The organism is Mesorhizobium sp. B3-2-1, from assembly GCF_006439515.1.
In the GTDB taxonomy this organism is placed as follows: domain Bacteria; phylum Pseudomonadota; class Alphaproteobacteria; order Rhizobiales; family Rhizobiaceae; genus Mesorhizobium.
The window spans coordinates 1-115,085 of record NZ_VFTI01000021.1 but is presented as its reverse complement, the minus strand read 5'-3'; the positions used below and the strand labels follow the sequence as shown (position 1 = coordinate 115,085).

Here is a 115,085-nt window from a genome sequence, read left to right as displayed (position 1 = left end):
TCACCGGCACGCAGCAGATAAGGGTCTGCGATCGCCTCGCCGCGCGCCTTGGCCTCGCGGTGATGCTTCATATAATCGGCGACGTCCTTGTCGCCATCGAGCTTGATGTAGTGGCACGGCAGCACAGTCTCGAGGCCAAGCCATTGGGTGGCGAGAACGCCCTCATAAGGGCTCATCTCACCGGTCAGCATTTCGCCCGGCATCGGATTGAGATGCAGGATCTCCTGCGGGTTGGCGATACCGATACAGCCGACATTCGGCTTGTAGAGTTCGGCCTGCAGCTTGAGGTCCGAGAAGATGGCGGTATCGCCGTAGTGGTAAAAGCGCAGATTGTCGTCGGCATAGACGATGAAGGCCATTGGCACACCGGAAATGAAGGAATTGTCCTTCAGCCTGATCTGCGACCAGTGATGGCATTCAAGCGGCTGGATCTCGATGCCGGCGACCTTGACGCGAATGCCCCAGGTCGTTGCGCGAATCTGGCTGGCCGGGATGCCGCGGTCCATGAGCCATGCCTTGACCTCGCCGCCGCAGACGACCGGGCAACCATATTTGGCGGCGATCTTGTCGGTATCGCCGAGATGGTCGAAGGCGGCGTGGCTGACGATGATCAGATCGACATGATCGAACTCGGTCGATTTCGTCGCCGCGCCGGGATTCTGATCCAGGAATGGATCGCACAGGATGCGCAGTCCGTCGCGGGTCAGGATTTCGTAGGCGGCGACGCCGTGAAAGCGCATGCGGGTGGTGGGATGAACCATGGTCAATCCGTCTTCTTTCTTTCGATGAGCAAGGGCAGGGTCGCGAAGCCGCGCCGGTCGCCTCTGGTTTTCCAGCGTGGCGCAACCGCAGGGTCGAGGGCCAGGCCAATTCCGGCCTCGATCAGACCCTCCAGGGTCAATGCGAATTCCATGCGGGCGACACCGGCGCCAGCGCAGAGATGCGGCCCTGCGCCAAAGGTGAGATGTCTGTTCGGCTTTCGGTCCAGGCGCAGTTCGTCAGGTGCCTCGAACGCGGCTGGATCGCGGTTGGCGGAGCCGAAACCAAGGGCGACTATGTCGCCAGCCTGGATCCGGCGTTCGTGCACGGTCAGGTCGTGCACGGCGTTGCGGCTGAAAATCTGGATCGGCGCGGAAAAGCGCAGGAATTCCTCGACCGCCGTCGGGATCAGGCTTGGCTCGGCGGCCAAGCGCGCCAAGCTGCCCGGATTTTCGGCGAGCCAATGCAGCATGACCGAGAGGCCGTCGGCGGTGGTCTCGAAACCGGCGCCGAAAACCACCGTCATGAAGGATCGTATCTGGCCGTCGTCGAGACTTTCGCCATCGATCTCGGCGGCCATCAGCATGCTGATGAAGTCGCCCGTCGGAGCCTCCCGGCGCGCCGCTATCAGCCCGTCGATATAGGCAACGAGATCGCGGCTCGCGGCCGCGCCGGCGACGGGATCGCTGACGTTGAACATTTTGGTGATCCAGCCGAGCCAATTTTTGGAATCAGCCAGCGGCACGTCGGTGAACGCGGCAAGCGAGGCGATCGCGACCGGCACGCAGAATTCGGCCACCGCGTCGGCGCTGCCTTTCTCCGCCATGCGTGCCAGGATCGACCGCGCGAGACTTCCGATGCGCGGCGTGATTTCCGCGACCCGTTCCGGCGTGAACACGGGACTGACTAGGGCTCGGTAGCGAGAATGGCGCGGCGGATCGATCTCAATCGGCAGCATTGGTTCGGTGCGCCGGGTGATGACCGGGATCGCGGTAACGCCAGCGACGCTCGACGTATAGTCGCGCCAGTTGATGGCGCCGGCGCGCACGTCCTCGTAGCGGGTCATGAGCCAGAATCCGCCATGCTTGTTGGAACGGGCGAGCGGACACTTGCGGCGCAACCTGTCATAGACGGCGAACGGATCGCGCAGGAACGCCGGATCGTGGATGTCCACGTCTTCCGGAATCGGCTGTTCGTTCATTGCTGCGGTATTCGACATGGTTTCGGGTCTTGCCAGATCAAGTTTGAATTGGCCGTCCCAGCGGCGGGAGATGACGCCGCCGGGCGCTTCTTGAGCCTTGAAGCAAGGCTCCGCGATGTCTGGCGCTCGGCCTATTTCACCTTCAGCGCAGTCAGCACCTTGTCGACGTTGTCCTTGGTTATCAGGATAACGCCCGTATCCAGCGAGTCCGGAATCGGACGGCCGCCTTCCTTCGCCGTCAGACCGGCCGACTTCAACGTGTTGGTGTTGTAGTCGTGGAGCAGCTTGACGGCGTAATAGATGAAGAGTTCGCGGTTCTGCACGACGATGCCGTCAACCCAGCCTTCCTTGGCCGACTTGAAGAAGTCCGGCGTCTGCTCCATTGCCGTCACCTTGATGTCGCCGGGGTTCTTACCGGCTTCACGCAGTGCGGTGACGATGCCGGCACCGGATTCGGAATCGAAACCGGCCAGCCCGGCGATGTCGGGATGGGCCGCCAGAATCGCCGCAGTCACCTGCGCCGCCTTCTGCGCATCGCCACCGTCATCTTCATTGGCGACGATGGTGTATTTGCCGCCACCATTGGCCTCGACATAGGCTTTGAAGCCGGCCACTGCTTCGCGCATGTTGCCGGCGTTGATGATCGACATCGACGCAACCTTGCCACCTTTCGGCAGCATTTCCATCAGCTTCTTGGCCTGGGCGACGCCGACCTGCGTCCAGTTCGTGCCGATATAGGCCAGACGGCCGGAGTCGGGCAGATCGCCATCATCGACGACCGTCGGCACGCCTTGCTCCAAGCACTTCTTGACGGATTCGGTCAGCGACGGATCCCAGCCGCCGACAACGGAGACACCGCTCGGCTTCTGCGCGCAGACCTGGTCGACGGCGGCGATGAAGCCGGGCACGTCGAAATCCGTCGGCCCGGCGACAATCACCTTAACGCCGAGTTCTTCAGCGATCCGTTTCATGCCGACATAGTCATACTGCACGAACAGCGGCAGGTTGGCCTTGTTGGAGATCCAGTAGTAGGTCTCCTTGGCGTCGGCCGGCCCGAAGGATGATTCCTGCGCGGTGGCCGGAAAAGTGTAGAGCAATGCGGTGGCAGCAAGTGCTGCGCCGGAAAGTATCGTTCTCACTATGGATTTCATGCCCGTTTCCTCCTGATGTTTTGTTGTCCCAGTTCCTGCATGTCATTCGGTTGAGCCGAATGCCTCCTCCCGTCCTCGCCTAAAGTCAGGCGCGGCCGCTGGTCTTGAAACGATCAAGCGAGACGGCGAACAGCAGGACCAGGCCCACCACCAGCCCCTGCCAGAACACGCCGATCGCATTGATGATCATGGCGTTCTCGATCAATGCGATGAAAAGCACGCCGAGAATGCCGCCGAGGATCGTGCCTTCGCCCCCCTTCAGGCTCGCGCCTCCGAGCACAGTGGCGGTGATGACCTTGAGCTCGATGCCGACGCCGGCGTTGACGACCGCGCTGTTGAGACGCGCCGCGCCCAGCACACCGGCAAGCCCCGCCAGCGCGCCCATGATGACGAAGCCGATCAGGATGAGCCGGTCCACGCGAATACCCGAAAGCTGGGCTGCGCGCGGATTGCCGCCGATGAAATAGAACTGCCGGAAGAAGCGCGTCCGCGCCACCAGCCAACCGCCGACGAGCACCAGCACCAGCATGGCCCAGAAAGGCGACTGGATCCTGAGCAACGGATCCGCGGCGCGTCCATATTCGGCGAAGGCATCGGTGATCGGGGTGACCCCGGTGCCGGCGGTGACGTAGGTCAAGCTGCGATAGATGGTGAGTGTGCCAAGGGTGGCAATCAAGGCGTTGATGCCGATGCGGGTGACGATCAGACCATTGACCAGGCCGCACAGAGCGCCAACCAGGATGCCGACCAGAACCGCAAACTCGGCCGGCCAGCCCCACCATCCTGCGACGACCGCCGCCCAGACGCCGGAGAAGGCCAGGGTCGATCCGACAGACAGGTCGAAAGTGCCACCGATCATCAATAGCATCATGCCGCAGACAAGAATGCCGACAGGTGCAAGATTGAGCAGCACGGCCCGCATGTTGGAGGCGGTTGGAAAATTGTTCGGGTAGACGATGCTCATCGCCAGTGCGAGCGCGATGACGAGCACGAAGAGCGTCAGTTCCCTGGAATCGGCAAGCCGCCGCACGATACGCACGAAAAGCTTTTCGCGCCGGGGTTCGACATTCTCGGCCATCGGTTGCGTAATCTGCATCGTCATGCCTCTGCCATTCCTGCTTGTTTGCGCACTTCGGCCACCGAAGCCGTGTATCTGGTGGCCAGCCGCAGCACCTGTTCTTCACTCGCCCCGTCGCCCGGCAGTTCGCCGACCGTCCGGCCTTCCGCCATCACCACGATGCGGTCGGCGAGCGCCAGTACTTCGGGGAGGTCCGAGGACACGACGAGCAGCGCGACGCCCTTGTCGGCGAGTGCCCGCAGAAGCCGGTAGATTTCAGAGCGTGCGCCGACATCGACGCCGCGCGTCGGTTCATCGACGATCAGCAGGCGCGGCTCCATCGCCAGCCATTTGGCGAGAAGCACTTTCTGCTGATTGCCGCCGGAGAGGTTGCCGACGATCTGGCGGACACTCGGCGTCGCGATGCGCAGCTCGTCGACGAAGGTCTTCGCCAGGGCCTCGGCCTTGCGGTTGGAGAAATTCGCGCCCGAGGAAACCTTGGAAAGAACCGTCGCGGCAAGGTTGTTGACGATATCCATGCCAAGGAACAGACCGGCTGCTTTGCGGTCTTCCGGGACCATGCCGATGCCGGCATGTTTGCCATCCCACGGACCTTTCGGATCGATCGATTTGCCGCCGATCCGGATCGAGCCGCCACGCCGGCGGCGCGCGCCAAAGATGGCCTCGCAAAATTCACTGCGGCCCGAACCAATGAGCCCAGCGAGGCAGACGATCTCGCCGGCCCGCACTGTGATCGATGCCGACCGCACCAGAGGCGGCGCGTCGACGCCTTCCGCCTCAAGCACGATGTCGCCGACCTTTCGCTTTGCGGCCGCACGTGAAAAATGCACATCGCGTCCGACCATCAGCCGAATCAGTTCGTCGGTCGATGTCTCGGCGACCTTGCGCGTTCCGGCATGCCTGCCATCCTTGAGCACGGTCACAGACTGGCAAAGCGCGAAAATCTCGGCGAGGCGGTGCGAAACGTAGATCACCGAAACGCCTTTGCCCGCCAACCGCCGCACCACATCGAATAGTTTTTCGGTTTCGGTCAGGGTCAATGCCGCGGTCGGTTCATCAAGGATCAATACCCGGAGGTCGCGCGACAGTGCCTTGGCGATCTCGACGATCTGGGCCTGCGCCGGTGAGAGAGTTGACACCTTGAGTGCCGGATCGATGGTGACGCCAAGCTGCGCGATCAGCATCCTTGCTCGATCGCGCATGGCTCGGACATCCACCTGGCCCAGCCATTGCGTTGGCTGCCGGCCAGCAAAAATGTTCTCTGCGACCGAAAGCTGCGGAACCAGTGAGCCTTCCTGATGGACGATGCCGATGCCGAGATCGCCCGCCGCTTTCTCATCGAGGTCGGCAATTTCGGCGCCGTCCACAAGAATGCTGCCCTGGTTGCGTGAATAGACACCGGCGACGATTTTGCCGAGGGTCGACTTGCCGGCACCGTTTTCGCCGAGTAGGGCGCGGATCTCACCGCCCTCGACGCTCATCGAGACATTGTCAAGCGCCCGCACGCCGGGAAAGAACTTGGAAAGGCCTTTGATTTCGAGCCGCGGCGCCATGGCGCTATTGAACCTTGGCCTGCAGGTAGTGGGCCTGCTTGGCCTGGATCATCCAGACCATGGTTTCGTTGACAGGAGTGGCCACACCGGTGCGCTTGCCTGCATCGACGATGGCGCCGTTGATCACCTCGATCTCGGTCTGCCGTTTGGCCTCGACGTCCTGCAGCATCGACGCCTTGCCGCCGACCGCCTTTTCCAGCAGGCCGGTGATCGCGGCCCAGCGTTCATCGTAGTCGAGCGCGATGCCTTGTGCGTTCGCAACGGCAACGACTTCTCTGAGGATGGCTGCCATCAGGCTTTTTGTGCTGTCGGAGGCGACGAGTTCATGCGACATGAACTGCAGCAGCCCGGCCACCGGCAACGTGCAGGCGTTCAGCGCCAGCTTCTTCCAGACCTCATCGAGGATCCTCTCAGACTGCGTCGTCTCGATCTGCGCCGCCCGAAAGGTGTCGATCACCTTGCCGAGGCGCCCGGTCGGCTTGCCGGTCAGCTCGCCGATGTAAGTCATGCCGGAGCCGGGATGCTTGACGCGGCCTGGCGCCAGCAAGGTGCCTCCATGGTAGGTCAAGCCGACCAGCACGCGGTCTTCGCCGACGATCGACGCGATGCGCGGTGCATTGCCCCAGCCATTCTGCAGGCTGAGCACGGCTGTTTCCTTGGCGATCATGGGTGCCGCAGCCCGAACGGCCTCTTCGGTATGATAGCATTTGACGAAGTTGATGATGAGATCGACTGGGCCGACGCTCGCCGGGCTGTCGCTTGCAAGCACCTTGATCACCGGCTGCGAACCGTCCTTTTCCTCAATGGTCAGCCCGCTATCGTTGATCGCCGTCACCGCCGCCTTGGAGACGTCGATCAGCGTGACGTCATTGCCGGCGCGGGCCAGATATCCCCCGAATATCCCGCCCATAGCTCCGCCGCCGCCCAGAATGGCGATTTTCATGCATCTTTCTCCCTTGGCGATCGCAGTCTCCGTCTCAAAGCAAGTTGATTTGCAGAGGGTGGAGCTTGCCTTTTGGGTTCCTCCAAGCCGGTGCTGGCCGCTGCTCATCGAGCCCGGCCTCGTCTTCCCGCTTCTTCATCTCGTATTTTCAGCATTGCAAGCTGTTGCATGGTTGTCAAGCATGATGGTATGAAAGGTCTATGGTCGACCCTTTAATCATCGAACGAAAGAAACTCTTCGAGCATGTGGCGACACATCTCGAGGGGCAGATCCTCTCCGGCAAACTAAGGCCAGGAGACCAATTGCCGCCCGAGCGGGACCTGCAGTCGCGCTTCGGAGTCGGCCGCCCGGCCATTCGCGAAGCACTGATCTCGCTGCAGAAGGCCGGCCTCCTCGAACTCACCAATGGTGCGCGCGCCAAGGTGCTGATGCCGACGGCCAGCCATATCTTTACCGGCATGGCACCGGCCGTCAGGCAGATGTTGTCGACGGAAGAGGGGCAACGCTCCTTTCAGGGCGCGCGCATGTTCTTCGAGGTCGGCCTCGCCCGCGAGGCTGCCCGCACCGCCACGCCTTCCGATCTGGAGACGCTAAGCGAGGCACTCGAAGCCAATCGCCAGGCGATCGGCGACCGCGATCGTTTCACCAGCACCGACATTGCCTTCCATTTCGAATTGGCGCGTATCGCGCGCAATCTCGTGTTCGTGGCGCTGCACGACCAGATTTCGGAATGGCTCAAGGAACAGCGCATCGTCACGCTGGCCGCGGACGGTCAGGAGCAAACGGCGTATGAGGCACATCGCGCCATTTACGATGGGATCGTCGCGCGCGATCCCGATCGCGCCGAACAGGCGATGCGTGAGCATCTGGATCAGCTGACGACAATGTTCTGGCGCCAGCGGGCAAGCGAACATGAGGCTGATGATCATCAGATGGGCGACCCCGACGCATGAAGATCGGCGTCATCGGCGATGATTTCACCGGTGCCGGCGATATCGCCAACACGCTCGCCAAGGTCGGCGCGCGCACTGTTCAGTATGTTGGAACGCCGACCGGACGACTGAAGACCGAGATCGACGCTGCGGTCATTGCGCTGAAGACGCGCTCGATTGACGCTGGCGATGCGGTGACGCAATCGCTCGCTGCCTGCAGGTGGCTGATTGCCAACGGCGCCAAGCAGATCGTTTTCAAATACTGCTCGACTTTCGATTCCACGCCGCAAGGCAACATCGGACCGGTCGCGGAAGCGCTGCTCGTGGAACTGGACACGGTGTTGGCGCTGGTTTGCCCGGCTTTCCCTGCCAATCGCCGGACGCTGTATAACGGGCATCTCTTCGTCGGGGACCGCCTGCTGAGTGAGTCTGGTATGGAAAACCACCCGCTGACGCCGATGACCGATCCCGATATAAAGCGATGGCTTGCAAGGCAGACCGCGCTGAAGGTCGGCCATCTCTCTCTGGAAAGCCTGCGTTCGGGCAATGCTCAGGCCGCCTTGCGCCTGGCAAAGCACAACGACGAAAGACTGATCGTCGCCGACGCGATCTCGGATGACGATCTCCTGGCGCTGGGCCGGATAGTCAGGACCCACAGGCTGGTTACAGGCGGTTCCGGAATTGCCATGGGCCTGCCCTGCAATTTTGGCATCCAACCGGCAATGGATCGGCAGCCGTTCACGGGGAGCGACGGTCCCGGTCTCATTCTCTCCGGCAGTTGCTCTTCGGCGACACGCAGGCAGATTGCTGCGTATGACAGCGGTCACCCGTCGAAGCGTCTTGATGCCGCCAACGCGCTCGATCCGGGTGCGGCGCTCGCGAGTTGCCTGGATTTTCTCGTCAGCCACAAAGATACAGGCCCGCTCGTCTATTCGACCGCGGAACCATCGGAAGTGGCTGCAGCCCAAGCCCAATATGGACGTGAAAGGCTGGCGGCATCGTTCGACACGATCTTTGCAGAGCTCGCTATCAAGGCAGTGGCTGCCGGGTTCCGGCGGATCGTGGTTGCGGGTGGCGAAACGTCCGGCGCGGTCGCCTCGGCGTTCGGAGCGGCAGCACTCGAGGTCGGGCCGGAGATCGACACCGGAGTGCCGGTGCTTATCCTCGACGCAAATCCGAGGCTGGCCTTCGCGCTGAAATCCGGCAATTTCGGCGCCGACGATTTTTTCGAACGTGCACTCGCTACCCTGAAAGGTAGGGCCTCATGACCTTGGAAGAACAGCAGCTTCGCGACGAGTTTTGCCGCTGGGGCGAGTCCCTGTTCATGCGCGGCTACACCGCCGGTTCGTCGGGCAATCTGTCGGGTCGGCTTGCCGATGGTTTCCTGGTCACGCCGACCAATTCCTGTCTGGGTTATCTCGATCCCGCCAGGCTGTCGAAACTGGATGCCCAAGGTGTTGCTGTATCGGGCGATGCCCCGACCAAGGAGATTCCGCTTCACATGGCATTCTATGAGGCGCGACCGCAGACAGCCGGCGTCGTGCATCTACACTCGACCTACGCCACGGCACTATCCTGCCTTGAAGACACCGACCCCGACGATGCCATCCCGCCAATTACACCTTACGTAGTGATGCGCGTCGGCCGCGTGCCGCTTTTGCCTTACACCCACCCAGGCTCTGCTGCCGTGAGGCCGCTGGTATTGGCCAAGGCCCATGAACATGCCGCCGTCCTGCTGGCCAATCATGGTCCGGTGGTTTCGGGCCGCAGTTTTCGCGATGCCATTTTTGCCGCAGAGGAGCTGGAAGAGACGGCGAAGCTGGTATTCCTGACAAAAGCGCTGACGGTGCGCCAATTGGATGCAACGCTGGTTGCCGAGCTCGAGACGCGGCACAAGTAACTGGTACGTTTGACGAGCAAGGGATCGGTGGGGAACGGCAAGCCTGCTCGAAGCGACGAACGTTCTCCACGACCCGAACGACCGCTTCGGACAGCACCTCGCTCGTATCAGCTTTGCCGTTTCCGGGAACCTGACGCCGCAGGCCGACCGCGTTGGCGAAACTTCAGCATAGGGGAACACCAATGGGGCGTGCCTACGAAAAGCCTGTCCTGGTCAAGCGCGACCGCCGCCTAGCGTTACTGCCGTGGTCGTCGTGTCTACAACCATCCGGTAACCTGCCTGACAGAGGTATCAACGCTGACGGAAATGGCAGGTTTGTGGTTGCGTGCGCTCGGCACCGGGCGACCGGGCTACGCTTCCCGACCGGTGGGCTCGCGCATGATACGATTGGTGGCGTGTTTTGGGGTTTTCGAAATGTCTGACAAAGGGAATGGCGGTGGCCCGTTCGAGGCCGCGATGGTCGTGGTTATGGCATTGGCGGCACTCGGAATTGCCGTGATCTTCGGGACAGCAGCGTTTTGGCCTGGGTAGCGCGGTGCCAAGGGAAAAGCAGAGTCTCGTCGGCTCGGCGCCCTGGAGAAAGGGAAGTTGCCTGAAGGACGCCGAGCCTAGCCGACGAGATTAGCGGGGGGCCGCGTCGTCTCGCCGGCTAAGGGTTTATCGCTCTCTAAGGCAACTCGCACAAAGCATCCGAACGTACTGAGGGATCAGCCGATCGGTGGTAACAGGGGAACAAGATCTGCTTTCCCAGGCACGCTAAGACCGAACGAAGCATGAACATCAAGCTGCGCGAAGTCGGCGCGCTTGCAGTCTGAGCAACTCGGAAGCCTTCGGGCATTTAATGCTCGGTATCCGACGTATAGATGCCTGTAGACGATATGTGTTGATCTGTGATGCGTTAGCTTCCGGCGGTGATGTTTTTCGCGCCCTAAATCTGCTCGCTCCCAACCGCTAACTTCACCATTTCGCTCGCGCCCAAGCAAAAAGAATGGTGCAATCGCAACAAAATTCCCTGGTCGGCCATCCTGATCGTGGTTGACGCCAGAAATCAGAAGGTCCATGCCGCTATCTTGGGCAGGGTGCGACCCAAGCCCCTGAAATGAGTGTAGTTGAGAGCCAACTCCGGAAAGACTACCCCGTCCACGCGACGGCCATTTTCGCGCGCAGCATCAATGATTTTGCGCAACAGCGCTGCCGCGCGTGCCACAAGCTCGGCGCCTTCGAAAGGTTTACTTCCTGATGATCCAATCCGGCCGCGGACTGGGACGCCAAAGCGATCGCTAATGTGAGATGGTGGCTGAAGAGGCTGCCCGGCTGCCGCGAGGGGGATCTTGGGGGACTACGGCAGCCGGACGATGCCGGCGTTCCCTCCCGGCGACTTGCGCCTTCGCCGCGGACCGCTTCGCTGATCAGCGGCATCGGACGGCCGGGCCCGTCAAAGCCTCCGGCGACGAGGGGCCGATGGTGGGCCTGGCTATCTGGGCAAAGGTCTCGGAGGCCGTTAGAGCCAGGATCGAGGAGCAGTCACGCGCCGGCAGTTTGTCAGGCTCAAGGGCAATGACTGGGACTGCGGCAACATCGTCTGGCTGCTCGACGTGGTTGCCGCAAATCGCGCGCTCGCCACCAGCGGCCTCTGTCGCAAACTGAATGGCAACTTGTTTCCGGCATGAGGGATATTCGATTTCCGGGAGTTCTCGATGTTCAAGGGCCGTCATCTTCGACCGATCAATAATCCTGCTGGTACCGCGCCTACAATCTGAGCCTGCGGGATCTGGAAGAGATGATGGCCGAACGTGGCCTGCAGGTCGACCACTCCACTGTACATCACTGGGTGACACGATTTTCGCCGCAACTGCTGGAGCGCTTCAACCGGCGCAAGCGTGCCGTCACCGGCAAGTGGCATATGGACGAAACCTACATCAAAGTTCGCGGCCGTTGGATGTACCTGTCGCGCCATCAACAGCGTCGGCTACACGGTCGAGTTCTTCTTCAGCGAGAACCGTGACCTGCCGGCCGCCAAACGCTTCCTCCGAAAGGCGCTGGAGCGCCACGGCAGACCGGATCGCATCGTCATCGACGGCAGCCAGACCAATCACGAGGCGATTGTTTTCGCCGAGGTCCTTCTCTCCGGCATCGAAATGGTTCACATGATGTGCAAGCGACAGGCGAGGTTTGCCTACAATTCACGTCCCTCGATCGCCGAGCAGTTCGAAATCCTCGCCGGCTGATCATCTGCGCGACACGTCCCGTCGTGGCCAAAATCACGATTTGCGACAGAGCCATCTCACGCTCCGCCCATATAGATGTCCATGATTTGCCGGTCGTCGCGCACGTCGCGGGGCGTTCCCTCGAAACGCTTTTCGCCGGCCGCCATGATGTAAAGCTTGTCCGCGATCGGCATCGACTGGCGAATGTTCTGCTCCACCATCACTATTCCGATGCCGTGCGTGATGAGGGTGGTAATGCGTTCGAGCGTCTCGATCACCATGGCCGGCGATAATCCGGCGGAAGGCTCGTCGAGCAGAATGAAGCGCGGTTCCGAGACCAGTGCTCGAGCCAGCGCAAGCATAGCCTGCTCGCCGCCTGAAAGCGAACCGGCCGCAGTACGCCGCCGTCGCGCCAAAGAGGGATATTGCTCGATCAGCGCCTCGATGCGCTGCTCTACCAGCCGGCGGTCTGCGATAGCGTAGCCGCCCATGCGCAAATTCTCGATCACCGTCAGGCGCGGAAATACGCCGCCGCCCTGCGGCATCAGCACCAGCCCCTGGCGTACCACCTCATGGACGGCAAGGTTGGACAGCGTCGCGTCACCCAGTCTCGCCGTGCCGCTCCACACCGGCAGCGCGCCGGCGACGGCCTTGAGTAGGGTCGACTTGCCGCAGCCGTTCGGCCCAAAGATGCAGGTGATTTTGCCGGCCTCCGCGCTCAGCGAGACGCCATGGATGATCTCCTGCTTGCCATAGCCGGTGACAATGTTTTCGGCGGTGAGCGTGGTGCTCATTGCGGCCGCCCCAGATAGGTCTGCATTACTTCCGAATCGCGAACGATGTCGTTGAAAGAGCCGCTGGTCACGACGCGGCCCGCATCCATGACTATGATGCGGTCGCACACATTGCGCACCATCTCCATGTCGTGCTCGATGACCAGGAAGGTGATGCCACGCTCGCGCAGCTGCGCGATCGCCTCCAGGATGATCTTACGGATATTGGGATGCACCCCCGCCGTCACCTCGTCGAGCAGGATGAGCGAGGCCTCGCGCATGATGACACGCCCGAACTCCAGCAGTTTCTGCTGGCCGCCCGAAAGGTCGGAGGCGCGATTGTCGGCGACATGCTCCAGTTTGAGCAGAGCCAGCGTTCCGGCCGCCCGCTCATGCGCTCCTGGCCAGTGGCCCTGGGCGGCGGCCGCCAGAAGGTTTTCGGTGACGCTCATATTGTCGAACATGGCCGGAATCTGGAAGGTACGGGCAAGCCCCAGCCGCGCGATCGCGTGAGCTTTTCGGCCGCCGATTTCGTGACCGTCGAAGCGGATCTGGCCACGATCCGGCGTCACCGCGCCCGATACCAGGCTGAACAGTGTCGACTTGCCCGACCCGTTAGGCCCGATCAGGCCGGCGATCTCGCGCCGACCGACGTCCAGGGAGACACCGTTGACGGCCTTGATGCCGCCGAAATGGCGGTAGAGTTCGCGCACGACGAGGATAGGGTCGCCGGCTCCAGCCGTTTTGCCCTCGGTCACGCTCAACTGGGCCCTCCTTGGCCGTCGCCGACAAGCTTGCCGACCGCCTTGTCCAGCTTGGCGCCGGACTTGGCCCCACGCCTCGAAAACAGGCCGGCGATGCCGTTCGGCATGAACAGCACCACCAGTACGATGGCCGCGCCCAATATCGCGATATAGAAGGCGGTGTCGCCCCAGTACATCCAGATCATGCGGTTGACGACGAACAGCCCCACACCGCCCATTGCCGGTCCCCACAGGCTGCCCAGCCCGCCCAGCAACACCATTACCACCATCTGGTCGGTGATGTCGCCGCCGAAGACGCTCTTCGGATTGATGAAGGTGACCCAGTAGGCGAAGATCGCGCCGAACACCGAAGCTGTGACGGCACTGAGTACGAAGGTCTGCAGCTTGACCAGCGAAGTGTTGATACCCATTGCCTCGGCCGCCGGCTCGTGGTCGCGTAGCGCCTTGACCTTCAGCCCGAAACGCGAGCGCTCGAACAGCGCCCAGGTGATGAGGTAGGTCAGCGCAGCAGCGCCGAACATGGCGAAGTAGAAGAAGCGCTCGTCGAGAAAAGGCGGCAGCCCAATTCCGCCGATGCCGCCAGTGAAGTCCATCACCGACGCGAACTGGATGAGCACCTCGGCGAAGGCCCAGGTGGCTATGGCGAAATAGGCGCCGCGCAGGCGCAGCGTCGGCGCGCCGATGATAATGGCAAACAGCGCCGTCACCACTATGCCGGCCGGGACTGTGGCGAAGAAGGGCCAGGCGAGCTTGTCGCCCATCAGCAGCGCCGTCACATAGGCGCCGAGCCCGAAGAAGGCCGAATGGCCGAAATTGATGTAACCGGCATAGCCGCCGAGTATGTTCCAGGAGCAGGCTAGCCCCGCCCACATCAGCGCGCCGGTGGCGATGCGCAGCCAGTAGTTGTTGACCAGCATCGGCAGGAGCACCAGCACAACGATCACCGCGATCAGCAGGAGGAGGCCGGTCCAGCTTTGCCTCATTTCCGGCCTCACAAACCGTGCCGCAGGATCCCGCGCGGGGACACGAGCAGGACGAGGAACAGCGTGGCGAAGATCGCCAGCAGCGAATAGCTCGATCCGACATAGGTCGCAACGAAGGCTTCGATAACACCGAGCAGCAGGGCGGCGACAAGGGCACCGCCGACGGAGCCCAAGCCGGCAAGCACAGCCACGAAGAACGCGAACAGTGTATAGCGCAGGCCGACCTCCGGATTGACGGAAAAGATTGCCCCCATCAGCACGCCGGCCATGGCGGTGATGCCTGCGTAAAGCCCATAGACATTGGCGCTGAGGCGGTGGATGTTGACGCCCATCAGCGCGGCGTTCTGCCGGTTTTCAGCCGTCGCTCGGATCGCCAACCCATAGCGGGTGCGGTAGAGGAACAGGAACAGGCTGCCGGCGATGGCGATCGCGAACACCGCCGCCGCCACGCGGATCAGCGGCACCGTCACCGGCCCGACGGCGAGGCTCTCGCCGCTCAACGCCGTCGGAACGCTGTGGGTATTGAAACCCCACGCGGTCAGCATGCCGCCGCGCAGCAGCGTGAACAGGCCGAACGTCAGCGCCAGCGCCATCAATTCCGGCCGCGCCGTGCGGCTGTTGCGGACATTGTAGAGGATCGGCCCAATCAGATAGCCGACGGTGCCGAACAGCACGAAGGCCACGGGGATTGCCAGGAATCCGTCGACGCCCAGTCCGGCGGCCATGTAGTAGCCGAGATAGCCACCCAGCACGACCCAGCCGCCCACGGCGAAGTCGATGACGTGCAGCACGCCGAAAGCGAGCTGGAATCCGATCGTAAAGGTGGCGATGACGCCGCCGATCAGAAGGCCGTTCAGCAAGGTCTGTAGGAAAAGATCCAAAAGCGGGAACCATCCGTCAGTCAGGCAAACGAAAGGGAAAGGTGCCGCGGCAACGCGGCCGCACTCGATGGCATGGTCCGCCATTTTCCGAGCACGCGCAACCGTCGTAGTTCCGCCGGGCAGGGTGATGGCGACGAGGCTGCCCGCACCCTGTCCGAAACAGCCTATTTCCAGGCCGGCAGCGGGTAGGTGAGGTCTGCCGCCGCGGCCTCCTTTGGGCCCACCGCCACCGTCTTGCCACCCTGAATCTGGATCAGCACCGGCACCGGCTGGACGTTGTCATGGTAGTGGTTGCCTTCCTTCTCGAACTTGATCGGCCCGTAGAAGGTCTGGATGTCTGTCTCGGCGATCGCGTCCTTCAGCGCCACCCTGTCTTCGGCCGCGAGCGCCGGCTTCTTGCCGAGCCGCTTGACGGCATCGCCGAAAACGAGGCCACTGGCCGCGCAGGCCGCTTCGGTATAGTCGGGCTCGTGCCCGGACTTCTTTTGCGCCATGTCGGCAAACTCCCTTGCGGTGCCGAAGACGTCGTCCTTGTAGGGAACCGATGGCAGCCACACGGAGACGCCGCAGGTGCCGTCGGCGTCCGCGGCGAGCGCCTGGGCGAAGGCCGGGTCGGTGACGCCGTAGTGCATTATCAGCGCCTTTGGCCGGAAGTTCAGCGACTTCGAGGTCTTGACGACGTTGATCAGCGGCTCCTCATGGCCGCCGACGGCGACGATGTCGGGATTGAGTGCTGCGATCTTAGAGATGACCGGGGTGAGGTCGCCCGAGGCCGGCACCAATTCGTAGGCGACGACTTCCAGCCCGGCCTCCTTGGCCCCGTCGCGAAAACCTTCGCCGGTCTCCTTCGAGAAAGGCTCGTTGACGCCGATCACCGCAATCGTCTTGGCTGTGGGGTTGGACAGTTTCGCCAGCACGGCCAGCGACTTACCCGCAGTGGTGTCCACGGCTGGGATGATGCCAAAGTTGAATTCCGGCTTGGCCTTCCAAACGTTCGGCGATTCCGCGGACCCAGAAATCATCGGCACCTGGTATTTCTGGCAGATCGGCTGCACAGCGATGGTCGAACCGCTGGTGTAGGGGCCGAACAGCACGTCGACCTCATTCTGCACGATCAGACGCTCGGCGGCGTCGGCGCCGGTCGCCGGGTTGCTCTGGTCGTCACCGTAGAACATGTCGACCTTGAAACGCTCGCCGGCGACCTCGACGCCGCCCTCGGCGTTGATGGCCTCCGCCCACAGATCGTAACCACGCTTGGTTAGGTTGCCGCCCAGGATGTTCTCGCCCGACAGTGAGGTGATAACGCCGGCCTTGAAGGTGGTGGCCTGCGCGCGTGCCGTTCGCACGAACGGCATCCCCAACGTACCGGCGGTGAAGACGACGGCGCTGCCACCGAGGAACCGACGGCGCGAAAAATCTTTGCTTTCCTTGGACATCGTTCAACTCCCTTTGCCCGATTATCAGATTGGAAACCGACGATATGCTTAGTCATACCACGTTTCGGCGCGGTCTATTCGGACGGTCCTGGCATCGCAACCCCATACTTCAGCCAAGCGAAGGCGACGGTAGAGGGGATTGTCTGGGCTGAATCAACATGCCGCCGCCATTGTCACTACTCCAACTACCGAGCAAGCCGGCCAAGTGCCCCTTTGCGGCGAACAGACGCTGGTCCTGCTTAGCTCAAGCCTCTTATCTTTTCGGCTCGCTTCACCCGGCGGCAAAGGGCAACGCGACGAATATCTGCTGATCGCCGCGATCAATCAGCAGCAGTACCGACTTCTTGCCGGCCTTGCCGGCCTCGGCGATTGCCTGATTTGCCTGTCTGGCGCTCTTCACCGGAGTCTGATCGATACCGACGATGACGTCGCCCGGCTGGATGCCTGCCGCCGAGGCTGCTTTGTCTGGACTGACGCGCTCAACCACGGCGCCGTGCTGACTGTCGGCGAGGTTGAGTTCCTGGCGGATGTTGGGCGTGATGTCGGTTAGGCCGAGGCCGAGCGACGGCACGCCCAGGCCCTGTCCGGCTGACGGCTTGCCCTGCCCGCCGGTGGAGGCGGTCTGCGTATTCTCCGTGTTGCGCCCGACATCGGTCGAGATTTGGATCGTCTTGCCTTTGCGCCAAATGTTGACCGTCTCCTTGGTGCCTGGCGCAACATCGGCGACGGCGCGCGACAGGTCCTTCGGATCCTTGATCTGCTGGCCGCCAAAGCCTGTGATCACATCGCCGACGTCAATGCCCGCCTTGGCCGCCGGCGAGCCCTGCGTGACTGACGAAACCAAGGCTCCGGCTGGGTGATCGAGGCCAATGGCGCCGGCGACATCCGGTGTGACCGGCTGAATCTGCACACCAAGATAGCCGTATTCGATGTTGCCGCCCTGCTCCAGCTTGGCGACGACTTTCTGTGCCTGATCCGACGGGATGGCAAAGCCGACTCCCACGCTGCCGCCATTGGGCGAGTAGATCGCGGTGTTGATGCCTATCACATCGCCATGGATGTCGACCAGCGGGCCGCCCGAATTGCCGTGATTGATCGGCGCGTCGATCTGGATGAAATCGTCGAACGGTCCGCTGTGGAGATCGCGGCCGCGCGCCGAGACGATGCCGGCGGTGACGGTGGTGCCGATGCCGAACGGATTGCCGATCGCCAGCACCTGATCGCCGGTCATCAGCTTGTTGGAATCGCCCCATTTGACCGTCGGCAGCGGCTTGTCGGCCTTGACCTTGAGCACGGCGAGATCGTTCTTGGCGTCGTGGCCGACGAGCTTGGCAGGAAGTTCGGTGCCGTCATCGAGCGTCACCTTGATCGAGCTCGCGCCGTCGATGACATGGTTGTCGGTGACGATGGTACCATCGGTATTGATGATGAAGCCGGAGCCGAGCGCCTCGGCGCGCTGTCCCTGCTGCTGCGGCGGCGTCTTCGGCATCGGGAGGCCCTGGTCGCCGAAAAACTGCTGGAAATACTCGTTGAAGGGCGAATTGCCGCCAAAGGGCGAGGCTTCGCCCATGGCCTTGCGGTGGCCCTCCATGACGGTCGTGATGGTGACGACCGCGGGCTTGGTGACCGCAACAATCGGGGCGAACGAGCCGCTCGGAGCTGTAGTCCCGGCGACAGGTGTCTGGGTCGTCGCGGCCACGGTGCTGAGGCCGGAATTGCTTTGGGCGAAGGAGACGATGACGGGCGAAATGGTCAGCGCAGCGCTCAGCAGGGCGGCGACGCGATGTCTGCGAAGAATGCTCATAGGTGACATGGTCGTTCTGTCCGGGCGAGAGCTGATCGGCGCCGTGGGTGGTTCTCAAGGGACGCCCGTCGGCGTGTCGAGGGCGGGATTGCCTGTCTCGCCATACATGGCAGCCGGCCGTCTCGACACCAAAGCATCTAGGACGCCGAAGGGCCCGAAACAGGGGCCTCGAGATGGCCTTACAAACATTTAATTCAGAAAGCGCTTACGGACCGATCTGTCCGGCAGGTAGGCCGAGGCGATCTCAAAGATAGTGCGTTCCGTGGAAACCAGGGTGCAGTGCCTATCGGCAGGTCGATCAGGCGCTGCATTTATGGCGCGTCTGCGTGAGGGCTTAAATGCCGTGTATCGCGTCCTCAGGAGGAAAGAAAACCGGCGCTATATTTCAAGCTGATGCACCCAAAAGACGTCACAACTTCTTGGGACCCAGAACTTTGGCGGCGCATCGGCGGGCGTCACTTTCATCCTTTAAACGAGCGCCATGGCGTTTGTTCTCGTTTTGACGGGGAGAGCTTTTGCGCTTCGTCCGGAACCAATTCCTCCATCGGCAGTTAGGCCTCAAAATCGGTGGCGAGCCCTTAGGAGCGACAGGAGTGTCGGAATGCAAAGCGTTCGTATCCACGCATTTGGCGGCCCTGACGTGTTGACGCTGGAGACAGAACCGACGCCCGAGCCACAGCCCGAAGAGATTCTGGTTCGCGTCAATGCCGCGAGCGTCAATCCGGTCGATTACAAGATTCGCAATGGCGGTTACGTTGCGGAGGATCGCCTGCCGCTGACACTGGGGCGTGACTTTTCCGGCGTAGTGGAAAGCTGCGGGGCGCGTGTCGATGCTTTCAAACCGGGTGATGCAGTCTATGGTCTACTGGCACCGGACCGCGGCGGCTACGCCGAGTTCGTGGCGGCCAAGGCTCAAGACTGCACCGCCAAGCCGAGACGCCTCGATCATCTGCATGCGGCAGCCGTTCCGCTTGCGGCGCTGACCGCCTGGCAGGGGATTTTCGACCATGGCGGTTTGAGCGCGGGTCAGCGGGTCCTTATCCACGGCGCAGCGGGCGGCGTCGGTCATTTTGCGGTTCAGTTCGCCAAAGCGAACGGCGCGACCGTCTATGCAACATGCTCCGGGCGCGACATCGATTTCGTGCGGAGCCTCGGGGCTGACAAGGTGATCGACTACGAAAACCAGCGGTTCGAGGACACGGTGCGGGATATCGATCTTGTCTACGATCTCGTCGCCGGAGACACCCAGGAGCGCTCGTGGTCGGTTCTCAAGCAGGGCGGGATTATCGTCTCGACGCTTCAGCAACCCTCGAAGGAAAAAGCTGCCGAGCGGAAAGCGCGCGGGGCTTATTATATGACCAAACCAGACGGTGCTCAGCTCGCCGAGATTGGACGGCTGATCGACGCAGGCGCCGTCCGCGTCGAGATTGGCAGAGTTTTCCCGCTGCGACAGGCGGCGGACGCCGAGCGCGCCTTGGAAGAGGGCCACGTCCGCGGCAAGATTATTCTCAAGGTGGCATAGTGGCGGCAACGCCTCGGCTGATCGGTCGCGGCCACAGAGCCAGACGGATTTTCAGCCTCGTCACGCTTCCCCGGTGGTGAGCCTCATTCGTCACATCGGCCAGGGCATATTCAGTCCCTGAACATAAATCGAGAACGCGACAACTGCAAAGGCCGTCACGATAATCGTACCCTCCCGACTATGCTCTCCGGAAGGGCAATCGCCAGCGCTAAAGCGGTTCTCTGGCTCTTTCCAGGCGTCGAAGCGCTCAATGCGGAAATCGCGCTGACAGAGCAGAGCGTATCAGAAATGATAGTTGATGCCTACCCGAACCGTATCAAACTTGATGGGGTCGGTCGAAGGGAGGCCAACAGAGTCGAAGCTTGGCTTGCCGAGGTCGACATGCAGATATTCAGCCTTGAACGATATCTGCTGGGTCATGGCCCACTCGACACCTGCGCCGGCACTCCAGCCCCAGCGTGTGTCGCTGTAGCTGCACGTCGGAGTAAATCCGCACGCGCCGAGATCGGCCGATCCCTTGACATGGCCGACTGCGAAGCCCCCGGTCGCGTACGGCAGAAAGTTCTCGAAAGCATAGCCGACACGCGCACGACCGGTGCCGAACCAGCTCACCTTGGCTGTACAGCCTTCAATAAAGCAGGGGGCGTTAGGAAACGGAGCCAACACGTCACCGTCGACGTTCGCATAGGATACATCGCCTTCGAGGCCGAAGATGAATTGGCCCATCTGCCAGTTGTAGCCCCCGGTCAGGCCGCCGACGAAGCCATTGACGTCAAAATCGACGGTCGAGCCAATATAGTGGTACTTGTCCTTGTTCCACCCATATCCGGCCACGGCACCGATGTAAGCTCCCGACCAATTAATGCTCGCGGCGGGCTCGGCCGCAACTACATCCGCAGCCAGCGCGGAACCGGTGATTAGCGACAGCAAGGCAGCTAATAGGATGGAGAGCGAGCGCATTGAAAACCCCAGTTGAAAGCCCGACTCTCAGCTTATCAGCATCTGCTGATGTTCAGTGTCTCTTTTGCGCAACAGCATTCTGGATTTCGAGCAGCGGGCAATAAGGTTCTATTCACCTATAGCGGTCAGGCGCTCGGGCAGCAGCCTGAAGGTCAAAGTGGTCGCCGATGGCGGCAAGGAAACAAACCTCGCTTGTCGCTGAAGGGCTTCGGAAGTGCGCTCGACAGGACCACGGCGTTGTTGCGATAGCGTTTATTTCCCATACCGCTGCTCCAGTGCGTTGGCAATTTGTTCGCACAGCATCTCGCCGGTGGTGATGGCGATGTGGAGACGAAGGCGTGCGCCGTGCGAATCCGTCCCGGTATGATCTCCCACGGGTTTCTCCTCCAATCCCGAATTAATCCGGGGCCTCGCAAAGCGGGATTTTTCTGGCCCGCCACGCGCCACCATCTTCACGACCGGCAGTCGATAGTCGTTGACAACGTTCTGTCCCAGCCGAGCTGCCCGCCAACACTTGCAACGATCGTACCACCTTCACCAGGCGTTATGCATGGCGCCGTGGTCGAGCCCCAGGCGGGCGCCAAGCGCCTCCATGTCGATCTGGTTGCACATGGGATGGCCGCACGTGACGTCACCTTTAACCACCTTGATTGACGGGCAGATGACGTTGCGTTAACTGTCTATTAGCTATGGCTAAAAAGGGAGTTCCTAATGAAAATCGCTCTCGTTTGCGCGGCGCTTGTCCTTACCGTGTCGAGTGCCGCCCTGGCGCACGAAAAGAAGAAAGCACCCGTCACTGTCAACGCGTGTGCTGGTCTGTCGATCAAGGCCGCCAAGGCAGCAAAACTGGACTGTGGTGCAACTGGCACTGTTGCAACGCCGCACACTGACACAAAAGCCAATCCAGAGCCGCGCCTCGGGTATGACACGAACCCTTTTCCAGCCTCTTTCGGGCTTTAGAAGAAATACGTCCGGGCACCTGAGCAGCCCCGGGCCACTGACCAAGACGCCGTCTCGATCAAGCAGTTCATCAAGCGAACCGCTGGAACTCGCCGCGGTTGCTGCTCGGCGAGTCCTACGGCACGGCCCGCAGCTGCGTGCTCGCCTGGCTTCTGCACGAGGACGGCCTCGACCTCAATGGCATCACGCTGCAGTCTAGCGTGCTCGACTATCCCGCGAATTTCTCCAACGCCGTCGGCTTGATGCCAACCTTTGCCGCCGACGCTTGGTTTCACAAGAAGACCGGCATCGAGCCCCCGCCGCCGGACCTCGCTTCCTTCATGGGGACCGTGACGCAATTCGCGCAGGGTCCCTATGCCCAGGCGCTTAAGGCTTTCCCGAAGGCGGATCCAATGGCAGAGGAGACGCTGAGCCGCTATCTAGGCCTTCCCGCCAATATGCTCGAGGCCTGGCGGCTGAACGTGGAGGCTGCCGAACGGCTCGGTCATTCCGCCTTCCTGGTCGAGCTTCTGCAGGATCAGGGGCTGGCCCTGACCGAGGCCGCCTCTGGTTTGCTGCGGCTATCAACATGTGGGCCGTGCGACTTTACCGAAAGACCGCCAGTCCCTGCGCCGGCCAAACGGGAGACGTTGCCGGTCAGGGCAAATTCAATCGCGTCGACGATGCCGCTCTTGCCGGTTCCGTTCGGCCCACAGGCTGCGAAGTTCTGGCCGTTGAGACTAAGTGTCAGGTCGCGGATGCCACGGAACTCCTCAATGCGTATTTTGTCGATCCGGATCATGAGGCATCCGGGAAAATAGCGACGCGGATGGACGGTTCGGCAAACACGCCGTCGTCGAGCACGACCTTGCGAAGCCTCGGTACGACTTCCCCGAGACCTTCTTCCTTTTCCAATGCGGTGAAGAATTCGCCAAGAATGTTGGCGGCGACCGACGTCACCTTCGCGGGCGGTTCTGCCGCTGCATCTTCCTGTGCTGCTGAGTCCACGTTTTGTCCAAGCCCGATTGGTTTGTTGCTAGGTAAACTGGCGTCTCGCCCTGACGATAGCCTCATCCAGCCGTGCCCGTGAGATCGCCGCGAGGCGTTCCACGCCCAAAAGGTGTGCCAGATCGCGTGCAGGATCGGGCATATCGAGCAGTCCGGGATTGTCGATCACCACCGAAGCGAGCTCGGCCAGGGGGATATCGACAATCGACCGTCTCGCGTCCTCGTTGACTGGTTGGCGATAAGACAGGAAGTCCGTGATGGCTCCCTTTTTCCAAATGAATTCGCCGCTGGATTCCTGCGTGCGATCCAGATCTCGCAAGTGCAGGTCTATCCTCTCGCGGATGCGGCCGCCCGTGCGCAGCCAACCGTGAACCCGTGCAATGCGCTGGGCGAGAACGTCGGAACGCAATGGGCTCTCCATGTCAATGACGGCTTCGATCATCCCGCGCAGGATGGTGCCGTAGCTAAACTCGAAGAATTGCTCGGGGTTCGGCCGAAAGTCGGATAGATCCGTCACACGATAACGTCTTTGCTCGGCATGGTTCTGGGTTGGCTCGCCGACCATTGTTGAAAGTGCTGCAAAATCCGAGGGCTCGGGAACCGTGGGATTATCTGTCGAGACGAGCTCGGCCCCGGCTGTGGCCGGGAGGGGCAGGGGTTCCTCGATTGGTGGCGACGCGGGGTCGCTGGTCTCGCTTGTCGGATCGACCTGCTGACCCATTTCCCAGCGCGTCGTCACCTCCGCGCTTTGTTCGGTCAGCTGGCGTGCCCGGCTCTCCTCGAGCAGGGTCTCCAGACTGGTGTGAAGACGTTCGGCACATCCCTTTGCGTCGAACCACCAGTCCGTCGACCATACACGACGAATGGTCCAGCCGAGCCCTGTCAGAACCTGCTCGCGAACCTTGTCACGGTCCCTTGCGGTCGCCGATCGATGATAGGTCGCTCCATCGCACTCGACGCCTGCCAGATACGCCCCAGCCAGATCTGGATGGCGGATTCCCAAGTCGATGCGAAAGTCGGAAATCCCGACTTGCGGAACGACCGTCCATCCACGCTGCTCCAATTGTTCGGCGACCGCCTCCTCGAATGGCGAATCGAAACCACCGACCGATCCAAGATCCTGGGCGGGCAGTGCAATTGGGCCCCGGTCGGCATAGTCGAGGAATGTCTTCAGATGCTGCACCCCAATCGCCTTGCTTCGCGAAGGATCAATCTGGTCCGCGGTGAAGCCGGAGAAGACGATGAGCTCCTGGCGAGCGCGTGTTACCGCGACGTTGAGGCGGCGCTCGCCGCCGTCTCGGTTCAGCGCCCCGAAGTCCATCGCGGGTGGCTTTCCGGAGGCATCCCGATAGAACGTGATCGAGAATAGGATCACGTCCCTCTCATCACCCTGGACGTTCTCGAGGTTCTTCACGATCGTCGGCTCGACCCGGTCTTCGGCGAAGAACCATTCGAGTTCCGGATGGTCCCGGCGCGCGGCATCGAGCAGGTCCAGGATCAACGATTGCTGTTGCGCATTAAACGTGATCACACCAAGCGTCGGTCGTCCGCTTTCCGGCAGCGCCAGCCAGTTTCTCATGCGGTTGACTGCCTCGCGCACGACGGCCATGGCCTCGATCTTGTTTGTGCGGCTCTTGCCGCGATCGTAAACGCCGTCCGGCACCCGGTGCAGGCGAACCGCGCGATCGTTGACCGCCGGCGAGGGGAACGTGACCAGCCGGTTGCTGTAATAGTGATAGTTGGAGAACGCGATCAGCGACTCGCTTCGACTGCGGTAGTGCCATCTGAGATCACGCACCGCGATCCCGGACGCCCTTGCCTCGTCGAGGATGCTTTCCAGATCCTTTTCATGGTCAGCAACCTCCTCCTCATCCTCGTTGCGGCCGAAGAAATTGGTCGGCGGCAACTGCTTGGGATCGCCCACGATGATCGTCTGGCGCGCCCTGGCTATCGCGCCAACCGCGTCCCAGGTCGTGATCTGCGAGGCCTCGTCGAAGATCACCACGTCGAACAGCGCCTGGTTCGGAGGCAGGTACTGCGCAATCGAAAGCGGCGACATCAACATGCATGGCGCGAGCTTGGCAAAGGACTGCGGCATCTTGCCGATCATGTCGCGGATCGACTGGCTCGGCCGCTGAAGCTCCATTTGGTGTCGCAGCAAGCCCAGTTCTGAGTTGCGTGAAACGCTCTGGACCGGCGCAAGTCCATGCGCGAGCGCGCTGACGACGCGCTGGGTGGCTTGTGCACGCACCAGATCGTCGATCTCGCGAAATTCCGTGATGGCGTTCTCGTGCTGGAACCTGCGGAAGTTTCGCAATACGGCGTCGCCGTCGAGAACCTTCGGCAGCCACCATCTGGCGTAGCCGACGCGAAAAGCGCAACGCGTCTGGTCGGGAGCTATCATCCCACTCTCGATCTGCTCAACGAGAGGCGCAAGATGGTGTTGGACCGCCTGTCTTTTCACCTGGCACCAGGCCGCCCAATTGCGAAGCAGGTTTCGGGCACCAGCTAGCTCAATCAGTTTGGCCCTAAGCGCCTCAAGACCCGGACCATCCGCTGGATCCGCAAGCTCGCGTCCCGCGGTCTGGCCGAACGCCACTCTCGCAGCATGGAATCCCTCGGCGGCCGCCAGCAATTTGTCGCCCGCCTCGCGCAGTCGGTCGTTTTCAAGGGTACCGCGCAGATTAGGCGCAACGGAACGGATGATGGCCCGAAATTCGTCTTGGCTCCGTCCAGGAATGCGGAGCGACACGCGAAGTCGCCGAGCGAGATCGAGGATCGCCCCTACAGCCTTCACGTCTGTTGCTAAGCCTTCGATCGGTAGGGGCTTGCCTGCCAATGGGCTTTGGTCGACCGCGGCCAGAAACGCTCTCATCCGACGGAGCAGCGGAAGATCCTTGCCGGGGTCGGCGATGCCTCGTTGTGCGCGGCTTTGAAGCAGTTTCTGGACCTTACGTTTGCCGACGACCGATCTCGGCCAGAACGATGCTTCCGCATCACGCCATTGCCTGTCCAGAACATCCAGGTCGAGGTCACGGACGGTCGCGACATCATAGGCCGCCGAGAGGCCACGCTCGGCCTCCCGATAAGCTGCGATCGAGCGCTCTAGGGTGGCGAGCGCTTCGCCGAAGGTCGAGAAATCCCGGTCATAAGCAATCGAGACATCGCAATTGCGGGTCTGCGCCATAACCTGCGCCAGGCCCAAGAGCGACTGGATTTCCGCGTGCGGCAAAGGCTCACTGGGGGCAAGGCCGAGACCGGATTGATAGTCCCGGATCGATGCCGTCAATTGGCCGATGGCGGAGTGCAGAGACGTCGCCCCAGCCAGCACTCTCAGTTGCCAATCGCTGCTCCACTCTCCAACATCGACCAGATCCAACGCCGGCTGACGCTCTACCGACCCAAAGACCAGGCCGACCTGCGCGGCCAGCTCCTCGAATTCGAGAAGCGTTTGCGGGTCGTGCCCATCAGGCGCCTGCCACGTGAATGCTGGCACGGTCTGATCATTAGACTTGAGCGCAATGCCCAGCGCCAGGTAGGGCGTCCAACCATTGGGATAGCGTTTGTGAAGCGCTTCGACGTAGGCATTCAACTCGTCGCGGCGCAGGCGAAGCCGCTCGTTGATGGCAATCCACTGGGATGCATCCGCGCAGCCGCCGTGCTCCCATGAGGCTTTCAGTTGGCCGAGGAAATGCCTGCGATCGGCCTTGTTCGAATGTAGCTCGATGCAGTGATTTCCAAGTCCATGTTCTCGCAACCGGCGATAAACGACATCCAGCGCCGCCGTCTTCTCAGCCACGAACAGGACCGTTTTGCCAACGCCCAGACAGTTGGCGATCATGTTGGCGATCGTCTGGCTCTTCCCTGTCCCGGGTGGACCGACGATCACGAAATCAAGCCCCTCGGCAGCGGCGATGCTCGCGGCTGTCTGCGATGAATCCAAAGGAAGGAGACTTATGATGTTGGACGGCTCATACGCGCGGTCCAGCTCTGCCTCATCGCGAAAGCCCGACTGGCCGCCCGAACTCTCGAAGGCCTGCTCGGGCGTGTCTATGAGGTGGCGAACGACCCGGTTTTGGCGCAACGTATCGGTCCGCTCGACCAGGTCCTTCCACATAAGGAACTTTGCGAAGGAGAATGTCGATAAGGCGGTCTCGTCCATCACCTCCATTCCGGGCACGTCGCGAACCGCCTGGCGCATCGTCTGAAGGACCAGCGGTACGTCGACCCCGCTGTCGTCTAGCGGCAGATCGCGAGCAAACTGGGGAAGGCGAAGCTCGAAATCGCGCTCCAGGAACTGAAGTAGCGTGGCGTTGAACCGAGGCTCGTCTTCATGGAAGCGGATCGTGAAGCGTGACGTCGCGCTCCGTCGCTCGAGCTTGACCGGGACCAGCAAAAGCGGCGCCCGGTAGCTGCGTTCATCCTCCGGTTTCTTTTTCCAGCGCAGGAAGCCGACCGCCAGGAACAGCGTATTTGCGCCGCCTTCGGCGAAGTCGTTACGCACCTGACGGTAAAGATCGATCAGTCTCGCCTCAAGTTGACGAGCATCTAGCGTGGAGGCAAGCTCGTCCCTCTGCAGCGCTTCAGCCGCGAACCCGCGTTGCAGATCGCGGCCGTGGACATCTCGATAGAGCTCCGCGTCCCGTTCGCCCAAAGGGTTCTGCCCTGGCAACGATATGACACGGACCGCAGCGCCATTTGCCAGCCTGTCCTCCAGATAGGCCACGTCGGTGCACAGAAATGGGATTGTCTTCTTTGATTCGGGAAAATTCAGCAGCCTGTTCCTGAGCGTCAGGTCGAGCAGCTTCTTTTGCCAGCGGTCGATGCGGCCGGCCGCGGTGCTAGGCTTCGCTTCAATGGCCTCAGCCGGCATCTCGCCCATTGCTGGCGCGGGGGGAAGCGGGAGGGCCGCGACTGCCGCCGCCTGCTCATCGACTGTGTTTCGCCTGATGGGTTCGTGCGAGGCAAGCGGCGTGATGCCGCCACTGCGCGATCGCCGGATGTCTATGGCTGCAACGAAGGCTTGCGCCCGTTCTTCCGCCAGGCGGATACTGAGCACATTCTGGGCGGCCTCGAGCGTCAGCGCAGGGCGGTGCGTCACGCCTGTGGTTTCGAACGCGATGAATTCACGCGAAGCCAGCGCCTTGCGCACCTCCATCTGGTCCGTTTCGACCGCATTTGAGAAGGTGCGCTTGGCCAACCAGACTCCCACCGCGGCATGCCCGTCAAACATTAAAACCGCCGGATGAAGCCCGGCAGCCTCCAGTGCAGCAGCAAAGAGAAGCGACGTATCCAGGCAAGTTGCCAAGCGTTCCTCAGCCATTGTCGTTGGCCGCCTGATCTTCTGGCCTCGGCTCTCGAAGCTCGCTGGAGGCTCGGCATAGTGCAGGCCAATGCCGGCGATCGCCGAATAGATGGCGGCAGCCAGCATGTATGCCCGTTGCGGACTTTGCGATTGATAGCCGTCAAGGCCGCTCGGATGGCCGTGCGCAACAAGTCGTTCCGCTGCGACCCTCAGGATCGGCGCAACGCCGGGATCATTCGGCATCACGAAAGCCGGAAGCAACTGCGCCATGTCGGCAACGCCACCCCACTCATCGCGCGCGAGCAATCTGACTGTCAGCCGCCGCTCATCGAGGACCTCGCCTGCCGCGGTCAGCCGCAACGTGATCTCACCTCGCTCGGCCTCATTGAGGCCTGTGAGATATCCGGCATCGAGCTCGATTTTGCGGTCGCTCAGTTCAAGCCTGTCGCCAGGAACGAGACGGTCTATTGTCCAGGTTTTCGGTCGCAGGAATGAGGGCGATGACGTCAGCTCGAGACGGCAATTCTCCAGAGTGCGGACGGAGTCGTTATCAAGCCGGATGGACCGAACCACCGGTATCGCGTTCTGATAGGACGCATAAGTGAAGCTGGACGCGACGTCCGCGATTATGCTCGCTGCAGGCGAGTTGTCGGCTACCGCATCATCATTTAATACTAGCTCTGAACTATCAACAGATTGCATTGACCCTAAGTCCCCTGAATTCAGATTAGCAATTTTTTCGGGATATAAAAGGCTCCCGGCGGGCTGAACGAATAAAAGGCTTCGCTTATCCGCGCGATAGCTGGGTCAACCAACGGTGAAGCGCACTCTCAGCAATGCACCGCCGGGGGACGCGCGATAACGGTCGTCCTTAACTTCGTGACCTCATTGCAGTAGGACTGTTGCCGAACGCTGCCGGACTTTGCTACCGAAACCCAAGCTGCCTTTGTCGCACGCCGTGGTGGCATGGGCGCATTTGACTAGGTATCGGCATTTGCCTGGACTTTTTGTTCGGGCCTGGAGGGCGCCCGGATGGCATTTCGATTTGTTCATACGGCCGACCTCCATCTCGATTCGCCACTGCGCTCGCTCGCACTCAGAAATTCTGAACTTGCCGAGCTTATCGGGGATGCCAGCCGGCAGGCCTTCACCGCGACAGTGGACCTTTGCCTGGCAGAGCGTGTCGACGCTCTCGTGATAGCCGGCGACCTTTACGATGGCGACCAGACCTCGATGAAGACGGCGCGCTTTCTGGCCGTCCAGATGACGCGCCTCCATCAAGCCGGTGTCAGGGTCTACATGATCCGCGGCAACCATGACGCCATGTCGCGAATTACAAAGCAGCTGGTCTTGCCCGACACGGTGACTGTTTTTGGCGGCCGCGGCCAATCCGTGATTCAGCCTGGCGCTGGAGTGGACGTCGCGTTCCATGGGCTGAGCTTCGCCAGCCCAAAGGCGCTCGAGACCCTGCTGCCCAAATACGCCGCCCCGCAGGAGGGAGCTGCGAACATCGGCATCATGCACACGAGCCTGGCCGGCTCCCCAGGCCATGACGTCTATGCACCCTGCGGCGTCGCCGACCTGCACAGCCACGGTTTTGATTACTGGGCGCTTGGCCACATTCACGTTCGGCAGGTGTATTCCGGCGCGAGCACGCTCGTTATGCCAGGGATTCCTCAGGGGAGAGATATCAACGAAGCCGGCGAGAAGTCGGTCACGCTGGTGACCATTCGTGATGATCGCTCTGTCGAGATCGAGGAGAGGCTCACTAGTGTCGCGCAGTTCGAGCGCGTGAGCGTCGACCTGACCGGGGCGTTGGAATGGAGCGAGGCCATCGCCCGCATCCGATCAGGGCTCGATCAATCCCGGGAGGCTACCAAATCCCGCTACCTTGTTGCCCGCCTTGGCCTGATCGGCGCTTCCGCGCTTTCATGGGCTATGATCCGCGACCGGGACTTGGTTGTCGCAGAAGCCGAACAGGCCGCGGAACAGGTGGGCGACACCTGGGTGGAGAAGCTGGAGCTTGATCTTTCAGCTCCCGCTGTCGGAGATTCGGGAAATGTTGCCGATCCAACTTTGGAACTCGCTCAGTCAATGCGGGCCAATACGAACTCGGAAGCCTTTCGAGCCGAAGCGCGAGAATTTGTGTCGAAGACGATCGCGGACCTGCCGCCCGATGCTCGCGGTTTCGCCGGCAAGGACGAAGCGGGGCTTGAACAGTTTCTCAACGATGTGTTGGCACGCGGCGTTGACGTGGTCACGGCGGGGCTCAAGGCTGGTGCAACGGGATGAGGTTGCGGCGCCTTGATCTGACCCGCTTCGGCAAGTTTACCGATAAGTCGATCGACTTCGGAGAGAAGCCGGTTTCGGGCCCCGATCTGCATATCGTTTTCGGCCTGAATGAGGCGGGCAAGTCGACGGCGCTTTCCGCCTACCTAGATCTGCTCTTTGGCATCGAGGAGCGCAGCCGCTACAATTTCCTGCACGAATATAGCTCGATGCGCATCGGCGGACTGCTCGAATTCGAGGGACGGACGCTCGCCGTTTCGCGCACCAAAAGCCGCAGCAACTCACTGCACGATGCCGAAGGCAGGCCGCTGAGTGAAATTGCCATCTCGGCTCACCTCGCCGGACTGTCCCGCGAAGCCTACAGCAGCATGTTCTCACTCGATGACGAGACCCTGGAAGCAGGGGGCAAGGCGATCCTTGAATCGCGTGGCGATCTCGGCAAACTCCTTTTCACCGCCAGCGCCGGGCTTGGTCATGCCAGCGATGTTTTGACTGCATTGGAAACGGAAGCAGATAGCCTCCACCGAAAACAGGCCCAGACCACGGAAATCGCCCTGCTGAAGAAGCGCTTCGCGGAACTCAAGTCACGCAAGGAGACAATCGATACCCTGGCCTCCACCTTCGAGGCGCTCGAGGCGGAACGGGTGGAAGCCCAGGACAGGTATGACCGCAGCCTAGCTGAACGCTCGGCATTGTCGACGCGTCTCGCCACAATCGACCGATATACCCGCGCCGCGCCGCTCCTCGCGGAGGTCAAGCGCAAGGCGGCCAGATTGGCTGAGCTGCCTGACATTCCGTCTCCTCCCAGAACCTGGAGCGGCACTGTCGCGGAATTGATCGATCAAGATGCGCGGCTGAGAGCTCGCCTCCAGGCCAATGGCGATGAGATCGATCGGGCGAAGGCAAAGATCGAAGCAATCGCTGTCGACGACGCTGTGCTGGCGATCTCCGAACAGGTGCGCGGACTTGCCGATCGCAAGGCGCGCTATGTGGCCGCGGGCATGGATCTGCCGACCCGAAAGATGGAAGTCCAGATGCTCGACCAGGTGGTGGCGAACTGTCTCGCCGCGCTCGGAAGGTCGGCCGAACCGGATCCGTCCCGGCTCATCCTGCCGGCGTTTGTGGTCGGCACGCTTCGCACCATGGTCGAGCAACGCTCCGGCATCACGACGAGCTTGCGGATGGCTCGCGACGAAGCCGCCGCCGCGCTCGACGGGCTCAACGCTGCACGAGGTCGCGTTGGCGAGGAGAGGGCGGTGCCCGAGCCCGCAAGGGCCAGGCTGATGGCAGCCATGTCGCAGGCGAAGGCCAGCAGTCACGCACGCGAGATAAGAGAGGCGTGCGCGTTGGAGGACGAGGGGCAAGCAAGGCTGTCGGATGCGACGCGGCGCCTCCAGCCGTGGTCGGGAGATGCGGACGCACTTTCGAAGATGCCGGTTCCGACAGCCACGCACATTGCTGCGTGGAAAACGCTGGGCGCGGATCTTGGAAAGGATAAGGCGGTCTTCTCCGAGCGTCTGGCCGAGCATGAACGAAGCCGGTTGGCCACTTCGTCGCGCCTGGCCGCAGTCACCGCCCCGGTCGATCTCGCCGACGATGACACGGCGGCGGCCCTGCGACGCGCGCGAGATGAAGCCTGGCGAACTCACCGGGCGGATCTCCAGGCCGGAACGGCAGATCTCTTTGCCGCAGCGTTGGCCAAGGACGATGATGCCGGCGCGGCTCGCTTAGCCCATGCGGGCGAGCTGGCAGATCTGGGCGCAATCAAGCAAAAGGCGGCCGAGACGGAAGCCGCCATTGAGCGTATCAGCGGCGAACTGGCCGGGGTGGCCCGGCGCGTGGAAATGGCGTCAGCTGAAATCACGCAAATGGCGAGCGCATTAATCGATGAGTCCCAGGCGCATTCGCTCGACCTGCTGATCGGGCTTGTCGAGGAGCGCATTTCCGCCCGGGCTGACGCGCTTGACGCATGGGACGAGATCCTGCTTGCACACGCAAGGATCGAGCGCGCGACAGCCGAAGCTGAGCGGATCCATCTCGGATTGGCCTCGGCCCTCCAAAGCGTTGGAATTCAGCCGGAAACCGGTGAGGCACTGGAGGCAATGGCGGTCGCCGCTGACCGCTTCCTGGACAGACAGGCGAAGGTCGATGCGGAGCGCGCGGAGGCGCTGAGGAGCGTCGCCGCGAAGGAGGACGAACTGGCGGCGAGGCGGCTCGCGGTCGAAAATGCCGAGAGGCGAGATGATGCATGGCAGGCCGAGGTCAAGGAAACGCTGAAGGGCACCTGGCTCGAAGAAGGCATCGCCGGGTCCGGGCTTGGCAGCGTGCTCAATCAGTTGTCGGAGCTGTCAAAGGCCCTGCAGGATCGTGAGGCCATGCGTATCCGCATCCGCAAGATGGAGGCGGACAGGACTGCATTCGCTGAAGAGATGGCCCGTCTTGGTGCGCAGACCGGCGAGCGTGCCAGAGACGACGCCCCAGAACAGGTAAGCTTCAGGCTGTCAGAACGTCTGGAGCAAGCCGAGCGTGCCTGTGAGGCGAGGGCAAATCTACTCCTTGATGTTCAAAAGTTGCAGGACGTTCGAGAGGCACTGAACGCTGAGGCCGCGGCACGGGAGACAACAAAGCAGGAGGTGCTCGACGCCTTTGGAGTGAACACTCTGCCCGAGGTCATGGAGCGCGATGAACAGCTTCGCGAGCGAGACGGCCTGCAGAGGGCCGTGGCCGAGCTTCAAGAACGATTGACAAGCGAGCTCGCCCTCGGCGACTTCATCCAGGCGCAGTCGTTGCTGGAAGGCCTCGATCTCGATGGGCTCGCAATTGAAAAGGCGGAGGTCGAGCGGCGACTCGCCGACCTCGATGAATCACTGCAACAGCAAATCGTCGGGCGAACCCGGGCGACCGACAAGCTCGATGCGATCGGCGGCGACAGCGCGGTTGCCCGCATCGATGCCGATCGTCGCACCATCCTTCTCGAAATCGAGGAAAAGGCCGTTCGCTACATCGAATTGAAGCTTGGAGTGATGTCGGCGTCGAGCGCGCTTCGGGTCTATCGCGAACGTCACCGCTCCGGAATGATGAGCGAGGCCTCCGACGCCTTCGCACTGATCACGCGGGGCCAGTACACAGGCTTGACGACCCAGCCGGTAAAGGGCGGCGAGGTCCTCATCGCGACACAGCGGGATGGCCAATCGAAGGTCGCGGACGCTCTTTCGAAAGGCGCGCGCTTCCAACTCTACCTGGCTCTACGCCTCGCCGGATATTACGAGTTTGCCAAGCTTAGGCCGGCTGTTCCGTTCATCGCCGACGACATTATGGAAACGTTCGACCATCTGCGGTCGGAAGAAGTTTTCCGGTTGTTCGGTGAGATGGCCAGCGTCGGCCAGGTGATCTATCTCACCCATCACCAGCACCTATGCGACATCGCCAGGGCCGTCATCCCCAACGTCGCGATCCATGAGCTTGGGTGATTTACGCGGCGTCATTGTCGTTGGCCCGTTCTCGCGAGGCAAGCCGGATTGTCAACGACCGCTTCGCGCCTGATGTCAGACGTTCAGTCGGTGACGAGACCATCCTCAAGGTTATACGTCAGAGTTCTTCAACAGAAGCCTGCTAGAGGAAACTGCCGACACGAAAGTTGAGCTATGGCCCTCAATTCACGGACATCACCACCGCGTCGATCTCGGCCATAAAAAAGGCTTTCTTAGAGATCCCAGCTTCAGATACCTTGCACGTGCAATACAATGCTCAGTGGCGAATGCTACGCTGCTGCGCCTGTGCGAGGAACGATACCTTCTCAGTGAAAATGAGACGAAGCTCAAAACTCGGGGGGCTGATTTGTTGAATACGCAGACGTCAGATCAAGAGACGCAAGCGCATACCATAGGGTTTACAGTCAGACTGACCCAAGACGATTTGGACCCTATCACACGCTCTTGGCGGTGTCCGGCCCTTGAGTTACCCGGCGCATCACTTCAAGAGGTCTACGCCGATGGAGAACGGATCGACCCTGAAAAATACCGCGTTGTAAGAAACCAAGTCCGCTGGATTGGCGAGAAGCCACCTGAAAAGCTCGCTGCCGTTGTCAACGTCGACAGCGAAACCAGTGAAGAAGTCTTTCAGAGCAGGAACGAGGCGAAAAAAAACGAGGATTGGTGGAGGAAATTTGGAACCATCGTTCCTCTCATCACGGCCGCCCTGGCGGCGGGGGTATCTCTCTATTTGAGTAAGGGCCCTGCACCATCGCCGCCATCGCCGACGCCGCATACGTTGACTATGAGAATTGCACCGGTCGATTTTGATAAGCGCATGCCCTCTCCAAGGATTTCCGTGAACGAGCAGGTAATTGCGACGCCCTATATGACATCACTGAACACAGACATGTCGGCTCTGATAGATCTATCAGACAGTGTGAATTTGGTGGACGCATTTGTCACTCGCGATAAACGAACTCGAGAGTTTCTGGCGAAGGTTGTTCAGTCTCTGGCGAGCGTCGATGATCCCCTGACAAAGGCATCGAGCAACATCATCGACTCGTGTCCCGGAGGGGGTCACGGACAAACTCCGGGTAATGGACCAGCGACCATTGGTTTGATCAACAGCGCAAGGGACGCCACGACACAACTCAAAGCGGAGGCCGACTCGCTCGCCAATGAACAAACTCCAAAATAGTCGACAGGCATCACTTGTTCAACAGTTGACGACGGCCTGGTGAACCACTTGGTTCGTACGAGGAAATCGGCCTGTACCGACGCATCCACATCATGCCTTGAATGCGGCTTTACCGAGGAGGAGAAGCTGCAGTTTGCAGGAGTGGCAGCCGCAAGTAGGCTTGGGACCGAGACGGCCGATGATCGTGCCGGACAGGATGAGCGAGCGCTGTTCGCTCGACTTGTCGCGACGCCCCAAGCACATCCGGCTGTTCCGGGTTCTGGCCGTTATAGACGCCTTCACCCGGGAATGCCTGCCGCTGGTCGCCGTCAGGCCCGCGTGGCCCGGGAACGGGACGCCGTCATCGCCCGTCGCGGTAAGCCTGGCTAAGCCGGCGCCGCCTAACGCGCATTGGAATGCCGGGCGTGTCGCGGAACTCCCGACTGCCCCTTGCCTCTCTACACCGCCCGGCATCAAATGGTCGCCGACCCGCGGCTATCGAACTGCGTGCCAGCGCCGCGAAATCAGTAGCATTTCACGCTGGCTTCACGGCGGATATGAAAGAAGCGCCTGAGGGTTGGGGAGGTTAAGCATGAATGCTCATCGCGGGACCGGCACCGCCGGGCCGACTCTGAGGGGCGATGTTCGAAGCATCGCCGCCACTGTCGATCCGCGCCAGGTGGAGTTCCGCAACTTTGGTTACGCGGGCGGCGCGGATGAAGCCAAACTCTATCATGGCCTGGAGACGCCTTGGGCCACTCAGTGCCTGCTTGCCAAGCTGCTGCGCCGAATGAGCGCGCCACCCGCCTTAGCTACCGACACAACCAACGAGCATATCCCCGCCGGATATACTTATCTCGCTCAATTGGCCGCACACGACATTATCCGCAATTCGTCGCTCAATCCTCTGCTTGCGGCCAACGAGGCCGGTCGTCGCAACGAGCGCGAGCAGGCACTCCTGCTCGACGTGCTTTACGGCGAAGGACCATCATCGAATCCCAGTTTGTACGCCTTGCCGAAGCCTGGTGAGGGCGTCAGGTCGATGATGCGGACCGGCCCGATGGCACCGCCCTCAGCGAGTGCCATGGCGATGCCTGCGGGCGCCTGTCCCTTTGCCTTGCGCGACTTGCCGCGTTTCCAACCGGCAGATCTTAGCGATGGGTTCGAAAATGGACGAACGGACGTCTTGGTCGGCGATCAGCGCAGCGACGACAATGCCAACATTGCGCAGATGACGGCACTTTTCCTACACCTGCACAATGCAGTGGCGGCCGCACTTAGCGCGAGCGGACTGCCCAGACAGGATATTGAACTGCCGGCCGGTGCATACCTTTTCGACCGGGCACGGCGCGTGACGACGGCGGTTTACCGCTGCGTGCTCCAAAATGACTTGCTGCCGCGTCTCATCGCCAAGCCAATATGGGACCTCTACCAGGCAAACGGATTCAGGCCGCTGGTCGACATGCAGCCGCAAGGCGTTCCGATAGAGTTTTCCCACGCGGCATTTCGTCTGGGCCACGCCATGATCAGGCTGTCTTATGTGTTTAATGATCAGCATCCGGAAGGGGAGGGGCTAGAGAATGTCCTGCTCAATCGCTCCTCATCGCGTCCGCACAAGTTCCCGATTTCTGAACACTGGATCGCCGACTGGTCGCATTTCTTCGAAATCGCGGGGTCCACGCCGCAGTTCAGTCGACGTATCGGGCCGACCGTCAACGAAGTTCTGCTCAGCGCCTACACCATCCCGATCCTTTGCGTTGGCCCCGATTCCAAAGCACTCGACTCCACTGCGGCGGGTCTGCTGAACCAAGTCGACAGGGGGGCTCTGCCTGATCCAAATGCTTCCGGACTTTTGTTCAGCGATTTGGTACGAGGCACAATTGGCGGCCTTCTCAGGCTTGATGCTTTGATCGAAAAGCTTCCGCAGACCGTGCTGGCAACCGCACCGCTGCTCGGCGAGGCGACAAAACGGAGCCAGGCGATTCAATCGTGGCTTCAAGGTTCGACCGTTACCTTCACAGCGGCCGAGTTGGCTGAATTGGCCGAGAATCCTCCGCTGTTGTTCTGGTTGTTGTTTGAGGCGGCGATCGAGCAGACCGGGCTGTGTTTCGGCACTACTGGGTCGGTGATTGTCGGCGACGTCTTCATGGCAAGGTTTGCCGCCTCGCGCGCCACAATCGAAGACGATCCGATCACGCAGGACCTCGTTGCCCGGCTGTTTCCCACGGGCATTCCGCGAACGATGCCCGATCTGATCGTGTTCGTCGCCAACACGCTCAACCTGAGCAATGCTTGGCCCCGCTTTATCAGCCCGTCCACAACTCCTGGAGCTTAACATGGCCGACCCCATCGACAATTTGGACGCCTTCCCCGAACCGATTCAAACCCTTAACTTCGAGGCAACCGGCCGCAAGGTGGTGCAATGGGCACAAGATCCCAGCACCCGCCCGCGCGACTTGGCCGAGTTCAAGGCACAACTGGATGGACTCGTCGTGGTGCCCGAGCGCTACAAGGAAATTCAGATCGTTCAGGGATACGATCACGTGTTCTTCCTACGATTGCCGCCCAATAACCAGGTGACGCAATCGCAAAAGAAGCTCCAGACAGAACAAGGCGGCATGGGCGACTACGGCATTCCCGAATTCTATTTCGATGCCATTCTTGAAAAGGTGCCGTTCAACCGCGACAGCTTCTTTTATTCACGCATCGCCGACTACACCATTCGGGGCTGCCGATAGGCCGGGTCTCGGCAACGGCTCATGGTTGACGACAATGCCGGCTCCGGCGAGCCCTCGGCGCAGTGTCTCGAGGGCCTCTGAGCTGCAGATCGGAAAGCTGTCCATGAGCCACGTGCCGACGGCGCCCGGCTCCGGCGGGGTATACCCAAACCACCCTGTCTTCAGTTGTGCCACAAATCGGTCGGCCTCTTCGTGCGCGGCCCTCTCGTGGCCGAGCAGGGCGAGAGCCGCAGCCTTCCAGCCGCCGATATAGGACACGCTGTCGGCGGCGCGCTCGGCCGCTTCGACGCAACCGGCATAGTCGCCAAGTAGGAACCGCACGCCTGCCTGATAGCTCCATTGTAGTCGCGAAACCCCGAGCCCGGTCTGCAACGCCAGATCAGCTATGCGGTGGGCGTTCTCGCGATCATCGCAATAAGCAAGCCCGAGCGATGCGGAGACTAATGTCCATGGGTCATTGCCGTTGAGTTCGCAGGCTAGAAGGAAGCTGATGGCCGCCTGCTGCGGGATGCCGTTCATGGCGTACGACCACGCCAGATGCAACTGGCTTCGAGAATCTATTGGATCGATCTTGGTCGCTTGCTTGGCAAACCTCAGCGCTTCCGCATGGCGCTCGCGCCGACGGCCGATGCCAGGAAAGATCAGATGCCGCGAATTGATGATGCCGGCCAACCCGGCGTGAGCGGCAGCGAACTGTGGCGACTCCGCGATGATTGATCTGAACAGCGCCTCGGCCCGTTCCTCAGACTCAGGGCGCCACTGAAAGATCAGTTCCTGCGCTCTCAGCCAGCGGTCGAACTGCTCCAGAGACAGGTCCGGGATGCTGGCGATCTGAACCAGCCGTTCGGACGACATGCTTACACCGAGCGCTACGGAGACGCGGCGGATGAGCCGCTGTTGGGTCTGGTACCACTGGCTGTTCTCGATGACGAACTGCTCGCTCCAGATGTAGCGCCCGGAGGCAAGCTGCTTGAGCATCATACTGACACGCAATGTCGGCCCGTCGAGAAACGCGGTTGCCTCGATGCAATAGGCATTCTCAGTGAGGCGGGGCGGATGTCCCTCCCATTCCATAACCGCCCAGTCGCGGAATCGCACCAGGGAGGCGACCAGTTCACTGCGGAAAATACGCACCGCAGTGCGCGAGCGGACGGAACCGCTCACCAATTCGAACTCCCGCACGAACAGCAGCACGCCGGCGGCGGGCTCTTGCAGCCGTGGCGCCTGAGACCCGAATGCCTCAGCGGCGATTGCGGTTCCAGTCTTCCTGTCCGCGCAGCCTATCGTGCCGAGCTTGATGTCACTGACCAGCGCCTGCGTGGCGGCTGAAGGTTCGCTGTCGAACTCTGTTTCAAGCAGGTCCCAAAGGCCCTTATAGGCCCTCAGGGCGGTTGCCTGGTCGCCCATGCGAGCCGACGCTTCCATAACTGCCCGGCACCCGATCTCGTTCGTCGGATCGAGATTGAGCAGGGCTTGTCCGGCTCGCTTCAGCGCTGGCCAGTCTGCCGCGGCTTTGGCCATCGCTTCCAGACATGCGATGAATTCATCCTGAAGACATTGCCGCTGGACAAGGACCCAATTCCGAAACGAAGGGTCAATGTCGTCCAGGCCATTGAGAAAGCTTTCGGCGACACGCTGCCTCTCCAGAAGGACGGGTGGAATCCGGCCAGTATTCAGATCGTGCCTGATCTCACTCACATCCACCGTGACGAGCGACTGCTTCAGCGTAACGTTGAGCCGGTCTCCGAAAAAGACCCCTTCGGCTTCGGCGAGGCAGGCCTTGAGATCGACTACGGTTTGCCTAAGCGAGGCCCTTGCCCGCTCCTCGTCCGATTCACTCCAGAGCAAGCCGCAGATACGCTCGCGTGTTTCAAAGCCATGGGGACTCAGGGCAAGGTACGCAAGGACGGCGCGCGACTTGCGGTTTCTCAAGGCGATGTCCCGTCCAAATTGGCTCAGCGCTACCTTGTCAAGTGTCGTGACGCTGATCTGCGGCGCAGTCCTCTCTGGGGATTTGTGCCCGATCATCTTTGCCCCGCAGCTCCCTGCCTCATTCTATATCAGATCGGCGCGGCCGCTTGGGCCAGCCTGATCAATCAGGGAACGAAGCCGGCGTGATTCGAACGGCGACGGAAAAGGCTGCAGCCCTGGGACGAAGACTTTGGCGACGGGAATGTCAAACATCGGCGTGGTCAGATCTACAGCATATACGCGGTATTGCTTTTTAAGCATTTCGCCAACCAACGATACGAAATTCAAGCCTTTCGCGCCATTTTTATTCGCTAGCAGTCCGCTGGACAATTGTGAGACGAGATCGGTGGCGGTGGCGCTAAACATCTCTGGGCGCTCTGCCTGCAGGCGCTCGCTCTCGGCCAGGCTCTCAACTCCTTGTTCCCTGCGCTTCATTGCTGCCACGTCGAGAGCTAATTCCATCTGGCACATTTCGAGCAGCGCGGCTCTCAGGGCGTCGCCCGCCTCCAGCCTGCAAGCCAGCCCGACCGCCTGGTTGCTCCCCTCGGCGTCGAAGGATATTGCCGCGACTACAGGGGCGGGAAACTCAGCCGATATGTCGAGAAACTGGGTGCATCTCCCGAGCCTTTCCTGCCTGATGCGCGCGAGCAGATCGAGCACGCCCGCGTTGGCAAGCGCTTCCAGTCCGATCAACTGGCCGCCGCGTCTGCTGCGCCACCAAGCGGCTGCCGCATCGCGCTCGATCGCTTCCAAGAGCGCCGAGGTCAGCGCAGCCTCGTGGGTTATCCCTGCGGCGCATCCGCAACTAGTTACCCAAGTGCCTCGGCTCGCGCTGCGGATGAAAAGTGTCTCGGGCAAATAGCCCTTTCGACCGTCGTCCAGCCGGCGCACGGGCACCCACCGGCTAGTTTCACCGAAACCAGATTGCACACGGAAATCGTCCAGGTGCTCAGCCAACCGAGCGTCCTGCCAATGGCTTACACCATCTACTATCGCGTGGTTCATCGTCCCGCGCGGCACATGCCATTCGCTATGATATTCGATGCCCTCGCCGATGCAGGCCTCGAATGCGCGCCCCAGCGTGAGGCCGACACCGCTGAAGCTGGCAGAACTGGCTGAGGCCGACTCTCCCCAGTTGCCGTGTACCTGCGCCCCAAAGAAGTAAAGCCCCGGTGCGTAGCGGGCGTGCAAGCGGAACAAATTGCCGATAGATGCCGCAGCGGACAATAGTCCTTGGCGGTTACTCGCGAGCATCAGGTCTGGATCTGTATCGCTAGAGCCAACGTAACCAAGCGCATTAAGCAACCCACGCGCCATTGCAGCCTGCTCAGGCGCCAATTCTTGTGGCCGCGAACAAAATCGCGCTGCCAGTTCAAACGCATTAGGGGCGGTCAATCCACCATCCTCGCTGTTGAAGAAAACCTCTCCCTATTGTCTGCCACTTTCGCTTACGATTTTTATCGACAGAACGTTGCGCAAGGTGATCCGATCTCCGCAAAAGACGGGAGCTAAAGATGGCCGCCATCTCACGCTGATTTCACGCTAGCTGGTCTAATGGTCAATGCAAGGTCGTCTTGAACGCCACGGAGCTGGATCACCCGAACTGGACGCAACGAGACGACTGACGAACGGCGCAAATTCGTAATCCTCCCGGAGCGCCGCCGCGGGGCCATGACCGGAGGCGGGCGGTTGTGCCTCGCGGCCCGCTGGGAAGCGGCGAAGGCCGATTCTTCGAAATAAAGCCACCCTTCAACTAGGCATTGACAGACACGGAGATTAACAATGGGAACACATGGAACCCCGCCCCGGGGCATTGGTGCGACACGATCGCCCCTGTTCGAAGGCCGTTTCGGCCGCATGTTCCGGAATCTGGCGCCCGCTACGTTCGGGGAAAACGACGCACAGAATCGGCGCAACCTCAAGGCGCTCGGCTCGGCCATGTCTGCTGGCATCGACGAACCGAAAGATGGGCTCGATGCCGAGGAAAGTGGCATTCCTGCGCTTTACACTTACTTTGGCCAATTCGTCGACCACGATATCACTTTCGATCCGGTCAGCACCTTGCGCAAGTCGCTCGACCCAGATGGCCTGGTGGATTTCCGTACGCCTAGCTTCAACCTGGACAACCTCTATGGTCGCGGCCCGGCCGACCAGCCATATATGTACACAGGCGAGGGCCGATTCCGGCACGGGGAGGAATTGACAGGAGCCGGCGGCCATTCTCGTCACGATCTGCCCCGCTTCGGCGGACGAGCCATCATCGGCGACCCGCGCAACGACGAGAACAGTCTCGTGTCTCAGTTACAGGGGCTGATGCTCGACGTGCACAACCGGATGGTCGATGACAATCCGGGTCTGGACTTTGAAGCCATTCAACAGCTTGTCCGCTTCCACTATCAATATGTGGTCGTGAACGATTTTCTGCCCCGGATCGTTTCGGCGCCAGTCCTCAACGCGCTCAGGACCGACGGCCACTTTGATCAAAAGCTCTTACGGTACTTCCACTGGCGCAACCTCCCGTTCATGCCGGTGGAGTTTTCGGTCGCCGCCTACAGACTTGGCCATTCGATGGTTAGGCCCGGCTACCGGCTGAATAATGACAAACTGCTGCCGATCTTCCCGCGAGCTCACGAACCACGCGAAGAAGCTCTCACCGGGTTTCAGGCGATGAGATCAGGGCGCGCGCTGGATTGGGGCCGATTTATTGACGTTGACGAGCGTCCCGGTGGAACAAATTCCAACACGGGCGACTCAGCAAACAAGCATCGTCTGCAATTTGCCTATAGGATCGACACCTCCCTGGTAGGCTTCCTGCACGACTTGCCGAAATCCGTGGCGGGTGATCCGCCGGCCTCGCTCGGCGAGCGCAATCTCCTGCGGGGCTGGCTGCTCGGCCTGCCGTCCGGCCAGAGCATTGCGCGCGCCATGCGCATCGAGCCGTTGACCGATGAGGCCATCCTTATAGGCAAGGCAGTGGACGCTCCAGAGGATGGAGATGTCGTCGGCCCAATCATAAAGGCGGTCAACGCCAACGGTGGGGACGGCAACGCCTTTGCCGGCAACTGTCCGCTTTGGACCTATGTCCTTGCCGAGGCGGCAGCAAACAGGACCGACGTCCCAATTCCGGTGATAGGAGGCGGCACCCGCTCGACGCCGCAGCTTGGACCAGTTGGCGGTCGGATCGTGGCGGAGGTCTTCCTTGGTTTGCTGTTTGGCGACGGCAGATCCTACCTGTCGCTCGATCCTTTGTGGAAGCCCGTGAACGGGGCAGCCTTCAGACTGAAGGATCTGGTCTCTTACGGCCTCGGCATGGGGCCGTCGCTTCGCTACCGGTAAGGGCCCGCAATTGGCAGCGGGTGAAGTCAGGGGAACGACCAGATATGTCATGGCGATCTTTGACAATTCGGCAGGGCGGCCCGTCGTGAAGTACGACGAGATTCTTGCAATGCCCGCCCCTGGCTAGTGCCTAACAATGTAGCGTCGTTAGAGTGTTTGAATTCGGCCAACCACTACTCGAAGGGGAATACAGGCATGGGACTCTTTGTCGAATATAAAGAGGGATACGAGCGGAACTGGGAGAGGCTGGAAATCCGATCCAACCGAGCTACCGTAGTCAAAAAGGAAGCCAAACGCATTCTGGACGGCAAAGCCACTTATGCTCAGATCGAGAGCCGGACAGGTGTTCCATGGTGGTTTGTCGGACTCTGTCACTATCGTGAGTCTTCGTTAAACTTCGGCACTTATCTCGGCAATGGCCAGCCTCTCGGCCAGCGCACCACCATTGTTCCCAAAGGCCGTGGACCATTCACCGGACCGAACGCTTTTGTCGATGGGGCCCTGGACGCTTTGCGCCTGGAGGGCTTTGTCGGTGCTAGCGACTGGGGGATTGCGCGAACTCTGTTCAGGCTTGAGGGATTCAATGGATATGGCTATCACGGAAAAGGTGTGAATTCTCCTTACCTTTATGGTGGCTCAAGCTTGTACGGGCCGCCCGAGGCGCGAGGCGGCAAGTATGTCCAAGACCATATTTTCGATTCTAATTTTGTGGACACGCAGCTCGGTACGGCAGTGATTTTGAAGGCTCTCCTCGGCCTTGACTCAACAATCAGTATCGATTCGAACGGTACTCCCCCGAGCTTGGAGGCAGATGATCAGATGGCAAAGGATGTTATCTGGCTTCAGCATTCATTGAACGCTCTCGGAGCAGACCCGAAGCTGGTCGAAGACGGGAGGAGCGGTCGTCTAACCAGGACGGCTCTGTCGCATTTCCAGCAACTAAACGGACTGGACGATACAGGATTGGCAGATCGTGTCACGATCGCGGCCATCGATCGGCAGCTGCAGCCCAGCTCAGATGTTGCTGCAAGCGACATTCGCGGGAAGCTCGATGCTCTGCAGGCCGCTATTCGCTCGTTGACTGAAAGATCGGATATGGTGCCTTCACCGGCGGGCGCAAATACTGCCGGCTTGAACGTTGGCCTCTCAGACATTGTCAGTGTATTGGGAGGTGCAGTTCAGCGCGTAGCGAACACCGTCCCGCCAGTTGACCAGGGCGGCAGTCGGGAAGAGCGCTTGCGAAGGGCCATTGATTTGGTCTCGGCCATCTTGCTCCCCGGCCAAGCCAAGGATGCACCTCTAGGTCCAGTGAACGGTGCGCTCGGTCAGACGATCGGGAATCTGCTCGACGGAAAGAAATCGGCGATTGGTATCGGGGGGGCGATCATCACGCAGCTGCTTTCCAAATTGGCGACTTCGACTGTGCCGGGTGTTCCGGCTGTCGAGCCTGCTCTGACTGGGGTAGCCACTGCACTGTCGAGTATCACTCCCGCCATCGGGTTAAGCCCTTTCGCAATGCCGTTGTTTCTTGGACTTGCAGCCTGGGGCTTCCTTGGGAAACTTGAAAAGTGGAACCAAGGAGCGTCCACGCCCCCATTAAATTGGCCTGCATGAATGGGCGGCCTACAAAGTTAGAGTGGCTCGGGTAGATGTTCCGGGGAGTTGCGCAGCAGGTGGTTGGGTTGTCCTGTTAAAGCAGCAAAGCCGAATCGAGCGCGAGGGTCTCTGCAAGACAGCCTGCTTCTTTACTCGCTTATTCACGATGGCACGGCAGTAGAAGTCCAATACGAGACAAATGCCAAGAGGTGTGTTGTGGCTCAGGCTGATACCGCAAATGACCAAGCGGATCTTTACAATTGGTTGGGTGCCAAGACGAGAAATTTTGTTCGTTGGTGGCGAAGGTTTGATGGCTTTGTGAACCAGCCATTGCCGACGGGCCGAGCGTGGTATTGGAGCTGGATCGCTCCAGACGGGTACGCTTGGTTTGTGCCAGGCATGTCTGCCATGCTGATCGTGGTAATGGCGCTTGGCTGCCCGACGTTCCGGTTTGTACCCGCGACCATCGAGCTGTTGATATTCGGACTTGTGCTGCTGCTCGCGCTACATATTGGCGCATGGTTGCAGCCATGGATCCAGCGATACCTTCTTGCTGGGCAGCTTGCGATACTGGGTGTCTTGATCACCCCAATGCTTCTCTTCGCTCAACCGGAAACCTACGATGATCATTCAGGATCGCTACGGTTGCACATTGGCGTCGCGATTATCATCATCTTGTCGATCGCACTTGGCATAGCCTGGTGTATAGCCGTGCGATTGTTCAACCCCGTCGGACGAAGTGAACTTGCGCGGGCTCTTCCCACAGTCGACCTGTTTCCACCAACGAATCGCTATGATTTTATGGGCACAAGCCCTCTCGCTGCGCTGCTTTCTGCCTGGTTTATTGTGCCGGTCCGCCACCCAGTCGAGCTTCTGTTGCCTGGATCGCTTTTGGTACTCTTTGCGCCAGATCGGTTTCTCCCGTGGGTGTTTGTCACTATGGGCCTTCTATCTTGGATAGGGCTCTTCCTTGGTGTGCTTTTTGAAAGATTGATGGAGATTCTCAAGACGGTCGGTCGTCTCTTCTTCGTGGGCCCCCAGTTTGCCATTAGCTTGCTAGTCATTGTCATTGCCCTGGCACGCCTAAACGACGTTCACTACGTCACCTATCTGTTCAACGCTGGCAGCACCGGATACGGCAACACCAAAATCATGGGCTATCTCGCGCTTTCCTATTTGGCGGCTTGGTACTATGCCTTCTGGTGCGATCAGTTCGCAGCACGGAGGGTCATCCGCCTACTCGGCGGAAGTGTAGCCGTCGGTCCGCCCTTTGAGGTGCGATACAACTATGTCGGCAAACAGCATCTTAGCCCGATTAAGTCGGACGGCCGCCTCATAGCACTGCATGGGGCAGGACGGTTGAAAATTCAGGGCGAGTATGAAGAGGGATACGAAGCCCAGGGAGCAGCGCTGCAGTTCCAGACTCCATCGGAACTGCTAGCGACTTTTCGCCAGCAGATCGAACAAATGCCGGAAACAAAGAACGTGTTTCCCGACCCGCTGCCAAGCGTGCGCGACTTTCAACGTTCTGCGCTTGTCTTTCCTGTAATCACAAGTGCGCTTGCCTTTATTTTGATAACTGGGCCGTCTTTGCTATCGTTCCTTTACGCGGTTCAGCCGCCCGAATTGGAAATTCATCGGACCACGGCCAGGAACCTTGACCCCGCAAGCTTGTTGGCGTCTGAGACTGCGCAAACAGGCGCCTGCCCGCCTTTGGGCCCAAGCGATGCCAGAATTGCCGTGGCCGCTTCTGGCGGTGGCACTCGCGCCGCCATCTACACGGCGTCAGTCCTTCACGGTCTCGCGCAAGAAGGCAAGATCTGCAATGTGGTCCTCGTGAGTGGTGTGTCAGGCGGAAGTGCCGCTCTAGCCTACTTTGCTTTGCATGAGCGCGAATTGCGGCGACCTGGTGATCCGGACAACGACGCCTGGGGGCATTTTTCGAAGGTTATGGCAGATCCCTTCATCGAGGACGTTCTCGAACGAGCAGGTGATCTGCGGACAACCTTTGGACGGCGAAGCTGGCAGCCGGCTGTATGCGGTGAGTATCCCCAGAAAGATGAAGAAGTCCACGGGTGGATGCCAGCGCGAACCCGTTTGGGCAGCATCCTTGCAGAGTCCTTCGTCTGCAACATGGGTACGGGAGTGATGGGCTCCCCTTATTTTGGCCTGATGCTTAATGCGTCGTTGTTAGGCTCGTTTGAAGCAATGCCATCGTGTGACGACAAGAATCTTTCACTTTCAGAATTGGTCTCAAGCTGTCCAAAACTGCGTGACGGTGGCGTAGCAGGCGGGCGGCTGGTGCTGACAAACCTGAAGGCCCCAACGCACGGGGCGGCAGCGAATGAACCAGCCGCCATGCAAATTATCCCTATCGATGACGTAAACCTCTCGATCGCCCGCGCCGCCGCACTTAGTTCAAATTTTCCCCCGGTCTTCTCTGACGCAGCCATCGATGTATTGCCCGATGAAAAAGACTCCGGCCGACAACGTTATTGGGTCACCGACGGCGGCGCCGTTGAGAACCGCGGTGCAATGACACTTTACCTCTTTGTTCGAGACGCCCTGAAGTCACTGGACAGGTCCGTTCATCTGGCACCGCTACGTATCGTCATCGCCGACGTGTCGGCTTCGGCAGGAGGCTACGCTGAGAGCTTTGGGTTTAATTCCGTATTGCAAGCGGGTGGACAACTCGGCCTAGGCATGGAAGGCGAAGTGTTCTCCGACATACACGATATCTATTGCGAGCACGGATCGAGCGCCACCGTGCATGAGATCGATATGCCTCGGGTGTTGCGCGACGCGATCGGCACGCATTGGCTGCTGCCGGGGTCGCTCACCTTCACTGAGCCGGAGCAGCAAGCCGTCACGCTGTATTCGGCTGACGTCAAAAAGCTTGTCCTCGCTTTGTTCAGCAAGGGCGAGCCAAGTTTCGACGACAAGAATGCAAACACTGTTTTCACCTGGCTAAAAGATTCCGCATCGAAGGACCACACTTTGGAGACGAGTTGGAACGAGCTTGTCGCGGTGCTCTCGAATTCCAGGGCGACCCCCAATGACTGTGTCGATCGCAGCAAAGGCGGCGCCTCCTTTGTCCAGTGACGATCACTTGGAGTGCCGAAGGCGACCGACGTTGAGTTGGCAAAGCGAGCCCAAACTGAACGGGACGGGAATTTTTAGGCTCGTCCTTGTTATGCGTTGTCCGACATGTCCTGTGTACTTGGTAGGAGATCGATGTGACCCGTATCTTATTAATCAACGTCCTTGCGCTTGTCCTCCTCACTGCTCTGCAGGCAGCGGCAGTCCCCGGCGGCGAAAGCGATTTCAATAATTGCCAAAGAACGGGGGCTTGCTGACGATGACCGAGCAGGCCCCGCTTCCGCACGAGCACGTTACCCTGAACTCGATTCTACGTTCCTGGTATAGGACGCTGTCTCGTTTCGCCAAGCTCGCTAGTTCTGCAGCAGCGGCTATCGCCGTCGCTGGCTTTTTGGTCGCGGTGGCTAACTTCGCGCTTGGTATTTCGTTATTCCAGAATCCTAGCGAACGTTATCGGGCGGAACTGACAAAGGCAGCGCCCATTGTCGACGCATCATACTCGCTATTAGCGAGACCAGGCGTGACGGAAAGCCTTCTTCGCATTCCGGATATTCCACAGCGGCGTGCTGCTATGGAGGCGATTTTCACTAAGTACATCGTTGATAAGCACTTGGAAGGAAGCCTTGAACAGGCGGTCGACACCTACGATCTTATTGTCAGATGTGAGACGAGTTGGTTCTGCCATATCGATGACTACCAAGCGCTCAAAGATCAGATGATAAACGTGTGGTTCTCATACGCTGGGAAGATTAGGCAGATGCGCGGCGCCGCGACCGGCTCAGACTTCGGAGTGCTTTTGGAGCAGGAGGCGCAACGCCTGAGGGATGAGCAGAAGGCCAAAGTCGGCTGAACTGTCCCTTCCACGATGACCGCCGATAAGGCCGACTATGGTAGCAGCATACGTCCGGTTCAGATGGTGGCGCGGTCTGCTTGGTTATAGCAACGACATCGAGAGGAGGAAGCGTGTGTCAGCAACGTCGTAGTCTTTTGCGCCAACTATCCGTATTGCTGGTCCTGGTTGTCGGTATTGTCTTGGACCAACGCGCAGTCGCGTCGGCTGGCGCGCCGCCGAAGTACGATCACATTGTAGTCGTCGTGATGGAGAACCATTCCTTTGATCAGATCGTGCGGCCGGGCGCGGCTCCCTATCTGCAAAAATTGGCGGAGAATGGCGCGCTGTTCGGTAATTCGCATGGCGTCGCTCATCCCAGCCAACCCAACTACCTTGCGCTGTTCAGTGGTTCGACCCATGGCATACGTGACGATGGCTTTCACGAAATCGCCGCGCCTAACCTTGCCGCCCGACTTCACGCTGCCGGCAAAACGTTCTCGGGCTACGCCGAGGCGGGATCTCCGCGCAAACACAATCCATGGGAATCCTTCACCGATGCCAAGCGGGCCGGAAAATCGCTGACAGAATTTCCGCGTGACTTTACACGGTTGTCGGCGGTTAGCTTCGTCATCCCCAACCTGGCCAACGACATGCATGACGGCACCATAGTGCAGGGCGATTCTTGGCTGAAGGCCCATCTGGGCACCTATGCCAACTGGTCGCGCAGTCACAACAGCTTATTGATCGTCACCTTTGATGAGGACGACTACCGTCTTGAGAACCGCATAGTCACGGTGTTCTACGGCGCCGGTGTCAAGCCCGGCCGTTATGCTGAGAGAATAGACCACTACACATTGCTGAGAACCATCGAGGATGTCGAGAGCACGGCGCCGCTAGGCTCCACAGTCGTCAGAACCGCGATCGGTAGCATCTGGCAAAGAAAGTAGAATTTTTGGCTCCCTGTCAGCCCTTCTAAGCAAGCGCTCTACTTGGCCCAGTCGGAGATTTTTCCACAATATCCGCGAGGTCTGTCGTTGACACCAGCTTCTCTCCTCCCAGAAATCAAACGCTGCTATGCGCTGGGATGAAAGCCCTAAGGGCCGAGACAGCGAAGCGGCTCGGTTCAACGAGCCAGTTTCCTCTAGGCAGCGCGACCAGAGTCGATGCTCAGCCATTTTTGCCGTACTACACTTGCTGTATCCGAAGATCTGGTTCGAACATGGCTGAAGCTGATCCATTTGAGAATGACCCCTTCTTCAAATCTGTCGGCGATCCCGATTGGAACGCGTGCATCGGGCGACAAGGCGAAGAAGAGAATTACGTTGATGGTTACATAGAGGCTGCAATCGAGCTGGCGGATGCAGTTATAGAGAAGCAGCTGTTCGGTAAGCGCGATACTCTTGTGTTGCCTATTCTCTATAACGCGCGGCACGCCATCGAACTGAGTTTGAAGTTCGCGACTGACCGTTTAGTCGAAGCCCATGTTGTCAACGGCAACGGACGGAAACGCGACCACGACATTAAGGCTCATTGGGACCGTTTGAGTGACGCTTCTATTGGCGACGAGAAGCTTGCCAAGACAATAGCGGCGCTGGAACCTTTTATAGCGAGCCTTTCGCGGATCGATTCCGATGGGCAGGAGCTGCGGTACCACCGCAATCGAGACAACGATCCGAGCTTGTCGGCTTACACGCTTGCCAACCTGGAACTCATACGGGCGAGTTTGCGCATATTGCAGCGGCTTATTGCCGATCTCCAATACCGGACAGTGGATTTCCTCAGCGAACGAGCGACGGGCTCCCATACGACTCATTGTTCGCGGAGCGACTTACTGGCGATCGCAGGGCTGATGCCACCGCGAGACCAGTGGAACACCGAGCAATTTGATCTTCAGAAGGCGGTCATCCGGGAGCGCTTTGGCCTTGGGAACCGCCAGTTGTCTCTGGCACTCGACAAGGTTCAAGAAAACCGGGAGATGGCCGCAATCTTAGGCATTGAGACCTCGCTGCTGCATCTGTCCGACGAGGACATCGTGGGGATCGTCGCCGACTGGCGCCGCGTGCATCCTAAACGAGAAACCTCGGCCGATAGCTTGGGCCTGGATTATTTTAGGGCGGGAAGGTTCGAGGAGATGCGAGAACATTTAGTCATCCTTGCCGATGTCGTGGGGACATTGGCTGAACGGTTGTCCGCAGAGAAACTGGCTGACCTGGAAGCCGCGTTCTATGTCGGCCGTGACCGGATTCCCTGCGAGTACTATGAGGCAAGCGTCGTGCGAAAACTCAGGGAGCACGCGGTGGCGAACAATCCGCGGGACGAAGTCCGACACCTCGTGGTGAAGACCAATCTTCTGCAATGCTTGACTATTGCTGCAACAAAGCTAGGCCGCGTTACGCTTGCGAAGCGGCTATCGGAGTTCTGAGCCGAGTGTCTATTCTACCGTTGAGATGCGCATCAACTCAGTTCCAGCTTCGCTAAGAACTCGTCCCACTCGCGCTTAGACATTGAGGTTTCGAGTTGCTCGACGGGTTCGCCCGCAAGAATGCGGCGTAGTGCCTTGAGCGCCTCGGCGGAAAATGTCGCAGCTTCCAGTCGATGCTCGCGAAACGCTTCGTAGGTGAGCGGGACCCATTTTTTCAGGATGTCCAAAATTACCTCCGCGTACACTCTGATCTCATATTGCGCGCGCGGATCGGCGCGAAGCCGGAGAAAGTTCATGAGGTTGTGCAGGTCGGTCTTCCAGTACCACTGGGTATAGAAATTGAGCGAGAGATTCATCCGAGCAAGCTCTCGTGCTAGCCCTTGTCGATCGTCGCGAATCTGCTGGCCGCGGTCATCTTGGTTCAGCAGATCGAGATAGTGATCGTAGTTGCGTAGCGCATCGTCTGTGAGAATTTGCAGCACTCGCTCTGCCTCAGCAGTTCCAACAACTTCTCCGCGACCTTGGCGATTTTGCATCGATTGTGCTGACAGATGTTCCGGGGCTGGAATGTAGAATTCGCGATCGACAATGGAATAGCGGGCCGAATATTCATTGACGTTCGACATCCGATGTCGGATCCACTGGCGTGCGACGAAGATCGGCAACTTTACGTGGAACTTTATTTCCGCCATTTCGAACGGCGTGGTATGCCAGTGGCGAAGCAGATAGTGGATCAAAGCCCGATCTTCAGAGACTTTTTTCGTGCCCCGGCCATAGGATACACGGGCCGCCTGCACGACGGCACCATCGTCGCCCATATAGTCGATAACACGTACGAAACCGTGGTCGAGAACCGGAATGGCTTGATAGAGGATTTCCTCAAGACCCTCGGATACGATGCGGCGTGTCGCCCTCGAGGCAGCGCGCGCCTCCTTGATCTCGATCGACTGCTCTTTCGTTAGATTGGTCATCGTGTCTCCAAGCTCGGGCTACCTGCCTACCGTTATGAGAAAAATCGAAAGGCTTGCCGCTCTTCATTGGCTCCAGAACGAGGCGGGATCGAAGCGGTCGTTGATGCGATAGAAATAGATCTTCCCAGAAGCCTTCACCTCATTCACGACATACGTGGTTGGAGTCCGGCACACGACCTGAATCTGGTCATCGGCGAGCGCCGCAAGCGCGAATGCGACAGCGTGAGTCTTGGGGCCGATTGCAAAGCAAGTGGTGCCGGCCGAACGGTTTTGAAGGACGCTAAGGGCGACGGCGGCAATTTCGTGGAGCTCGAATTGCTCCTGCCTGACGCCAGGAAAAGCCGTCAGTTGCTGAAGCGCCGGCCGCTCCCTGTCGATCACCGACGAAGGCAATCTGCGATGCCCTTCAGTAATGTGATACAGGACCAAGCCGTTGGGCTCAAAACGGTCGACGATGGGACTTGCCTGCGTGAGCTCGGCACCAACGGAAATATAGAGATTTCTCCGATCCGGTACGTAGTCTTCGGACTCCAGATAGGGAATTTGCGACGTCGCCCATTCGCCTTCCGAGATCAGCCCAAGCGGCTTGCCAGCGACATCGATTTGTGCGGCCCGCATCTCGTACTTCTCAGCCTCCGCATAAACCAGATCAATAGAGGTGAACAGTTCGCGCCGGAATCCCAATCCGAGCAGAAAAAGCAAATATCGCTTTGGAATGCACGTCATGTCCATCAGCACGCGAAGAGCGTGACCTTTCTTGCGCGCGACCCCGAAAACTTCCTGCTCTAGCTTCTCGGCGTTGTCCGTAAATTGTGCGGACCGATCCAGATCCAGAATCCGGCAGTCGGAAATTGCGCCCTCAATCGTGGCGCGATTGCCGCTCTTGCGGGTCTCCATTTCGGGATCAGAGGATGCGAAATGGATAATCAAGCTCTCGTCGCTGCGCCCTGTGAGAAGGGAGCTACAGGCGTAGCAGCGGCTCTCCCAGCTGACAGCAGCAATAACGAGATCATATTGTTCGCGCAGGATCCTGCAATCTTTGAGGATCGTCTGCGATATGCTGAGCGTCCCGATCGCCGTCTCGTCAATCATCGAAACTCGGAACCTCGTGAAGGAGGGGGAGCGTCAGCTGTGAGCTCGAATTCGGTCGCCGCGCGAACTGCTTTGCCCAATCATCCGCATCGACCTCAGGTGAGCCGATGCAGATCTGGTAGAGGATGTCCTCGGTCAGTTTCACAGGTTCGTAAGCGCCGCGGTAGGAGAACATGAAGCGAGGCGCGAAGCGTCGATGCAGCCGGAAACCGGAGATCTTCGAAGCTCCATCATCCTCTCCGGAATTTGCACTCCGCTTTGATGTCGTGGCGCGCAAATACCCTGACAGTTCGGCGCGATGGATGATCTGGTTAATAAGCTCGATCTGGGTGGCGTTTGCCAGATAGCTACGAGCTGGGTCGATGAAGAAAAGGCCGCGTTCGGCCGTTGCCAGCGACGAAGGGTCCTCGAAATTCGCCTGGAGATGGTGTGTCAGGCGCCCAAGAACGGTGATGAACCGCATCACTGCTTCGGCATTGGAATCGGTGAGTATCCCGATACCGTCAAAGAAGGCCTCGCTGGAGGCGTAAATGCCATCCGTCTGGGTCTGGGCGGCGATCTTCGTTCTCGAGCGAGCAAACTTCTCCAGGATTTCTTCGGCTGAAAGCGTGCTGCGGTCCTTCGAAAAGCGGTCGAAAATTTCGGCCATAATTTCCAAAAAATCGCGGATCGACCCGTCGGCTAGCGACGTGATCACACTCACGCCGGACATCGGCAGTCTGCGGAATCCGAGCCGATTTGCGATATGGAGCATTGCACCGACACTCTTTCGCCGCATCCAAGCTTGTTGGCTTTTGGCTTTCATCGCCTTTGCGTTCTTTGCGATCCTACCGAAGTCCTCAGGGCGCGAGATCGGCGAGAAATTCTCCTTTTGACCAGTCCAATGCCAAAGCACATAGGCCTGATAATAGGGGAGAGCTCCAGCTGGAGTACGATCAAGCCCATATTGCGCGAGATCTAGGCCAACAAGGAACTCGGCAGCTTCGCGAAGCTGCCGTGCAAGCGGGCTAGTCGAGCGCGAAACTATCGTGTCTATTATGTCGTTCACTACTGCCGTGCCAAGCCGGGCCTTTAGCGAGAAATAGCGCTCGACCTCAGAACCTGTCACCGACGGGCGTCGATCTCGCCTCAAAGAGAAATACACCCGCAGGCTGGCTACCGCCTCGCAGAGCGCCTGGAATTCTGGGCGGTCTCTGTCGTCAAGCGATACGACACGGCGATCAGCGTCGGTCAAAGGCTGTTCATCAATGAAAGTCTCACCAGCCTCGACCGCTTCGCCCACCGAGCAAATGACCCAAGAGATCGGGAACCTGCTTTTCCGCACGAGCGTATTGACCGATTTTCTCTGAAGCGGACTCATCACCTCGCAATCGTCGAGGCAAAACTTAAAACCGAGCCTCTGGCCGGAGGTAAGTTTGCTGTGGGCTATGGAGTTGGATAGACGCTCTATCACGAAAGAAAGCAGTTCATTTGGTTCGCAAGTCGGAAGCTTATCCACTAGATTTTTGACGTAACCGCGACCGCAGGCCTCGTTCATTCGCCTCACCATACTACGAAGCGCCCGTGAAAGATCTACGAACGTCTTAGGTGGCTGCTCAGTGAACGACAATATTTCTGGAAATTCCGCCGTCGTGCTTGCAACAATTGAAAGCTCGGCGCCAGCCGACAGCGTCAGAACGCCCTCAACGCGTAAAGTATGGGCCGCAGAAAGTGCCTTCTCAATGGCAATTAACTCGACCGCGAGGGAATAGAAGCGGAAAAACTCGTAGTCAGGACGCGGCGAATCGGGAAATATCTCAGACCAGCGCATATAGCCCATCGATCCCGAGACATGGTCCGGCAGGCGTATATAGACGCCTATGTGGTTGAAGTCGGAAATGGTCTTCTGGATTCGAAGGGAAGGATTGGAGAACAGATCCTCCCAGCAAATGCTCTTAAGAAGCGTCGTCTTGCCACTGCCTCTACTTCCATAAACGAATACCGATTTGTCGGCAGCCAAGTGCCCCGCAGTCGGCGTAAACCATATCAGGGGTGAGCCGGAACTCTCGTGCTCCCACCGCGTCGGCCGGAAAGGGTTCGCAACAGCTGCCACCTACTTCTCCGCTCTCAAGATCCAGTGCGTCGGCGAAAGATCGTAGTTGTCGATTGTAATACTACCTTCCGCCTGCAGTTGCTCGATTATAATAGTCAACCGCCGTTCATCCAAATCACTGCCACTCAGGAATTGTTTTGTTAATTCCGGCCAATATATCTGACCCGCTTCCAAAATCTTTCCATAGATAATTCCGGTGTTGCGATCTGAGCTGCGCTTACGACCATTATTTAGGGCGATTGATATAGTGGTCTCGCGCTTCAAGATCCCTGATTTGTCGACTCTGTAGGGGGTGATGTGACAGGCGAGCGGAACCGTGTTTTCGCCGAATAGAATATCGACCAAGTTAAAACCCTTCGGAATGTCAGGGGCGCTAATCGAGACCACGGGGAAGCCACCCGGGAGCTGCAGAACCTCGACAGGATCCTCATGGATATGTCCGTGTAAATATATCACCGGCCGACCGAGCTCTCCAAGGGCGCCACGCAACGCACCACCGTTGACGAGTTCGGTATAGGGTGCGAGGCGTGGCCGCCTTTGCGGGAGCAGATTATGGTGAGCGATGAGCACGGGAATGGCGCCCCCCGATAGGCTTTCCATTTTCGTCACGACGCTCTCGATCGTTTCCTCGGAGATCGCTGGAGTGTCCAACTGGCGATCGTAGTAAGCCCGTATCGCGGAGGCCGACTGCGGGCCGTCCATTACTGTCTGAATGGCCTTCGCAATTTGGATGCGAAATTCGGGCGGAATGTAGCTTTCTTCTCCGCAGCCCCAGCAACTGTTGATAAGAAAGAGCTCTATGCGAGCATTCTCTTTTTCCAGCGATCGATGCATCGCCTTGTTGATCGGCAAGGCCGGCAGACCCGCCCCAATAAGGGCTTCCACCAAGGGCGTGAACTTGGTGCTCATGCCGGGCTTGAGGGCGAGAGATCGGTTAATGTCGTGGTTTCCGGGAACGATCCCGACCGGGATATCGCGAAAAAGACCCTTTGACCCGATTTGCAGCGCACTGGCGATATAGTTTGCGCAGGCCGCATAACCATCAAGCTTACCATAGTCGGTCAAGTCGCCCATGAAGAGAACGGCGTCGACACCCTGGTCCTTGATGATCTCAAAGATGCGTCGGAATACGGTCTTTATCGGGCTGCGCGATATGATGTTCTTAAGGTTCAGCGGAAATGTGGTGTCCTTATCGTCCACGAAGGCTTTATTGCCAGCGTTGGAAACTAAATGCACGTCGCCGATCTGCAGAAGCCGAATTTTTGGTAGCACTTTATACCCTCTCCCGAAGAATGCAGTAGCGTTCTTGTCGGTGAGTTGCAACGTCAGGACGAGACCTGGAACTTCTTTCAATGCAAAAGGCGACCGCGTTTGCAGTTGTGGGGTGAAGGTATATGCAGCTTCGCCTCTGCTTCGCGTCGAGCATCGTCAACGTACCGAGCGAAAACACTCCAAACGTGTGCTGCCGTTACCGAGTTTGGTGCCGTCTTAATGAGGCTTGGGAGGAGGCAACCCGGTGTGAATTTCCTGAATGTTCGCCTTTTGTGCCTCGAAAGTCGCATAATTGGCAGTCTGGAACTGCGGCTGCTTCCGTCTCATATCACCGACGCGATACCGACCTTGATCAGGACTGGTTCTGTCGTCTCGCCGAGCGTTATGAGGTCGGATATGACCCCAGTTCTCCCGCATCAGACGTTCGGACGCCAATTCGGCAAGGTCGCGATCCGTATCAATTGATGCGATGGAAGACGTGCAACTGACTTTCGGAGGTCAGAAGTTCTCTTGAGCTGCTTCGTGCGACAGAGACGCGATCGAACTGACCACGTGACTCGCCATCGACGTAGGGAATGCCCTGAGCCGGGCAGGGGCCCTTAGCGAGGCTTACAAGAACGATACCGGCGCGCCGGTGCCGTTCAAGGCGATTCCGTCCGTGCCCAACTTCGAACTTTGACAGCTGTTGCATTTCCGTGCCGTGTTGGCGCCGATCCATCGCGCTGAACTCTGTGCTGAGCTCCAAACGCCCGGCGTCTATCCCACCTACGCCAAGAACATCACCACCGCCTACGACGACACCAAGGCCGGGATCGCGGAAGATGACGCGTGCCGTTCACCTGCGGGCTTGTTCGAGCCGTCTAACGGCACCGATCCGTATACCGGCGTCGACATTCTCGCCGGGATCGTTTGGCGTCATGCCGTCCACGTCGATCAAGAGAACGGAATACGGCCCGGCCTGACGTTCGAGGGCGACATCCACGCCGGCTACGGCATGAAGGTCGGTTCAAGGATCCCGACGGGAACATCCTGACCCTGGTGGGCAATAGCGTCGCCCCGGACGCAGGCAGGCCACATCATGCGGCCACCCGCGTGGCGAGGTAGGTCAGCGCCGAAATCGCCGCTGTCGCCGGCAGGGTGATGACCCACGCCACTACGATGTTGCCGGCTATGCCCCAGCGTACGGCCGAGACGCGGCGGGCGGCGCCGACGCCGATGATGGCGCCGGTGATGGTGTGCGTTGTCGATACCGGAACGCCGAGCCAGGTGGCGGCAAAAAGCGTGATCGCACCGCCGGTCTCGGCGCAGAAACCCTGCATCGGGTTCAGCCGGGTGATCTTTGAGCCCATGGTGTGGACGATGCGCCAGCCGCCGAACAGCGTGCCCAGCGCCAGGGCCGACTGGCAGGTAATGACCACCCAGACCGGTACATAGAAGGTCTGGCCGATCACACCTTGCGAATAGAGCAGCGCGGCGATGATGCCCATAGTCTTCTGCGCGTCATTGCCGCCATGTCCCAGCGAATAGAGCGACGCGGAAAAGAACTGCAGCACGCGAAACGTATTGTCGACGGCGAACGGCGTCTGGCGCACGAACAGCCAGGAGACGACGAGAACGAGGATGAGCGCGAGAACAAATCCGCTCGCCGGCGAGAGCACGATGGCCGCGACCGTCTTGCCGAGCCCCGACCAGACGATGGCGCCGGTCCCGGCCTTGGCGACACCAGCGCCGACCAGCCCGCCGATCAGCGCGTGCGAACTGCTCGACGGAATGCCGGCGATCCAGGTGACGATGTTCCAGACGATGGCGCCGACAAGCGCCGCGAAGATGACCGCCGGCGTGACGATGCTGACATCGACAATGCCCTTGCCCACGGTCTCGGCGACATGCAGGCCGAAGACCGTAAAGGCGATGAAGTTGAAGAAAGCCGCCCAAAACACCGCGTAATGCGGTTTGAGCACTCGGGTGGAAACGATGGTCGCGATTGAATTCGCGGCATCGTGCAGGCCGTTGAGGAAATCGAAGAACAGCGCAACGGCAACAAGGCCGACCAGCAGGGGAAAAGCGATCGTGGCGTCCATCGCCTAAACGTTCTCGATCACGATGCCGCTGATCTCGTTGGCGACGTCCTCGAACCGGTCGACCACTTTCTCCAGCTGGCCATAAATCTCCGAGCCGATCAGATAAGCCATAGCATCGCCGCGGCCGCGCTTGAACAGGTCCTTCAGGCCCTGCTCATGCAGATCGTCGGCGCGGCCCTCGACGCGCATCACCTCCTCGGCGATGGCGTTGAGGCGCACTGCGTTTGCGCCTACCTTGGCGAGCAACGGGATGGCCTCCGCGACCAATCGAGCAGCTTGGACGATAACGCCACCCATTTCCCGCATCAGGGGGTCGAACTCCCTCACCTCGAACAATTTCACCGTCTTGACGGTCTTGTGCATCGTGTCGATGGCGTCATCCATCGACTGGATCAGGTCCTTGATGTCGCCGCGGTCGAAGGGCGTGATGAAGGAGCGCCTGACGGCAAGCAGGACCTCGGCCGTGATGCCGTCAGCCTCGTTTTCGAGATCGACGATCTTTTGGGACCATCGGTCTATGTCCCTGCCCTGGAGAAGCTGCTCAAGCGCCTCGGCGCCGCCGACCACCGTGCGCGAATGCCGTTCGAACAGCTCGAAGAAGCCATCCTCGCGCGGCAACAGTCTGCGAAACCAACCCAGCATCTTGTCCACCCAGTTTCCGCCTATCACACATAGCGCCATGCGACGCAGGATAACAGATAAGCCGGCTTAAAAATGCGGTCGAGGTTCGATTAGGGCGGTGTCTCACCGTCTGCACACTGGCGAACCAAGACGCGTATCGAAGGCGTGCCCGATCCGGTGCATGTCGGGCACGCCAACCTCACCATGCGCATGGCTAACCGCCGCTTCACGCGCCCGACCAATGCCTCTCACGAAGTTCGACGACCACGTCCACATGGACGCCATTTACAACGGTCTGGTACAACTTCATCAAATGCACAAGACGCTGAGATGACGCCGGCAATGGCGGCAAGACGCTCTGTCGATGGAAGACCATTGTGAGAAGACGGACGCCTTGGCACCCGAAGCACGGCCCAAAAGAAGGCTGCCTAAGCGGCGACTATCTGCCCTTGTCTTTGCGGACTATCGACAGCTTCGGCCCGTGGGCTTCCCGAATGATCTTGGCGGCTTCGTGGATGGTGATCCCGCACTTGCGGGCGTAGTAGGCCGCTTCCGCTACAAGTTCGGCTTCTACCGGCTCTTCAACGGCATGCTTGGCCTTAGGTTTCGCCTTCTTCCCCATGACGCGAATCATAGCACATTATGCGCCTTGGATGAACGACCGCTTCGGCGGGTGGTCGAACTGCAGCTTCTGAAGGGGCCTCAATTACGACACCTCTTTCGCGCGCTCCAAGGACTGGGAAGAGTTCGCCAAGGCCGGCGCGCGCCAGATGGATTTCGTGTTCACAGTCTGTGACGACGCAGCCAACGAATCCTGTCCGATTTGACCGGGTCAGCCGATGACGGCGCTTTGGGGCGCGCCCCGATCCGGCGGCGGTGGAAGGCACCGAGGGGCCGAAAAGCATCTCGCCTTTGCTGATACCTATCGAATGCTCAACAACCGGATGTCGATCTTCGTCAGCCTGCCGATGAGCAAGCTTGGCAAGCTCGCTCTGCAAAAGAGCCTGGATGAGATTGGTTACAACCTAGCCAAGGCAGGCTGAACTGATGAGCGCCGATTTGCCAGGCCTTGTGGCGGAAGCACTGGGCACTGCAATCCTCGTCGCGACTGTTGTCGGCTCGCTGGAACTGTTCGCCGGCGAGACGGGCAGCTTCTTCCTCCGGTGCTTTGAATACGGCGGCGGGCATTTCCATATAGACGCGCCGAGCCCGCCCTGGGCTATCAATTCCTGCTTTAGCTCGCCGTAGGAGTTAGCGCCCTGATACCCCGCATCTTTGAGTGCCTCGCTATTGAATCAAGTCTGGCAGGCGGCTTAAAGGCAGAAGGCGAAAGACTAATTTACACGGACGAGGTTCGAAGGAATTTTGACACCTCCTTCGCTTTAGCAGCTTTGCGCCCCCATCCGCGCGCCTTCCTTCGCCCACTTGCAGGCAATGGACTACCTACGCCGGGGATATGTCTGCCGAGGTCTCAGCGATCATCGGTACGCTCGACATCGTCTTCGGTGAAATCGACCGATAGCTGCGATCGGTCGGGATGGCATGTCCGAACCTGGCGCCTTCGGCTATGAATTCCGCCGCCGCATGAATTCCTCGGTGCCGGCCCCCGGCCGAAAACAGCGACATCGTTGCCTGCGAAACCGCTTGAGCGTCAGGACTGCCCTCCGCGAACCCATGCTCGCGGCAAACGCGATCGAAAAACCTGCTTCAGCAGTTTCATATCGTCCGCATAGGTAATGCCGCTGTCAGAAATGAAAGGGCCTTTCAAGGCTCCTCCCTTTGTCGGGGTGGAAGCACGTTCGTCGCTCACAGCCTGAAGCGTCCTTTGAATTTGCCGCCGATGGGGTGAATTTGCCGCCGATGGGGAGGTATAAGCGCCTTGTCAGGCCATGTTGTGTTCGGTCGAAGCTGAAGAACCCCCGGGGCTGCCATCCGGACTTGACGCTGAAGGCAGACCTTCACATATTTTTTCGCAGGTCGTCGCCGCTTGTTGGGACGGCCATCATCAACCGCTGGAAATCGTTCAAGAATTGGAGGTTTCTATGAGCGAGAAAACATTCGAGAGCCCCGTATTCGTGAGAGCCGCGGAAGGTCTCATTCAGGAAATAGCCTGCCTTGAGGATGCCTTCGACTTCCTTGATGAATGGCCTTCGCACCGGCGTGGCGTGATCTACGAGACTGCGAAGCGGGCGTGCTGCCGGGCCTTCGACGGCAGTGTGCCGTTGAAAGTCGCCCGCGACGCGTTCGCTGGCTTTGCCCGTTCGGTGAAAATCCTCGAGGATGTCGCCACGGCGATACCTTGGATGGCCGGCGCGAAAACGGGCCAGACCGGCGGCTTTGCCGCCTGACCGTTCGGAGGGAGGAAAAGATGCTTTCCCAACCTTTCGAAAAGCCCGTTCGCGTTTGGGTCGGGCTTGGTTTTCCGCGGCAGCTCAACTCAGTTGTCGATGCATACCAGTTCGTCACGGATTGGTGTGGCAACAGTCCTGAGCAAAAGGCGGCGATCCGCGCCTGCAAAGCTGCGCTGGCCGGCGACATCGACGCAGAGACCGCGCGCGGTATTCTCGTGCAGTTCGCCAGGAAGAAGGACATCTTGGTAGAAGACGGAATGATCCCGCCAGTCAGAACCACACAGAAACCGTTGCATGTCTAATCAGCAATCGATCTCGGGGCGACGGCCATTTGGCCGCCGCCCCGCATCGCCAGCCGAAGCGCGCTCCAATCCGTGGCGCAGCACAGTCTTCGAGATCGATATCTATCCGCCTGGCATCCCAGCCAGGATCTTTCCGGGCGGACTAAGCAGACTGCCTTTTAGGTCTTGAACGGCTAAATCGCCTAACTAAATCCTAAGATGCCGGAGGCCCATCTCGGGACCGGCATGTCGAACGGATGCAAAAAGCGTCCGACCGCAACCTTATACCCATGTTGCTCAAAGGAGGATGTGGCTATGAGAAACACTTTCGACTTCACCCCCCTGTTCCGGTCGGGCGTTGGCTTCGACCGAATGTTGAACGCGCTTGAGGCCGCGAGCCGTGTAGAGACGGTCGACAACTGGCCTCCCTACGACATCGCCAAAAATGGCGAGGACGACTACCGCATCACCATGGCGGTGGCCGGCTTCTCGCAGGATGAGTTGGACATCACGCAGGAGCAGAACATACTCATGGTGTCCGGCCAGAAGGCGGCGGAGGACAATGCCGAATACCTGCATCACGGCATTGCCGAGAGGGCCTTCCGTAGGCGTTTCGAACTGGCCGATCATGTCAAGGTCCTGAACGCCAGTCTGGTCAACGGTCTTCTGACGATCGATCTCAAGCGAGAGATTCCCGAAGAGATGAAGCCGCGCCGGATCGAGATCGGCAGCGCCAAGGCAAAGCCGAAAGCCGAGGCAAAGCAGATCGAGGCCAACAAGCAGGCCGCCTGACGCTGCCCGGTGACCCAACCGGGACAAGGCGCCGGACGGTGTGTCCGGCGCACCGGAAAGCATTGTGACCCATGAACGAACAGAAGGAGATGAACTATGAGTGTCCGTGATCTTATTCCCTGGAGCCGTGGCAATGGCGACCAGCTTCCGAGCGTCTTGCGCGACAGTGATCGCGACCCGTTCCTGTCCTTGCATCGTGAGGTTAACCGGCTGTTCGACGACGTGTTCCGTGGCTTCGATTCCAGCCTGCCGGCCTTTGGCAGGGCTTCTTCCTTCGGCGGCGGCTGGCCGAGCGTCGAGATTTCCGACGGCGAGAAGGAGGTGAAGGTGACCGCCGAGGTACCCGGTCTGGATGAGAAGGACATCGAGGTCCTGCTCGACGACGGCGTGCTGACGCTGAAGGGCGAGAAGCGTTCCCAATCGGAGGACCAGAACAGGCAGTTCTCGGAGCGGTACTACGGCCGATTCGAGCGCCGTATCCCCCTCGGTTACGAGATCGAAGAGGATAAGATCGACGCCCGCTTCAAGAACGGTGTGCTGACGGTGATGCTGCCGAAGACCGCGAAAGCGCAGTCACAGGCCAAGCGCATCGAGATCAAGCACTGAGGCGATTATGCCGGCGGCTGGCCCTAGCCGCCGCCGGCACCGTCCTTAGCTCGATCGTTGCAGGCGACCGGCTTGAAGACCTGTGCCATCAGGCAGTCGGCGTAGCGCGCGAACAGATAGCGCAGGGTAAGCGAGCGCGTCTGCACCTCCTCGAACTCACGCAGATCGGCGCGGAAGAAGGATCGGCCCAGTTGCACTTCCGCGCGCGTATAGGCCGGGAGATGGCCCTGGCTCACGAAGCCGCCGATGGCGCCGTCATGGCCGGATGGGCTCACGGGGCCCCAGATCGCAAGGGAGCTGTCACGCGATAAGGGCATGACCGTCGTCTTCGTGACAGGAAGCCTTGACCAGAGTCCGCCTGACTACGCCGGCGTGATCGGCGCATCACGAAGCCTTGGTCTCCCGAGGCGCTGGGAGCAGGTAGTGTTCCTGGTGCGCACACAGGGCGGGACAAGCCGACACCTGCAATTCTGAAATTCCAACAAATCGGCCCCAAAGGAGTAGTCACTCTCTTGAACAGAAAATAGGCGCTTCCAATATTTTTCACATAAAAGCGCTCAAAAGGGCCGGGGCAGGAATATTCCGTCTCCGTTTGCGGTTGTTCCCGTCCGACGGGATCGCTGACATGCTCTGACGCGCTCCACGGTGAGAAGGGAGGTTGCTATGGAAAGTGGAACGTTCAAGCAGCCGATTTTGGTAAGGGACGATGGCTTCGTTCTCCGAAAGATCGAGTGTGTTATGGATGCCATAGAGTTCTTGGAAGAATGGCCCATCGAAAGGCGTGGCCTTCTTCACGCGGCGGCATGTGAAACGTGCTGTTCCGCCTACGACGGCCGGAAGTCTGTCGAGGCGGCGCACAAAATCTTTACGACTTGGGCTCGCAGAGTCGGGCTGATCGAGGATGTCCCCGTGGCGCCGCCTTGGATGACGGGACCGAAGATCGGCGGCCTAGACCATTTGGAAGCTGGTGCTTGAATTCGCTGCGACGGCCTCCGTACCGCCGCAGCACCGGTCGATAGCGGAAAGAGGCTCGGTACAGAGCTGCCGGAGAGCGACATGGTCTCTGGTCATCTGGAACCACGACGAAGCGTAAGTCCTTGGAGCGTTGGCTGGGAATGCGAGTTGGCAAGGGAGAAGTTGCCCCCGCCAGACAGGGCTTCCTGCCGACGCGGATGGTGACCGGACTACCAGCCGCTATCGGCAGCGCTCGCGTCCGGCCGTTTCGCAATGACCAATGACGGGTTGGATCCAGGCTCGCGCTTGGTCACAGTCACTGGAGAAGCAACTTGGCAACTGCATATCAGGCGTCGTGGTTCTGTTGCAAACTCTGAATTTGGTACGTGGCTCCGGTGGGTCCGACCGTTGTTCAAATCGCGGTGGCCAGGAACGGCCGCGGCGGCAAAGGATTTGAAGCCGAGCATCGATCGCACACGGCGCTTGATGCGCCGATAATCCTGCTCGATGCGATTGTTCAAGTATCGACTTTTCCGGATTGTGATCGGCTTCAACCGGTGCCGGGAGCGTTCCTGCAAGCGATTTGTCGTGTCGCAGGACACGATCGCCTCGTGGTTGGTCTGGCTGCCGTCGATGACGACGCGATCGGGACGGCCATGGCGGTCCAGCGCCTTGCTGAAGAAGCGCTTGGCCGCAGGCAAGTCCCGGTTCTCGCTGAAATAGAATTCAACCGTGTCGCCCACGCTGTCGATGGCACGATAGAGATACATCCACCCCCGCGGATTGGAGCGCGTCTGCGCGGAATCCGATCGACATCCCTCCAGGTTGCGGCTTCCGCACCGCGACGCTAGGCGCTCCTAATCGCCGCTCGCAGGTGCATTGATGGCATTCGCGGCGACCATGAGCGCGAGGAAGACCACGACGCCGAGCCGGAACAAGACGGCGAAACCGTCAAGTGGTCACACGATCCACCTGAGTCACAGGCACGGAACTGCGCGTCTCATGGCGAGCGACTGCCATTTCACAGGTGTCGCGGGTAGGTGCATTGATAAGATGCCAAGCATTACCGGCAGCGCTTTGTGAACGGTCTGCTCCACTGCCGGTTGAATTCCTTCTTGCGCGCTCGGTGCGCCGCGGCCATCCCGGATGGCGGAGACGGGGACTATGGCTTGGCGATCTGCTCACGGGAATCTCGCTGGCCGCCCGCGAACAGGGCTGTCTTGCATTAGACATCAAAAACATCAGATGCGGGATTGCGCCGCAAATGCTCTTGTTGTACGAACGTTCAACAAGACATTTGTGGGTACCTGCCGTGGTACGAACCGAATTTCCCTTTGCCGTAGAAACCGTCGATCCGCTCTGGATCACGCTGGCTGACGGCACCCGCATAGCCGCCACGCTGTGGCGTCCCCGGACCGAGGGCAGGGTGCCCGTCGTCGTCGAGATGGTGCCTTATCGCCGCCGCGATGGCACCGCGGCTCGGGACGTCGATATCCACCCCTGGCTCGCCGGGCACGGCATTGCCTGCGCCCGCATAGACATTCGCGGCAGCGGCGATTCCGACGGCGACCTGGCGGACGAATACCTGCCGCGTGAGCAGGAAGACGCCTGCGAGATCATCGCCCAATTCGCGGCATTTTCCTGGTGCAACGGCAATGTTGGCATGACCGGCATTTCCTGGGGCGGCTTCAACGCGCTGCAGGTCGCGGCACGGCGGCCGCCGGCCTTGAAAGCTATCATCGCCAACTGCGCCGCAGACGACCGCTATGCCGACGACATTCACTATATGGGCGGCGCGCTGCTGACCGAGCAGGAGATGTGGTCGAACTTCATGCTGGTGAAGAAGGCGATGGCACCAGACCCGCAGATCGTCGGCGACGCCTGGCGCGGCATGTGGACGAGCCGTCTCGAGGCGACAAGCTCGTTGTCGGAAATCTGGCTCGCGCACCAGCGCCGCGACGGCTATTGGCGGCAGGGCTCGGTCTGCGAAGATCATTCCGCGATCGAATGCGCGGTCATGGCCGTCTGCGGCTGGGAAGACAGCTATTCGAATTTCGTGCCGCGCCTGCTCGAGCATCTGCCGGGGCCGAAGCTCGGCATTGTCGGCCCGTGGTCGCATGCCTATCCGTGCCGTGGCGCGCCGGGACCACTGATCGGCTACCTGCAGGAAGCGCTGCGTTGGTGGCGCCATTGGCTCGCCGGCGAAGACACCGGCATCATGGACGAGCCGCCTTACCGTGTCTGGATCACCGGTGAAGAGCGGCCGCGGCCTTTCTACCTGCCAGATCATGCCGGAAGCTGGGCCGCCGAGGATGCGTGGCCGTCGCCGCGAATCGAGCGCCGTGTGCTGCACCTGAACGCCACCGGATTGAGTAGCGAACCCGTTGTGGGCGCCGTGCTCCCGGTGCGCTCGCCCGCGACCGCTGGTCGCGACTGCGGCCGCTGGGGCGGCTATGGCGGCTCCTGTCCGGACATGCCCATCGACCAGCGACGCGAGGATGGGCTGGCAATTTGCTTCGATACGCTACCGCTGGACGATGACCTGACCTTGCTCGGCGCACCGGAACTCGATCTGCTCGTCACCGTCGACCAGCCGCATGTCAACCTTGCCGCCCGTCTTTGCGATGTCTATCCCGACGGCACTTCGGCGCTGATGACCTATGGCGTGCTCAACCTCAGCCATCGCGGCAGCCACGAGCATCCAACCCCCTGTCCGGTCGGAACACAGTTTCGGGTCAAGCTCAAGCTCAACGATTTCGCCCGCACGGTGCCCAAGGGCCACCGCATCCGGCTGGCGCTGGCCAACCAGCACTGGCCGATCCTGTGGCCGCAGCCAAAACTGTCGACCCTGTCGGTGGCGAGCGGTGACAGCACGGTGACGCTTCCGGTGCGCCCGCCCTCGCCACGCGACCGTGATGTCCGCTTCGAGCCGGCCGAAACCGCGCCACCGGTTCCGACCACGACGCTGGATGAAGGCTTCGACCGTCGCGTCGTCACCGACGATGTCGGCAGCGGCATTCAGACCATCGCGCTGACGTCGGACCATGGACGCAGGCGCTATGACGATCGCGGAATCACCGTGTCCTCGGCCAACAGCGACACGATGAGCATCAGCAGTGGCGATCCCCTGTCGGCGAAACTCGTCACCGAATATCGCTGGGCGATTGCCAGCGGCGATGCCGATACCGAAGCGACGGCGGTGACCGAGCTGACATCAGACGAAACCCATTTCAATCTAAGCTGGCGTCTCGAGGCGCGAGAACGGGGCAAGCTCGTCCACAGCGCTTCGGCAACGCGGCGCATCAGGCGCGATTTCGCCTGAGGCGAGGGGAGGAGGCCATGCTTGCATATGCAGTGAAGCGCATCGGTCTCGGTATCCTGATCCTCGTCCTCGTCATGGTCGCGATGTACTCGGCCGTCTTCCTGGTTCCGGGCGATCCGGCAACCGTCGCACTCGGTCCGCGCGCAACGCCGGAACTGAAGCGGCTGCTGATCGAGCGCATGGGCCTCGACCAGCCAGTCTGGTGGCAGATCGTCGCCTTCTTCCGCAACGCGCTGACCGGCAATCTCGGCTACGACGTCTGGTCGAACCGGCCCGTTTCCACGCTGGTCCTGGAGGCCCTGCCGAACACGCTGATCCTTGGCCTGACAGCGCTGGCCGTCGCGCTTCTCATCGGCGTGCCGCTCGGCTGCCTGTCGGTGATGCGGCGCGGCACCTCGGCCGATGCCGTCATCGGCGTGCTCTCGGTCGGCGTCATCGCCGTGCCGTCCTTCGTCGTTGCCATCTATTCGCTGCTGCTGTTTGCGGTGACGCTGCGCTGGCTGCCGGCCATCGGCGCCGGCGAGGCAGGTGACTTCATCAGCCAGGCCAAGGCGCTGGTCATGCCGGCCGCGGCCATCGCACTCGGCTGGATCGGTTATATCGCCCGCATGGTGCGGGCCTCGATGATGGAGGTGATGGGCGAACCGCACATCCGCACCGCGCGCTCCTTCGGTCTGCCGGAGTGGAAGATCGTCTCCAAATACGCGCTGCGCATCGCCATCATCCCGACCATCTCGCTGGTCGCCGTCGGCCTCGGCAGCATCCTGTCCAGCGCCGTCTTCGTCGAGGCGGTGTTTGCCCGGCCCGGCATCGGCAAGCTGATCACCGACGCTGTCAACACCCGCAACTATCCGGTCGTCATGGGCACGGTGCTGATCATGACCGCCATCTACGTCTCCATCACCATTGCCGCCGACCTGTTGATTGCGCGGCTCGATCCGAGGGTGCGCGATGTCTTCCGTGGTTGAGACCTCTATTTGCGCGCCCGATCGACAAAGGTTTCCGCTGCTGCGTGCGTTGCTTACCGATCCGTTCACCTGTGTGGCGCTGATCCTGGTCGTGGGGTTCCTCGTCACAGCCGTCCTCGCGCCGTGGCTCGCGCCCTATTCTCCGGTCAAGATCGACGTGCTGCACAAGTTGCAGCCGCCATCGGCCGGGCACTGGTTCGGCACCGATCATCTCGGCCGCGATCTCCTGTCGCGCGTCATTTACGGCGCGCGCACCGCGCTGACGATCGCCATTGTTTCGGTGGCCATCGCCGGCGCCATTGGCCTGATGCTCGGCCTGATCGCTGGCTACGGCCCGCGCTGGCTCGACGCCATTCTGGTGCTGACATTCGACAGCCTGAACTCGCTGCCGATGATCATGTTCGCGCTCGCCATCATCACCGTGCTCGGCGCTGGCACCGGCACGCTGATCATCGTCATCGCCGCGACCTCGTTTCCAAGCTACGCCAGGCTGATCCGGGCGCAAACGCTGGCGCTGAAGAACAGCGACTACATCCTTGCCGAACGACTGATCGATGCCGGTGCCGCGCGCATCATCTTCATCCACCTTCTGCCCAATGTCGTCGGTCCGCTGATCATCCTCTTGTCGATGGACATCCCGGTCGTCCTCATGGTGGAGGCCGGTTTGAGTTTCCTTGGCCTGGGCGTCCGTCCGCCAACACCGTCCTGGGGGAGCATCCTCTATGACGGCTACACCTCGATCCGTTCGGCCCCCTTCATGGTGATCTTCGGCGGGCTGCCGCTGGTGCTCGCCACACTCGGCTTCACCTTCCTCGGCGAAGGTCTGCGCGACTATCTCGATCCGCGCCTGCAACTGCGGAGGCCGGCATGACCGGCTCGCTCGCCGCCAATGACCTCAGCGTCCGCTATGAGACGCCGCATGGCAGCGTCCATGCGCTGCGCCATGTCGACATCGAGGCGCATCCGGGCGAAGTGATCGGCATCGTCGGCGAGAGCGGCTGCGGCAAGTCTACGCTGGTCACCGCCTTGGCCAACCTGTTGCCGGCCAATGCCCGCATCGACGGATCGATCCGCTACAACGGCGTCGACCTGGCAAAGCTCGACGCCCACCGCCAGCGCCTGCTGCGCGGCGACGAGATCGCACTGGTCAGCCAAGACCCGATGACGGCGTTCAACCCGGTGCTGACCATCGGCGACCAGCTCGTCGATTTCCAGCACCATCGCAAGGATCTTGGCCGGGTACAGAAGCGCGCGCGGATCGCCGCCATGCTTGGCCGCGTCGGCATCGCCGATGCCGAGCGCCGGATGCAGAGCTATCCGCATGAACTGTCGGGCGGCATGCGCCAGCGTGTCGCCATTGCCGCCGCCTTGCTGACCGATCCCGGCCTCCTCATCGCCGACGAGCCGACCACGGCGCTCGATGTCACCATGGAGGCGCAGATCATCCGTCTGCTGCGCGAGCTCCGCCGTGAATACAACGGCATCATCATCGTCGTCTCGCACCATCTCGGCGTCATCGCCGAACTCTGCGACCGGGTCTACGTCATGTATGCCGGCGAGGTGGTCGAGGGCGGCGAGGTCGATGCGATCTTCCACGACGCCAGGCATCCCTACACCCAGGCGCTGCTCGCCTGCGATCCCGCCCGGTTCCATGAGCGGTTGGACAGGCTGCCGACCATTCCAGGCTTCCTGCCCAACCTGACCCAGCCACCCACGGGATGCGTCTATGCACCGCGTTGCGGCCGCGCCTTCGCGCCATGCGGTTCTATCACCCCACCGCTGGTGAAACTCGCCGCTGCCCATGTCGCACGCTGCCACGCGGTGATGCCATGACCCCGCTGCTCGCCGTGGAAGACCTGTCCGCGAGCTTCGTTCGCGGCGGCTTGCTCAATCAGCTAATCAATCCGTTCCCTCTGCCGGGCTTCAACGTCATCGACGGCGTGACGCTGTCGCTGATGCCGGGCGAAACGCTCGGGCTGGTCGGCGAATCCGGCTCCGGCAAGACGACGCTGGCCCGCACCATCCTCGGCCTTGTCGTGGCAGCGGCGGGCCGCATCCTCTTCGAGGGCAGGGACGTGGCGACGCCGGCCGATTTCCGCGCCATGCGACGGCGCTCGGCGATGATGTTCCAGGACCCTGTCGCCTCGCTCAGCCCGCGCCTGCGCATCGGCACGCTGCTCACTGAACCGCAGATCATCCAGGGCGAGCCGATGCCGGACCGCCGCGTCGCCGCCAAGGCGCTGCTGGCGCTGGTTGGGTTGCCATCATCCTTCGTCGACCGCTTTCCGCACGAGCTGTCTGGCGGGCAGGCGCGCCGCGTCGGTGTCGCCCGCGCCTTGGCGATGAAGCCGCATCTGCTGCTCGCCGATGAGCCGACCGCAGGTCTCGATGTATCGGTGCAGGGCGATGTGCTCAACCTGATCGGCGAGCTCAAGCGCGAACTCGGTTTCGCCGCCATGATCGTCACCCACAACTTGGCCATGATCCGTCACGTCAGCGACCGGCTCGCCATCATGTATCTCGGCCGGCTGGTCGAAACCGGACCGACACTAGATGTGTTTTCCGCGCCGATGCATCCCTACACGGCGACGCTCATCCGATCGGAGCCGATACCCGACCCGCGCAGGCGTAACCACAACCCGGCCGTCACCGGTGAGATTCCGAGCGTGTTCCGGCGGCCTTCGGGCTGCGAGTTCCACACGCGCTGCCCGATCGCCCGCGAGCGCTGCAGGACCGAGCCGCCTGCCTATCGGTCGATGGGCGCCGGCCGGATGGTGCGTTGCCATTTCCCGCTGGAGACCGGCGGGCAAGAACGGGAAGCGTTTTCACGCGCTTCCGCAAACCAAAGGGGAAACTGACATGACGCAATGGACCATGGACAGACGTGCATTCCTGAAGGCAGCGGGCGCGCTGGGCGCTGGTCTCACGATGAAGCCAGGCTTTGCCTGGTCGGCCGTTGGCGACACGCTGCGCATGCGAATGGAAGGTGACCTGCAGTGCCTCGATCCTGCCTTCATGAATGGCGGCATCGAGGATGTCATGATGCGCGGCATCTACGTCTCGCTGAACCATTTCGGCGATATCCAGAAAGGCTCGCCATGGTCGCTGTGGGGCGCCGAGAAGCTCGAACAGAAAGACCCGAAGACCATCGCCTTCACCTTGATCGATGGGTTGAAATGGTCTGGCGGCTTCGGCGCGGTAACCGCCGCCGACGTGAAGTTCTCGTTCGAGCGCATCGCCGACAAGGCGCTGGCATCGCCCTGGGCCTACCAGTTCGAGAAGCTCGACCGCGTCGAGGTCGTCGATGCCCGCAACGGCATCATTCACCTGAAGGAGCCTTACCAGCCGATCTTCGTCACCAGCCTGCCATACTATGGCGGCCACATCATCAGCCGCGCCGGCACCGAGAAGGCGGGCGGCAAATTCACCACGCAGCCGCCGGCGACATGCGGGCCTTATCTCTTCAGCGACTGGCAGCAGAAGCAGAAGGTGACGCTGACCGCCAATCCTGACTGGCCGGGCCCGAAGCCGGATTTCAACAAGGTCGAGATCTATGTTGTGGCAGACGATCAGGCAGCGCAACTCGCCTACGAGGCCGACGCCTTCGACTACACCAAGATCGCCATTTCGGCGACCAAGGCCGTCAAGGCGAACCCACCAGCGGACACAAGTCTGATCGAGGCGCAGTCGACACGATATGTCTGGCTGACCATCAACATGCTGAGCCCGCGGCTCAAGGATCTGAAAGTCCGCCAGGCCGTGCAGTACGGCGTCGATGTCGGGCAGATCCTCACCGGCGTCTATGACGATCTAACCAGGCGTTCCACCGGCGTCGTCCAGCCCGGAACCAAATTCGCGCGGGCCGGCAATTTGATCGCCGCACCGGACTATGAGAAGTCCGCGTCGCTGCTCGCGGAAGCCGGCGTTAGCGACCTGTCACTGACCTTGACGGTGATGAACGATTCCATCCGCACCGCGACCGCCCAGATTATCCAGGCCAGCCTCGAACAGGCCGGCATCAAGGTCGAAATCCAACCGTATGACGAGGCGGCATTCTGGGGCGTCGGCGACAAGACGCAAGGCGATGGCTACAAGAACATCGATCTGGCACTGATGGATTTCGCCGGCGGCATCGATCCTTCCGAAAACCTGGTCTGGTTCCGTCCCGACCAGATCGGCGCCTACAACTGGTCGGGCTTCGACAGCCCCGAATTCGAGACCAGCTATCAGCAGCTGGTGGCGGAAAGCGACGAGGCCAAGCGCATCGCCCTGTCCAACCGCATGGAGGATCTGATGGAACAGTCCGGCGGCTTCGTCTTCATCTGCCACCAGCCGCTGGTCGCCATCCACAAGACCGCTTTCGAGCCGGTCATCTATCCCGACGGCCATCCCAATCCGGTGCTGTTCAAGAAGAAGGCATGACCGCCTCCGTGGACAGGAGGGGCGTAATCGATTAGCTGGGTTGCATGACGGATGCCCAACCAGAAGGTGCAAGAAGGAAGCGCGGTGCAAGAAAAGCTCCGCCGCGCTTCAGCCGCGAGCAGGCCGATGTGCGCCGCTCCATGCTGATCGAGGCGGCGACGCGATGCCTGTCGGTCGGCGGCATCGGCGCCTTCACCATCGACCGCATCTGCAAGGAGGCCGGCGTCTCGCGCGGCCTCATCAACCATCACTTCGAAAGCCTCGATGGCTTGCTGGTCGAGGTCTACAAATCCTCGCTCTACGCCAGCGTCAACAACCAGATCGCCGAAGCCAAACGCCGCCGCGCCGAGACGTCGGATTGGTCGCCGCAAGCAGCGCTTGCCGCCCTGGTGCACTCCAATTTTGCACCCGAATACTTCAGCCGCGAGAACCTGCTGATCTGGCTGTCGCTGTGGGGCGAGATCGCCGTCAATCCGCGTCTTCAGGCGGCGCATCGCGAACTCTATGACGCCTACCGGGCGGAGCTGGCCGAGGACATTGCCGCCGTCGCCATACCGCGCGGCAGGCAAGTCGACGCCCGGGCGCTGGCGCGCAATTTCATCGCGCTGGTCGACGGGCTCTGGCTCGAATGGTGCCTCGATGAAAGCGTGGTGACGCCGCAAGCAGCGGAAGCCGCAGGCTTCGAGATGCTTGAGGCTCAGGTCGGGCCTTTGCGAGACGCCTACTAGTTGAGCGGCGAACCGCCTTCGCGCTTGCGGCGCTCCATATAGTCCCGCAAGGCTTCGTCGATGCCCGGGTCGATCGGCGGCTGCTCGTATTCGGCGACCATCCGCTTCCAGACGACATTGGCGCGCTCGCGCGCGGTCACCTGGCCGCGCTCCATCCAGGTGTCGTAATTGTCCCAGTTGGATACCAATGGCGAATAGAAGGCCCGCTCGTAGCGCTGCATGGTGTGGGCGGCGCCAAAGAAATGCCCGGCCGGGCCGACCTCGCGCACGGCCTCCAGCGCCAGCGTGTCAATGTCAACGACCGGCGGATCGAAATAGGCCGACATCATCTGAAGCATCTCGGCATCGATAACCAGTTTCTCGAACGATGCCGTCAGGCCACCGCCGAGCCAGCCGGCGGCGTGCATCACCAGATGGGCGCCGCCCATCAGGCAGCCCCACAGCGACATGGCGCTCTCATAGGCCGCCTGTGCATCGACCGAATTGGCGGCGGTGACGTTACTGGATCGGAACGGCACGCCGATCAGCCGGCTGAGCTGGCCCGTGATCTGTGCGGCCTGCGTGTATTCGGGCGTGCCGAAGGCCGGGGCGCCGGTCTTCATGTCGACATTGGAGGTGAAGCCGCCATACATGACCGGCACGCCGGGGCGAACGATCTGGGTCAGCGCGATTCCGGCCAGCGCCTCGGCATGTTGTTGCGACAAAGCCCCGGCCAATGTCACCGGGCTCATCGCACCAGCCAGCGTAAATGGCGTGACGACATTGACCTGGCCGTGTTCGGCCAGCGCGATCAGGCCTTCGGCCATCGGCTCGTCGAGCTGCAGCGGCGAGTTGGTGTTGATAATGCCGGTGAATACCGGCATCTCCTGCGCCAGGTTTTCGCGCGTCGTGCCGAGCGATATCGCCACCATTTCCAGCGCGTCGATGGCGCGCCCCCGGCCAAGCGCCTGCGGTTGCCAGTTCTTGTCGAGCAAAGTGATCTCAGCATAGTAGAGGTCGAGATGGCGGGTATTCTGGTGCAGGTCGAGCGGCTCGAACGGCCCGCCACCTTCCTGGTGCAGCACGTTGAACGATTGGATCAGCTTGAGGTAGTCGCACATCTCCGCATAGGTTCCGGGTCGGCGTCCGCGATCATTGTCCATGACATAGGCCGGCCCGCCCACCGACGACAGGATACAGTGCCTGCCGCCGACCTTGACGTTTTTTTCCGGGTTGCGGGCGCGCAGCTCGAACGAGGACGGCGCCGTGGCGACGCGCTCCATGATCATGGCGCGGTCGAAGCGCACCCGCATCTCGCTTTCGTCGACATCACAGCCCGCCGCGCGATAGAGCTGGCGCGCCCGCGGCTGCAGTACCCGCATGCCGATCTCTTCCAGGATGGTGAGACCCATCTCATGGATGGACTGGACCTGGTCGGCCGACAGCACCTCGATCGGCGCGTAAGGTCGCGTCAGCTGTTTCCACGGACGCTGCGCGATGCCGCCGATTTCACGCTGCGGGCGGCCGGGTCTGCGGCGGCTATACTGCGTTCCATGGCTTGGCTCCTGTGGTGAAAGATGGTCGTTCGCGCAGCGGTATTCCTGCCCCTGCCGGCAGATCCAGATGGCGGGCGTACTTGTGGCCGGAATGCACCGCATCGGCGATCGAGGACGGCGCCAGGCAATCGCCGATCCGCGTTATCGACGGGTTGTTCTCGCGCTTGCGCGCACTTGCTGCGGAGAGCGCGTCGAATAGCGTCTGTTCGGCGATGCGTCCCGTCACCAGCACCAGCGTGCCGAAGTCGCGGCGCGTGACCCGGCGGGTGTAGGTGCAGGCGAATTCGGCAACGCCGTTCGCTGCCGACACCAGGCTTTGCGACAAAAGCAGGCCAATGCCGCTTTCCATCAACTGCTTCTGGACGAAGAACTGCTCGTCGGTCATCTGCGTCCAGCTCGACACCACTGGCAGCGGCGTGGCGATGGTCACCGCGTGGCCGGCAACGCGCAGTTTCTCCGCCAGCGCACCGCCCATAAAATAATGCTCGTCGTCATAGACCAGCACCGGACCCGTTACCGGGACTCCGGCGAAGATGTCGTCCGGCGTCAGGATCGACGGCGACGCCTCGATCCCGACCGGCATCTCGACGCTGGCGCCGACACCGTCGCGCCGCCAGAAGCTGCCGGTCGCCAGCACGATATGGTCGACGCCGAGTGATAGCACGTCCTCGGCGTCGAGCCGGCTGCCGGGATAGATCGCGACCGATGGCTGTTTGCCGAGCATGTGCAGGCGGTGGTCGCGTACCCGCGCCCATGCCGCCAGCCCGGGCAATGTCGCCTCCCGCGAGACGCGGCCGCCGAGCAAGTTGCCGGCTTCGGCCAGCATCACGCCATAGCCCCGCCGGCCAAGCGTCAGTGCGCATTCGAGCCCTGCCGGGCCGCCGCCGACCACTAGCACGCGCGCTTCCGAACCCTTGTTGTCGACCTGTTCGGGATGCCAGCCGCGCCGCCATTCCTCGCCGATCGTCGGGTTCTGGGTACAGCGCAGCGGCACGCTTTCATTGTTGGCCGAGCGGCAGATATTGCAGCCGATGCATTCGCGGATCTCGTCCTCGCGTCCCTCGAAGATCTTCTTCGGCAGGAACGGGTCGGCGATCGACGGGCGCGCCGCGCCGATGAAATCCTGGATGCCACGCCTGATCTGGCCGACCATGGTGTCCGGCGAGGTGAACCGCCCGACGCTGACCACCGGTTTTGTCGTCAGCCCTTTGACGAAGCCGACATACTCTTCCTGAAAACCTTCCGCGCTGAACCGTGACGATTTGGAATCGTTGCCGAGCGAGCCGGCAACGTTGATGTCCCAGAGATCCGGCAGCTCGGCCAGCATCTCGATGATCTCGCGCCCTTCGCCTTCCGAGGTGATGCCATGCGGTCCGTGCAGTTCGTCGACCGCCAACCGCACCGCCACCGCGCAGCTGTCGCCGACGGCTTCCTTGGTGTCCTCGATCATTTCGCGCAGCAGCCGCACGCGGTTCTGCAAGGCGCCGCCATACTCGTCGGTGCGGCGGTTGGTGCGGCGCGACAGGAACTGGAACGGCAGGTAGTCGTGCCCAGCATAGCAGTAGACGATGTCGAACCCCGCCCGCCGCGCGCGGATCGCGGCTTCGCGCTGCCAGCGACGGAAGTCGCTGATGTCCTGCCGGTCCATGGCGCGCGCGCCGCCGGGCTGGACAAACTTCGCTGGTTGCGCCGAGGGCGCCAGCAGTGGTTCGCGCGTCAGCCGGTTGTTGGTGTGGGCGCCGCCATGCCACAGCTCGACCGCTGCCAGGCTGCCATGGGCGTGGATGGCGTCGGCGGTGCGCGCCAGCTCGCGGACGTCGTCCTCATCCCACAGCGACAGGAAGCCAAACGGCGAGTCGTCGGAACTCGGATGGATCGAGCAATATTCCGTCGAGACCACGCCCCAACCGCCTGCGGCCTTGATGCCGCGCAGCGCAGCGCCGCTTTGCGGCCTGAGCGTGCCCATGCCGGTCGCATGCGGGGTCTGGTAGAAGCGGTTCGGCGCGGTGACGGGCCCGATGCGAACCGGTTCGAAAAGGATTTTGTAGCGGGGATTGCAGTGCATCGGGGCTTCGCGAATATGCTTGTTGAACGATCGTACAACAAGCATATTCGCGCTTTTGGTAAAACGCAATCCCAATGCCGCGCTTCGCACCTCGGTTACGCAATCTCAAAGATCGTAAGTTCCACACGTTCGAGAAGGGCGACGCATACCCGGCACTGTCGAACCACATCGGAGCACCGATCAACACCACGCTCATTCTCGACCACTGGGACGATCTGCTTCACCTGGCAGCGTCGATCACGACGCGATCCGTCGTGCCGTCGACCATCCTGAAGAAGCTCTCGGCACGACGGCGGGTAGTGTTTCAGTTTGAAAATAGCGCAAACGCCTGTTCCGTTTGATCGAGGTGGCGCAAACGCCTATAATAGCGGAAGCATGGAGGCCACTCATGTCGGTGCGCGCCCGCGAACTGTTCGACAGCTACGTCGCGAACAGCCTCAACCATCCGAACCTCAAAGGCATTGGGATTGGAACCCATGTGTTCAGTCTTGCCTGTTTGGCAAGCGAGGCTCACATCCCAATGGCGGAGGTTATAGCAGAAGTTGGCCCGATTGCTGCTGCACTTACAAAGCGGGTTATCTAACTGCCGGCGGCGCGGGATCTTCGCAGGAGCAAGGCAATTTCGTCCGACGGAGACGAGGACCAATGTGGCTGCACAATCTCTAGGTCCACGCTAACCCGAGGCGCCCGGCGCCCCCGACTTTTTTATGCTCCCGTTTCGGCCCTAGGCCGCGCTGCTCTTGACCACGTGCAATTCGTGCTTGTTTGGCCGTCGGGGACCGGCTGACGAGTCTTCACCGCTTGTATGATGGGCGAACTCGGCTATCGGGCAAGGCCGGCCGAGAAGATAACCCTGCATGGCGTCACAGGCTTCTGCACGCAGAAAATCTAACTCTGCGTCGGTTTCGACGCCCTCCGCCAGAACGGGCAGGTTGAGGCCCCGAGCGAGACCGAAGACGGCGCGCAGAACTGCGGCGGCCTCATCGCTCGCATCCACAGAATGCACCAGGGACTGGTCCACCTTGATCTTGTCAAACGGGAACGCCCGCAGGTTCGATAAAGAAGAGTAGCCAGTGCCAAAATCATCCATCGCGATCTGGACACCAAGGATTTTGAGCTTGTTGAGTACTGCGAGCGCTCGGCCAATATCCTTGATCAGCGATGATTCTGTAATCTCCAACTCAAGTCGGGATGGATCCAGACCCGTTTCCTTCAGTATCTCTTCCACCAGTTCCGGAAGATTCCCGCCATGGAGTTGTACGGCCGAGACGTTGACGCTGATCGCTAACGGTTGTTCCCATGACGCCGCTTCGGCGCAGGCGGTGCGCAGCACCCATTCACCGATCTTCAGAATGGCGCCGCATTCTTCCGCGATCGGAATGAACACCGCGGGGGATACGGCGCCCTTGCTGTTGTGATCCCAACGAAGCAAGGCTTCGAAGCCGTAGACCTTGTTTGATGGAAGCTTTGCCTGCGGCTGGTAGACGAGGCGGAACTCGTTGCGCGAGATTGCAAGACGAATGTCGTGTTCCATCTGGCGTCGGTCGCGCAGATGCTCACCCATGGCCGGCGCAAAGAAGCGATACACGCCACGCCCTTCCGCCTTAGCCTCATAAAGCGCGGCGTCTGCATGGCTTAGAAGCGTCGCGCGATCAGGCGCATCATTCGGGAATACAGCGATGCCGATGCTTGTGCCGAGCGTGACCCCGGCGGGCAGAATCATCCCTCCTCCGTCGCTAAACGCCTCCAGGATGGCTTCAGCGGTTCGCGTTGCATAAGCGGGGCTCGGCAGGCCCGGAATGATCACCGCGAACTCGTCGCCCCCAAGGCGCGCGAACATGTATTGTGGCTTGAGAATACTTTTGATCTTCTCGGCAACCAATTGAAGCACCTCGTCGCCGACGAGGTGACCGAAGAGATCGTTGATATCCTTGAAGCGATCGAGATCCAGGAAGAGGACGGCAAAGCAGCGGTCGGCGCCACGATGCGCCACGAACTCAGCCTCCAGCCTCTCGTTGAAGCTTCTGCGATTTGGCAGACCGGTCAGGGGATCGTGGTGGGCGAGGAAGTGAATCTCCTCCTCGGCCCGCTTGCGACCGCGGATATCGCGCACTGCAAGAACCTTGTGTGGCTTGCCGCTAAAGACGATGCTGCGGCGGATCAACTCCACCGGTATCGTGGTGCCGTTCGTCGCCCAAAGCCCCGCCTCCAGTGGCTTCCGTTCCGTGTTAACGAGTTCGTCCTGCGACAGCGTGGGGAAGAAAGAAGCGAGCGAGCGGCCGACCACTTCCGATCCGTCGACGCCGGCAAGTGCGGCGAAGCTTTTATTGGCTGCAACAATCCCGGCCTCGTTGCACACAACCAGCCCCTCGACGGTGGCGTCCGCCAGTTCCTGCATACGCGCAGTCTCACCCGCGCGGCGAAGGTCTCGCAGATCGAGGCCGAGACCGACAAGGGCTAAAAGGATGATGACAGTCGAAGCGAGCGCCACACCGATCGCCATCCATTCGGCAGGCAGCGCTGAGGCCGAAACCACAACACGCGGATCAGGTATGATCGCTGCCGCGGCCATCGCCGTGAAATGGTGGCTGCAGATCGCAATTGTCAGCACCAGGGCGCCGAGCGCCTTCCACCTGACGTTGTTTTCCCGAAGCGCGACCGGCAATGCAGCGGCGCCGAAAATACCGCCGAGGAGGATGGAGGCGGCAACGAGCGGCGGATCCCAGTCGATGCGGCCGGCGATCTCGAACGCGGCCATGCCGGTATAATGCATAACGGCGATCCCGCCGCCCACGATGGCGCCGCCAATCCAGCGGCCATGCTGCACGCGTGGTGAGATGCCAATGGAAAGGCCAGTTCCCGTCAAAATGATAGCCGCGACCAGTGAGACGATTGTCAAGGCGATGTTGTAGCCGCTCGGCACCGCGGGCTGGAAGGCCAGCATGGCGATGAAATGTGTAGCCCAGATGCCGAAGCCGGTGGCGACGGCAGCGACCGCGAGCCAGAACCGTTGCATCGCAAATTCGCTGCGCCGGACATGATGGAGAAGATTAACCGCAGCGAAGCAGGCCAGTGCGCAAACGAAGGCCGCTAGCGCAACCAGACGCAAATCATGCTCCGTTGCAATGCAGGTGTAGACCTTTAGCATGCTTTTTTCTCGAAGCCCGCACACACTTGCAAGAAAAATGCGCTTGAGTAATGAATAAGTGCTTAAACTGCCTGCGCACTGTTTAAGAAATGATTTGTTGTTGCTATAAATAACTCATCTGACCAGCAGCGACGATGCTTCTCATGCAGGCGGGCGTGGCAGACGCTCCAAGGCGGTGTCTGAGGCCGGGCGCCGCGACCGGCGACGGCTATGGCGAGAAGAACCCGCGCCGGCTGCGCAACGGCTACCGCGACCGCGACTGGCCGCGGCCGATGTTGTGGCTATGGTTCGTGATCCTGCCAGAGCCGAAGCGCTCCGAGCCCAAGGCGTGACCTCCGGCAGGGGGATTACAAGGCGCTGTTCGATGACAGCCAGACCCTAAGTCGTCTCATCCGCCGAGCCACTACCTCACTGGGACGCGCGGTGGCCGATGCGATGTAAGATAAGAATAATCTGGTTTGGGGAGCCGCTTCGGCTCGGCGCCTGCTGGGATGGTCGGGGCGCACCCGCATATCGAACCAGCAAACTGAACTGGCCAGCAATGATGTTTGTAAACTGGCGAGAGGCGTCTCGACGGCGCTGCCATTCGCGATCGCTGGATGGAGATCGATAGCCGCGTCTAAGCTTAGCAGTATGAAAGGGCCGGACGACGACCGGTGACTATGTAAGATCACCGGCTAGCCGCCATTCGGCGAAACCAGGTGGCGACGGTGAGACTACTGGATCAGCCATGAAAAGGCACGCCGCAAAAAGGCTTCGCCACCCGTCCTGACAACCTCACCATGCGCCACGACGACGTGCTCGGGATGGTTTCCGATCAACTCACGAATCTTTGGGCGCGCGGTTGCACGGTTGCGGAAACTGATCCGATAGTCGATCGGCGGATAGCCCCAGCCTTCGACCATTTTCGAAAGGTTGGCGATTGGCCGCATCCACCAAGGCCAATGGCGTTTCAAGAACGTCTCGCTGAAGGTCTGCGAGAGGTCGGCGATGATGGCGGTGCGCGACGCGCGGTGAAAGAAGATCAGCTCGTCCATGAAAGGCGAATTGGTGAAATAGAACTGGTCGATCTGGCCGTTCCATTCGGCTGGCGGATTATCGGCCAGCGCCCCGGAAAAGCGGAGTTCCCTGCACTTGGTAATTGTCTGCGCCGTCGCCCATAAATTCGCGTCTGGGAATGCGGCCTGCCACTCGCCCAGAAACAGGTAGTGCAGCTTGTTGGGGCTAACGATATTCCGAACAGGGCCAAGCGCCCGAATCTCGTCCTCAATCGCTGCCGTCCTTTCGACAGGCGACCATAACCAAAGCCCCCCATCGGCAAGACGCACGACGACCATGCGTGTCGGATAATCGAAGCCTTTGAATGAGACGACCCCGCCATCCGCAAACGATAGGTTCAATACCAGCGGCTCCAACATGGTCGGGAAGTCTAATCCGCCCGATGGACGCTTTCCACCCCCTGAAGGAGCTAGAAGCGCGATTGCAGCGATATCGAAAACGGCCGTCCGACACGGCCGCAGCTTGCTGTCGATTGCTTGCCAGGTCGAAAAATGCACGATCGCGCAGGCGTCCCTCTCCGTCGAGGAAGAAGCCGATCGCTTAGATCCGTTTCTGAGTAAGTGGTCGCTTTGTACGAATGGTTTTGCCAGCGTTCCATGCTGCGCGACCATGCATGCTAGGATCATAGTGTAAAGAACCCGTCATCGTTCTCCTTGACCTAGATTGGCTGAAGACGAAAACCGATTGAGGTGTGAAGCTCTGGGCTCTATGCAACCGTTTAACTCGCAGCTGGTCGACCTACTCGCCGACAGTCTCGAGCCATCCTCCCCGAAAGCCGGCCCCGCGCAGACCGCGAACAACATGCTTGCAGCCGCGCATCAGCCGCCAAAGAAAATCGGATCGGTGATTCTCCACCATCAGCACGATCGGCCCCTGGTTCAGCCCCAGATGATCCGGAGCCACCCAGCCGGCAGGATCTCCGATGTCTGGCGAAAGCGTCGGGTTGAAACTCGCCTTGAAACCGTAGGAATTGTCGAGATTGAGGTTGATATCATGGAAATGGCGCAGCGCTGGCAGGACGATCTCCGGAGCAAAAGGCAGTGATGCCGCGACTGCCCAGGGCGACAGAGTGCCATCGTCGGGTCCGAACGGCACGCCGCGGGCGCGATAGCCGTAGAACCGCCGCTCGACCCCGCCGATCCGTCGCGTCTGCCATCCTGGCCCGTCGCTGGCAGTCACGCCCCAGCTGTTCTCGTGATAACCGGAAAATTCCATTGAATTACGGGACGCGTATTCGCGCTGGACATAAGTCGCCGTCCGGCTGTTCTCGAAATAATCGCTTTTGTGGTCGCGCATGAAGCCGTCGCGGATGCCGCGGAAGTCGAGCCAGACATGCGACAACTGATGGATGAACAGCGGTCCTGCATAGACGAACTCGTGGCCGTAGATCTTCTTCCAGCGGTAAGTTGACAGCCACGCCTGGTAGCTTTCAGGCGGCAGGCAATGCGTCGGCGAGCCGATGCCGAGGACATAGAGGATCAACGCTTCGTCGTAGCCTTCCCATCGGTAGCCAAGGAATCCTTTTTCCGGCGTCCAGCCATGGGCCACGGTGGCGCCGCCATTGCGAGCCCAGTCCCAGTCGACGCGCTCGTAAAGCGCCTCCGAGAGGGTGCGGATTTCCGTTTCGTCCTCGGAGTTCTCCCGGAAATATGCGCCTACCGTCAGGATGCCGGCGATCAGAAGCGCGGTGTCTATCGTGGACAGTTCGCAGCGCCAGACGCGCCGTCCCGTCTCCATGTCCAGGAAATGGTAATAGAACCCCTTGTAGCCGGTGGCATCCGGTCCGATTCCTTGCGTGCCCTTCCAGAAGAAGCGCAACGTGGCCAGCGTCCTCGCGCACGCCTGCTCGCGTGTCATGAAGCCGCGCGCCACCCCGACCGGATAGGCCGCGAGCGCGAGCCCGACCGCCGCGATGCTGGCGGGGGAGCCTTTTCTGGATCTGTCGGCAACCAGCCCGTTCGCCTCATTTGCTTCGTAGAGGAAATAGGCGAATGACTTGCGCTGGAGCGCCGCCAGCAGGTCCTCGCCGACCGGCATCTGGTCCGGATCGGCTTTCATTGACCGAGCCTGGATGGAAGAGCGACCGTCACTGCGGCGACCGACTGCGGCGGCATAGAAATCTCGAAGCTCGCCGTGTTGGCGTCGTTCTTGATCTCGATCGGTTCGCCCCGGAGCTCTGACCGTCTCTTGAGTTCATCGACCGACGCTGCGTCCAAATATTCCGGCTCGCCCAGTTGTTCCCAGTGGCGCTTGGCATTGGCGTGCTCGATATCAATGCGCTGAACCGAGGCGCCCATCCCCGGCGGCGCGGATTCGAGCCCGAAGAGAACCTGCTCCGTTTCAATCGGGTGGCGTGGCAGTCCAAAGTTCGTCAGCACCACCGTGGAGCCTCGGTCGCCGTGCACGAGCCAAGCATCGACGGTTTCATGGCTGCCCTCGACAGGCAGCATCTGCGTGCCCAGTCGATGCAGCAGCTGGAATGCGCGATACGCGGGCTTGGCGATCCCGTGGATGTTGAGCAATCCGAACCCTCCCTGGAAGGGGACGGAAGGTAAATAGTTCTCCTCGAAAATGTCTGAGAACGTCCAGTAACTATACCCCTGAACGAGCCCTCTCGCCTCCATGACCGTCTTGACGATGAACGCGGCGGCATAGGGGTCGTCGTGCATGGCGTCGCGCGGGTTCGACGATGTGCACCATTCCGTGTAGTAAAGGGGCAGATCGCCCGCTTGCTTGCGCGCGATGCGGGCTTCGTCGCGCAGGGCGCTGCGCCTGCTCGCGGCAAGCTGTGCCTCGCTGTCGTCGCCCGGCTTGCCGAAGTCATCGGTTGGGTAATGATGCGTGCTGACGAAATCGGCTGGAAGATTGCTGGTCCGGCAATAGTTCAGAAAATCCTCGATCCACGCATTGTCGGCTGTCGCGGGGCCGCCGACCTTGAGCATCTTGTCGACGCCTTTAATGGCTTCGACGGTGTAGCGGTACAGCTCGAAGTAGTCGCTCTGCTTTCCGCTCCCGAAGGCAGCGAGGTTCGGTTCGTTCCAGACCTCGAAGAACCACTGCCGCACCTCGTCCAGGCCGTAGCGGTCCACCCAGTGGCTCACTAGCTTTCGGATCAGCACCGCCCATTGCGCGTGGTCCTTTGGTGGCGTGACATTGGCACCATAATGGAAAACCGTTTGATCGCCCGAGGCCAGGGCGGATGGCATGAAGCTCAGTTCGACAAAGGGCCTCATGCCAATGGAAAGAAGAAAATCGAAAATCTGGTCTGCGTTGAAGAATGAATAGAAGAATGTGTCACCTTCGGCGATGAGCGTCCCCATGTTGTCGCATAAGATACCGTGGAACCTGACATGCCGCATGCCCAACTCGTCATGCGTTTGCTTCAACTGAGTTTGCCAGTCGGCGCGCAGCGCAAGCGTAGCATGGCCGCTGCCTACCGTGTGCTCCCAGAAATGCGGAAAACTGGTCGCGGGTCCGTTCAGGTCGCTCGAAAACATAGCCGTCATAGGAGCCGCTCCTTGATCCGGTCCGCGACACGGAGCGCGTTGGCGATGATGGTCAGTGTGGGATTGACCGCGGCGATCGACGGAAAGAAGCTCGCATCTGCGAGGTAGAGGTTGTCGAGTTCATGCGCCTTGCAGTCGACGTCGAGGACCGACACTGCGGGATCAGTGCCGAAGCGCGCGGTTCCTGCCTGGTGCGCGGTTCCGGCAATCGGGATGTCCTGGCTGAGATAGAGCTTGCGTTCCAACAGCAGCGGATGCGCCCCAGCCTTGCCCAATATTTGCTTGAGCTTCTGCCGGAGCCGGCGGTGCGCCTCCTGATCGCCGTCGGCGAGGTCGAGGACGACCCGCTCGCCATCGTAGCGAATGCGGTTCTCCGGGCGCGGAAGATCCTCGCTCGACAGCCAGAAATCCATCGAGTGCCGCGCCATTTCATCGAACGGCATCTTCGGCAACCATTCCAGCCACTGGGGCAGCACTTCGCCCCTGATCTGGGCGCCATGCGACGTCGCGCACATCTGGATCAGGCCGAGCGGGTAGCTCCAGTCATCTTCTGACTCGAAGTAGAAATCGGAGACGGCGAGAGTCTTTTGGAAAATGGTTTCGTTCGGCTCAAGCATCAGGGCCATCAGCACGGATTGATTGTGCCGCATGTAGTTGCGGCCGACCTGGCCGGAACCGTTGGCCAGGCCGTCGGGATGCTTGTCGTTCGCGGAGCGCAGCAGAAGCAGCGCCGAGGATAGCGCGCCGCAAGCGACCACCACAATGTCGGCCGTATAATGCTCCTTCTCGCCGTAGCGAGTCACCGCCACGTCATTGATCTTCCTGCCCGTCGCATGAGTTCCGAGCCTGGAGACGTAGGCATTGGTGAGCAGCATCAGATTGGGATGCGCCTTGAGCGCCGGATCGACGCATACGACCTGCGCGTCCGCCTTGCCGTTCAAGAGACAGGGAAATCCATCGAACGCATCGCAGCGAATGCACGTGCTGGTCGGCGTGACCTTGCCATCCTCCTCATCGAGAAGGATGCCGAGCGGCAGATGAAACGGTCGCAATCCGCCGACCGCCAAAGCGTCGTGCAGCGCCTGGATTCGCGGCTCGTGTGAAACAGGCGGATAGGGAAAAGGGCCGCTCGACGGCGGTTCGGTCGGATCTTCGCCGCGTTGGCCGTGAACGTGAAAGAGCCGTTCGGCCTCGGCGTAATAGGGTTCGAACGCTTCATATCCCAGCGGCCAGGCGGGAGATATGCCGTCCTTGTGGCGAAGCTCGCCGAAATCGCGTTCGCGCATTCGAAAGAGCGCCGCGCCATAGACCTTCGAATTGCCTCCGACATAATAATGCAGGCCGGGGCGAAAACTCCTGCCGTCCTTGTCATACCAGATGTCGTCCGCCCGATAGGCTGCATCCACGAACACCGTCTGCGCATCCCAGTTGGCGCGCGAGCGCGGCAGATAGCCGCCGCGCTCGATGAGCAAGATGCGCTTCCCCGTCGGCGCCAGACGTTGCGCGACCGATGCCCCGCCGGGACCGCTGCCAATGACGATGACGTCAAAATGGTCTGTCATCGCGTTTTTAACCGTTGGTCGAAAAGCCCGGAAAGAGGGACATGCCGCCATCGACGAAGAGCGTGGTGCCCACGACGTAGTCAGACTCGTCGGATGCCAGCCAGACGGCGGCCCGCGCGATGTCTGCCGGCAGCCCGATCCGCCCGTAGGGGATCAGCGTCAGCAGGCTCTTCAGGGCCTCTGGCGTGTCCCAGGCAGACGTGTTGATGGGTGTCCGTATCGCGCCCGGCGCAATGCCGTTGACGCGGATGCGTTTGGGGGCAAGCTCCTGGGCCATGCTTTCCATCAGCAGTTTGATGCCGCCTTTCGAGCTGGCGTAATTGGCATGGCCGGCCCACGGTATCTCCTGATGCACCGAACTCATGCAGATGATCTTGCCGGCCGCGCGCGAGACGGACGAAACGACCCCGCGGCGCAGGAATTCGCGCGTCGCGGCCCGGGCGCAGAGAAATTGTCCGGTCAGATTGACACCGAGGACCTTGTTCCACTCTTCCAGCGTCATCTCGGCAAAGGCGCAATCGCGTTGCAGGCCGGCATTGGCGACGAGAATGTCGATAGTGCCGAACTCGCGCATGGCGCGCTCGAACATTTCCTCGACCTGATTTTCCGCCGAAACATCAGCCTTGTGCGCGATAGCCTTGCTGCCGGCCTGATGAAGTTGATCAACGACGGCGTTCGCGGCAGCTTCGCCTTCGACATAGTTCACCACCACATCGGCACCCGCCCTTCCGAGGGCGATGGCGACGCTCTCGCCGATACCGGAGCTGGCCCCGGTTACGATGGCTTTTTGCCTGGCCAATGGCTTAAACTCGGGCATGGCGGACTTCGAACCAGATGCCAATATCGCAGACCCTGAAAACTGCGCGGATGCGAATGAACGCCTCGGAGAAGCAAAAGGTCCGCTCGTTTCGTTACATCGCGATACATGTTCGGGAACAATTTTGTGATGCGTCGGTTCCGAACCAATTGGATGCCTGAACGTATATCCACGGTGACGCGGCCCTCTCGCCCATGGAGTCCGACGCGGCCATGCGCTGCTCGGCGGGGGTGCCGCCCGTGCATCGAAAGGGTTGTCCGATGCCCGTCCTGATCGCTCTCGCGGTGCGCTGTTTGTTGATAGGGCTCTTTCTGCCGTTCAGCGCGTTGGACAAGGCGCTGAACTTCAGGCTGGCGATAGATCAGGCATCCCAGGCGGTTCCAAACCGCCCGCTGGCGGCGGCTTTGATCGCCTGCGGATTTTGCGTCGAGGTCTTCATGTCGCTCGCCATCTTGGGCGGGGTCGCCGATCGACTGGCAGCCTTGATCCTGGCTGGCTACTGCCTCATCACGGCGCTGTTGTGGAAACAGTTCTGGCGCCAGCCCGACTTTCGGCTGAAGGGCAAGAGCAGCGGCCGGGAAGTCTTTTGGGATTTCCTCAAGAACGTCTCCCTTGCCGGCGGCTTTCTTCTTCTCGCCTTCGGGTCGAATGCCGTCGGCGTCGAGCATTTCCTGCGTCATCCGCTGGCCTCCTCAAACCCTTATCAGCTGGTTCCAGGAGAAGCGAAATGAGCGCACGGCCAACGGTTCATTATTGCCATCTATGGACGGACGACGATGGCATCAGCCGTCAGACCCAATGCGCGATGACGGAGTTCGACCTGAAGTCGATAGCGCCACCCGCCGATCCGCAGTGGCAGGGCAAAAAATCGAGCGGTCGGATGACGACGCTTGTCACCGTGCTGCCTGTCGGCTGGATCGGCACATGGCACGAGAACCCCAAGCCGCAATGGATCGTTCCCCTCTCGGGCCGCTGGTTCGTCGAATCGATGGACGGCGAGCGCGTCGAGATGGGGCCAGGCGAATTGTCTTTCGGGGGCGATCAGAACTGCCGGGAGGTCGACGGCAAGCGCGGTCACCGATCCGGGACGGCGGGCGATGCGCCTGCCGTGTTGATGGTCGTTCAGTTGGAAGACGTGCCCGCGCCATCTCGGCCTTGCGAATTCAGATAGTGCGATGAAGAATTTCGACATCATCGATCGACGGTTTTCCCATTATATCCTCGAGAATGCGCCGCTCGAGGAACTCGCCGGCGGATTTCGCTGGATCGAGGGGCTGGTGTGGATGGGCGACGCAAACTGCCTCCTGTTCCAGGATCTGCCGCGCGACCGGACCATGCGCTGGATCGAAGACGCAAGCGTATCCGTCTATCGCGCTCCCTCGGGCTACGCCAACGGGCAGGCGCGCGACACACAGGGCCGCCTGATCTCCTGCTCGCACCGCAAGCGGTGCCTGCTTCGGACCGAATGGGACGGCACGGTCACGCGGCTGGTTGATCGGCACGACGGTAAGCGCCTCAACGCGCCGAACGATGTGGTCGTGAAGTCGGATGGCTCGATCTGGTTCACCGATCCACTTTACGGCATTCAGACCGACTATGAAGGCGGCTGCCAGCCTTCCGAGCAGCCGCCTGCGCTGTATCGGTTCAATCCGCAAACCAAGCGGATCGCCGTTATGTCCGGCGATTTCGACGGTCCGAATGGCCTCGCATTTTCCCCTGACGAAAGACGTCTCTACGTTGCCGAAACCGGCGATCAGACCACCGACGATCCCAAGCGGTACATCATGGCCTTCGATGTCGCGCCGGACGGCGCGCTCGCTAGCGGCGAAATCTTCCATAAGATAGAGCCCGGCTATGCGGACGGGCTGTGCGTCGACGGAGACGGCAACCTTTGGTCCAGCGCGGCGGACGGTGTTCACTGCATCGCACCGGACGGCAAACTGCTCGGGAAGATCTTGGTCCCGTACCGCGTTTCCAATCTGACGTTCGGCGGCCCGTTCCGGAACAGGCTCTTTATTGGCGGCTCGCACACGCTTTATGCCATCTTCCTCAATCGCCGCGGGGTGTCGTGGCCATGACCGCCGACGTGCCGTCCATCGAGAGGATCGCCTGTTTCAGCCTTACGACGGCCGATGCCGAAGGCGGCGCCCGGTTCTACGAAAAAGCCTTCGGCTGTCGCCTGTTCGCAAAGGACCGCCTCGGCGGCCCGCAATTCGAGCAACTGATGGGCCTGAGCGGCGCCGCCGACCGGATCACGCTTGGCATTGGACGCCAGACCATCGAACTCCTGCAGTTCGATCTGTCGGGCGACCCTTATCCGTCCGGATCGTCTGCTTCGGACCTGGTGTTCCAGCATTTTGCGATCGCCGTCACAGACATGCACCAAGCCTTTCAACGGCTTTCGACCGTGGCGGGCTGGACGCCCATCTCCACGGGCGGGCCGCAGCGCCTGCCGGCCTCGTCCGGTGGTGTTACTGCGTTCAAATTCCGAGATCCGGAAGGCCATCCGCTTGAGTTTCTCCAATTCCGCGGAGGCGACTCGCGCTGGCCGGCAAGCTCGCCTCACGAACCGTGTGTGGGGATCGATCATTCTGCGATAACAATCTCCGACACCGATGCCAGTGTCGCCTACTACGAGAACATCGGCCTTAGCGTGTCCGCGCGCTCGTTCAACCACGGGATCGAGCAGGAAAGGCTTGACGACGTGCAAGGCGCCGAGGTCGACGTGGTTGCGCTCACACCGGTTACCTGCATTCCGCATCTTGAACTGCTATGCTATCGCAAGGCTCAGCGGGCCCCGCTTGTTCATCCTGCACCTCCCCCAAAAGCCAACGATATTGCCAGCACACGTGTTGTGTACGAGGCTGGCAGAGCATGGAGTGCTGCGGATAGGGGTGTAACGCGCGCCATGCGCGACCCGGACGGCCATGCTTTCGTGATAGCTTCTCCAAACGCATGAATTTCGCCTCGCCAAGACTCCGGCGAACCTGGTGACGTGTTGATGTGGTTTGAGCCGTGATACCCGCCCCAGGCCTCGGCTGTCACGTATGGCCTTACATCGGAGCTTGTGCAAAATGGGCAGGGATCCCACCAGCTGTCTCCCTCAATAACGGCGATTCCAGCTTCTAACGGCGTTTAATTCGTCGATGCAGACCGGGCCGGATGCCGCCCGGCAAAATGGCATCCAACAACGGGGAAGCGTTTCGGCGGATTGACAATCCTTACTGGCCGCAGCCGTTAATCCCAATCCTGATCAGGTGTGGCGGGACGGCGTGTTGAGGCTCGGGTGTGGAAGTGTATCATTTTAACACAATCGTAAATTTGTAGACTCCCGCGATGCATCGGCAGCTAGTGTCTCCGTCCAGGCTAAGGGTGGGAAAGCTGCGGACCCGGGAGGAAAACGATGTCTGTCCAAAAAGGCGACTTTCGAACGAACAGAGCCGACTATTTGATCGCCGCGGCGAAAGGCCGATCGGCCGTTGATCTCGGCCGCGATGAGATACTGGAAAGGAAGTCTCTGTGGCTACGAGATCCGCGTACTGCCAGATTCGGCGCGAATCCGCGTGATAGCGCTCCGGGATCGAGAGGCAGACCCCGCGGCAATTAGCAGCTCTGGTACTTCCGGCACACCCTGCCTTTGTGCTACCCCAGCTTCGTCCTTATGGATGCCTGCCGATCATTCAGGCAGGGGCGTATATTTGTCGTCAGCCGGTGCCGTGTTTCGTTTCCGAGCCCCCGCCGATTAGGTCCGCTGGCACACCCCAAACCCGACGGCTACCGGGCCGCTCCCGTATCGGCACCAACTAGCGAAGCAGAGTTGGGGATTGCGCGAGAGCAAGCAACGGATGCGTGCGGCATGCGCGACTTACGTTGCACGGTGCAAACCGCCCTCAGCCCCGCTCTCTTGCCGCAGGATCAGCCGCCGTCCTTCCCCTCAGGCGGCTGCCGTGGGGCGCCCCTGCTTGCGTTCCACACCAACGCTCTAGTCTGCTCGTCTCCGCTAATGCAGCGCGGGCTGGGACGCCCCATCCGCGTAAATGTCGGCTTGGTCGAATGTCTGCCATATTTGGGGTAGACGCTGCGGCACTTGGGGAGAAATCAAATGCCCGCACTCACCTTGGCAGTCGATATTGCAGACGCGGTAGCAGCGGCAAAGAAGCGTCGGCAGTTTTCGTTTGACCTGCAATCCAAGGCAAAGGAACTGGCGATGGCTCACCCAGATGCGGAAGCCAGCGTCGGTGATGTGACAGATGTCCTCGAAGAGGAGAGCTTGGCCGCTGGCATTGTTCTGGTTTCCGAGCCTGGCAGATAGCCGGCCACAGCAGCGTTGGCCCGTGCTGGTAGCTGAGCACGGGACGAGCGGAAAACCTTTAGCGGCTCTCGCCGTCAAACTTAAACTTGCCATTGCAGACGTAACGATTCCGGCCACTTCCTCACGGTTGCGACCAGTGATGGGGTCGGTCATCTTAGTGCCATTGATTATCACTGTCACGTTGACCGAGCCGAACTGTTGCTCACACCAGACTTCGGAATGTAGCGGCATGCAGGGAAGGACACGGCGAGGCGAAGGGGTGTCCCATTGGTCCCTATCAAGGAGTGCAGGTGATTTCACCGGAGACGGCTATGCCCGCCTTGTTTGAGCGCAGATCATAGCTGCCCAGCGGAAGCGCAAGTTCGGCGGCAAGTTTCTTCAGCTTTTAACGAGCTGTCGTGTGAAAACGTCTCTTATGCTGCTCGTCATAGGAGCAACTTCTGTTCCAGTCGAACATGTCGGCCTCCATGAAACGAAACAGGCCCGGCGATCGCTCGCGACCCCAGGCCCATCATCGGTTGGTTTTATCCGGTGAAACGATCAGGCGGCCGCGCGCCCCTCGATGACATCGGCGCCGATCTCGTCGGCGGAGACCTCATCGAGATAGGCGCGGCCGCAGGAGTTGCCGGCAAGCCAGTGCTCGGCCGCCTCGCTGTTTTCGGCCAGATGCGGAAGCTCCGGGCTGTCGCCGAGGGCCTGCAGCACGCGGACCATGTCGATTTCGGGGGCCTGGCTGATGTGCCGGGCCTGGTGCGGAACGGGAGGGCCTATTCGGCAGCCTGGAGGTGGTCCGTCTCGTCGCTGTCGTCGATGGTCACCGGCTCATCGGAGGACGCACCCGCACCCTCGGCGAGAAGGCTGGCAGTTCGGCGGCATCGCCATCGAGCGCCGCCTCGTCCGGCAGCTCGCCGGCGACGGCGTCGCCGGTATCGTCAGCCACTTCGTCGACGTCGAGGCGCAGCGGCTCGGGCAGCCAGTTCGATCCTTCGAGAAGACGGGCGGCTTCACGCGCCACGATGTCCTTCTTCATGTGATCGATCAGCTGCGCGGAGTCCGCGCCACGGGCTTCACGGACAGCCTGCAGGATCCGCGCCTGGTGAGGCGAACGAGGAACTCGAAGATCGGGGCGACCGGCTTGGCCTTGCGCCCCATCTTGTTGAGCGCCCAGTCGAATTGCGGCGTATTGACCGCAGGCAGGTCGACCATCGTCAGGTGTACATCGAGCTTGTCGTGGATGATCTCGGAACGCAGACTGTCGGTAAACCCCCTGATCGCTGCTTTGGCGCCGCAGTAAACCGATTGCAGCGGCACGGAACGATAGGCCAGCGCCGACCCGACGTTGACGATGGTTCCGCGATTGCGCACGCGCATTCTCTTCAGCGCCGCCATCATACCATGTACCTGTCCGAGGTAAGTCACCTTGGTGCCGCGCTCGACCTCTTCGGCAGTCAGCTTGGCGACGGGGGAAAATATCGTCGCCATCGCGACATTGACCCAAATGTCGATTGGACCAAGCTCCGCTTCGACCCGATCCGCGGCCGCCTCAACCGCGGCAGGATCGGCGACATCCGTCGGAATCGGCAGCGCGTTTACGCCGTACCGCCGCACATCATTGGCTGCCCGCTCAAGCCGCGCGGCATCACGCGAAAGCAGGCCGACATCGAAGCCCTCTCGAGCAAACTCCTCGACGGTGGCGCGACCGGCGCCCGCGCCGGCACCTGTGATCACCACCACCTTGGCCATACATCTTCTCCTGGATATGGCCATCTAACGACGGGTTCGGAGTGTTGTTCCGGGCCGAATGGCGAAAATGGGCCACGGCGGAAACATTGGCGTCGTGCGCCGTTTAGGGATGGACAGCGCTGAGCGCCGCCTTGCCGCCGGGAGGATGGGTTGCTTGAACACTATCATTTGATCGCCATCGGCAGCTGCCTAGGCTGTGCTTCGTTCGCCTATGCGCCCGCGCCAACTGGAAAGCGCCTGATCCTCGAACGATTATCTACCGGGCGAGGAGGCTGACTGGAGCGCGCAGGCTGCCTTGGTCGACGGCAGGTACCAAGTCGGCCCACGCGCAGGTAATCTACATCGATCCAATGCTGGCGAAAACACGACAATGTGAAGCTGGTGACCAATGCCGACGGCCAAGAGGAACCCTGCCGTCCATGTAATAGACGTGGCTATCCGGATGGGGCAGGTCCTCAGACTGCAGGCAGAAGTCCATAGAATGGCGCGCGAACTCGCTGAACGACATGTCCGGCAGCCTGAAGCAAACCAATCCCGGAGTGAAGCGCAAGCTGAAGGCGGTTTTGTCGGATCGGGTGGTCGGCCGTCGCTCGATCTCACCCTGGCTCCGCCACTTGTCAAGTCATCCCAAATAGCCCTTCGGGAGCTTTGTGCGCCTGCGTCAGATGGCGCTTTCGCGTTGCGTAGTTGAAGGAGAGCCTCTCGTGTTCGTATCGTTCTTTCCCAGGCCGCGCCTGTTCTTCCTCTCAGCTTTTTTGTGGACCGTCCTCGCCATGACGCTGTGGTATGTCGTCGGCAAGGACGCGGGCGCGTCTATAGGCCTGCCGCCGCTTCCGCCCGGGACGATGCCGCGGGTCGATGCCTCGTATTTCTGGTCCGGGCCATTTCTTTGGTTTGATATCTATTTCGCGATCGCATTAGGCATATTCGCGGCATTCTGGATGTTTATGGCGCCGCACCCTTGGGCGCTCTGGTCCATTCTCGGTTCCGCCCTCATCATTTTCACCAACTACATTCAGGTTGAGGCCAGCGTCGCGATCAACAATTGGTACGGACCTTTTTACAATCTGATCGAGGCCGCCTTGTCCAGATCGGCGCCTGTCACTTTGGCCGAGTTCTACACAAAGATCGGCGGGCTCGCGGGCATCGTCGGCGTCGGTGTCGGCGTCGGCGTGCTGACGCGCTTCCTCGCTAGTCACTACATCTTCCGCTGGCGTACGGCCATGAACAGCTACTACATGGCGCATTGGAGCCGGCTGCGCACCACCGAAGGTGCCTCGCAGCGCGTGCAAGACGACACAATGCGCTTCGCCTCGACAATAGAAAGCCTGGGCATCAATTTCATCGAGTCGGTCATGACGTTAATCGCCTTCCTGCCCGTCCTGCTCCGCCTCTCCGCCGATGTGACCGAACTGCCGCTCATTGGGCACGTGCCTTATGCACTCGTCGTCGCCGTTGTCGTCTGGTCTATTTTCGGAACGGGTTTGCTCGCTCTCGTCGGCATCCGCTTGCCGGCGCTACAATTTCGTAACCAGAGGGTTGAGGCGGCCTACCGCAAGGAGCTTGTTCATGGCGAGGATAGCGCCGAGCGGGCGCAGCCGGCGACGATCGCGGAACTCTTCTCGCACATCCGGCGCAATTACTTTCGACTTTATCTCAACTACGTTTACTTCAATGTGGTTCGACTGACTTATTTACAGGTAGATAACATCTTCCCCTACGTCGTACTGGGACCAAATATTGTGGCTGGCAAAATCACGCTAGGTGCCATGAACCAGATTCTGAACGCCTTCCTGCAGGTACGTACGTCTATGCAGTTTCTGATCAATTCGTGGACGGTGATCGTGGAACTCTTGTCCATCTACAAGCGCCTGCGCGGCCTTGATGCCAATATCCGGGGCGAACGCCTGCCCAAGATTGACCGGCGCTTCCGCGAGGATCCTCTCGAGACTCCCTGGTGACCTCGGCTAGTGACCATCACCGTTGATCTGCTGCGACGTCAAGGAGTTCGGATCGATCTCCCGCTGCTTCAGCATGTACCGGATCTGCTTCGGCCCCTTGTTCAGGAAGACGCCCGTCAGCAGGGACAGAATCCAGAAAGGCGCGCCGAAGAGGCTGCCTGTGTGGTCTCCGGTTTAGGAGTCACGTCAGGGTCGGGCGCTTTCGTGCGCTCTGCCTTGAGCTGGATGCGGATGCGGACGTCGTCGGACTGCGGCGTGTCGTCGAGCTGACTCTGGATCTCCTCGAGGATCTCGGCACCCTGCTCGCAAGTCCCGCTGCTCTTGTGATCGCGGATGAAGATTCTGTAATAGCGCATGATCATTGCCCCGAGGCGTTCGCGGTTCGCTTCCCGCTGTGCCTGCCGCCTCGCCTTGTTTACAGCCTTGAAGAGGCTGGACATGCGCTCGAGAAAGATGTCGATGACCACAGCGTTTAGCAAGTGCTCTAATTGCCATTGCTTTGCACAGCCAGATTTCCCTCTCGGCGAATTTGAGGAGGCGAGCAATGGAGATCGTGCATTCCTGTCGCGGCTGAAATTTGCCTGGCTGATTGGCTGGCACATCCTGCTGCCGGCAATTACCGTCGGACTGGCCTCGTTCATCGCGATGACAAAGTTGCCGGAAAGGGGCGTCGCGACTTTCCTTTGAAGACGCCGCTGAGCTGAAGTCAAACACCAAGCGCAATATTGCGGGCTCGATCAAACTCGTTCTGGCCGGTGTTCTTGCGTTATCTCGGCCTGCCGCCATTCTCTGAATCAAACGGTGGCCTAGTTATTGGAACGCTGACATTCGTGATGTCCAGATTGCCAAGCCGATGATGACAATCAATATCCAGAAGAGCGAATTAAAAAGCATGCGAACAAGGTCGCGGTTTTGCTCCTTGGTGACGCCAAGTCGATCCGAGATAATGTCGCCCGGCGCGATAAACAGCCAGAGTATGAATCGACCGAGCCTTCCCATGTCCCGTTCCTCGCCGCTTCAGCCAGACACCAAACCACCAAGCTCCGTGCAAGTCGAGCGTGGTCATACTTGAAATCTCTCGTTCAGATGCACATCAGTCCTTGGCACCGGAAAATCAGCAAGGCTAAGAACAGATTGCCGCCGCTCCGTTGCGCGGCACGCCAACGGCGTCGCCTCATGCCAACGGAATTTCGGGCGTGACGCCGTTTAACCAAGGCGCAGCTCGTTAACCGTCAAAATCGTGTCTGGATGCCGTTTCATTCCCGACGCGATGCCAACGCAACCATGCATGGCATGTTGCGCTTCATCTCGGGCCGCATAACCGGTCCCGAACGACGTGATCTTGCAGTCCGTCAGGCAACTACCCAGCAACTACCCTTGCGGCATTGACTCCCGACAGGGCCAGCGTAGGCTGGAGGGCACTCAGCGCGTCGGTCGTCTGGCATTGCCGTGACCGGGGGGAAGCCCATGATCGATCAGGTAGCGGGACCTTCTGCTACGGCTTTGCCTCGGCGCGATGTTCATCGCCCACGCGATGCTCAAAGTCAGGGTTTTCACCATTCCCGGCACCGTTGCCTTTTTCAAGTCGCTTGGGCTGCCCGGCTGGCTGGCCTATGTGACGATCGTGGCGGAACTGGGTGGCGCGGCCTGTCTCATCCTGGGCATTTATCCGCGCTATGTCGCCCTGCTTTTGGTGCCGCTCATCCTTGGCACCATCGTCACCGTGCACGGCAAAAAGGGATGGCTGTTCAGCAACACCGACGGCGGCTGGGAATATCCGGCGTTCTGGGCTGCGGCTCTTTTTGCAGTGTTTCTTCTGGGCGACGGAGCAGCCACGCTGGTCGCATCGCCTTATTTCGGGTTTTGACGATTTGAGGCGATAGTCAAAGCAGCGATTGTGCGTTGCGCTTAGCGAGGACAGGTCGTGGAAAGGCTTGCCGATTCAATCGATCCACCGAATCCTAGCCGGCGACTGATGCTGTTTGGGCTGGTTTCAGCCTATACGGCCTCTTTGATACCTTGGGCATTGGCCCAGGAGGAGACCGATGCGGATAGCGGTGCTTTCCTGGCGGTTTCCGCCATTCTGGTCGGCCGCCAGTCGCTCGATCAGGCGCAAGCCCGACGCTTATACGCAGCGCTTGTCGCCGACGAGCCCGGGTTTCCGGCGGCCGCCAAGGCGCTGCTCGACACAATCGAGCAGCGCAAGATCGATCCCATGCAGTTGCAGAAGATTCTCAACGACGAAAATTCGCCGCTCAAGCTTGTGCCCTGGCGGATCGTGACGGCCTGGTACATGGGCATCGTCGGCGACGGCGCGAAGGCGCGCTGTCTCGCTTTTGAGACGGCACTCAACGCGCAGGCAGTTGCCGATGTGTTGAAGCCGCCGACCTACGCCTATGGGGCCTATGGCAGCTGGATCAGAAAACCGATCTGAGGGAATATGATGGCCGACATCCTGTCAGCGGATTTTATCGTCGTCGGCTCGGGGATCATCGGTTCACTGGTGGCGCACAAGCTGGCGCTCGCGGGTGCGTCGGTGATCATCCTCGAAGCGGGCCCCCGCGTCACCCGCGGCGAACTGGTGGCGCGCTTCCGCAACTCCACCCGCCGCAGCGACTGGATGTCGCCATATCCGCCCGCCTCCTGGGCGCCGCACCCGGTTTACCAACCTGAGCCGAACAACCATCTCATCCAGGCCGGGCCATATCCCTACGCGGCCGAGTACATCAGGCAGGTCGGCGGCACGACGTGGCATTGGGCGGCGCATGCCTGGCGCAACGTACGCAACGATTTCAGGATCAAGAGCCTCTATGGTGTCGGCGTCGACTGGCCGATGAGCTACGACGACCTCGAACCATTCTACCAGGAGGCGGAGGAGATCATGGGCGTTTCGGGTGCGCCCAACACCGGTTCGCCGCGCAACAAGCCGTTTCCGATGGAGTCTGTGGCCGAACCCTATGCCATGCGCCGCCTGCCGCGCTTCAGCGCCGTACCGGACAGCCTCGAAGTGCACGTCGTCGGCAATCCGGGGTCGCCCTATCTTGGCGTGGCGGAAGCAGCGCAAGGGCCAACAGCCGGCGCGATCGCCAATGCGTTCCGGCATGCAACGGGAAAGCGCATCCACGACCTTCCCTATACGCGTGAGCGGGTGAAAGCGGTCCTCGGAGTATAGAAGGTCGAAAGGGGCAAGACGAGGCATGGCAGGCGAAGCGCTGTCGTCTATCGTCCGCGACACGCTGCTCCGACAAAACTGATCGACTGTTGTCGAGGGAAATCGCCACACAGCCAATGCGTCAGCTACACGTCAGTGGGCACGACAAAGCCTACCTGTCGTCCCCGGCATCATGGGCATGAAGACCTTCCACAGAGTGGGTAAAGTCTTCGAACCTGACTTTCGGACGCCATAAAACGGGATCAGTGGATCCAGCGACTGATGTCAGATTCATGCCAACCGGTCCCGTGGACGCTGATCTGGATCTGACGTGGGAACGTGCCTTCCGCGATTTTGCGATAGATGGTGGACCGAGAAAGACCGGTCCGGGAAAGAACGGTTTTCAAGCGGATGATACGGTCTGGTTCGCGCATGACCGCGCTGTCTCCTGCTGGTTGTTTCTAACTGCTGCTGATCCAGACAGGGGCAGCATTTTTACGTGTCATCGCACTGGGGCGTGCAGACGGCGGAAAATAGGATGGATCAAATTCCGATGCCCCGGCCTCTCCCAAAGTCGATGCCGTGGGTGAAGGCCAATTCCTGGCCGAGCCGGCGGCCTGATTCGAACGCTATGCCCAGCTCTCCGCCAGCCGTGGCGCCAACCCGTCCTTGCCCAGTTCGACGGGATCGGGCGCGATGCGTATCGCGCCCATCACCGCGTTGAACTGGTCGAGACCATCGCTGTGGCGGTGCCATGTCGCGGCGCGTAAAGGTCGATTGCTGATGCGTGATGGCGTCTAGCGCCAAAGAGGGATTGGCGATTATGGCGTTCGCCATTGCCGCACGCGATCTCACGGTGCATCGTCGCGGACTATGCACCTCGCCATGCTTGACTGGCCGCGGCGGTGCTGTTCTTTATGGCCCTAAGCGGATTGCTGCACTATGATTAAGTGTCCCGCTGCCAAGTGGGCAACTTCCGCGTGACTCAGCCCCGGCCAGCTAATCCCGGAGGGCAATCAGCACAGAACTATCGCGACCGCCAACACGACATATGTAACAGCTCTATCACCTCAATCCATCGCCGCGATGGCGGCGATTCCGAGATCTTTGACTACCCGCCAAAAGACGCTAGCTCCGCGGCGCGCCGATGAGGATGCGTGGTAGCTTTGATCGATCCCGTTGTGATCGCGTCGGCCGGCAGAAGGATCACCATCTGTCCTTAGAGTGATCTGGCCAAAGCGGCTGGGCGGCAACAAAGACAACGATGACGAGGATGCGGCGGGTGTTTCAGTCTACATCGAAACAGGCGATGAAGGGACGATGTTCGGTAGTCTGTGATGTCAAATGAAATAGCTGGGTATATGTTTCGGCTATGGGACCAATGCCTGGGAACGTCCGACTTCGGTCGCAACGTTCGTTTCATGTGTTATCGCGTCGGACGGATATGCCCCGACGGCAGAGGCCGCCGGGGCTTTTTTGTAGGCTCTGTGCAGTAGCTGCTACTTGTTGCAGTTCTGCATGTTGGAGGTGATGGCGCCGCTCGGCGTGTTGTTGTCGGTGTCATTGGCGCCGCTGTCCTTGCAGCGATCCTCCATGCCGTTCGAGGGCGTCTGAGTGACAGAATTCGTGGTGCCGGCATCCGTCGTGCCAGTCGCCGTTCCGCCGGCGCTTGTATCGCCGGAAGAGCTGCCTGTCGTAGTACCCGTGCCGTTGCCAGACGTCCCGTTGCCCGACACAGTGCCGCTGCCGCTCCCTGAAGTGCTGCCAGACACGTTTCCGGAGCCGCCGCCCGAGGCGCCGCCGGATACGGCGCCTGTACTGCTACCCGATACGCCACCGGACACGCCGCCCGACGCGTTCGCGCCGCCGCTCGCCCCGATTGATTGCGCCATTACGCCCGAGGTTGCGAGCGTAATGGTGAGTACGGAAGCCGCGAGGAATTTCTTCATCATGACGAATTCTCCTTTGGTTACATCGTGATTCCCTAGGGAGCCAACGGGGCGTCGCAGGGGAAGTTCCAGAGAAAATTCGTGAAGAGCCAGCACAGAGAAATTTCCGAGAGCAGGATTCGCCAAGGCGCGATTCGACACATAGATAGTCACCCGAATGGGGCGACCTCCTTTGGAGCAGGGACCGGATTCCTCATACCGGTCGCGCCATCCGAGATTTTCGACGCTTGCGTGTCGGCCAGTTCCGAGGTGGTCGTGCCGGGCAAGATTACCCTGGCGCGGATCGGTTTGGTCGCTTCCGAATCCGCCCGTCACCAGATGACGACGCCATCCTCCGCTTATGATCGAGACCAGGAAGCCGTGCACCCGCCGCCTGGCGTTGCACGGCCGCCTGGGTTCGCGGCGAGCCAAATTTCGCCACGTCCTTGTTTGAACGTGAATGCGCCTCAAAGGTCCGGTCTGCTCTTGATAAAAGCCAGCAAGTCGCGGTTGATCACGTCCGCATGCGTCGTCAGCATGCCGTGTGGGTAACCCGGGCACCACCAGGGGGAACCACGACACTATTTTCTCTTCGTACAAAGCATCGGCCGCGCGTTCGTCAACAGCGTTGGGCCAAAATCGCGGCCACAGAGATCTGGCCAGTATCGAAAATGGCACCGGCCGTGCTCAGAAGTTGTCGACCCAGCTCAACAGGCGTACAGTAAGGAGGTCTATTGCCATAATCGGAAGTATATAAGAAGAATCTAATAAAATTGAGTAGAAAGAGATTTATCCAGGGAGGGAGCCGAGCGATATCGGTTGGTGTGAACTCGAGGTTCTGGAGGCCGGCGATGGCGAAGATGATCAACGACGGCTTGGGTATTGGCCAGCCTCAACCAGACCAGCCGTTCCTCGACACCACTGCCTACGGGTCCGGGCCGGACGACGGGCTTTCCGATGCGACCGAGAACGCCGCCATCACCCACCACGTGGCTATCGTGAACGGGATTTCCATTCCCTACACCGCCACCGCCGGCCATCTCGTCACAGTCGATCCGTCGAGCTCGAAGCCGGCCGCGAAGTTCTTCTATGTGGCCTTCACGGCGGACGGAATGGACGCCACTACCCGTCCGGTGACTTTCTTCTACAATGGCGGGCCAGGCTCATCGTCGGTCTTCCTGCTGCTCGGTTCCTTCGCCCCCAGGCGCATCAGGACCAGCATGCCGGGTTTCACGCCACCGCCGCCCTACGCCATGGAAGACAATCCCGACAGCCTGATCGACCGCAGTGATCTGGTTTATATCAACCCGGTTGGCACCGGCTATTCCGCTGCTATCGCACCTTTTAAAAACCGGGATTTCTGGGGCGTCGACCAAGACGCCGTCTCGATCAAGCAGTTCATCAAGCGTTATCTCGCCTATGACGGGCGGGTGACTGGCATCGACACGGGGATCGCGGCCATCGTTTCGCCTGACGGCGGTATGAACGATCCCACCATGGTGGCCGTGGGCGGCGTCTACACCACCATGTGGAACAGCTATCTCAACAACGACCTCAAGTTCACGGCGACCTCGAACTTCGTCGACCTCAACGATCAGGCCTTCCAGTTCTGGGACTTCAGCCACACGGACCCGACAGGCGCGGTCCAGAAGCCGGACCGCCAGGCGCTATGCCGCTCAACAACCCTCAGGTGCGCGGTAATCTGACGATCAGGAACTACCCCTCGGGGCATATGATCTATCTGGACGGCGCTTCGCGAACGGCGATGAAAGCCGATCTCGCGGCCATGTATGACCGTGCCGTGGGCACACGCCGCGCGCGCCTGCGCGCCAGGGCAGAGCTGTCGCATTTGGTGCCCAACATCGTCCGGCCCTATTTCAAGCTGCCTGGCATCGGCAATGTCGCCTTCCGCCCGGCCGCGGCAGGGGCGGAGCCCTGGAACGTGCCGGATCTGTGTCGGGCCTATTCCTGGCCGACCGGCCTCGCCGGCGGCGGCGTGATCGCCATCATCGAGTTCAGCGGCGGGTGGGTGCAGAAGGATATCGACGCCTATTTCCGCTCGACGGGCCTGCCAGTGCCGACTATCGTCGACGTGCCGATTGGATCCGGCCGCAACGATCCCAATAAGCACTCGGGCAACCCTGCCGCCGACCCCGACCGTGAGGTTGCGCTCGACATCGAAGTCGCCGCCGCTGCCTATTCCGTCGCCACCGGCGAAGCGGCAAGCATCCGAATCTACTGGGCAGACGCCACCGACTGGGGCGCGATGGCGACCGCCATCACCGCCGCGGCGGCCGACGGCTGCGACGTCTGTTCGATCTCCTGGGGCTCCGATGAGGCCAACTGGAAGGCGGCGGCCGCGATGGCGGGCGCCGACTATCCCGGCAGACTGAGCACGGCGGCGGGGGCCGCCGCCAAGGCGGGCATGATCGTCTTCGCGGCTTCGGGCGACAATGATTCCTCTGACGGCGGGACGGACCCGGCCAATGTCGATCTGCCGTCCTCCTGCCCGTTCGTGGTGGGCTGCGGCGGCACCATGAAGCCTCACGACGGCAATGCCGAAGAGACAGTCTGGAACGACGACCCCGGTAACCCGAATGGCTCGGGGACGGGGGGCGGTTTCTCAGAGCTGTTTCACCCCATGCCGGCCTGGCAGGCCGGGGCACCGCACGGACCGGGCCGCATGGTGCCTGACGTCTCGGCCAATGCGGACCCATATACGGGCTACAATGTCTTCGTCCACGGCCGACAAGAAGCGATCGGCGGCACCAGCGCCGTGGCACCGCTCTATGCTGGCCTGTTTGCCGCCTTCGGCCGCAAGCTCGGGCTCGTGACGCCGCAGCTCTGGCTCAACCACACATGCTTCAACGACATTACCCACGGCGACAACGGCTATTTCCGGGCTCGCGTCGGTCCTGACCCGTGCACCGGTATCGGCACTCCCATTGCGAGCAAGCTGGGCACGTTGTTCGAGGCGCTGAACAAACCCCCAGTGCACCCGCCGCGTGGCAAACGCCGAAAACCAACGAGGGCTACTTGAGTCTGCAAGCATTTAATGCCGAGCATGTGCGTACAACTGCGGGAGTGGAGGGCGGCGTGACCCGGAGACCGAGGTTGCCTGAGCCTCACGCCGCCCTTGCGGGTTCCGTGAGGTCCGCCGCGTAACGAGATTTGTAGGATTTCGCGGCACCGGTCAACGACGTCGTCCTGAAAAAAGTAAAGGCTTCGGCGAACCAGGGCTCTTGATCCTTTTCCTCACGGAGGAGGCGGCTTTTTGACCTTAAGGAACTGTCACTGAACGAAGCCGGCCGGACCAAGCGGGATGTCCATCGCTTCGCTGTCGCCCCCAGCGATCCGCTGGGAGCGATTGTCTCCGCCTTGGGGGCATTGCCCGCGTCGCGCCGCTCTCTCGCGAACGCAAATTCTCCGATATGGCTCTAGCCATGCCTGCTGGCCTCCATATCGAGCCCGCAGGATGAATCAGATATTCTCGCCGAAGGGATCCCTCACGATTCCATCAGGTCAGACTGTGCTCTAGTGGCAATATGCATAGGACCCGCAATTCACATCGGCGCTCGACTGATAACATTGGCAGTCGCAATGGCTGAGATATTGAGCGCCTTCCGGGCAACAGGCATTGGCAGATCCGCTGGGAACGCAAGCAGTTATGCTGCAAGGATAAAAATTCGGGTCGTTGCAATTGCCATAGGCGTAAGAAATTCTACTTGGAATGGCGGTCGCTAGCACTGCTCCGGCTATTGCTTTGGCCAGAATCTGGAAGAATGCTCTTCTGGATGGAGGAAGTTTGCCCTCGGTGACTTCCATTCCACCGGAAGGTTCAGTTTTTCCGGTTGTGTAAAGCGCAATCCGAATTCCGAAGACGACCACATGCAGTAACCAAAGCCCCGTCAAAAGCCCTGCAAAGGCGAGCGGTATTCTAATCGGCATGGAAGAACTGAATGAGCTGCTGGCGATTAATGCCAGCAGCCAAAGGCACCAAGCTATCGCTGCGGCCAGGAATGCCTGCCGCATACAAATTCCGCATGTGCCGATGCGTGTCATGAACCTTGGTAAGGCATCGGATGCTGTCGCTTTGCGAATGTTCTGCCCGGACATTAAAGTTCTCCCCCTAAGTTTGAATTCTCCAGATGACACCCTAACCGGGATGAGTAGTGGGCCGTTTAGGGCCCTCTTGCAAGGTAACAGTGCAATTGGGACAGGGTTTGCAAATTGCATCCGTATGACCCCATGGCATGGGTGGAGCTAGCTTTTCACCGAACTGTTCGTGGCATGCCGAAGCGTCAGCAAAGAGCTCATCCAGAAACTGAACCTCGATCTCAGCACCGCCGTGCTCAGGTGCTTTTGTACAAGGACTGAGGCGGCTGCCATAGCCACGTCGAAACTCCTGAAGCTTGCACTGTTATGTAGCCACTTTAGCTGCTGACTTCTTCCTCCATTTCTCCCATCCGCTGCCTTTGCCCCGGTTCAGGGTGTCATAGGTCTCGCCGCCGAACTCCTGCGCCATCCGCTCTGCCTGGAACGGCTCCTTGAACCGGAAGCCCAGGTACTCCCGGTTGTGTCGCCGGATGAAGGCGTGGCGCGAGGCGCAGTTCACTTTGTGCGCCCGGCTGTGGGCAGGGTCATAGTTCCTTTCGCAGCAGTTCTCCCACGGGATGACCGCATGGTAGGGGTAGAAACGATCCAAGTAGCCATCAGAGTTGATGCCTTTGTGGCGGGCTCGCATTAGAGCCTCCTAAATACGATAGGAATATGTTCCCTATTTGTTCCGAAGGAGTCAAGGGTAGGTCGGCCGCACACCTGCGGAACATCAAGAGGAATGCGAAGTTTGGGCCTCCAGTCAGGAGGATCTTCAATGCCTCGCTATCACTTTCACGTCGATGATGGCGCCCTGGTTCCGGATGTAGAGGGGACGGAATTGCCCGACTTGCATACCGCGCGAACTGAGGCGGTTAGAGCAATGGGCACCATGCTGGCTGACTTGGGCGGCGAGCTAGTTGGAGGTGGTCACACGTGGATGATGCATGTAACCGATGCTGCAAACGTACTGCTTTTTACTCTGACCTTCTCCTCAAACGTCCCAGCAGGCAAGGTGACGTTTCTGCCAGAGGGTTAGACGGTCTTTTTCAGCCGCCCACCGGCTTGGAAAAAGAGCCCGCTCGCCCGGAAGGGACGGGCAGGGAGCGGGCTCTTTAGCGGCAGTCAAGGAAAGGAGGGATTGCCGCCTTCCGAACATTCAGTTCCAGAAATGTTCCCCAAAAGGACTGTACCATTTCGGACCAATTTCGGGTGCTCTATCATTTCTTAATGACTCCAGATGCGGGCGGAGTCATGGTCCGGCATCCAATTCATATCGAAGGAGAAGGAAGCATGTTGTTTCCTGGCCAAGTCGTCATGTCCGACGAACTCGCCATGCTTACCCGTGTGTACAAGACCATCTGCGAGGAGCGTCGGATACCGGTTGACAGCCCCCGCTGCCAGAAAGTCGCGGCTCACATTTTCAAGCTGTTCATGAACGGACTCACGGACGAGGATGAGATTCTGCACGCCATGCGGAATCGCGGCCCGCTAGTACCGGCCAATCAGGTTATCGAGCAGGCGCTTGCGAGTTAGCACGTTGGTGCCGATCGCTAACCGCACGTCCCCAATGAAGCTCGCCAACGACGGCAGCTTGTCACGGCCGCGCACCGCCCATTTATAGGCCTTGCGGATGGCGTAGAGCGGGAAATCCTCCAACTCCTCCGCCCACAAGGACTGGCGCTACTCCGGTAAGCGGCAACGGTTTGATGTTGAACAAATGGAATTTCAGCGCCGTACGGTGGGACGTTTGATTGCAGAGGCTACCTTGGTCGCCTCGACAGTCGCCTGCTGCTGTGGGTAGGCGCCACGGCTGTAGCGCGGCCAATCCGGGGCCTGCCCTTGTTCAACCATCCAGTCGGCCACGCTGGCGCCATCAGCGCGCCGGCAGTCCCCGACAAAGCGGTGATAGCGATCCCAATCGACGAACGTGGACGGCCTCGAGGTGGCAAGGAAGGTGTCCAGCGCTTCGGAAGAGTCCAGAAGTGCCCAACCGGAGCGGAACATCAGAGCCTTCTAACGGTACGAATTCAATTCAAACGCTGATACGGTCGCCCTCCAGGAGGCGACGCCGCCTAAGAGGTCACGTGGTCGTGTCGGGGCCAGTCACTTAGGCGGATTGCGTCGAATGCATTACCAGGCCCGTTGGCTCCGGTCGGCGGGCTTTTTAGTGTTCGGGTCGGGAACAGCTCGACTAGTCAAGTTCGGGCGAAGGCGGCGGCGCGTCCGGGTCTTTTCGCGACGCTGGCCGGCCCGCGCCCTCCTTTTGCGGGGTGGGCGCGGGCCTCAGTGGAACATACGTCAGAGACAAAGGTTCCGGAGCTGGCCGTCTACTCCGGGCGGCCCTCCACTCTGTCAGCTGCCCGCTGGCTCCGGCCGGCGGGCTTTTTGTTGCCGCAACGTTCCGCACGCGGACAGCTTAGTTTCGTATACCTGTCGCGACGGCCCATGCCGTCTCCGAGTTCGGTTTTCGAACCTCCGTCTCGCTGAACCCGACACCTTGCAGAGCAGCTGTGATCTCGTCCGGCTCACGTGGGGTGAAGATATCTGCTGGCATGTTCATCCGGTCCATATGCGCCTTGGGAAGGAAGCCCAAAACGATTCGCCCGCCAGGCCTGAGAACTCGTGCCAACTCAGCAGATCCGGCTTTCAGGCTTTGCCAGAAGTATACTGTGTGGACGCTGAGGGCTTTGTCGAATGTCGCATCCCGCAAGGGCAGCTTTTCAACCGCTCCGACGTAAAACTCGGCGCGTCCGGCGCGCACCGCATCGGCAAACCGGCGAGCGGCGGCGCTCACCACATCGGGGGAGCGATCAACACCGCAGACGAATGACGCACCACGGACAAGGCCCGGCACTGCTGCGCCGCCGCCGAAACCGACTTCCAGCACTCGATCCTCAGGAACCAACTGCAATTGCTCGAGAGCGTAGCTGTTCAGCCGGGCGTTGCCCCGGTTCATACCCTCTCGGATGAGCCAGCCGGCGATACCAGCCGGCCAGGAAAGTTGTTTTGCTATGAACCTTGGCGCCATCTCATTTCCCCACCCATTCTGTCGTTGAGCCGCTGGCTCCGGCCGGCGGGCTTTTTGCGTTTCAGGGACCTTTGACGACTTCGGGCTTCAGCCGCTCATGCCTCGACTGCTCGTGCCACATCACCTGACGCAGATCGTGCATGTCGACCGGCTGTCCGCAGATGGGGCAATTGTAGACATCTTGCTCGTCGGCGGCATCTGATTCACGCTCGTGCCCCACGATCGGTGAGCCGAGATCGGAGAGTTTCGTCCAATCTTCTGGACGCTCGTCAGGTCCGGCCAAACTGTATTCGTATACGGCGGCCTGGTCCTCATCGACCACCCGGAACCAATGATCCTGTCGTGCCCTCGGCAAGACCCTTTGACCCGCCGTCGCTTCGGCGGCTTTCATGGGATCGTTCTCCACGACGGTGCCAGATGACACGACCGTCTCGCCGTAGATCTCTTCGACCTGATACTTCGTCATCGTCGCCTCAATCCGATGGTGTGGTGGGCAACGTGGCGGCCCAAGCTTTGTTGCATCAGGCATATTGCAGTTTCGGAACAATTTTAGCTAAAGCTGATTGAATCGCCGGCAGCCGGTGTTTGACTGCTGCTGACCAACGTCCCTCCAGGACCTTGGTCGGCCCGCGCCAGGGGGTGTGGGCAGGCGCGGGCCATCCGCTTTCGGAGGCCTGGCAATGAGCACGCGCGGCATCAATTTCCTGGACCAGTGGATCGCGAGCAATGTTTCAGGGCTCGCAAGCTCCGACTGATTTCGGTTGCTGAGGCAATCCAGAGGCTTTTTGCGGAGGCGAAGGCGATCGGAATCAGTAGCACCGAAATCGAAGACAGGCGACTATCGAGCGGGGGCCCGATCCGGAACGCCGTAATGACAGCCCACTTTGCAAGCCAGATGTTGCCACGGAATCTTTCGCCCTGACGCTGACCTGGCATCCACCATTGACAGTAATGCAATTTTGCATTAACTGCGCATTAGAAAAGACAGGAGGTGCTGATATGACAACACTGACGGTGACCGCACGGGGTCAGGTGACGTTCCGCAAGGAGGTGTTGCAGCATCTTGGAATCCGGCCGGGTGAGAAAATCGAACTTGACCTGCTTCCCGACGGCCGGGCGGAACTGAAGGCAATGCGGGCAAAGGGATCATTTCGCGACCTTCATGGCTTCCTGAAGGGCAAGACAAACGGCCGAGTGCTCACCATCGAGGAGATCAACGAAGCAATCGCGGAAGCGGGCACCGCGGCCGGATCTGGAAAGGCATGAAAATCACAGCCGATACGAATGTGCTGCTGCGCGCCTATGTTGCCGACGATGAGGGACAGGCGGCCGTAGCCGTTGATCTACTCGCAAAGGCGGACATCGTCGCAGTAAGCTCGCAAGCTTTGTGCGAGTTCGCGTGGGTTTTGGGGCGGCAGTATCAGACCACCCGCGACGATATCGCCGCGGCGATCAGAGCTTTACTGGACACCACTAATGTGGTCGTCAACCGCCCTGCGGTCGAAGCGGGGCTGATGATACTTGAAGCTGGCGGTGACTTTGCGGACGGTGTCATCGCTTTCGACGGTGGTTGGCTTGGTGGGGAGACGTTTGTTTCCTTCGACCGAAAGGCGGTCAAACTGATTTCGGCGCGGGGAGCGTCCGCTCAGCTGCTTTCGTAGATCAACGCTACGAGCGAAAGGTTGCCCCATACCTCGATCAGCGCCGCCCGTGAAGCCGGAGCGCGGCGGCGATGCGCCACAGTCTTGCGGCAACAAGCCGCCACTACCGTTTCAGGATGCAGTGTTCAGCGAGAGTTATGTGGATCTCAGGTCACCTCAGTGACGCAGAGGAAGGTTCCCGGAATGCATCTCGGGATGGCGACGGGGGATTTCCACATCATTGCTGTCTGTGCACTCGGGTCCATCGCGGCGACCCGGGCGTTGCCGAGGGCAGCATAGTGCAGAGGCTCCTGGCCGTGCCGGTTCGTTGCGCGGACTTTGGCGCCCGTGGCCAAGGAGTTGCACGGTAATACCTTCTCCATAGGCCGCGGCCGCAACGTGTAGAGCCCTATTTGGCCGCCACTAGAGGCCCAAGAGTGACGTCGGTGGTATAGTTCTCACGCATGAAGTTGATGAAGTTGGCCTGGAACTGGCGCGTGTGGGCGTGCGCCAGTTCGTCAGCCAGGTCGACGTTTTTTTCTCTGATCGCGTCGAGCATGAGGTCATGCTCATCGGTCAGGAGATGTCCGTCATGGGACCGTTCCAGCTTCGATCATGTGCAGCGCCGCCACCCGTTCGGCATGCCCGTTGCAAATCCACGGTGTTGGATACCAAGGACTTCACAGCCAGCTGCGGAGCTTGATGATCGCATCGGCAAATTGCTCAGGCTCCTGCTGCGGTACGTTGTGTCCCGCAGCCACGAGGCGGTGCTCATGCATCCCGGCGAACAGTCCCGCATGGTCCGCGGTCCCGCCGGGTTTGAGCGGGTCGGTAGAACCGTCGATCGTGACCGCCGCCACAGCTATCGGGGGCTTCCGCGCCAGACGGGCTTCGAGAGTCTGCAGCGCCGAGTCGCCTTCCTCCAGGCCAAAGATCCACCGGTAGGCATGGATCACGACGTCAACGAAGTCGGGATTGTCGAAGGACACCGCCGATCGGTCGAATGTCGCCTCAGCGAAATCCCAGCCAGGTGACCATTCGTGCCAAAGCAGCCTGCACAATTCGCGCCGATGTGCGGTCAGGCACTTTCGCCCGCGTTCGCTCTGAAAGAGATGTTGATACCAGAAGACGCGCTCAAGCGATGCGGAGACCGGATTGCGTTGTGCGTCCACGTCAATGATGTCGTAGCCCGCATAGGAGACGAGCCCGCCGACGCGTTCCGGCCATAGCGCCGCCGCTACGCAGGAGGCGTTGCCGCCCCAATCAAAGCCGGCGAGGATCGGATGGTTCAGTTCGAGCACCTCGGCAAGCTGAATGATGTCGAGACCGCGCGCAGCCTGTTGCCCATTGCGCATGGTATTGGCGGAAATGAAGCTCGTCGGTCCGAATCCTCGCGCGTAGGGGACAATAACCCTCGCGCCGGCACCGGCTAGGATCGGCGCCACTTGCTCGAAGGCATGCACGTCATATGGGAAGCCGTGCGACAGGATGACCGGCCAACCATTGGCCGGGCCCTGCTCGAAGTAGGCGATCCGCAGAGTTTCCGTCTGGGCGATTCTTGCCGGTTGCTCAGTCATTGTCTGTCCTTTCGAAATGCGGGGACGGCCGGTCACCTCAGCGTCGGCCCGAGGTTTGGTGTCTCCAGGCAGAGCGCGATCACATCAATCGGGGCGCGGGGGGTTCAACAAGTTCAAACCACGAGGAGCTTCGAATTGCGCCGGACCGGTGCGAATGCATGAGCCATTGCTGCACAGTCGGCGTGCAGGTCCGAACTCAGGACCGCTCTCCCAGTACCTTGGTGATGAAGGCTCGAAGATCCGCCAACATCAGCGCCGGTTCTTCCAGAGCAGCGAAGTGGCCGCCTCTTGGCATATTAGTCCAATGAACGACGTTGTAGGTCTTCTCTACGAACGAGCGAGGGGTGGGCAGAAACACGGGGTCAGGGAATGCCGCGACACCCATCGGTGTTCGCACTTGCGTACCGGACGGAAGCCATTCCGATCCTTCGAGCCGCTTGCCGTGGTAAATCCAAGTTGAGGTAACGACCGAGGGCGGTGCGACATAGAGCATTATGTTTGTGAGTAGTTGCTCTTCGGAAAATTTGCTCCAGATGTCCGGGCCGCCGTCGGCAAGCTTGGGGAGGTCCGCCCACTTGCCGAATTTCTCGAGTATCCACCCGGCCGCGCCCACGGGACTGTCGGCCATCGCCACGCCCAGCGTTTGCGGACGTGTCTCCTGCTCATGATTGTAGCCGGTTTCCCAATCAAGGATTGCGGCGCGACGGGCCATAAAATCCCTTTCCTCGGCCGATGTCGCCGCGTCCTTGGGAAAGATGCTGACCATGTTGATGTGGAAGCCGAGCAGCGCGTCAGGTCGCTCGTTGGCGATCCAGCTCGCGATATGCGCGCCCCAGTCACCGCCTTGGACAACATAGCGGGTTCGCCCGAACAACTGAACCATTAGCTGGTGCATGAGCTCAGCGGCCCGACGCGGGCCAATTACCTCGGTAATCGGGGTCGAGAATGCAAAGCCGGGGAGCGAGGGCACGATTACATCGTGTCCGTCCGACGAAAGAGGATCCAGCAGTGGCTCGAACTCCAAGTAAGAGCCGGGCCACCCGTGGAGAAGTAGAACGGGCGGCTTCGAGCCGTCACCGCGCTTATGCAGGTAGTGAATGCGCTCGCCCTGGATTTCGGTCGTAAAGTTCGGCAAGCGGTTCAGGCGGCGCTCGACATCACGCCAGTCGAAATCGTTCTGCCAGTAGACGACGAGCCGCCTCAGGTCTTCGATGCCTACACCTGCCGACCATCCGCCCGCGTCTGGAAGCTGATTCCAATCGTAGCCCGCAATCTTGGTCGCGATGGCAGCCAGCCTCTCCTCGGGTATGTTGATGGTGTAGGGGGCAACCATGGCGTTCTCCCGATCGCAGGTGTTCGGTGCGAAGGCCCGAGGAAATGGTTTTCCATACGGAAGAACTTGCACACTGATTGATCCTTCCGCTGCAAAGATGGAGTATAGAATGCGAAAGTACAGGGCCGGCTTCCGCAGAAGACCTTTGCATAGAGCGCACAAATGAGCTTTTCCCCGGATTGGGGCAGTGATCTGGAGCTGTTCACACTCGTGGTCGATGCCGGGAGTTTCTCCGCCGCGGCTCGGCGCCTCAACCTTGTGCCCTCGTCGGTTTCGCGAGCAATCGATCGGATAGAGACTCGGCTTGGGGTTCGGCTGCTACTAAGGACCACACGTTCTCTCACTGTCACGCCGGAGGGGGCGACGTATCTGTCAGGCGCGCGAAGGATTCTCGCTGACTTCCGCGAAACCGAGGAGTTGGTCTCCAATCAAAGTTCACCGCGCGGGCGGCTGCGCGTGAGCACCTCTATTCTCTACGGCCGAATGTTCCTGGTGCCGGTTCTCGGCGACTTCATTCGGCGATATCCCGACATCTTGCTGGACGTTAGCCTGACCGATACCGTCGTCGACATTGCCGGAGGGCAAGCGGACGTGGGCGTTCGATTCGGTCCGCTTTCCGATGGAGCCCTGACGGCGCGGAAACTCGGTGAGACCCATAAGGTAATCGTCGCCTCGCCTAATTACCTCTCACGGCGCGGAACACCCCAAGTTCCGGAAGATCTGCTTGAGCATGATTGTCTGGGATTCAATTTTAGACGCGCTGCACCCACTTGGCCCTTCCGCAAAAACGGCCGCGACTATTCACTGACAATCAAGGGGAGTGTCGAGTCGAACAATGGCGAAACGCTCGGTCAACTCGCGGCAGAGGGTGTCGGCATCACCCGGGTTGGGACCGAGACAGTTCAGGATCAAATTCGATCCGGTGCGCTCGTGCCGCTGTTGGAAGAGTTCAATCCCGGTGACGTCGAGGAGATCAATGCGGTGTTTATGGGCGGATCGCATACCCCGGTTCGCGTTCGTCGTTTCGTAGATTATCTGGTAGAAGCCTTGCGGAAGTTAGTCATTTAATGTCAGCCATAGAGGATGCCCTTTGCCGGTCCCTAAACCTGACTTCGCCGATCGCGAGATGTAGGTTCGCGGCGCGGACCAAGACTTCTTCTCGCGCACGGATGGAATTGCGGTCCTGACCGCTCGCTTCCTACCTCATTCAGGAAGAAATATGCCCGGCCGGTGTTTGGTTGAGCAACGTTGCTATCTCTGTGATGATCTGAGGAATGACAAAAGGCTTGGCTATCATGAGGCTGTTCGGCACTCCCAGGGCTGACGGCGGCACTGTCGCCGCTCAGGTAGATCACCGGTAAAATGGGACTGACGCCTCGCGCGTGACGAGCGACTTCCCAGCCGGCGGCTTCCATCGCATCCGCCACTACGGCCTGCTCGCGGGCGGCTCTCGCAAAACGAGCCTCGCGCTCGCCCGCCAACTGCTGACCGTCGCGCCTCCCGTCACGAACGATCCGCCGGCGGAACCGGTCGACTTCCGCCCGCCGTGCCCGTGCTGCGGCGGGGCATGCCGGGTCGTGGAGCGTTCTCCCGGTTTGTTGCTGTTTGGCTCGGCGGTCCGCGCGGCTGCCTGCACCGTTCGACCACCTCGATGACGATCATACGTTCATGCCGGAACCGCCCAGAACGACGATCGGTTTCGGCCTGTTGGCCTGCTTGATCGCCTCCATGGCGCCGAGCGCGGCGTCGTCGTCGCCCGCCCACACGCCGTCGATGGCGTCATATTTCTGCAGGAAGTCCTGCATCACCTCGAAGCCCTTGTCCGGATTCCAGTTCGCGAATTGCATGTCGAGGATTTGGACCTTCGAACTCTCCAGTTCCTTTTTTAAAGGCTTCGATGCGGACATTGTCGATCGTGGTCGGGATGCCGCGCATGACCACGATCTTGGCGCCGCCGGGAAACTTCTTCTTGAAATACTGCCCCGCGATGACGCCGTATTGCGGATTGTTGCCGCCGACATAGAGGTCTTCGATGCCTTCTTCCGCCAAGCCGCGATCGACGGTCGTTATGAACACGCCTTGCGCCTTGGCCTGCTTCACCGGTTCGGTCAGGGGCATTCAAACGGCAGGATCACCAGCGCGTCGATGCCGCGCGCGACGAGATCCTCGACGTCGTTGACCTGCTTGGAAGCGTCGTTGGCGGCAGCGACCACGAACTCGATATCGGGGAAGGCCTTCTTCATGTGCTCCACGGTGCGCTTGGTCTGAAAATTGAGACCGCCGGTCCAGCCATGGGTTGCCGCCGGGATAGAAATGCCAATCGTCTTTCCGCCCGCCGCCAAGGATACTTTCGGCCTGCCCACGGCGCCGACCGCGAGCGCGATCGCTCCGCCCTTCAGGAATGTTCTCTTCTCCACGGTGTTCTCCTCTATGTGGCGGGTCAGGCCTGCCGGCGACCCTTCTGCAGATAAACGGCGATGATGATGATAACCCCCTGGAACGCACCGTTGAGATATGGACTGGCGAGCGCCGTGAGGTTCAGGATGTTGTCGATCAGGCCGAGTATCAGCACCCCGACGATCGACCCCCAAATGCGGCCAAAGCCGCCTTTGAGCGCGGTCCCGCCGATGATCACGGCGGCGATGCCTTCAAGTTCCCACAGGAGACCGGTTGAAGGCGTTGCGGCGCCGAGCCGCGGAACGTAGATCATCGTGGCCAAGGCCACGCAGCCCCCTTGGAACATGTAAGTCAGGATCCGCACGCGGTGGACTCGGATGGCCGAGTACCTGGCAACTTCCGGATTTGACCGATGGCGGTGACGTGCCGGCCGAGCCGGCCGCGGCGCAGGACACCGCAGAGGCTGTCGGGGCGCAAGCGCTTGTTTTGGTTAGAGAAATAAATCAGTTCCATAAGATAGATTCTGCGACTTTCTGTTATTGCCGCAAAATAGAAATGTCTTGATTCCGCAAAGTTGGAATGTCGCCCTGCTCGTCGATGAGCGAGGGAGACGGCGGGTTGGGACTGATTTTGATGAGCG

General features: G+C 60.5%; 101 protein-coding genes and 8 pseudogenes (1 of these 109 running past the window's edge). 52 read left to right on the top strand and 57 right to left on the bottom strand.

All coding sequences use genetic code 11. The features are described 5' to 3' along the window. From FJW08_RS21425 to FJW08_RS21400, 6 genes are all read right to left on the bottom strand, one after another. A protein-coding gene (locus FJW08_RS21425) for an MBL fold metallo-hydrolase (RefSeq protein WP_140812176.1) crosses the window boundary here: on the bottom strand, positions 1-761 show its 5' portion. 55 nt of this gene lie to the left of the window's left edge; only the first 761 of its 816 coding nucleotides appear in the window; the start codon lies at positions 759-761; its stop codon lies off the left edge, out of view. A 2-nt stretch (positions 762-763) separates the two neighbouring features. Further along, the gene (locus FJW08_RS21420; RefSeq protein WP_181183000.1) at positions 764-1,960 is read right to left on the bottom strand and encodes a cytochrome P450; all 1,197 of its coding nucleotides are present in this window, start codon (positions 1,958-1,960) and stop codon (positions 764-766) included. Between the two features lie 131 nt (positions 1,961-2,091). Then, positions 2,092-3,111, bottom strand: a complete 1,020-nt coding sequence (locus FJW08_RS21415) for a substrate-binding domain-containing protein (RefSeq protein ID WP_140812174.1) — start codon at positions 3,109-3,111, stop codon at positions 2,092-2,094. A gap of 85 nt (positions 3,112-3,196) precedes the next feature. Continuing rightward, positions 3,197-4,213 (bottom strand): ABC transporter permease, encoded by a 1,017-nt coding sequence (locus FJW08_RS21410; protein ID WP_140812173.1) that lies wholly within the window; start codon positions 4,211-4,213, stop codon positions 3,197-3,199. Continuing rightward, complete coding sequence (locus tag FJW08_RS21405; RefSeq protein ID WP_140812172.1) at positions 4,210-5,742, bottom strand: sugar ABC transporter ATP-binding protein; 1,533 nt, start codon at positions 5,740-5,742, stop codon at positions 4,210-4,212. The genes FJW08_RS21410 and FJW08_RS21405 overlap by 4 nt, the downstream gene beginning before the upstream one ends. 4 nt (positions 5,743-5,746) lie before the next feature. Next, complete coding sequence (locus FJW08_RS21400) at positions 5,747-6,685, bottom strand: 2-dehydropantoate 2-reductase (RefSeq protein WP_140812171.1); 939 nt, start codon at positions 6,683-6,685, stop codon at positions 5,747-5,749. A 200-nt stretch (positions 6,686-6,885) separates the two neighbouring features. Here FJW08_RS21400 and FJW08_RS21395 point away from each other — a divergent pair, with 200 nt between their 5' ends. Genes FJW08_RS21395 through FJW08_RS21385 form a run of 3 tightly spaced genes read left to right on the top strand, consistent with a single transcriptional unit; the run spans position 6,886 to position 9,517 of the window. Continuing rightward, entirely contained in the window at positions 6,886-7,638 is a 753-nt protein-coding gene (locus tag FJW08_RS21395) for an FCD domain-containing protein (protein ID WP_140812170.1), read from the top strand. Next, positions 7,635-8,885: a 3-oxo-tetronate kinase gene (otnK, locus tag FJW08_RS21390; protein ID WP_140812169.1), complete on the top strand. Its 1,251-nt coding sequence runs from the start codon at positions 7,635-7,637 to the stop codon at positions 8,883-8,885. Before FJW08_RS21395 ends, otnK begins: the two co-directional genes overlap by 4 nt. Then, positions 8,882-9,517 (top strand): aldolase, encoded by a 636-nt coding sequence (locus FJW08_RS21385; protein ID WP_140812168.1) that lies wholly within the window; start codon positions 8,882-8,884, stop codon positions 9,515-9,517. Before otnK ends, FJW08_RS21385 begins: the two co-directional genes overlap by 4 nt. Positions 9,518-10,224: 707 nt before the next feature. On the opposite strand, the gene FJW08_RS32705 is transcribed toward FJW08_RS21385, so the two are convergent. Beyond that, on the bottom strand, positions 10,225-10,578 hold the full coding sequence (locus tag FJW08_RS32705) for a hypothetical protein (RefSeq protein WP_140812167.1): 354 nt from the start codon (positions 10,576-10,578) through the stop codon (positions 10,225-10,227). Between the two features lie 636 nt (positions 10,579-11,214). On the opposite strand from FJW08_RS32705, the pseudogene FJW08_RS21375 reads away from it, so the two are divergent. After that, positions 11,215-11,745, top strand: a pseudogene (locus FJW08_RS21375) (IS6 family transposase). A gap of 56 nt (positions 11,746-11,801) precedes the next feature. Here the strand turns inward: FJW08_RS21375 and FJW08_RS21370 are convergent. The 6 genes from FJW08_RS21370 to FJW08_RS21345 form a co-directional block, all read right to left on the bottom strand. Next, positions 11,802-12,518 carry an ABC transporter ATP-binding protein gene (locus FJW08_RS21370; protein ID WP_140812166.1) on the bottom strand — a complete coding sequence of 239 codons (717 nt, stop codon included), beginning with the start codon at positions 12,516-12,518 and terminating at the stop codon, positions 11,802-11,804. Further along, entirely contained in the window at positions 12,515-13,255 is a 741-nt protein-coding gene (locus tag FJW08_RS21365) for an ABC transporter ATP-binding protein (RefSeq protein ID WP_224615935.1), read from the bottom strand. Before FJW08_RS21365 ends, FJW08_RS21370 begins: the two co-directional genes overlap by 4 nt. A gap of 2 nt (positions 13,256-13,257) precedes the next feature. Then, positions 13,258-14,244 (bottom strand): branched-chain amino acid ABC transporter permease, encoded by a 987-nt coding sequence (locus tag FJW08_RS21360; RefSeq protein ID WP_140812165.1) that lies wholly within the window; start codon positions 14,242-14,244, stop codon positions 13,258-13,260. Positions 14,245-14,252: 8 nt separating this feature from the next. After that, positions 14,253-15,125, bottom strand: a complete 873-nt coding sequence (locus FJW08_RS21355; protein ID WP_140812164.1) for a branched-chain amino acid ABC transporter permease — start codon at positions 15,123-15,125, stop codon at positions 14,253-14,255. A 164-nt stretch (positions 15,126-15,289) separates the two neighbouring features. Beyond that, positions 15,290-16,561 (bottom strand): amino acid ABC transporter substrate-binding protein, encoded by a 1,272-nt coding sequence (locus tag FJW08_RS21350; protein WP_140812163.1) that lies wholly within the window; start codon positions 16,559-16,561, stop codon positions 15,290-15,292. A 271-nt stretch (positions 16,562-16,832) separates the two neighbouring features. Then, positions 16,833-18,365 (bottom strand): DegQ family serine endoprotease, encoded by a 1,533-nt coding sequence (locus FJW08_RS21345; RefSeq protein WP_140812162.1) that lies wholly within the window; start codon positions 18,363-18,365, stop codon positions 16,833-16,835. A gap of 601 nt (positions 18,366-18,966) precedes the next feature. On the opposite strand from FJW08_RS21345, the gene FJW08_RS21340 reads away from it, so the two are divergent. Beyond that, a complete protein-coding gene (locus tag FJW08_RS21340) occupies positions 18,967-19,887 on the top strand; it encodes an NADP-dependent oxidoreductase (RefSeq protein ID WP_140812161.1) in 921 nt (306 codons plus the stop codon). A 282-nt stretch (positions 19,888-20,169) separates the two neighbouring features. Here the strand turns inward: FJW08_RS21340 and FJW08_RS21335 are convergent, their stop codons facing one another. Continuing rightward, the gene (locus FJW08_RS21335; RefSeq protein WP_140812160.1) at positions 20,170-20,847 is read right to left on the bottom strand and encodes an outer membrane protein; all 678 of its coding nucleotides are present in this window, start codon (positions 20,845-20,847) and stop codon (positions 20,170-20,172) included. Between the two features lie 711 nt (positions 20,848-21,558). Here FJW08_RS21335 and FJW08_RS21330 point away from each other — a divergent pair. After that, positions 21,559-21,807, top strand: coding sequence for a hypothetical protein (locus FJW08_RS21330; RefSeq protein WP_140812159.1), 249 nt, complete (start codon positions 21,559-21,561; stop codon positions 21,805-21,807). Between the two features lie 517 nt (positions 21,808-22,324). Here the strand turns inward: FJW08_RS21330 and FJW08_RS21325 are convergent. Genes FJW08_RS21325 through FJW08_RS21315 form a run of 3 tightly spaced genes read right to left on the bottom strand, consistent with a single transcriptional unit; the run spans position 22,325 to position 28,801 of the window. Continuing rightward, positions 22,325-22,588, bottom strand: coding sequence for an ATP-binding protein (locus FJW08_RS21325; RefSeq protein WP_246682478.1), 264 nt, complete (start codon positions 22,586-22,588; stop codon positions 22,325-22,327). Continuing rightward, positions 22,585-22,794, bottom strand: coding sequence for a hypothetical protein (locus FJW08_RS21320; RefSeq protein ID WP_140812158.1), 210 nt, complete (start codon positions 22,792-22,794; stop codon positions 22,585-22,587). The genes FJW08_RS21325 and FJW08_RS21320 overlap by 4 nt, the downstream gene beginning before the upstream one ends. A gap of 28 nt (positions 22,795-22,822) precedes the next feature. Beyond that, positions 22,823-28,801 carry a DUF3320 domain-containing protein gene (locus tag FJW08_RS21315; RefSeq protein WP_140812157.1) on the bottom strand — a complete coding sequence of 1,993 codons (5,979 nt, stop codon included), beginning with the start codon at positions 28,799-28,801 and terminating at the stop codon, positions 22,823-22,825. A gap of 330 nt (positions 28,802-29,131) precedes the next feature. On the opposite strand from FJW08_RS21315, the gene FJW08_RS21310 reads away from it, so the two are divergent. The 5 genes from FJW08_RS21310 (at position 29,132) to FJW08_RS21290 (ending at position 37,776) form a co-directional block, all read left to right on the top strand. Beyond that, positions 29,132-30,391 carry a DNA repair exonuclease gene (locus tag FJW08_RS21310; RefSeq protein ID WP_140812156.1) on the top strand — a complete coding sequence of 420 codons (1,260 nt, stop codon included), beginning with the start codon at positions 29,132-29,134 and terminating at the stop codon, positions 30,389-30,391. Further along, positions 30,388-33,858: a YhaN family protein gene (locus FJW08_RS21305; protein ID WP_140812155.1), complete on the top strand. Its 3,471-nt coding sequence runs from the start codon at positions 30,388-30,390 to the stop codon at positions 33,856-33,858. The genes FJW08_RS21310 and FJW08_RS21305 overlap by 4 nt, the downstream gene beginning before the upstream one ends. Before the next feature lie 280 nt (positions 33,859-34,138). After that, a complete protein-coding gene (locus FJW08_RS21300; protein WP_140812154.1) occupies positions 34,139-35,059 on the top strand; it encodes a hypothetical protein in 921 nt (306 codons plus the stop codon). A 571-nt stretch (positions 35,060-35,630) separates the two neighbouring features. Continuing rightward, entirely contained in the window at positions 35,631-37,373 is a 1,743-nt protein-coding gene (locus FJW08_RS21295) for a peroxidase family protein (protein ID WP_140812153.1), read from the top strand. 1 nt (position 37,374) lies between these two features. After that, on the top strand, positions 37,375-37,776 hold the full coding sequence (locus FJW08_RS21290) for a hypothetical protein (protein ID WP_140812152.1): 402 nt from the start codon (positions 37,375-37,377) through the stop codon (positions 37,774-37,776). Here FJW08_RS21290 and FJW08_RS21285 read toward each other — a convergent pair. Both FJW08_RS21285 and FJW08_RS21280 read right to left on the bottom strand, forming a co-directional pair. Next, positions 37,738-39,804 (bottom strand): BTAD domain-containing putative transcriptional regulator, encoded by a 2,067-nt coding sequence (locus FJW08_RS21285; RefSeq protein ID WP_140812151.1) that lies wholly within the window; start codon positions 39,802-39,804, stop codon positions 37,738-37,740. The genes FJW08_RS21290 and FJW08_RS21285 overlap by 39 nt on opposite strands. A gap of 27 nt (positions 39,805-39,831) precedes the next feature. Continuing rightward, on the bottom strand, positions 39,832-41,142 hold the full coding sequence (locus FJW08_RS21280) for a YcaO-like family protein (protein WP_246682476.1): 1,311 nt from the start codon (positions 41,140-41,142) through the stop codon (positions 39,832-39,834). A gap of 387 nt (positions 41,143-41,529) precedes the next feature. Between FJW08_RS21280 and FJW08_RS21275 the strand changes: the two genes are divergently transcribed. From FJW08_RS21275 to FJW08_RS21250, 6 genes are all read left to right on the top strand, one after another. Further along, positions 41,530-43,083: a heme peroxidase family protein gene (locus FJW08_RS21275; RefSeq protein WP_140812150.1), complete on the top strand. Its 1,554-nt coding sequence runs from the start codon at positions 41,530-41,532 to the stop codon at positions 43,081-43,083. A 195-nt stretch (positions 43,084-43,278) separates the two neighbouring features. Continuing rightward, complete coding sequence (locus FJW08_RS21270; RefSeq protein ID WP_140812149.1) at positions 43,279-44,697, top strand: peptidoglycan-binding protein; 1,419 nt, start codon at positions 43,279-43,281, stop codon at positions 44,695-44,697. A 390-nt stretch (positions 44,698-45,087) separates the two neighbouring features. Next, positions 45,088-47,781, top strand: coding sequence for a patatin-like phospholipase family protein (locus FJW08_RS21265; RefSeq protein ID WP_246682474.1), 2,694 nt, complete (start codon positions 45,088-45,090; stop codon positions 47,779-47,781). Positions 47,782-48,037: 256 nt separating this feature from the next. Then, on the top strand, positions 48,038-48,628 hold the full coding sequence (locus tag FJW08_RS21260) for a hypothetical protein (RefSeq protein ID WP_140812147.1): 591 nt from the start codon (positions 48,038-48,040) through the stop codon (positions 48,626-48,628). Between the two features lie 113 nt (positions 48,629-48,741). After that, positions 48,742-49,557 carry an alkaline phosphatase family protein gene (locus FJW08_RS21255; RefSeq protein WP_140812146.1) on the top strand — a complete coding sequence of 272 codons (816 nt, stop codon included), beginning with the start codon at positions 48,742-48,744 and terminating at the stop codon, positions 49,555-49,557. 272 nt (positions 49,558-49,829) lie between these two features. Further along, positions 49,830-51,032 (top strand): hypothetical protein, encoded by a 1,203-nt coding sequence (locus FJW08_RS21250; RefSeq protein WP_140812145.1) that lies wholly within the window; start codon positions 49,830-49,832, stop codon positions 51,030-51,032. Positions 51,033-51,064: 32 nt separating this feature from the next. Here FJW08_RS21250 and thyX read toward each other — a convergent pair whose 3' ends face one another. The 4 genes from thyX to FJW08_RS21230 all read right to left on the bottom strand — a co-directional run bounded on the left by thyX (position 51,065) and on the right by FJW08_RS21230 (position 56,540). Continuing rightward, entirely contained in the window at positions 51,065-52,003 is a 939-nt protein-coding gene (gene thyX, locus FJW08_RS21245) for an FAD-dependent thymidylate synthase (RefSeq protein WP_140812144.1), read from the bottom strand. Between the two features lie 63 nt (positions 52,004-52,066). Next, the gene (locus tag FJW08_RS21240) at positions 52,067-53,095 is read right to left on the bottom strand and encodes a hypothetical protein (RefSeq protein ID WP_140812143.1); all 1,029 of its coding nucleotides are present in this window, start codon (positions 53,093-53,095) and stop codon (positions 52,067-52,069) included. Further along, positions 53,088-55,187: a hypothetical protein gene (locus FJW08_RS21235; protein ID WP_140812142.1), complete on the bottom strand. Its 2,100-nt coding sequence runs from the start codon at positions 55,185-55,187 to the stop codon at positions 53,088-53,090. Before FJW08_RS21235 ends, FJW08_RS21240 begins: the two co-directional genes overlap by 8 nt. Then, complete coding sequence (locus FJW08_RS21230) at positions 55,188-56,540, bottom strand: metallophosphoesterase (RefSeq protein ID WP_181182999.1); 1,353 nt, start codon at positions 56,538-56,540, stop codon at positions 55,188-55,190. Between the two features lie 604 nt (positions 56,541-57,144). Between FJW08_RS21230 and FJW08_RS32475 the strand changes: the two genes are divergently transcribed. Continuing rightward, entirely contained in the window at positions 57,145-57,492 is a 348-nt protein-coding gene (locus FJW08_RS32475) for a hypothetical protein (protein WP_181182998.1), read from the top strand. A gap of 43 nt (positions 57,493-57,535) precedes the next feature. Here the strand turns inward: FJW08_RS32475 and FJW08_RS21220 are convergent, their stop codons facing one another. The 3 genes from FJW08_RS21220 to FJW08_RS21210 all read right to left on the bottom strand — a co-directional run bounded on the left by FJW08_RS21220 (position 57,536) and on the right by FJW08_RS21210 (position 59,783). Continuing rightward, entirely contained in the window at positions 57,536-58,540 is a 1,005-nt protein-coding gene (locus FJW08_RS21220) for an inorganic phosphate transporter (RefSeq protein ID WP_140812140.1), read from the bottom strand. 3 nt (positions 58,541-58,543) lie between these two features. Then, positions 58,544-59,182, bottom strand: a complete 639-nt coding sequence (locus FJW08_RS21215; RefSeq protein WP_140812186.1) for a DUF47 domain-containing protein — start codon at positions 59,180-59,182, stop codon at positions 58,544-58,546. 418 nt (positions 59,183-59,600) lie between these two features. Then, positions 59,601-59,783, bottom strand: coding sequence for a hypothetical protein (locus tag FJW08_RS21210; RefSeq protein ID WP_246682473.1), 183 nt, complete (start codon positions 59,781-59,783; stop codon positions 59,601-59,603). 217 nt (positions 59,784-60,000) lie between these two features. Between FJW08_RS21210 and FJW08_RS33380 the strand changes: the two genes are divergently transcribed. The 7 genes and pseudogenes from FJW08_RS33380 (at position 60,001) to FJW08_RS21175 (ending at position 63,191) form a co-directional block, all read left to right on the top strand. Continuing rightward, on the top strand, positions 60,001-60,204 hold the full coding sequence (locus FJW08_RS33380; RefSeq protein WP_181182997.1) for a hypothetical protein: 204 nt from the start codon (positions 60,001-60,003) through the stop codon (positions 60,202-60,204). A 4-nt stretch (positions 60,205-60,208) separates the two neighbouring features. Next, on the top strand, positions 60,209-60,409 hold the full coding sequence (locus FJW08_RS21200; protein ID WP_140812138.1) for a hypothetical protein: 201 nt from the start codon (positions 60,209-60,211) through the stop codon (positions 60,407-60,409). Between the two features lie 153 nt (positions 60,410-60,562). Next, positions 60,563-60,683: pseudogene (locus FJW08_RS21195) on the top strand (NADH-quinone oxidoreductase subunit D); the annotation flags it as partial. A 367-nt stretch (positions 60,684-61,050) separates the two neighbouring features. Then, entirely contained in the window at positions 61,051-61,509 is a 459-nt protein-coding gene (locus FJW08_RS21190; RefSeq protein WP_348642692.1) for a DUF982 domain-containing protein, read from the top strand. A 20-nt stretch (positions 61,510-61,529) separates the two neighbouring features. After that, positions 61,530-61,814 carry a DUF982 domain-containing protein gene (locus tag FJW08_RS21185; protein WP_140761833.1) on the top strand — a complete coding sequence of 95 codons (285 nt, stop codon included), beginning with the start codon at positions 61,530-61,532 and terminating at the stop codon, positions 61,812-61,814. 294 nt (positions 61,815-62,108) lie between these two features. Then, on the top strand, positions 62,109-62,585 hold the full coding sequence (locus FJW08_RS21180) for an Hsp20 family protein (protein ID WP_140758011.1): 477 nt from the start codon (positions 62,109-62,111) through the stop codon (positions 62,583-62,585). A gap of 96 nt (positions 62,586-62,681) precedes the next feature. Further along, positions 62,682-63,191 (top strand): Hsp20/alpha crystallin family protein, encoded by a 510-nt coding sequence (locus tag FJW08_RS21175; RefSeq protein WP_140761839.1) that lies wholly within the window; start codon positions 62,682-62,684, stop codon positions 63,189-63,191. A 23-nt stretch (positions 63,192-63,214) separates the two neighbouring features. Here the strand turns inward: FJW08_RS21175 and FJW08_RS21170 are convergent, their stop codons facing one another. Beyond that, a complete protein-coding gene (locus FJW08_RS21170; RefSeq protein ID WP_181182996.1) occupies positions 63,215-63,466 on the bottom strand; it encodes a hypothetical protein in 252 nt (83 codons plus the stop codon). A gap of 388 nt (positions 63,467-63,854) precedes the next feature. Here FJW08_RS21170 and FJW08_RS21165 point away from each other — a divergent pair, with 388 nt between their 5' ends. Then, positions 63,855-64,166: a DUF982 domain-containing protein gene (locus FJW08_RS21165; RefSeq protein WP_140812137.1), complete on the top strand. Its 312-nt coding sequence runs from the start codon at positions 63,855-63,857 to the stop codon at positions 64,164-64,166. A gap of 410 nt (positions 64,167-64,576) precedes the next feature. On the opposite strand, the pseudogene FJW08_RS21160 reads toward FJW08_RS21165, so the two are convergent. Beyond that, positions 64,577-64,924: pseudogene (locus tag FJW08_RS21160) on the bottom strand (DDE-type integrase/transposase/recombinase); the annotation flags it as partial. 533 nt (positions 64,925-65,457) lie between these two features. On the opposite strand from FJW08_RS21160, the gene FJW08_RS21155 reads away from it, so the two are divergent. The 7 genes from FJW08_RS21155 to FJW08_RS21125 are packed head-to-tail and all read left to right on the top strand — an operon-like array spanning position 65,458 to position 73,585. Then, positions 65,458-67,467 (top strand): CocE/NonD family hydrolase, encoded by a 2,010-nt coding sequence (locus tag FJW08_RS21155; RefSeq protein ID WP_140812136.1) that lies wholly within the window; start codon positions 65,458-65,460, stop codon positions 67,465-67,467. A gap of 17 nt (positions 67,468-67,484) precedes the next feature. Next, positions 67,485-68,435, top strand: a complete 951-nt coding sequence (locus tag FJW08_RS21150) for an ABC transporter permease (protein ID WP_140761850.1) — start codon at positions 67,485-67,487, stop codon at positions 68,433-68,435. Further along, positions 68,419-69,306 (top strand): ABC transporter permease, encoded by an 888-nt coding sequence (locus FJW08_RS21145; protein ID WP_140812135.1) that lies wholly within the window; start codon positions 68,419-68,421, stop codon positions 69,304-69,306. The genes FJW08_RS21150 and FJW08_RS21145 overlap by 17 nt, the downstream gene beginning before the upstream one ends. After that, positions 69,303-70,268: an ABC transporter ATP-binding protein gene (locus FJW08_RS21140; RefSeq protein ID WP_140812134.1), complete on the top strand. Its 966-nt coding sequence runs from the start codon at positions 69,303-69,305 to the stop codon at positions 70,266-70,268. The genes FJW08_RS21145 and FJW08_RS21140 overlap by 4 nt, the downstream gene beginning before the upstream one ends. After that, entirely contained in the window at positions 70,265-71,293 is a 1,029-nt protein-coding gene (locus FJW08_RS21135; protein WP_140812133.1) for an ABC transporter ATP-binding protein, read from the top strand. The genes FJW08_RS21140 and FJW08_RS21135 overlap by 4 nt, the downstream gene beginning before the upstream one ends. 1 nt (position 71,294) lies before the next feature. After that, the gene (locus FJW08_RS21130) at positions 71,295-72,857 is read left to right on the top strand and encodes an ABC transporter substrate-binding protein (RefSeq protein ID WP_140812132.1); all 1,563 of its coding nucleotides are present in this window, start codon (positions 71,295-71,297) and stop codon (positions 72,855-72,857) included. 44 nt (positions 72,858-72,901) lie between these two features. After that, on the top strand, positions 72,902-73,585 hold the full coding sequence (locus FJW08_RS21125) for a TetR family transcriptional regulator C-terminal domain-containing protein (protein WP_140761863.1): 684 nt from the start codon (positions 72,902-72,904) through the stop codon (positions 73,583-73,585). Here FJW08_RS21125 and FJW08_RS21120 read toward each other — a convergent pair. Further along, positions 73,582-75,183: a trimethylamine methyltransferase family protein gene (locus FJW08_RS21120; RefSeq protein ID WP_210241205.1), complete on the bottom strand. Its 1,602-nt coding sequence runs from the start codon at positions 75,181-75,183 to the stop codon at positions 73,582-73,584. The genes FJW08_RS21125 and FJW08_RS21120 overlap by 4 nt on opposite strands. After that, a complete protein-coding gene (locus tag FJW08_RS21115; RefSeq protein WP_140761869.1) occupies positions 75,104-77,185 on the bottom strand; it encodes an FAD-dependent oxidoreductase in 2,082 nt (693 codons plus the stop codon). Before FJW08_RS21115 ends, FJW08_RS21120 begins: the two co-directional genes overlap by 80 nt. An 80-nt stretch (positions 77,186-77,265) precedes the next feature. On the opposite strand from FJW08_RS21115, the pseudogene FJW08_RS21110 reads away from it, so the two are divergent. After that, positions 77,266-77,472: pseudogene (locus FJW08_RS21110) on the top strand (Tn3 family transposase); the annotation flags it as partial. 101 nt (positions 77,473-77,573) lie between these two features. Beyond that, positions 77,574-77,768 carry a hypothetical protein gene (locus FJW08_RS21105; RefSeq protein WP_140812131.1) on the top strand — a complete coding sequence of 65 codons (195 nt, stop codon included), beginning with the start codon at positions 77,574-77,576 and terminating at the stop codon, positions 77,766-77,768. Between the two features lie 141 nt (positions 77,769-77,909). On the opposite strand, the gene FJW08_RS21100 is transcribed toward FJW08_RS21105, so the two are convergent. Beyond that, on the bottom strand, positions 77,910-80,333 hold the full coding sequence (locus tag FJW08_RS21100; protein ID WP_140812130.1) for an EAL domain-containing protein: 2,424 nt from the start codon (positions 80,331-80,333) through the stop codon (positions 77,910-77,912). Positions 80,334-80,488: 155 nt separating this feature from the next. Between FJW08_RS21100 and FJW08_RS32465 the strand changes: the two genes are divergently transcribed. Beyond that, the gene (locus FJW08_RS32465; protein WP_181183002.1) at positions 80,489-80,665 is read left to right on the top strand and encodes a hypothetical protein; all 177 of its coding nucleotides are present in this window, start codon (positions 80,489-80,491) and stop codon (positions 80,663-80,665) included. A gap of 384 nt (positions 80,666-81,049) precedes the next feature. Here FJW08_RS32465 and FJW08_RS21095 read toward each other — a convergent pair whose 3' ends face one another. The 5 genes from FJW08_RS21095 to FJW08_RS21070 form a co-directional block, all read right to left on the bottom strand. Then, complete coding sequence (locus FJW08_RS21095) at positions 81,050-81,889, bottom strand: DUF4336 domain-containing protein (protein WP_210241203.1); 840 nt, start codon at positions 81,887-81,889, stop codon at positions 81,050-81,052. Positions 81,890-82,130: 241 nt separating this feature from the next. Beyond that, positions 82,131-83,450, bottom strand: coding sequence for a glucoamylase family protein (locus tag FJW08_RS21085; protein ID WP_246682470.1), 1,320 nt, complete (start codon positions 83,448-83,450; stop codon positions 82,131-82,133). Further along, entirely contained in the window at positions 83,447-84,898 is a 1,452-nt protein-coding gene (locus FJW08_RS21080) for a glycosyl hydrolase (protein ID WP_140812129.1), read from the bottom strand. Before FJW08_RS21080 ends, FJW08_RS21085 begins: the two co-directional genes overlap by 4 nt. Further along, positions 84,895-86,460 carry a GMC family oxidoreductase gene (locus FJW08_RS21075; RefSeq protein ID WP_140812128.1) on the bottom strand — a complete coding sequence of 522 codons (1,566 nt, stop codon included), beginning with the start codon at positions 86,458-86,460 and terminating at the stop codon, positions 84,895-84,897. The genes FJW08_RS21080 and FJW08_RS21075 overlap by 4 nt, the downstream gene beginning before the upstream one ends. A 7-nt stretch (positions 86,461-86,467) precedes the next feature. Then, positions 86,468-87,277 carry an SDR family oxidoreductase gene (locus tag FJW08_RS21070; protein WP_140812127.1) on the bottom strand — a complete coding sequence of 270 codons (810 nt, stop codon included), beginning with the start codon at positions 87,275-87,277 and terminating at the stop codon, positions 86,468-86,470. 260 nt (positions 87,278-87,537) lie between these two features. Between FJW08_RS21070 and FJW08_RS21065 the strand changes: the two genes are divergently transcribed. From FJW08_RS21065 to FJW08_RS21040, 5 genes are all read left to right on the top strand, one after another. Beyond that, positions 87,538-88,008, top strand: a complete 471-nt coding sequence (locus tag FJW08_RS21065) for a DoxX family membrane protein (protein ID WP_140765817.1) — start codon at positions 87,538-87,540, stop codon at positions 88,006-88,008. Further along, on the top strand, positions 88,005-88,448 hold the full coding sequence (locus tag FJW08_RS21060; RefSeq protein WP_140765815.1) for a cupin domain-containing protein: 444 nt from the start codon (positions 88,005-88,007) through the stop codon (positions 88,446-88,448). Before FJW08_RS21065 ends, FJW08_RS21060 begins: the two co-directional genes overlap by 4 nt. Before the next feature lie 4 nt (positions 88,449-88,452). Further along, positions 88,453-89,355 carry an SMP-30/gluconolactonase/LRE family protein gene (locus tag FJW08_RS21055; RefSeq protein ID WP_140812126.1) on the top strand — a complete coding sequence of 301 codons (903 nt, stop codon included), beginning with the start codon at positions 88,453-88,455 and terminating at the stop codon, positions 89,353-89,355. Then, a complete protein-coding gene (locus FJW08_RS21050; RefSeq protein ID WP_140812125.1) occupies positions 89,352-90,236 on the top strand; it encodes a VOC family protein in 885 nt (294 codons plus the stop codon). Before FJW08_RS21055 ends, FJW08_RS21050 begins: the two co-directional genes overlap by 4 nt. Before the next feature lie 1,143 nt (positions 90,237-91,379). Beyond that, positions 91,380-91,589: a hypothetical protein gene (locus tag FJW08_RS21040; protein ID WP_140812124.1), complete on the top strand. Its 210-nt coding sequence runs from the start codon at positions 91,380-91,382 to the stop codon at positions 91,587-91,589. 540 nt (positions 91,590-92,129) lie between these two features. Here the strand turns inward: FJW08_RS21040 and FJW08_RS32460 are convergent. The 3 genes from FJW08_RS32460 to FJW08_RS21025 all read right to left on the bottom strand — a co-directional run bounded on the left by FJW08_RS32460 (position 92,130) and on the right by FJW08_RS21025 (position 93,332). After that, positions 92,130-92,303 carry a hypothetical protein gene (locus FJW08_RS32460; RefSeq protein WP_181178856.1) on the bottom strand — a complete coding sequence of 58 codons (174 nt, stop codon included), beginning with the start codon at positions 92,301-92,303 and terminating at the stop codon, positions 92,130-92,132. A gap of 100 nt (positions 92,304-92,403) precedes the next feature. Beyond that, positions 92,404-92,619, bottom strand: a complete 216-nt coding sequence (locus FJW08_RS21030; RefSeq protein WP_246682469.1) for a hypothetical protein — start codon at positions 92,617-92,619, stop codon at positions 92,404-92,406. Positions 92,620-92,627: 8 nt separating this feature from the next. Then, a complete protein-coding gene (locus tag FJW08_RS21025; RefSeq protein WP_210241202.1) occupies positions 92,628-93,332 on the bottom strand; it encodes an SDR family oxidoreductase in 705 nt (234 codons plus the stop codon). Positions 93,333-94,036: 704 nt separating this feature from the next. Between FJW08_RS21025 and sbmA the strand changes: the two genes are divergently transcribed. Then, positions 94,037-95,293 (top strand): peptide antibiotic transporter SbmA, encoded by a 1,257-nt coding sequence (gene sbmA, locus FJW08_RS21020; protein WP_140812123.1) that lies wholly within the window; start codon positions 94,037-94,039, stop codon positions 95,291-95,293. 116 nt (positions 95,294-95,409) lie between these two features. Here the strand turns inward: sbmA and FJW08_RS21015 are convergent, their stop codons facing one another. Beyond that, on the bottom strand, positions 95,410-95,760 hold the full coding sequence (locus FJW08_RS21015) for a hypothetical protein (RefSeq protein WP_140812122.1): 351 nt from the start codon (positions 95,758-95,760) through the stop codon (positions 95,410-95,412). On the opposite strand from FJW08_RS21015, the gene FJW08_RS32455 reads away from it, so the two are divergent. Next, the gene (locus FJW08_RS32455) at positions 95,753-95,980 is read left to right on the top strand and encodes a hypothetical protein (protein ID WP_181183001.1); all 228 of its coding nucleotides are present in this window, start codon (positions 95,753-95,755) and stop codon (positions 95,978-95,980) included. The two genes, FJW08_RS21015 and FJW08_RS32455, sit on opposite strands and share 8 nt — an antisense overlap. Before the next feature lie 123 nt (positions 95,981-96,103). On the opposite strand, the gene FJW08_RS21005 is transcribed toward FJW08_RS32455, so the two are convergent. Beyond that, complete coding sequence (locus FJW08_RS21005) at positions 96,104-96,292, bottom strand: hypothetical protein (protein ID WP_140765855.1); 189 nt, start codon at positions 96,290-96,292, stop codon at positions 96,104-96,106. A 493-nt stretch (positions 96,293-96,785) separates the two neighbouring features. Here FJW08_RS21005 and FJW08_RS21000 point away from each other — a divergent pair, with 493 nt between their 5' ends. From FJW08_RS21000 to FJW08_RS33020, 3 genes are all read left to right on the top strand, one after another. Next, the gene (locus FJW08_RS21000; protein WP_281408451.1) at positions 96,786-97,160 is read left to right on the top strand and encodes a DoxX family protein; all 375 of its coding nucleotides are present in this window, start codon (positions 96,786-96,788) and stop codon (positions 97,158-97,160) included. A gap of 108 nt (positions 97,161-97,268) precedes the next feature. Further along, positions 97,269-97,727: a sugar dehydrogenase complex small subunit gene (locus FJW08_RS20995; RefSeq protein WP_140764079.1), complete on the top strand. Its 459-nt coding sequence runs from the start codon at positions 97,269-97,271 to the stop codon at positions 97,725-97,727. Between the two features lie 9 nt (positions 97,728-97,736). Continuing rightward, on the top strand, positions 97,737-98,465 hold the full coding sequence (locus FJW08_RS33020; RefSeq protein WP_246682467.1) for an NAD(P)-binding protein: 729 nt from the start codon (positions 97,737-97,739) through the stop codon (positions 98,463-98,465). Between the two features lie 151 nt (positions 98,466-98,616). Here the strand turns inward: FJW08_RS33020 and FJW08_RS20985 are convergent. The 3 genes and pseudogenes from FJW08_RS20985 to FJW08_RS20970 form a co-directional block, all read right to left on the bottom strand. Further along, positions 98,617-98,878 (bottom strand): annotated as a pseudogene (locus FJW08_RS20985) (AlpA family transcriptional regulator). Positions 98,879-99,106: 228 nt separating this feature from the next. Continuing rightward, positions 99,107-99,312: pseudogene (locus FJW08_RS33015) on the bottom strand (hypothetical protein); the annotation flags it as partial. Between the two features lie 631 nt (positions 99,313-99,943). Continuing rightward, complete coding sequence (locus FJW08_RS20970) at positions 99,944-100,396, bottom strand: hypothetical protein (RefSeq protein ID WP_140812120.1); 453 nt, start codon at positions 100,394-100,396, stop codon at positions 99,944-99,946. An 827-nt stretch (positions 100,397-101,223) separates the two neighbouring features. On the opposite strand from FJW08_RS20970, the gene FJW08_RS20965 reads away from it, so the two are divergent. Then, on the top strand, positions 101,224-102,078 hold the full coding sequence (locus FJW08_RS20965; RefSeq protein WP_246682466.1) for a hypothetical protein: 855 nt from the start codon (positions 101,224-101,226) through the stop codon (positions 102,076-102,078). Further along, the gene (locus FJW08_RS33010; RefSeq protein ID WP_246682465.1) at positions 102,042-103,412 is read left to right on the top strand and encodes a S53 family peptidase; all 1,371 of its coding nucleotides are present in this window, start codon (positions 102,042-102,044) and stop codon (positions 103,410-103,412) included. Before FJW08_RS20965 ends, FJW08_RS33010 begins: the two co-directional genes overlap by 37 nt. A 494-nt stretch (positions 103,413-103,906) precedes the next feature. Here the strand turns inward: FJW08_RS33010 and FJW08_RS20960 are convergent, their stop codons facing one another. Together FJW08_RS20960 and FJW08_RS20955 are read right to left on the bottom strand one after the other, a co-directional pair. Further along, a complete protein-coding gene (locus FJW08_RS20960) occupies positions 103,907-104,488 on the bottom strand; it encodes a DUF3624 family protein (RefSeq protein ID WP_181182995.1) in 582 nt (193 codons plus the stop codon). A gap of 304 nt (positions 104,489-104,792) precedes the next feature. Continuing rightward, positions 104,793-105,116, bottom strand: coding sequence for a hypothetical protein (locus FJW08_RS20955; RefSeq protein WP_140812118.1), 324 nt, complete (start codon positions 105,114-105,116; stop codon positions 104,793-104,795). 129 nt (positions 105,117-105,245) lie between these two features. On the opposite strand from FJW08_RS20955, the gene FJW08_RS32450 reads away from it, so the two are divergent. After that, positions 105,246-105,506, top strand: coding sequence for a hypothetical protein (locus tag FJW08_RS32450; protein ID WP_181182994.1), 261 nt, complete (start codon positions 105,246-105,248; stop codon positions 105,504-105,506). Positions 105,507-105,958: 452 nt separating this feature from the next. Here FJW08_RS32450 and FJW08_RS20950 read toward each other — a convergent pair whose 3' ends face one another. The 4 genes from FJW08_RS20950 to FJW08_RS33005 form a co-directional block, all read right to left on the bottom strand. Then, positions 105,959-106,126, bottom strand: coding sequence for a hypothetical protein (locus FJW08_RS20950; protein WP_181182993.1), 168 nt, complete (start codon positions 106,124-106,126; stop codon positions 105,959-105,961). Between the two features lie 69 nt (positions 106,127-106,195). After that, positions 106,196-106,474, bottom strand: a complete 279-nt coding sequence (locus FJW08_RS32445) for a hypothetical protein (RefSeq protein ID WP_181182992.1) — start codon at positions 106,472-106,474, stop codon at positions 106,196-106,198. A gap of 412 nt (positions 106,475-106,886) precedes the next feature. After that, complete coding sequence (locus FJW08_RS20940; protein WP_140812117.1) at positions 106,887-107,498, bottom strand: class I SAM-dependent methyltransferase; 612 nt, start codon at positions 107,496-107,498, stop codon at positions 106,887-106,889. A gap of 61 nt (positions 107,499-107,559) precedes the next feature. Then, the gene (locus tag FJW08_RS33005) at positions 107,560-107,964 is read right to left on the bottom strand and encodes a hypothetical protein (protein WP_246682463.1); all 405 of its coding nucleotides are present in this window, start codon (positions 107,962-107,964) and stop codon (positions 107,560-107,562) included. A 533-nt stretch (positions 107,965-108,497) separates the two neighbouring features. Between FJW08_RS33005 and FJW08_RS20925 the strand changes: the two genes are divergently transcribed. Both FJW08_RS20925 and FJW08_RS20920 read left to right on the top strand, forming a co-directional pair. Then, the gene (locus FJW08_RS20925) at positions 108,498-108,764 is read left to right on the top strand and encodes an AbrB/MazE/SpoVT family DNA-binding domain-containing protein (protein ID WP_140812116.1); all 267 of its coding nucleotides are present in this window, start codon (positions 108,498-108,500) and stop codon (positions 108,762-108,764) included. Beyond that, the gene (locus FJW08_RS20920; RefSeq protein ID WP_140812115.1) at positions 108,761-109,159 is read left to right on the top strand and encodes a type II toxin-antitoxin system VapC family toxin; all 399 of its coding nucleotides are present in this window, start codon (positions 108,761-108,763) and stop codon (positions 109,157-109,159) included. The genes FJW08_RS20925 and FJW08_RS20920 overlap by 4 nt, the downstream gene beginning before the upstream one ends. A gap of 388 nt (positions 109,160-109,547) precedes the next feature. On the opposite strand, the pseudogene FJW08_RS20915 reads toward FJW08_RS20920, so the two are convergent. From FJW08_RS20915 to FJW08_RS20905, 3 genes and pseudogenes are all read right to left on the bottom strand, one after another. Next, positions 109,548-109,745: pseudogene (locus FJW08_RS20915) on the bottom strand (GntR family transcriptional regulator); the annotation flags it as partial. A gap of 73 nt (positions 109,746-109,818) precedes the next feature. Beyond that, a complete protein-coding gene (locus tag FJW08_RS20910; protein ID WP_140812113.1) occupies positions 109,819-110,715 on the bottom strand; it encodes an alpha/beta hydrolase in 897 nt (298 codons plus the stop codon). Between the two features lie 196 nt (positions 110,716-110,911). Further along, positions 110,912-112,048 (bottom strand): epoxide hydrolase family protein, encoded by a 1,137-nt coding sequence (locus FJW08_RS20905; protein WP_140812112.1) that lies wholly within the window; start codon positions 112,046-112,048, stop codon positions 110,912-110,914. 162 nt (positions 112,049-112,210) lie between these two features. On the opposite strand from FJW08_RS20905, the gene FJW08_RS20900 reads away from it, so the two are divergent. After that, positions 112,211-113,116 carry a LysR family transcriptional regulator gene (locus tag FJW08_RS20900; RefSeq protein WP_140812111.1) on the top strand — a complete coding sequence of 302 codons (906 nt, stop codon included), beginning with the start codon at positions 112,211-112,213 and terminating at the stop codon, positions 113,114-113,116. Positions 113,117-113,706: 590 nt separating this feature from the next. Here the strand turns inward: FJW08_RS20900 and FJW08_RS33310 are convergent. The 4 genes and pseudogenes from FJW08_RS33310 to FJW08_RS20870 form a co-directional block, all read right to left on the bottom strand. Next, positions 113,707-113,895 carry a substrate-binding domain-containing protein gene (locus FJW08_RS33310; RefSeq protein ID WP_140812110.1) on the bottom strand — a complete coding sequence of 63 codons (189 nt, stop codon included), beginning with the start codon at positions 113,893-113,895 and terminating at the stop codon, positions 113,707-113,709. Next, a complete protein-coding gene (locus FJW08_RS20880) occupies positions 113,828-114,166 on the bottom strand; it encodes a substrate-binding domain-containing protein (protein ID WP_140812109.1) in 339 nt (112 codons plus the stop codon). The genes FJW08_RS33310 and FJW08_RS20880 overlap by 68 nt, the downstream gene beginning before the upstream one ends. Beyond that, entirely contained in the window at positions 114,157-114,465 is a 309-nt protein-coding gene (locus tag FJW08_RS20875; RefSeq protein WP_140812108.1) for a hypothetical protein, read from the bottom strand. Before FJW08_RS20875 ends, FJW08_RS20880 begins: the two co-directional genes overlap by 10 nt. A gap of 23 nt (positions 114,466-114,488) precedes the next feature. Then, positions 114,489-114,895 (bottom strand): annotated as a pseudogene (locus tag FJW08_RS20870) (ABC transporter permease); the annotation flags it as partial. Between the last annotated feature and the right edge of the window lie 190 nt (positions 114,896-115,085).

Coding starts and splice junctions, on each gene's coding strand:
- FJW08_RS33010 (WP_246682465.1), top strand. CDS start 102,042: ATGCCGCTCAACAACCCTCAGGTGCGCGGTAATCTGACGATCAGGAAC.
- FJW08_RS21415 (WP_140812174.1), bottom strand. CDS start 3,111: ATGAAATCCATAGTGAGAACGATACTTTCCGGCGCAGCACTTGCTGCC.
- FJW08_RS21330 (WP_140812159.1), top strand. CDS start 21,559: ATGAAAATCGCTCTCGTTTGCGCGGCGCTTGTCCTTACCGTGTCGAGT.
- FJW08_RS21240 (WP_140812143.1), bottom strand. CDS start 53,095: ATGATTGACGAGACGGCGATCGGGACGCTCAGCATATCGCAGACGATC.
- FJW08_RS20955 (WP_140812118.1), bottom strand. CDS start 105,116: ATGCGAGCCCGCCACAAAGGCATCAACTCTGATGGCTACTTGGATCGT.
- FJW08_RS21395 (WP_140812170.1), top strand. CDS start 6,886: ATGGTCGACCCTTTAATCATCGAACGAAAGAAACTCTTCGAGCATGTG.
- FJW08_RS21030 (WP_246682469.1), bottom strand. CDS start 92,619: ATGAAGAAGGACATCGTGGCGCGTGAAGCCGCCCGTCTTCTCGAAGGA.
- FJW08_RS21070 (WP_140812127.1), bottom strand. CDS start 87,277: ATGCCCGAGTTTAAGCCATTGGCCAGGCAAAAAGCCATCGTAACCGGG.
- FJW08_RS21325 (WP_246682478.1), bottom strand. CDS start 22,588: ATGATCCGGATCGACAAAATACGCATTGAGGAGTTCCGTGGCATCCGC.
- FJW08_RS21075 (WP_140812128.1), bottom strand. CDS start 86,460: ATGACAGACCATTTTGACGTCATCGTCATTGGCAGCGGTCCCGGCGGG.
- FJW08_RS21115 (WP_140761869.1), bottom strand. CDS start 77,185: ATGCACTGCAATCCCCGCTACAAAATCCTTTTCGAACCGGTTCGCATC.
- FJW08_RS21360 (WP_140812165.1), bottom strand. CDS start 14,244: ATGAGGCAAAGCTGGACCGGCCTCCTCCTGCTGATCGCGGTGATCGTT.
- FJW08_RS21065 (WP_140765817.1), top strand. CDS start 87,538: ATGCCCGTCCTGATCGCTCTCGCGGTGCGCTGTTTGTTGATAGGGCTC.
- FJW08_RS21420 (WP_181183000.1), bottom strand. CDS start 1,960: ATGAACGAACAGCCGATTCCGGAAGACGTGGACATCCACGATCCGGCG.
- FJW08_RS21040 (WP_140812124.1), top strand. CDS start 91,380: ATGCCCGCACTCACCTTGGCAGTCGATATTGCAGACGCGGTAGCAGCG.
- FJW08_RS21175 (WP_140761839.1), top strand. CDS start 62,682: ATGAGTGTCCGTGATCTTATTCCCTGGAGCCGTGGCAATGGCGACCAG.
- FJW08_RS21340 (WP_140812161.1), top strand. CDS start 18,967: ATGCAAAGCGTTCGTATCCACGCATTTGGCGGCCCTGACGTGTTGACG.
- FJW08_RS21265 (WP_246682474.1), top strand. CDS start 45,088: ATGCTGATCGTGGTAATGGCGCTTGGCTGCCCGACGTTCCGGTTTGTA.
- FJW08_RS32455 (WP_181183001.1), top strand. CDS start 95,753: ATGACCACAGCGTTTAGCAAGTGCTCTAATTGCCATTGCTTTGCACAG.
- FJW08_RS21050 (WP_140812125.1), top strand. CDS start 89,352: ATGACCGCCGACGTGCCGTCCATCGAGAGGATCGCCTGTTTCAGCCTT.
- FJW08_RS21200 (WP_140812138.1), top strand. CDS start 60,209: ATGAGCGCCGATTTGCCAGGCCTTGTGGCGGAAGCACTGGGCACTGCA.
- FJW08_RS21310 (WP_140812156.1), top strand. CDS start 29,132: ATGGCATTTCGATTTGTTCATACGGCCGACCTCCATCTCGATTCGCCA.
- FJW08_RS21055 (WP_140812126.1), top strand. CDS start 88,453: ATGAAGAATTTCGACATCATCGATCGACGGTTTTCCCATTATATCCTC.
- FJW08_RS21220 (WP_140812140.1), bottom strand. CDS start 58,540: ATGGACGCCACGATCGCTTTTCCCCTGCTGGTCGGCCTTGTTGCCGTT.
- FJW08_RS21190 (WP_348642692.1), top strand. CDS start 61,051: ATGTTGTGTTCGGTCGAAGCTGAAGAACCCCCGGGGCTGCCATCCGGA.
- FJW08_RS21370 (WP_140812166.1), bottom strand. CDS start 12,518: ATGAGCACCACGCTCACCGCCGAAAACATTGTCACCGGCTATGGCAAG.
- FJW08_RS21250 (WP_140812145.1), top strand. CDS start 49,830: ATGGCTGAAGCTGATCCATTTGAGAATGACCCCTTCTTCAAATCTGTC.
- FJW08_RS20960 (WP_181182995.1), bottom strand. CDS start 104,488: ATGTCCGGGCAGAACATTCGCAAAGCGACAGCATCCGATGCCTTACCA.
- FJW08_RS21260 (WP_140812147.1), top strand. CDS start 48,038: ATGACCGAGCAGGCCCCGCTTCCGCACGAGCACGTTACCCTGAACTCG.
- FJW08_RS21150 (WP_140761850.1), top strand. CDS start 67,485: ATGCTTGCATATGCAGTGAAGCGCATCGGTCTCGGTATCCTGATCCTC.
- FJW08_RS20925 (WP_140812116.1), top strand. CDS start 108,498: ATGACAACACTGACGGTGACCGCACGGGGTCAGGTGACGTTCCGCAAG.
- FJW08_RS21405 (WP_140812172.1), bottom strand. CDS start 5,742: ATGGCGCCGCGGCTCGAAATCAAAGGCCTTTCCAAGTTCTTTCCCGGC.
- FJW08_RS33020 (WP_246682467.1), top strand. CDS start 97,737: ATGGCCGACATCCTGTCAGCGGATTTTATCGTCGTCGGCTCGGGGATC.
- FJW08_RS21410 (WP_140812173.1), bottom strand. CDS start 4,213: ATGACGATGCAGATTACGCAACCGATGGCCGAGAATGTCGAACCCCGG.
- FJW08_RS21290 (WP_140812152.1), top strand. CDS start 37,375: ATGGCCGACCCCATCGACAATTTGGACGCCTTCCCCGAACCGATTCAA.
- FJW08_RS21100 (WP_140812130.1), bottom strand. CDS start 80,333: ATGCTAAAGGTCTACACCTGCATTGCAACGGAGCATGATTTGCGTCTG.
- FJW08_RS21060 (WP_140765815.1), top strand. CDS start 88,005: ATGAGCGCACGGCCAACGGTTCATTATTGCCATCTATGGACGGACGAC.
- FJW08_RS21165 (WP_140812137.1), top strand. CDS start 63,855: ATGGAAAGTGGAACGTTCAAGCAGCCGATTTTGGTAAGGGACGATGGC.
- FJW08_RS20880 (WP_140812109.1), bottom strand. CDS start 114,166: ATGCCCCTGACCGAACCGGTGAAGCAGGCCAAGGCGCAAGGCGTGTTC.
- FJW08_RS33310 (WP_140812110.1), bottom strand. CDS start 113,895: ATGCAATTCGCGAACTGGAATCCGGACAAGGGCTTCGAGGTGATGCAG.
- FJW08_RS33380 (WP_181182997.1), top strand. CDS start 60,001: ATGACGGCGCTTTGGGGCGCGCCCCGATCCGGCGGCGGTGGAAGGCAC.
- FJW08_RS20965 (WP_246682466.1), top strand. CDS start 101,224: ATGGCGAAGATGATCAACGACGGCTTGGGTATTGGCCAGCCTCAACCA.
- FJW08_RS21130 (WP_140812132.1), top strand. CDS start 71,295: ATGACGCAATGGACCATGGACAGACGTGCATTCCTGAAGGCAGCGGGC.
- FJW08_RS20940 (WP_140812117.1), bottom strand. CDS start 107,498: ATGGCGCCAAGGTTCATAGCAAAACAACTTTCCTGGCCGGCTGGTATC.
- FJW08_RS21335 (WP_140812160.1), bottom strand. CDS start 20,847: ATGCGCTCGCTCTCCATCCTATTAGCTGCCTTGCTGTCGCTAATCACC.
- FJW08_RS21005 (WP_140765855.1), bottom strand. CDS start 96,292: ATGGGAAGGCTCGGTCGATTCATACTCTGGCTGTTTATCGCGCCGGGC.
- FJW08_RS20900 (WP_140812111.1), top strand. CDS start 112,211: ATGAGCTTTTCCCCGGATTGGGGCAGTGATCTGGAGCTGTTCACACTC.
- FJW08_RS32705 (WP_140812167.1), bottom strand. CDS start 10,578: ATGGACCTTCTGATTTCTGGCGTCAACCACGATCAGGATGGCCGACCA.
- FJW08_RS21305 (WP_140812155.1), top strand. CDS start 30,388: ATGAGGTTGCGGCGCCTTGATCTGACCCGCTTCGGCAAGTTTACCGAT.
- FJW08_RS21270 (WP_140812149.1), top strand. CDS start 43,279: ATGGGACTCTTTGTCGAATATAAAGAGGGATACGAGCGGAACTGGGAG.
- FJW08_RS21105 (WP_140812131.1), top strand. CDS start 77,574: ATGTCGGTGCGCGCCCGCGAACTGTTCGACAGCTACGTCGCGAACAGC.
- FJW08_RS21385 (WP_140812168.1), top strand. CDS start 8,882: ATGACCTTGGAAGAACAGCAGCTTCGCGACGAGTTTTGCCGCTGGGGC.
- FJW08_RS21400 (WP_140812171.1), bottom strand. CDS start 6,685: ATGAAAATCGCCATTCTGGGCGGCGGCGGAGCTATGGGCGGGATATTC.
- FJW08_RS21315 (WP_140812157.1), bottom strand. CDS start 28,801: ATGCAATCTGTTGATAGTTCAGAGCTAGTATTAAATGATGATGCGGTA.
- FJW08_RS20970 (WP_140812120.1), bottom strand. CDS start 100,396: ATGATGAAGAAATTCCTCGCGGCTTCCGTACTCACCATTACGCTCGCA.
- FJW08_RS21210 (WP_246682473.1), bottom strand. CDS start 59,783: ATGGGGAAGAAGGCGAAACCTAAGGCCAAGCATGCCGTTGAAGAGCCG.
- FJW08_RS21085 (WP_246682470.1), bottom strand. CDS start 83,450: ATGAAAGCCGATCCGGACCAGATGCCGGTCGGCGAGGACCTGCTGGCG.
- FJW08_RS21145 (WP_140812135.1), top strand. CDS start 68,419: ATGTCTTCCGTGGTTGAGACCTCTATTTGCGCGCCCGATCGACAAAGG.
- FJW08_RS21350 (WP_140812163.1), bottom strand. CDS start 16,561: ATGTCCAAGGAAAGCAAAGATTTTTCGCGCCGTCGGTTCCTCGGTGGC.
- thyX (WP_140812144.1), bottom strand. CDS start 52,003: ATGACCAATCTAACGAAAGAGCAGTCGATCGAGATCAAGGAGGCGCGC.
- FJW08_RS21125 (WP_140761863.1), top strand. CDS start 72,902: ATGACGGATGCCCAACCAGAAGGTGCAAGAAGGAAGCGCGGTGCAAGA.
- FJW08_RS21215 (WP_140812186.1), bottom strand. CDS start 59,182: ATGCTGGGTTGGTTTCGCAGACTGTTGCCGCGCGAGGATGGCTTCTTC.
- FJW08_RS20920 (WP_140812115.1), top strand. CDS start 108,761: ATGAAAATCACAGCCGATACGAATGTGCTGCTGCGCGCCTATGTTGCC.
- FJW08_RS32450 (WP_181182994.1), top strand. CDS start 105,246: ATGCCTCGCTATCACTTTCACGTCGATGATGGCGCCCTGGTTCCGGAT.
- FJW08_RS21025 (WP_210241202.1), bottom strand. CDS start 93,332: ATGGCCAAGGTGGTGGTGATCACAGGTGCCGGCGCGGGCGCCGGTCGC.
- FJW08_RS32445 (WP_181182992.1), bottom strand. CDS start 106,474: ATGTTCCGCTCCGGTTGGGCACTTCTGGACTCTTCCGAAGCGCTGGAC.
- FJW08_RS20995 (WP_140764079.1), top strand. CDS start 97,269: ATGCTGTTTGGGCTGGTTTCAGCCTATACGGCCTCTTTGATACCTTGG.
- FJW08_RS21275 (WP_140812150.1), top strand. CDS start 41,530: ATGGGAACACATGGAACCCCGCCCCGGGGCATTGGTGCGACACGATCG.
- FJW08_RS21180 (WP_140758011.1), top strand. CDS start 62,109: ATGAGAAACACTTTCGACTTCACCCCCCTGTTCCGGTCGGGCGTTGGC.
- FJW08_RS21140 (WP_140812134.1), top strand. CDS start 69,303: ATGACCGGCTCGCTCGCCGCCAATGACCTCAGCGTCCGCTATGAGACG.
- FJW08_RS21295 (WP_140812153.1), top strand. CDS start 35,631: ATGAATGCTCATCGCGGGACCGGCACCGCCGGGCCGACTCTGAGGGGC.
- FJW08_RS20910 (WP_140812113.1), bottom strand. CDS start 110,715: ATGACTGAGCAACCGGCAAGAATCGCCCAGACGGAAACTCTGCGGATC.
- FJW08_RS21135 (WP_140812133.1), top strand. CDS start 70,265: ATGACCCCGCTGCTCGCCGTGGAAGACCTGTCCGCGAGCTTCGTTCGC.
- otnK (WP_140812169.1), top strand. CDS start 7,635: ATGAAGATCGGCGTCATCGGCGATGATTTCACCGGTGCCGGCGATATC.
- FJW08_RS21285 (WP_140812151.1), bottom strand. CDS start 39,804: ATGATCGGGCACAAATCCCCAGAGAGGACTGCGCCGCAGATCAGCGTC.
- FJW08_RS21080 (WP_140812129.1), bottom strand. CDS start 84,898: ATGACGGCTATGTTTTCGAGCGACCTGAACGGACCCGCGACCAGTTTT.
- FJW08_RS21345 (WP_140812162.1), bottom strand. CDS start 18,365: ATGAGCATTCTTCGCAGACATCGCGTCGCCGCCCTGCTGAGCGCTGCG.
- FJW08_RS32460 (WP_181178856.1), bottom strand. CDS start 92,303: ATGGTCCGCGTGCTGCAGGCCCTCGGCGACAGCCCGGAGCTTCCGCAT.
- FJW08_RS20905 (WP_140812112.1), bottom strand. CDS start 112,048: ATGGTTGCCCCCTACACCATCAACATACCCGAGGAGAGGCTGGCTGCC.
- FJW08_RS33005 (WP_246682463.1), bottom strand. CDS start 107,964: ATGACGAAGTATCAGGTCGAAGAGATCTACGGCGAGACGGTCGTGTCA.
- FJW08_RS21185 (WP_140761833.1), top strand. CDS start 61,530: ATGCTTTCCCAACCTTTCGAAAAGCCCGTTCGCGTTTGGGTCGGGCTT.